Raw genomic sequence first — 112169 nt, 5'->3', positions numbered from 1 at the left:
ATCGCCGCCGCCGACGACCCGGCCGACCCGGGCCGGCTCCTGCTCGGCCCGCTGCACCGCCACGCCGCCCGCGGCTTCCACCTCGACGCCCTCTACGCGGCCGTCGCCGTACGCCCGGTCCTGGCCGCGGCGCGGCTGGTGCGCTTCCTGGACCGCGAGGTCGTCGACACCTACGTGCGCGGCGCCACAGGCACCGCGCGGCTGCTGGGGGCGGCCGTGCGCCGCGCCCAGACCGGCAACGTGCAGAGCTATCTCGGCCTCCTGCTCGCCGGTTCCCTCGTCCTGGCCGTGGCCGCCGCCCTCGTCGCCGCCGGAGCGTGACCAGTGATCCCCCTGAACGACACCGTGATGCGGCTGCTCCTGGCGGCCGTCGTCGTCCTGCCCCTGCTCGGCGCGGGCGCCGCCCTGCTGCCGGCCCCGCCCGGGCTGCGGGGCCGCGGCCCCGAGCAGGCCGTGCTGCGCCACGGCGTCACCGTCACCGGCGCCGTGCTGGCCGTCACCGCGGTGCTCGCGCTCGGTTTCGACCACGACCGGCCCGGCACGATGCAGGCCGAGACCGACATCGCCTGGATCCCGGCGCTCGGCGTCCGCGTCCACCTCGGCGCCGACGGCGTCTCGCTGCCCCTGCTCGTCCTGACGGCGCTGCTGACCTTCCTGTGCGCCCTGTACAGCTACCACCGGCCTCCCGAGGGCCCGCGCCCGCAGGCGTTCGTCGCGCTCGTGCTCCTGCTGGAGGCGGGCACCCTGGCGACCTTCGCCGTGCTGGACCTGATGCTGTTCTTCCTGGCCTTCGAGACGGTCCTGATCCCGATGTACTTCCTCATCGCCCGCTGGGGCGGCGCGGGTCGGGAGCGGGCCGCGTGGAAGTTCGTCCTCTACACCCTGCTCGGCTCCGTGGTGATGCTGCTGGGCCTGCTGCTGGTCGGGCTGGGAGCCGAGGGCGGCCCGACGTTCGACATGACGGCGCTCGCCGAGGACGGCGGCCGGGGGCTGACCCACACCACCCAGCTCGTGGCCGCTCTCGCCATCGGCATCGGCCTGGCCGTCAAGACGCCGATGTGGCCGCTGCACAGCTGGCTCCCCGACGCCCACACCGCCGCCCCGACCGTCGGCTCGGTGCTGCTGGCGGGCGTCCTGCTGAAGATGGGCACCTACGGCTTCGTCCGGATCGTCCTGCCGGCCGTCCCCGACGGCGTCCACACCCTCGCGCCGTATCTGGCGGCCTTCGCGGTCACCGGCATCGTCTACGGATCGCTGGCCTGCCTGGCGCTGGCCCTACCCGGCTCCAGGGGCGACCTCAAGCGCCTCATCGCCTACTCCTCGGTGGGCCACATGGGCTTCGTGCTGCTGGGCGTCGCCACCCTCACCCGCACCGGCGTCAACGGCGCGCTGTTCGCGAACATCGCCCACGGCCTCATCACCGGACTGCTGTTCTTCCTCGTCGGTGCGGTCAAGGACCGCACCGGCACCACCGACCTGGACCGCCTCGCACTCGACGGCGCAGGGGAGCGAGGCGCGGGCGCGGCGCTGTACGGGCGCGCCCCCCGGCTCGGTGGGCTGCTGGCCTTCGGCGCCGTCGCCTCCCTCGGTCTGCCCGGACTGGCCGGCTTCTGGGGCGAGATGCTCGCGCTGCTCGGCGCGTACCACCCGGCCGACGGGCTCAGCCGGCCCGCCTACCTGGTCTTCATGGCCCTCGCGGCCCTCGGCACCCTGCTGACCGCCGCCTATCTGCTGGTGGTCGTACGCCGGGTCTGCATGGGGACGCCGTCCGCCCCCGGTGCCGTCCCCGCCCCCGGCACAGCACCCGCCCCGAGCGCGACCCTGCCGGACGTACGCGGCCACGAGTTCGCCGCCTGGATCCCGCTCGTCGTCCTCACCGTCCTGGCCGGACTGTGGCCCGCGCTCCTCCTGGGGCTCACCGATCCGGCCGTGCAGAACCTCCTGCCGGGAGTCAGCCGATGAACGCGCTCGCCCAGGACCCCGTCCGGTCGGTCGTCCAGTCCGTCGACTGGCTCGCCGTCGCCCCGCCCGCCCTCGCCGCACTGGGCGCGCTGGCCGTCCTGGTCGCCGACCTGTTCCTGCCCGAGCGCCGCAAGCCGCTGCTCGGCCCGGTCACCGTCGCCGTCCTCGCGCTCGCCGTGCTCGCTCTGCTGCCCCTCATGGACGGCGACCGCACCACCTTCTGCCTCACCGCCGACCCGGCGGTGTGCTCCTACGTCGCCGACCCGTTCGCCCTGGCCGTCCAGTTCCTGGTGCTGGGCGCCGCGTTGATCGCCGCCCTGCTGTCGATGACGGCCGTACAGGACGAGGCACTGCCGGGTGGCGAGTACTGGTTCCTGCTGCTGGCCTCCGCCGCCGGCGCGGCGCTGCTGCCCGCCGCCCGGGACCTGGCGACCCTGATCGTGGCGCTGGAGGTCGCCTCCCTGCCGTCCTTCGCCCTGGTCGGACTGCGCCGCGCGGACGGGCGCTCCTCCGAGGCGGCCCTGAAGTTCTTCCTCTCCTCGGTCACCGCCACCGCCGTCAGCCTGATGGGCGTCAGCTTCGTCTACGCCGCGACCGGCTCCCTGCACCTGGACCGGATCGCCGAGAGGCTGCGCGAGACCGCCCCCGGCCTGGAGACCCTGGCCGCCACCGGAGTCGCCCTCACCCTCGTCGGCTTCGCGTTCAAGACCGCGGCCGTCCCCTTCCACTCCTGGGTTCCGGAGACCTACGTGGGCGCCCCCCTGCCGGTGGCCGCCTACCTGTCGGTGATCGGCAAGGCGGTCGGCTTCTCCGGGCTGATCCTGGTGACCGTCGAGGCCTTCCCCTCCTACGGCCACGTCTGGGGGCCGGCGCTCGCCGTACTGGCCGCCCTCACCATGACCGTGGGCAACGTGGCCGCCCTGCGGCAGCGCCCGGAGCGCGCGCGCAGCGCGGTACGGCTGCTGGCGTGGTCCTCCGTCGGCCAGGCCGGCTACCTGCTGGTGCCCATCGCCGCGGCGGCGTACGCCGACGAGCCGGGGCGGGCCGTCGGCGCGACCGTCGCGTACGCCCTGATGTACGCCGCCGTGAACCTCGGAGCCTTCGCCGTGGCCGCCCACGTCGGCCGGAGTGCCGCCGCCAACCGGATCACCGACTACCGCGGCCTGTACGCCGCCCATCCCCTGGCCGCCCTCGCCCTCGCCTTCTTCCTGCTCTGCCTGGCAGGGCTGCCGCCGGGAATCATCGGCCTGTTCGCCAAGGTCGCGGTCCTCTCCACGGCCGTGGACGCGGGACTGGGCTGGCTCGCGGCGGTGATGGCGGTGAACGTCGTGATCGCCCTGTACTACTACCTGGCGTGGACGGCGCAGATCTTCCGGGCCCCCGCACACGCCCCCGCGCACATCCCCGCCGCAGACACGCGCGTACGCGTCGCCGCGCCGCTCACGGCCGCGATCGCCCTGACGGGGCTGCTCGCCGTCGGCCTTTCGGGTGCTCCCCAGTTCGCCCTGCGCTTCGCCGCCGACGTGCTGCTTTAGACGGGGGGCGGCCCGGGAACCCGGCGCCTTCACATGGCGTTGACCTCACAGGAAGGGTCCACGAATCCGCCTTCGGACGGAGGCACCGCCGCAACGAAGGGCCACACGGGGGATCCCCCCTGCCGCACCACCTGGAGGGCGTACCGTGCACCGCCGGCACAACGGGCTGAAGACCGCCCTGCTACTCGGGGGACTGTCCGCACTCATCATCGTCATCGGCGGTTTCTTCGGCCGTACCGGGCTGGTCGTCGCGGTCGTCCTGGCACTGGGCACCAACGCCTACGCCTACTGGAACAGCGACAAGCTCGCCCTGCGCGCCATGAGAGCCCGCCCGGTCAGCGAGTTCGAGGCCCCGGGCCTGTACCGGACGGTCCGCGAACTGTCCACGGCCGCCCGCCGGCCCATGCCCCGCCTGTACATCTCGCCCACCCAGGCGCCCAACGCGTTCGCCACCGGCCGCAACCCGCGCAACGCCGCCGTCTGCTGCACCGACGGCATCCTGCGCATCCTGGACGAGCGTGAGCTGCGCGCCGTCCTCGGGCACGAGCTGAGCCACGTCTACAACCGCGACATCCTCCTCGCCTCCGTCGCGGGCGCACTGGCCTCGGTGGTGATGTTCCTGGTCAACTTCGCCTGGTTCATCCCGATCGGCCGCTCGGACGACGACGAGGGCCCCGGCCTGGCCGGGATGCTGCTGATCATGCTGCTCGGTCCGCTCGCCGCGTCCCTGATCCGGCTCGCGGTCAGCCGCTCCCGGGAGTACGAGGCGGACGCCTCCGGCTCCCAGCTCACCGGCGACCCGCTGGCCCTGGCCTCGGCCCTGGCCAAGCTGGAGGCCGGCACCAAGCAACTGCCCCTGCCCCCCGAGCCCCGGCTGGAGACCGCGAGCCACATGATGATCGCCAATCCCTTCCGCCCCGGAGACGGTCTGTCCAGGATGTTCTCCACCCACCCCCCGATGGCCGAGCGCATCGCCCGGCTGGAGCGCATGGCGGGGAGGCGGCTGTGAGGACGCTCCTCAACATCCTGTGGCTGGTCTTCTCCGGCCTCTGGCTGGCCCTGGGGTACGTGGTCGCCGGTCTGATCTGCTTCCTGCTGATCGTCACGATCCCGTGGGGCATCGCCTGCTTCCGGATCGCCGTCTACGCCCTGTGGCCCTTCGGGTACACCGTCGTCCAGCGGCCCGGCGCGGGCGCGGCCTCCGCCGCGGGCAACGTCGTCTGGCTGGTCTTCGCCGGGATATGGCTCACCCTGGGACACATAGCCGCGGGCATCGGCTTCTGCCTGACGGTCATCGGCATCCCGTTCGGCATCGCCCACTTCAAGATGGTGCCGGTCTCCCTGATGCCGCTGGGCCGTGAGATCGTCCGCAGCGACGCCGCGTACCCGTCGTACCGCTGGAACGCGGCCTCCCCCTAGGGCGCCCCACCGGGCGTCGAAGGTCCCGCAGGCTCTCAGGCTCTCAGGCCCGGGCGGTCCCCTCGTCGTACAGGCCGTCGTACAGGCCCTCATGAGGGTCCTCGTGCGGGCCGGCGTACGGGTCCGCCCCGGCCGACGGCTCGCCCGCGCCCTCCCAGGGGGCCGGTCCGGTGCCGTCGCTCCAGGCGGCCAGCGCGTGCCGGTCGAAGCACAGGATGCCGCACTGCCGCGCGTACTCGGCGGCCGGCGCGGTGAAGTCGCCGGTGGTGACCACGGCCGCCACCTGGGCCTCGTGGACGGTGTAGCAGGTGCCGCCGAAGCGCTGCACGTCCTGCGAGCCGACCTTGTTGGTGTCGCTGTAGCGCTTGCACTGGATGACCACGCGCCGCCCGTCCGGGGCGGTGGCGACGACGTCGGCGCCGAGGTCGCCCGCGCCGCCGACGACCTCCACGTCCCGGCAGCCGTCCCGCTCGCACAGGGCCGCGACCGCCTGCTCGAACTCCTCCGCCTCCATGGCCTCGTAATCCGGGCGGCCGGGACGGCCGGGGTCGTCGGATCGGGCCACGGCGGTCCCGGCCCCGGCCGGTTCCGCGTACCGGACGGTCTCCGAGTCCTCCACCGGCCCGGGACGCTCCGCGTGCTCACCGCTCTCCGGTCCGCCGCCCGGGACCTCCTCCTCCAGCGTGTCCAGTGCTGTCTCGGCCGCCTCGGTCAGGACCGTGGCGGCCCGCCGCGCGGCCCTGGACGCCCGGAAGCGGCGCCCGCCGCGCAGACCGGCCACGGCGGCCGGCACGGCGATCAGGCAGACGGCCACCGCCGCGACCGGATGCCGCCCGGCCGCCTCCAGCACCACCCGCCCGGCGAACCACACACCCAGCAGGACGACGGCGGCCAGTACGAAGGCCAGGGCCGTCACACGCAGGTCGAAGACGGGCCTGCCGTCCGGCGTACGCCTCCGGCGCGCGGATATGGCCATCGGTGCTGATCCCCCCTGGCGGTTCGGCGTGGAACATCACTGCTCGCTACTGCCGTCTGCCCCGCCTCCCCGTTTTCAACGGGCCGCCGGGAGTGGGCCGCCGGGAGTGGACCGCCGGGAGCGAGCCGCCGGGAGGGGCCCGCCGCACCGGGGTCAGCATCCGATGCCGATGCAGTCCTCCCGGAAGACCTCCTCGCCGTCCACCGTGCCGACGATCGTGAAGCCCTCGAAGGTGACGCCGCCCTCCGTCTCGATCCTGGGGTCGCTGCCGGCGTCGGCCACCATCCGGGCCTCCCCGCCGTCCACGGTGGTGCCCTCGCAGGTGACCCTCAGATTCTCCCCGGTGCCCTCGTCGGTACAGGTGAGATCACCGTCGATCTCGTGCCCGGCCTGGTCGAAGGCGAGTTGGCCGGCTTCGGCCGCGCTGTTGCGGGCGAGAGTGCCGGAGACGTCCTCCCCGGTGCCGCCGTCCCCGCAGCCCGAGAGCAGAAACGCGCCGCACAGCAACGCGGCCGGCAGAGCGGCCCGCACGGTCTTCTTTCTCATACGTCCTCCTGGGCCCGTACGCGTGGAAGATTCCGTGTCCGGGTGCCCGAGGCGCGGTGCCGCCAACCTTCCGGGCGCCTTCCCCGCCTTCCCCGCCGCCCCGGAGGACGGAGGACGGACGGGCACCCGCCGGGCGGCGGGTGCCCGTCCGTCCTCGGCCGGCGCTCCCCGCCGGCCCGGTGCTCAGCGGTAGTTGGTGAACTGGATCGCGAAGTCGAAGTCCTTGCCCTTGAGCAGGGCGATGACCTCCTGCAGGGCGTCCCGGCTCTTGTGGCTGACGCGCAGTTCGTCGCCCTGCACCTGGGCCTTGACGCCCTTGGGGCCCTCGTCGCGGATGATCTTCGCGACCTTCTTGGCGTTGTCCTGGGAGATGCCCTCCTGGATCGACGCGAAGAGCTTGTACTCCTTGCCGGACACCTGGGGCTCCCCGGCGTCCAGGGACTTCAGGGAGATGCCCCGCTTGACCAGCTTGGTCTGGAAGATGTCGAGGATGGCCTTGACCCGCTCCTCGGAGTTGGCCCGCATCTCGATCTTCTCGCCCGACCAGGCGATGGAGGCCCCCACGCCCTTGAAGTCGAAGCGCTGGGAGATCTCCTTGGCGGCCTGGTTGAGGGCGTTGTCGACCTCCTGCCGCTCGACCTTCGAGACGATGTCGAAACTGGAGTCGGCCATCGTGGATTGGCTCCTCGTGCGTAGATCCGTCAGGGTGCGGTCCGGCCCGGTCCGGCTCGGTCCGCGCCGTCAGCCTAGTCATCCGCCGCGGTGATCCACCGCCGGACAACGAGGTGGCGGACCACCCCCCACCATCGGGTATGGTTGTGCGCGTTGCCAGGGAGCGAACGCCCCCGAGGCGGCAATCCCAGGCGGTGTGCCCGAGTGGCCAAAGGGAGCAGACTGTAAATCTGCCGGCTCAGCCTTCCTAGGTTCGAATCCTAGCGCCGCCACACGAGGGAGACGGCCCCCGACCAGTCCACTGGTCGGGGGCCGTTCGCCGTTCCGTCCGGCGTTCTGCCCGGCGCGGAGCCTAGTCCGGCACCTCCGTCGCCTCCGAGCCCAGTTCCGCGATCGCCTGGTCGATCGGGACCTCTCCGGAGACCAGCTCCAGCGTCACCCGCGCCGCGCGCGGGTCGTCCAGGAGGGCGATGAGGACGGCGGCCACGTCGTCGCGGGAGATCTCGCCGCGGCCCGTGCGGGGCTCCAGCCGCACCCGTCCGGTGCCGGGGTGGTTGGTGAGACGGCCGGGGCGCAGGATCGTCCAGTCCAGGTTGACGCGCCGGCGGATGTCGTCGTCCGCGGCGCCCTTGGCGCGCAGGTAGGCGGCGAAGACGGGCTCCATGTCCGCGGGGGGCTCGTCGTCCGCCCCCATCGCGGAGATGACCAGGAAGCGTCGTACTCCGGCGAGTTCGGCGGCGTCCGCGAAGAGGACCGCGGCCGCGCGGTCCACCGTCTCCTTGCGGTCCGTGCCGCTGCCCGGGCCCGCGCCCGCCGCGAAGACCGCGGCGTCGGCGTCCCGCAGGTGCCGGGCGACCTCCTCCGCGGACGACGACTCCAGGTCGCAGACGACCGGCTCGGCCCCCGCCGAGCGCAGGTCGTCCGCGTGCTCGGGCCGCCGGATGAGCCCGACGACCTCCTCACCGCGCGCGGCGAGCAGCCGCTCCAGCCGCAGTGCGATCTGACCGTGTCCTCCAGCGATGACTGTGCGCATACTCCGACCGTACGCCGCCGGGGCCGCCCTTTGCCGGGTACGCCGCCGGGTACACCGCCTGTACGCCGCCGTCAGCGCTGCGACTGGCGGGGAAGCCCCAGTTCGGCGGCGGGACCGCCCGGTTCCGGGGCCACCGTGTCCGCCGGGCCGCCCGGGTCCGTGGCGTCGCAGTACTCGCGCACCGCGCTGGTGCGGGCCACCACCCGGCCGCGGTGGACGACCAGGCGGCTGTACGACAGTGAGAGCGTTCCGGCGAGCGTGCGGCCGCGTACGGCCAGCAGTTCCGCCGGGAAGCCGGCCTCGATCCGCACCCGCGGCAGCCCCATGGCCTCCCGCGCCCGCGCGCTCACCGCCTCGTAGGCCTCCTCCGGGCCGGCCTGGCCGTGCGAGGCCAGCAGGTAGGCGGCTTCCAGCGGGTCGCCTCGGCCCACCGGGTTGGCCGTGTCGCGCAGGGCGCCGCTGCCCGCGGCGACCCGTACCCCCGCCGCCCGCAGCAGCCGTACCGGCGCGGCGTGGGGGCCGTCGGCCGTCCGCGGCGGCAGACCGCAGCCGCCCTGGGGCAGGCAGACCACCGTGATCCCGGCCGCCGCGAGGGACTCGGCGGCGCGGGCCGCGGTCTCCCGCGGCAGCCGGGCCAGCCCGTCGCACGGACCGATGGCCACCCTGGGCCGCAGCCCGCCGGCCACCGAGGCGAGACGGGACAGCCGGACCGGGTCGGAGCCGTCGGTGTGCAGGTCCACCGCGCAGCCGTGCTCGGCCGCCACCGCCAGCACGGTTTCCGTGTAGCCGGCCGGATCGGGGTCGAGGTCCGGGCAGCCGCCCACCGCCGTGGCCCCCATGTCCACCGCTTCGCGCAGCATCGCCAGGCCGTCGGCCCCCGCCGCGCCGGTCAGCAGCCGGGGTACGGCGACGGCGGTGAGGTCGGCCAGCCCGTGCAGGGCGCTGCGGGCCCGCAGCACGGCCCGTAGGGCGCGCAGCCCGGCGACGTCGCCGACGCGCACATGGGTGCGCACCGCGGTCGCGCCGTGGCCGAGTTGGAGCAGTGCGGCCTCGGCGGCGCGGCGCTGGACGCGTTCGGGGTCGTACGGGTCCCGGGGGCCGTACGGGGAGGCGCCGGGCACGTCACCGTCAGCCGTCAGCGCGGTGTCGTAGTGGGCGTGGGGCTCGGCCGGTGCGGGCAGCAGCAGATAGCCGGTGAGATCGATCCGGGTGGCCCACGGAGGGGTGGGCGAGGAGAGGCTGCCCGCGGTCCCGACCGCCTCGATCCGCCCGCCGCCGATCCGCACGTCCACGGTGCGGCCGTCGGCCAGCCGGGCGCCGCACAGGACGAGCGCGGCCGGCGCCCGGGGCGGGGCGCCCTCCGGAGGGGCGCCGGGGGCGGTGCCGGAGGGTCCGCCCGGGGGGCCGGAGGGACCGGAGGGACTCGGGGGAGGCGGTGCGTCGCGATCGGGCTGCGCCGGTTCCTGCGGCTGGCTGTCGGGCATGGGGCTCCCGCGTTTCGCTCATGATCGCTGGGTGCACCGAAGCCTAGGACCAGGCCGGTCCCGGGCCGTGCCGCCATCACGTGGGAACCCAATAGTCGTACCGGTGGCCGCTCCGCTACGCCGGAGGGAGGGCGCGAGGCCCGGTCGGCACGGCCGTACGGAGGTGTGGCCGATACGGATTTCACGTTCGGCGCCCTGAGCGTGTAATGTCTTCATCGCTCGCCCCAATAGCTCAGTCGGCAGAGCGTCTCCATGGTAAGGAGAAGGTCTACGGTTCGATTCCGTATTGGGGCTCTGATGTGTGAGGCTCCCCGTCGAGAGACGGGGGCCGACCGCATCGCGGCGGTGTAGCTCAGTCGGTAGAGCAAACGGCTCATAATCGTTGTGTCACCGGTTCGAGTCCGGTCACCGCTACCAAACCCAGTAGCCGATTGCGGGGTCGGTCCTCCGATCGGCTACTCTTTCTGCGTTAAACCCGTCCCAGCCGTCAAGGAGCACTCACGTGGCTGCCACCGACGTCCGCCCGAAGATCACGCTGGCCTGCGTGGAGTGCAAGGAGCGGAACTACATCACCAAGAAGAACCGGCGCAACAACCCGGACCGTCTTGAGATGAAGAAGCACTGCCCGCGCTGCAACGCGCACACCGCGCACCGCGAGACGCGATAAACGCCGCGACCGGCCAGGCCGCCGCGCAAGACACGCAAAGCCGTGAGGCCGTCCCCGTTCGCGGGGACGGCCTCACGGCTTTGCGCCGTCCCAGCCGTCCGATCAGCAACCACCAGCAAGCCGTATGGAGGTACCGGGCCATGGCGCTCGACCAGTCCTTCGTGGGGCGGAGCTATCCGCCCACCGCGCCGTACGAGGTCGGCCGGGAGAAGATCCGCGAGTTCGCCGAGGCCATCGGTGACACCCACCCGGCGTACACCGACCCGGAGGCGGCCGGTGAGCTCGGTCACCCCGACGTGATCGCCCCGCCTACCTTCGTCTTCGCCATCACCTTCAAGGCGGCCGGAGAGGTCGTCGCGGACCCGAAGCTGGGGCTGGACTACAGCCGGGTGGTGCACGGCGACCAGAAGTTCGCCTACACGCGGCCGGTGCGCGCCGGCGACCGGCTCACGGTGACCTCCACCATCGAGGCGGTCAGGTCCATGGCGGGCAACGACATCCTGGACATCCGCGGCGAGGTGCGCGACGAGGCGGGCGAGCACGTGGTGACGGCCTGGACCAAGCTGGTGGCCCGCGCGGCCGACGACGCGGCCGACGACGCAGCCGGGGGCGCTGCCGGAAAGCAGGGGGAGTGAGGCGGATGACGGCGAGGATCGCGTACGCGGAGGTCGAGGCCGGCACCGAGCTGCCCGCACGGAGCTTCCCCGTGACCCGTGACACGCTCGTGCGGTACGCGGGCGCCTCCGGCGACTTCAACCCGATTCACTGGAACGAGCGGTTCGCACGTGAGGTCGGTCTCCCCGACGTCATCGCGCACGGCATGTTCACCATGGCCGAGGCCGCCCGCGTGGTGACCGACTGGACCGGCGACCCGGGCGCGCTCGTGGAGTACGGCGTGCGCTTCACCAAGCCCGTCGTCGTCCCCGACGACGGCTCGGGCGCCGTGATCGAGGTCTCGGGCAAGGTCGCGGCCAAGCTCGACGACGAGGCCCGCACCGTCCGGGTGGACCTCACGGTCACCAGCGCCGGGCAGAAGGTGCTGGGCATGTCCCGCGCGGTGGTCCGGCTCGCCTGAGCGTGCCGCCGGCCCGCGCCCGCCCGGCGGGCGCGGGCACACGCCGGGCGGGAGCGGCCGTAGGGGACGCGCGTACGGCCGCTCTCGTACTCTTGGGCGCGTGCAGGAACTCCACGACGCGCCTCTCGCCCCGCTGACCACCTTCCGCCTGGGCGGCCCCGCGGCCCGCCTGGTCACGGCCACCACCGACGAGGAGGTGACCGAGGAGGTGCGGGCCGCCGACGCCGCCGGCACCCCGCTGCTGCTCGTCGGCGGCGGCAGCAACCTCGTCATCGCCGACGAGGGCTTCGCCGGCACCGCCCTGCGCATCGCCACCACCGGCTTCCGCCTGGAGGGCACCCGGCTGGAACTGGCGGCGGGCGAAAACTGGTCCGAGGCCGTCGCCCGCACCGTCGAGGCCGGGCTCGCGGGCGTCGAGTGCATGGCCGGCATCCCCGGATCGGCGGGCGCCACACCCATCCAGAACGTCGGCGCGTACGGCCAGGAGGTCTCTTCCACGGTCACCGAGGTCGTCGCCTACGACCGCCGGTCCGGCGAGACCGTCACCATTCCCGCCGCCGAGTGCGGCTTCTCCTACCGGCACAGCCGCTTCAAGGCCGACCCCACCCGCTTCGTCGTGCTGCGTGTCCGCTTCGAACTGGAGGACGCGGGCGGCCTCTCGGCACCCCTGCGCTACGCCGAGACCGCACGGGCGCTGGGCGTGGAGACCGGCGAGCGGGTGCCGGTGGAGCGGGCCCGCGAGACCGTTCTGAAGCTGCGCGCGGGCAAGGGCATGGTGCTCGACCCGGAGGACCACGACACCTGGTCGGCCGGCTCCTTCTTCACCAACCCCGTCCTCACCGAGGCCGAGCACGCCGCCTTCCTCGCCCGTGTCGCCGAGCGGCTGGGGCCGGACGCCGCCCCGCCCGCCTATCCGGCCGGGGACGGCCTGGTGAAGACATCCGCCGCCTGGCTGATCGACAGGGCCGGCTTCGCCAAGGGCTACGGCGACGGCCCGGCCCGGATCTCCACCAAGCACACCCTCGCCCTGACCAACCGGGGCCCGGCCACCACCGCCGACCTCCTCGCCCTGGCCCGCGAGGTCCGCGACGGCGTGCGCGAGGCCTTCGGCGTGACGCTGGTCAACGAGCCGGTGACCGTCGGCTGCTCGCTCTGAGGGTTCCGTCCCGGACGGACCCGGGAGAACCGGCTCGGGAGAGCTGATTCAGGAGAGTCCCGGGATTCAGGAGGGCCCCGGGATTCAGGAGGGCTTCCGGGACGGGGCCTGCTCCGGCTCCTCCACCAGCCAGGCGTCGATGTCCGCCAGGATCGCCTTCCGGACGTCCTCCGGAGCGCGCGAGCCGCGCACCGACTGGCGGGCCAGCTCCGCCAGCTCATCGTCCGTGAAGCCGTGGTACCGCCGTGCGATCTCGTACTGCGCGGCCAGCCGGGAGCCGAACAGCAGCGGGTCGTCGGCGCCCAGCGCCAGCGGCACCCCCGCCTCGAACATGGCCCGCAGCGGTACGTCCTCGTGCCGGTCGTACACCCCCAGCGCCACGTTGGAGGCCGGGCAGACCTCGCAGGTGACGCCCTGCGCTGCCAGCCGCGCCAGCAGCCGCGGGTCCTCGGTGGCGCGCACCCCGTGCCCGACGCGGCCCGCGCGCAGGTCGTCCAGGCAGTCGGCGACGGACTGCGGCCCCGACAGCTCGCCGCCGTGCGGGGCCGCCAGCAGGCCGCCCCGGCGCGCGATGGCGAAGGCCCGGTCGAAGTCCCGGGCGAAACCGCGCCGTTCGTCGTTGGACAGACCGAAGCCGACCACGCCGCGGTCGGCGTAGCGCACGGCCAGCCGGGCCAGGGTGCGGGCGTCCAGCGGGTGCTTCATCCGGTTCGCGGCGACCAGCACGCGCATGCCGAGCCCGGTCTGGGCGGAGGCGCTCTCCACCGCGTCCAGGATGATCTCCAGTGCCGGGATCAGCCCGCCCAGGCGCGGCGCGTAGGAGGTCGGGTCCACCTGGATCTCCAGCCAGCGCGACCCGTCCCGCACGTCCTCCTCGGCGGCCTCGCGCACCAGCCGCCGGATGTCGTCGGGCGTACGCAGGCAGGAGCGCGCGGCGTCGTACAGCCGCTGGAAGCGGAACCAGCCGCGCTCGTCGGTGGCCCGCAGCTTCGGGGGACGGCCGCTGCTCAGCGCCTCCGGGAGGTGGACGCCGTGTCTGTCGGCGAGCTCCAGCAGTGTGCCCGGGCGCATGGACCCGGTGAAGTGCAGATGGAGATGGGCCTTCGGGAGCTTGCGGACGTCACGAGCGCTTTCCATCCGAAGATTTTGCCGCACTCGCGACACGCCCGGAAGTCACCACCACGATCGGGGGCGGCCCGGAACATGCGAGCGGGCCCGCGGAAGCACTGCTTCCGCGGGCCCGCCGCTGTGTGCTCCGGGCCGGTTCAGGCCTTGGCCTCGGCCAGCAGCTTCTGGATCCGGGAGACGCCCTCGACCAGGTCCTCGTCGCCCAGCGCGTAGGACAGCCGCAGATAGCCCGGGGTGCCGAACGCCTCACCGGGGACGACCGCGACCTCGGCCTCCTCCAGGATCAGCTCGGCCAGCTCCACGCTCGACCGAGGGCGCCGGCCGCGGATCTCCCGGCCCAGCACGCCCTTGACCGACGGGTAGGCGTAGAAGGCGCCCTCCGGCTCGGGGCAGGTGACGCCGTCGATCTCGTTCAGCATCCGCACGATCGTCCTGCGGCGGCGGTCGAACGCCTCGCGCATGCGCGCCACGGCCTCCAGGTCACCGGAGACGGCGGCCAGCGCGGCGGCCTGGGCGACGTTGGAGACGTTGGAGGTGGCGTGCGACTGGAGGTTGGTGGCGGCCTTCACCACGTCCTTCGGGCCGATGATCCACCCCACCCGCCAGCCGGTCATGGCGTACGTCTTGGCCACGCCGTTGACGACCACGCACCGGTCGGCCAGCTCCGGCACGACCACCGGCAGTGAGGAGAACTCGGCGTCGCCGTAGACCAGGTGCTCGTAGATCTCGTCGGTGAGCACCCACAGACCGTGCTCGGCGGCCCAGCGGCCGATCTCCTCGACCTGGGCGCGGGAGTGGACGGCGCCGGTCGGGTTGGAGGGGGAGACGAACACCAGCACCTTGGTGCGCTCGGTGCGTGCCGCCTCCAGCTGCTCCACCGAGACCCGGTAGCCGGTGGTCTCGTCGGCGACCACGTCCACGGGAACGCCTCCGGCCAGCCGGATCGACTCGGGGTAGGTGGTCCAGTACGGCGCGGGGACGATGACCTCGTCGCCCGGGTCGAGGATGGCGGCGAAGGCCTCGTAGATGGCCTGCTTGCCGCCGTTGGTGACCAGCACCTGGGAGGCCTCGACCGAGTAGCCGGAGTCGCGCAGCGTCTTCGCGGCGATGGCCTCCTTCAGCTCGGGGAGTCCGCCGGCCGGGGTGTAGCGGTGGAAGCGCGGGTTCCGGCAGGCCTCCACCGCGGCCTCGACGATGTAGTCGGGGGTCGGGAAGTCGGGCTCGCCCGCGCCGAAGCCGATCACCGGACGCCCGGCGGCCTTGAGGGCCTTGGCCTTGGCGTCGACGGCGAGCGTGGCGGACTCGGAGATCGAGCCGACGCGGGCCGAGACCCGGCGTTCGGTGGGTGACTGGTTGGAAGGGGTTTCAGCGGTCATGGGGGCATCGTCGCAGACGGGAGGTCGTCCGGACACACGGGTCGGAGCGGGCCGGAGCGGGAGCGGACGGGGAGCGGACGGGGGCGGGGCCCCGGCGTACGGGCGGGAGGAAGGGGAGGATCGGGGCGATACGGGTTACGTGTTCGACGCCGGCGCGGGAAGCACGTACACTCACCGTCGTTGGTCCCGGCCGATCACCGGCGGGCCGCGCACTCCGCGGCGCCGACCGGATGCGGTAGGTTGGGAACGGCGAAGGGTCGTAGCTCAATTGGTAGAGCACCGGTCTCCAAAACCGGCGGTTGGGGGTTCAAGTCCCTCCGGCCCTGCTTCACGCATCTGAACCAGGGATGCGTGCACGTGTACGTAACTGGACGCACCGCCGTACGGCCGGGCCGGACGCGGCACGGCACGCGGCCAGGACCCGGATCAGGTGAGGACGAGTGGCGGAGATCACGGACTCCATCGAGGTCCCCGAGCCCGGGCGGTCGCAGGACGACAACAAGCCCCGGCGCGGTGGCAAGCGCGCGAAGAAGGGCCCGCTGGGCCGTCTCGCCCTGTTCTACCGGCAGATCATCGCCGAGCTGCGCAAGGTCGTCTGGCCCACCAAGAAGCAGCTCTCCACCTACACGACCGTGGTGATCATCTTCGTCCTCGTCATCATCGGCCTGGTGACCGTGATTGACTGGGGGTTCACCGAGGTCGTCAAGTACGTCTTCGGCTGATACGCCCGCGGAGTGCCCCTCCGGGGCACTTTTCCGCATGTTCGACCCCCTTGAAGCCAGGAAGAAGCAGCCACCGTGTCTGACCCGAACCTCAACGACGCCGTCGACCCCGTCGAGGGTGACGACACCGCGCCCGACGCCGTCGAGACGGCGGACAAGGCGGCGGCGGACGGCGTCGACCAGGCCGAAGCTGCCGACACCGCCGAGGACGAGTCGGCCGAGGCGGCGACCGCCGCCGGCGAGACCGAGGCCGCCGGCGAGACCGATGCCGAGACCGAGGCCGCACAGGAGGAGGAGCCGGTCGATCCGGTCACGGCCCTCCGCGACGAGCTGCGTCATCTCCCCGGCGAGTGGTACGTCATCCACACCTACGCGGGCTACGAGAAGCGCGTGAAGGCCAACCTGGAGCAGCGCGCCGTCTCGCTGAACGTCGAGGACTTCATCTACCAGGCCGAGGTCCCCGAGGAAGAGATCGTCCAGATCAAGAACGGCGAGCGCAAGAACGTCCGCCAGAACAAGCTCCCCGGCTATGTGCTGGTGCGCATGGATCTGACGAACGAGTCCTGGGGCGTCGTGCGCAACACCCCGGGCGTCACCGGCTTCGTGGGCAACGCCTACGACCCGTACCCGCTGACCCTGGACGAGGTCGTCAAGATGCTCGCCCCCGAGGCGGAGGAGCGCGCCGCCGCGGAGGCCGCCGCCGAGGCCGGCCTGCCGGCGCCGAGCCGCAAGGTCGAGGTCCAGGTGCTGGACTTCGAGGTCGGGGACTCCGTCACCGTCACCGACGGCCCGTTCGCGACGCTCCAGGCGACGATCAACGAGATCAACCCGGACTCGAAGAAGGTCAAGGGCCTCGTCGAGATCTTCGGCCGCGAGACCCCGGTCGAGCTGAGCTTCGACCAGATCCAGAAGAACTGACGAGGTTCTTCCGGTCACCGATTTCCGGCCAGGTCGGGCAGCCCTGAGGGGCCGCCCGGCCTGGCCGGTTTCCGACCGCACCGCGATACGGGCTATCGTTGTGCGGTATGCCTCCGTACGGGTGGATCAGCCCGCCGGAGGATTCGACACCTCTCACCAGGACCCGGAGAGAACATGCCTCCCAAGAAGAAGAAGGTCACGGGGCTGATCAAGCTCCAGATCCAGGCCGGTGCCGCGAACCCGGCCCCGCCGGTCGGCCCCGCGCTGGGTCAGCACGGCGTGAACATCATGGAGTTCTGCAAGGCCTACAACGCCGCGACCGAGTCGCAGCGCGGCTGGGTCATCCCGGTGGAGATCACGGTCTACGAGGACCGCTCCTTCACCTTCATCACCAAGACCCCGCCGGCCGCGAAGATGATCCTCAAGGCCGCGGGCGTGGAGAAGGGCTCCGGCGAGCCCCACACCAAGAAGGTCGCCAAGATCACGCGTGAGCAGGTGCGCGAGATCGCCACGACCAAGATGCCCGACCTCAACGCCAACGACCTGGACGCCGCCGAGAAGATCATCGCCGGCACCGCCCGGTCGATGGGCGTCACCGTCGAGGGCTGAGCGGCTCCGCTCGCGGTACTCGCGAGGTGCGCCCGGCTCTGCTCCTCCCCTGGGGGCGGGTGAGCCGGACAGGCGCGCCGAGCACAGACAGATGGAAGTGGCAGGGTCAGGCGCTGGCCCCCTGGACCACGACTCCGTACACCAGAAAACTGGAGCAGAAGTGAAGCGCAGCAAGGCTCTCCGCAACGCGGACGCCAAGTTCGACCGGACGCGGCTCTACGCCCCGCTGGAGGCCGTCCGTCTCGCCAAGGAGACCTCTCCGACCAAGTTCGACGCGACCGTCGAGATCGCCATGCGCCTGGGTGTCGACCCGCGCAAGGCCGACCAGATGGTGCGCGGCACCGTGAACCTCCCGCACGGCACCGGCAAGACCGCCCGGGTCCTGGTCTTCGCGACCGGTGAGCGTGCCGCGGCCGCGGAGGCCGCCGGCGCCGACATCGTCGGCTCCGACGAACTGATCGACGAGGTCTCCAAGGGCCGCCTGGACTTCGACGCCGTCGTCGCCACCCCGGACCTGATGGGCAAGGTCGGCCGCCTCGGCCGTGTGCTCGGTCCGCGTGGTCTGATGCCGAACCCGAAGACCGGCACCGTCACCCCGGACGTCGCCAAGGCCGTCACCGAGATCAAGGGCGGCAAGATCGAGTTCCGCGTCGACAAGCACGCGAACCTCCACTTCATCATCGGCAAGGTCTCGTTCGACGAGAAGCAGCTGGTGGAGAACTACGCGGCGGCGCTGGAAGAGGTCCTGCGGCTGAAGCCGTCCGCGGCCAAGGGCCGGTACATCAAGAAGGCCGTCATCAGCACCACGATGGGCCCCGGTGTCCCCGTCGACCCCAACCGCACCCGGAACCTCCTCGCCGAGGAGGACGTCGCCGCCTGATCCGGCGCGCGACCCCGCGAGAGCGGGCCGGCACGGTGGCCGGGCCCCGTCTCCGATCAGGAGGCGGGGCCCGGCCCTTTGCGCGGGCGGCGCGCGTCGCTGCCGGGGCGGGACGGCCGGCGGGGCCCGGCGGGGTCCGGTGGAGTCCGGTGGAGTCCCACCACCGGATTTGCCTGTCGTGACGGCGTTCGCGTACGCTTCCACCGAAGCCAAAGACCGCTGGTCGTTGCCGTGCTCCCAGATCTCCCGCGGATCCGGGGCCGGTGGCCGAAGGATCCGCTTGGAGCGGGCGACCTGCGCAGGTGACACTGGAGGACTCCCGGCGTGTGTGCCGGTCGAGTCACGCCCCGTGCGCCTGCGCCGGGGCGTTTCGTTTTGTGCAAAACCCCTTCCTCGTGCGCCCGACGTGGGCGGTCCGGCGTCATGACCTGCCGAAAGGCACGGTCGAGGATCGCATCACCCGGAAAGGAGGGCCGAGGCTCATGGCGAGTCCCGACAAGGTCGCAGCTGTCGAGGAGATCAGGGAGAAGTTCCAGAACTCCAACGCCGCCGTTGTGACCGCGTACACCGGTCTCAGCGTCGCTCAGCTCAAGGACCTGCGCCGTTCTCTCGGTGAGAACGCTCAGTACCGTGTGGCGAAGAACACGCTTACCAAGATCGCGGCCAACGAGGCCGGGGTCACCGAGCTCGACGAGTTCTTCGTCGGCTCCACCGCCGTCGCCTTCGTGACCGGTGACCCGGTCGAGGCGGCGAAGAGTCTGCGTGACTTCGCCAAGGACAACCCCCAGCTCGTCATCAAGGGCGGTGTCCTCGACGGCAAGGCGCTCAACGCCGACGAGATCAAGAAGCTCGCGGACCTCGAGTCCCGCGAGGTGCTGCTCGCCAAGCTGGCCGGTGGCATGAAGGCGTCCATGGCCAAGGCCGCGGCGACCTTCCAGGCCCCGCTGTCGAAGTTCGTCCGCACCGCGGACGCCCTTCGCGCCAAGCAGGAGCAGGGCGGTGCCGGTACGCCGGCTCCCGCCGAGGCCGAGTAACCCACTCCAGGCGCACTCGGTCGCAGCGGGCCCCAGTACGCCCGCCGACATGAACACCCCGGCACCAGCCGACTTAGTGGAAGGACCGCCATCATGGCGAAGCTCAGCCAGGACGAGCTGCTCGAGCAGTTCAGCGAGATGACCCTCATCGAGCTCTCCGAGTTCGTGAAGGCCTTCGAGGAGAAGTTCGACGTCGAGGCCGCCGCCCCGGTCGCCGTCGCCGCCGCCGCCGGTGGTGCCGCCGCCGGTGGTGCCGCCGAGGCCGAGCCGGAGAAGGACGAGTTCGACGTCATCCTCACCGGCGCCGGCGACAAGAAGATCCAGGTCATCAAGGTCGTGCGCGAGCTGACCTCCCTCGGCCTGAAGGAGGCCAAGGACCTGGTCGACGGCACCCCGAAGCCGGTCCTGGAGAAGGTCAACAAGGAGGCCGCCGACAAGGCCGCCGAGTCCCTCAAGGGCGCCGGCGCCTCCGTCGAGGTCAAGTGAACCGAGTGACTCAGGTCACTTCAGGAGTCCGCTGACTCCTCTCCTTCCGAGGGCGATCACCCATGCGGGTGGTCGCCTTCGGTCGTTTCCGCGACGGCCGTATCGCCTGGCGAGAGCCTGCGGGTATGGTGATCAACGCTGTCCGGCCGTACGCTCCCTGTGGTTCCGGAAGAGGGTGGGGCCTTGACGAACCGCACGTAGCGCGCAATTCTCAGGACGCGTCGTCACACCGATCCACAATCCGAGGCATGGATCGCGGGCGAAGTGGGAAACCTTGCGGCAGGCGTTGAACAACTGACGAGGGGCTCGCCCCTCCGGAGGGAGAGATTGGTACCGCGTGCCGGTCTCCGGATACCGCATTGGACATCAGTGGGCCTTGTGGCTACACTGACCCTTTGCGCTGCCTATTAACTGCCCCCTGCCCGTCACCAGGGGCACGGCATGCGCGTAGTGAGTCCGAGCCCTCGGAAGGACCCCCTCTTGGCCGCCTCGCGCAACGCCTCGACCGCTCATTCGAACAACGGCGCCAGCACCGCCCCGCTGCGTATCTCCTTTGCGAAGATCAAGGAGCCCCTCGGGGTTCCGAACCTCCTTGCGCTGCAGACCGAGAGCTTCGACTGGCTGCTCGGCAACGACGCCTGGAAGGCTCGCGTCGAGGCGGCGCTGGAGCGCGGTGAGGATGTCCCCACCAAGTCCGGTCTGGAGGAGATCTTCGAGGAGATCTCCCCGATCGAGGACTTCTCCGGGTCGATGTCGCTCACCTTCCGCGATCACCGCTTCGAACCGCCGAAGAATTCGATCGACGAGTGCAAGGAGCGCGACTTCACCTACGCCGCGCCCCTGTTCGTCACCGCCGAGTTCACCAACAACGAGACCGGCGAGATCAAGTCCCAGACGGTCTTCATGGGCGACTTCCCGCTCATGACCAACAAGGGCACCTTCGTGATCAACGGCACCGAGCGTGTCGTGGTCTCCCAGCTGGTGCGCTCGCCGGGCGTCTACTTCGACAGCAACATCGACAAGACGTCCGACAAGGACATCTTCTCCGCCAAGATCATCCCGTCTCGCGGCGCCTGGCTGGAGATGGAGATCGACAAGCGCGACATGGTCGGTGTCCGCATCGACCGCAAGCGCAAGCAGTCCGTCACCGTCCTGCTCAAGGCGCTCGGCTGGACCACCGAGCAGATCCTGGAGGAGTTCGGCCAGTACGAGTCCATGCGCGCCACCCTGGAGAAGGACCACACCCAGGGCCAGGACGACGCGCTGCTCGACATCTACCGCAAGCTGCGTCCGGGCGAGCCGCCGACGCGCGAGGCCGCGCAGACGCTCCTGGAGAACCTCTACTTCAACCCCAAGCGCTACGACCTGGCCAAGGTCGGCCGCTACAAGATCAACCGGAAGCTCGGCGGCGACCAGCCGCTGGACTCCGGCGTGCTGACCGTCGACGACGTCATCGCCACGATCAAGTACCTGGTCAAGCTGCACGCCGGCGAGACCGAGACGGTCGGGGAGAACGGCCGGTCGATCGTCGTCGAGACCGACGACATCGACCACTTCGGCAACCGCCGCCTGCGCAACGTCGGCGAGCTCATCCAGAACCAGGTCCGCACCGGTCTGGCCCGTATGGAGCGCGTCGTCCGCGAGCGGATGACGACCCAGGACGTCGAGGCGATCACGCCGCAGACCCTGATCAACATCCGGCCGGTCGTCGCCTCCATCAAGGAGTTCTTCGGCACCAGCCAGCTGTCGCAGTTCATGGACCAGACGAACCCGCTGTCGGGCCTGACCCACAAGCGCCGTCTGTCCGCGCTGGGCCCCGGTGGTCTGTCCCGTGAGCGGGCGGGCTTCGAGGTCCGCGACGTGCACCCCTCGCACTACGGCCGCATGTGCCCGATCGAGACCCCCGAAGGTCCGAACATCGGTCTGATCGGCTCGCTGGCCTCCTACGGCCGGGTCAACGCGTTCGGTTTCGTGGAGACCCCCTACCGCCGCGTGGTCGACGGTGTGGTCACCGACGAGGTGAACTACCTGACCGCCGACGAGGAGGACCGCTACGTCATCGCCCAGGCCAACGCGCCGCTGGGCGAGGACATGCGGTTCGCCGAGGACCGCGTCCTGGTCCGCCGCCGCGGCGGCGAGGTCGACCTCATCCCCGGCGACGAGGTCGACTACATGGACGTCTCGCCTCGCCAGATGGTGTCGGTCGCGACCGCCATGATCCCGTTCCTGGAGCACGACGACGCCAACCGCGCGCTCATGGGCTCGAACATGATGCGCCAGGCCGTTCCGCTGATCCGCGCCGAGGCCCCGCTGGTGGGCACCGGCATGGAGTACCGCTGCGCGGTCGACGCCGGCGACGTGATCAAGGCCGAGAAGGACGGCGTGGTCCAGGAGGTCTCCGCCGACTACGTCACCGTGGCCAACGACGACGGCACCTACACCACCTACCGGGTCGCCAAGTTCTTCCGCTCCAACCAGGGCACCTCCTTCAACCAGAAGGTCGTCGTGGACGAGGGCGACCGCGTGGTGACCGGCCAGGTCCTCGCCGACGGTCCCTCGACCGAGCAGGGCGAGATGGCCCTCGGCAAGAACCTCCTGGTGGCGTTCATGCCGTGGGAGGGCCACAACTACGAGGACGCGATCATCCTGTCGCAGCGCCTCGTCCAGGACGACGTCCTCTCCTCGATCCACATCGAGGAGCACGAGGTCGACGCCCGTGACACCAAGCTGGGCCCCGAGGAGATCACCCGGGACATCCCGAACGTCTCCGAGGAGGTCCTGGCCGACCTCGACGAGCGCGGCATCATCCGCATCGGCGCCGAGGTCGAGGCGGGCGACATCCTGGTCGGCAAGGTCACCCCGAAGGGCGAGACCGAGCTGACCCCGGAGGAGCGGCTGCTGCGCGCGATCTTCGGCGAGAAGGCGCGCGAGGTCCGCGACACCTCGCTGAAGGTGCCGCACGGCGAGACCGGCAAGGTCATCGGCGTCCGCGTCTTCGACCGCGAGGAGGGCGACGAGCTGCCTCCGGGCGTCAACCAGCTCGTCCGCGTCTACGTGGCCCAGAAGCGCAAGATCACCGACGGTGACAAGCTCGCCGGCCGCCACGGCAACAAGGGCGTCATCTCCAAGATCCTGCCGATCGAGGACATGCCGTTCATGGAGGACGGCACCCCGGTCGACGTCATCCTCAACCCGCTGGGCGTCCCGTCCCGGATGAACCCGGGCCAGGTCCTGGAGATCCACCTGGGCTGGCTCGCCTCCCAGGGCTGGAAGGTCGAGGGGATCGAGGAGGAGTGGCAGAGGCGGCTGGCCTCGATCGGCGCCGACGAGGTCGAGCCCGGCACCAACGTCGCCACCCCGGTGTTCGACGGCGCCCGCGAGGACGAGATCGCCGGTCTGTTCACGGCGACCCTGCCCAACCGCGACGGCGAGCGGATGGTCCTGCCCTCCGGCAAGGCCCGGCTCTACGACGGCCGCTCCGGCGAGCCGTTCCCGGACCCGATCTCGGTCGGCTACATGTACATCCTCAAGCTGCACCACCTGGTCGACGACAAGCTGCACGCCCGCTCGACCGGCCCGTACTCCATGATCACCCAGCAGCCGCTGGGCGGTAAGGCTCAGTTCGGTGGCCAGCGCTTCGGTGAGATGGAGGTGTGGGCGCTGGAGGCTTACGGCGCCGCGTACGCCCTCCAGGAGCTGCTGACCATCAAGTCCGACGACGTCACCGGCCGCGTGAAGGTCTACGAGGCCATCGTCAAGGGCGAGAACATCCCCGAGCCCGGCATCCCCGAGTCCTTCAAGGTGCTCATCAAGGAGATGCAGTCCCTGTGCCTCAACGTGGAGGTGCTGTCCAGCGACGGCATGTCCATCGAGATGCGCGACACCGACGAGGACGTCTTCCGCGCCGCGGAAGAGCTCGGCATCGACCTGTCCCGGCGCGAGCCGAGCAGCGTCGAAGAGGTCTGACGGGCCGGCCGGGGCGCCGCACCCTCCCGCCGAAGGCGGCAGGGTGCGGCCCCGGCCTCCCCGCGACCCCCGTTCAGACCACCACAGAGCTCCTCGGTCCCACCGACGCGAGGGGCACAAACCCTGAGAGGGATTGACGAGAGTGCTCGACGTCAACTTCTTCGACGAGCTGCGAATCGGCCTGGCCACCGCTGACGACATCCGTCAGTGGTCCCACGGCGAGGTCAAGAAGCCGGAGACCATCAACTACCGCACCCTCAAGCCGGAAAAGGACGGGCTCTTCTGCGAGAAGATCTTCGGTCCGACCCGGGACTGGGAGTGCTACTGCGGCAAGTACAAGCGCGTCCGCTTCAAGGGCATCATCTGCGAGCGCTGCGGCGTCGAGGTGACCCGCGCCAAGGTGCGCCGTGAGCGGATGGGCCACATCGAGCTCGCCGCCCCCGTCACCCACATCTGGTACTTCAAGGGCGTGCCCTCCCGTCTGGGCTACCTGCTCGACCTCGCCCCGAAGGACCTCGAGAAGGTCATCTACTTCGCCGCCTACATGATCACGTGGGTGGACGAGGAGCGCCGCACGCGCGACCTGCCCTCCCTGGAGGCCCATGTCTCCGTGGAGCGCCAGCAGATCGAGCAGCGCCGCGACGCCGACCTGGAGGCCCGGGCCAAGAAGCAGGAGGCCGACCTCGCGGAGCTGGAGGCCGAGGGCGCCAAGGCGGACGTCCGCCGCAAGGTGCGCGAGGGCGCCGAGCGCGAGATGAAGCAGATCCGCGACCGCGCCCAGCGCGAGATCGACCGCCTGGACGAGGTCTGGAACCGCTTCAAGAACCTCAAGGTCCAGGACCTGGAGGGCGACGAGCTGCTCTACCGCGAGCTGCGCGACCGCTTCGGGACCTACTTCGACGGCTCGATGGGCGCCGCCGCGCTGCAGAAGCGGCTGGAGACCTTCGACCTGGAGGAGGAGGCGGAGAAGCTCCGCGAGATCATCCGGACCGGCAAGGGCCAGAAGAAGACCCGCGCGCTCAAGCGCCTCAAGGTCGTCTCCGCCTTCCTGCAGACCCGCAACAGCCCCAAGGGCATGGTGCTGGACTGCGTGCCGGTCATCCCGCCGGACCTGCGTCCGATGGTGCAGCTCGACGGTGGCCGCTTCGCGACCAGTGACCTGAACGACCTGTACCGCCGCGTCATCAACCGCAACAACCGCCTGAAGCGGCTTCTCGACCTCGGCGCGCCCGAGATCATCGTGAACAACGAGAAGCGCATGCTCCAGGAGGCCGTCGACGCGCTCTTCGACAACGGCCGCCGCGGCCGTCCGGTCACGGGCCCCGGCAACCGTCCGCTGAAGTCGCTGTCCGACATGCTCAAGGGCAAGCAGGGCCGCTTCCGCCAGAACCTGCTGGGCAAGCGCGTCGACTACTCGGCGCGTTCGGTGATCGTCGTCGGCCCGCAGCTCAAGCTGCACCAGTGCGGTCTGCCCAAGGCCATGGCGCTGGAGCTGTTCAAGCCGTTCGTGATGAAGCGCCTGGTGGACCTCAACCACGCGCAGAACATCAAGTCGGCCAAGCGCATGGTCGAGCGCGGCCGCACGGTCGTGTACGACGTGCTCGAAGAGGTCATCGCCGAGCACCCGGTGCTGCTCAACCGTGCGCCGACCCTGCACCGCCTGGGCATCCAGGCCTTCGAGCCGCAGCTGGTCGAGGGCAAGGCCATCCAGATCCACCCGCTGGTGTGCACCGCGTTCAACGCGGACTTCGACGGCGACCAGATGGCCGTGCACCTGCCGCTGTCCGCGGAGGCGCAGGCCGAGGCCCGCATCCTGATGCTGTCCTCGAACAACATCCTCAAGCCGGCCGACGGCCGTCCCGTCACCATGCCCACCCAGGACATGGTGCTGGGCCTGTTCTTCCTCACCACCGACAAGGTGGAGGGCGAGGTCAAGGGCGAGGACCGGTCGTTCAACTCGGTGGCCGAGGCGATCATGGCGTTCGACGCCCGGGAGCTGTCGCTCCAGGCGAAGATCGACGTCCGCTTCCCCGTCGGCTCGGTCCCGCCCCGCGGCTGGACCCCGCCGGCCGCGGAGGAGGGCGAGCCGGAGTGGCAGACCGGTGACCCGTTCCGGCTGCGCACCACCCTGGGCCGCGCGCTCTTCAACGAGCTGCTGCCCGAGGACTACCCGTTCGTCGACTACACCGTGGGCAAGAAGCAGCTCTCCGCGATCGTCAACGACCTCGCCGAGCGCTACCCCAAGGTCGTCGTCGCCGCGGCGCTGGACAACCTGAAGTCGGCCGGTTTCCACTGGGCGACCCGTTCCGGCGTCACCATCGCGATCTCCGACGTCGTGGTCCCCGAGGCCAAGAAGGAGATCATCGCGAACTACGAGGCGCAGGACGAGAAGGTCCAGAAGCAGTACGAGCGCGGTCTGATCACCAAGGACGAGCGTTCCAACGAGCTCATCGGCATCTGGACCCGCGCGACCAACGAGGTCGCCGAGGCCATGGCGGAGAACTTCCCGAAGACCAACCCGATCTTCATGATGGTCGACTCGGGCGCCCGCGGAAACATGATGCAGATGCGCCAGATCGCCGGTATGCGCGGTCTGGTGTCCAACGCCAAGAACGAGACCATCCCGCGGCCGATCAAGGCGTCGTTCCGCGAGGGTCTGTCCGTGCTGGAGTACTTCATCTCCACGCACGGTGCCCGTAAGGGTCTGGCGGACACCGCGCTGCGCACCGCCGACTCGGGCTACCTGACCCGTCGTCTGGTGGACGTCTCGCAGGACGTGATCATCCGCGAGGAGGACTGCGGCACCGACCGCGGCCTGAAGCTCGTGATCGCCTCCAAGGGCGCGGACGGCGTTCTGCGCAAGGCGGAGGACGCCGAGACCAGCGTGTACGCGCGCTGCCTCGCCGAGGACGTCACCGTCGACGGCAAGGTGCTGGCCCCGGCCGGCACCGACCTGGGCGACGTGCTCATCGACGAGCTGGTGCGGCACGGCGTGGAGACGGTCAAGACCCGCTCGGTCCTCACCTGCGAGTCCGCCGTCGGCACCTGCGCCATGTGCTACGGCCGCTCGCTGGCGACCGGCAAGCTGGTGGACATCGGCGAGGCCGTCGGCATCATCGCCGCCCAGTCCATCGGTGAGCCCGGCACCCAGCTGACGATGCGCACCTTCCACACCGGTGGTGTGGCCGGTGACGACATCACCCAGGGTCTGCCGCGTGTCGTCGAGCTCTTCGAGGCCCGCACCCCCAAGGGTGTCGCCCCGATCTCCGAGGCCGCCGGCCGCGTGCGGATCGAGGAGACCGAGAAGACCAAGAAGATCGTCGTCACCCCCGACGACGGTTCCGACGAGACCTCCTACGGCGTGTCCAAGCGCGCCCGTCTGCTGGTCTCCGAGGGCGACCACGTCGACGTCGGCCAGCCGCTGACGGTCGGCGCCACCAACCCGCACGACGTGCTGCGCATCCTCGGCCAGCGCGCGGTGCAGGTGCACCTGGTGGGCGAGGTCCAGAAGGTCTACAACTCGCAGGGTGTGTCGATCCACGACAAGCACATCGAGATCATCATCCGGCAGATGCTGCGCCGTGTGACGATCATCGAGTCCGGCGACGCCGAGCTGCTGCCGGGCGAGCTGGTCGAGCGCTCGAAGTTCGAGGGCGAGAACCGCCGCGTGGTGCAGGAGGGCGGCCAGCCGGCCTCCGGCCGTCCGCAGCTGATGGGCATCACCAAGGCCTCGCTGGCCACGGAGTCCTGGCTGTCGGCGGCGTCCTTCCAGGAGACGACCAGGGTCCTGACCGACGCGGCGATCAACGCCAAGTCGGACTCCCTGATCGGCCTCAAGGAGAACGTCATCATCGGTAAGCTCATCCCGGCCGGTACGGGCCTGTCCCGCTACCGCAACATCCGGGTCGAGCCGACCGAGGAGGCGAAGGCCGCGATGTACTCGGCCGTCGGCTACGACGACATCGACTACTCGCCCTTCGGCACCGGCTCCGGCCAGGCGGTCCCGCTGGAGGACTACGACTACGGTCCGTACAACGGCTGAGCGGGGCCGTACGGCCCGCCGGACGCGCTCGTGGGGCGGTCCCTCCTCGGAGGGGCCGCCCCGCGGCGTTCCTCGCCGGTGTGCGAGGTGTGTCCCGGGTGCCCGGAACTCCCCAAGGGGTGCGGACGTCATGGATGATGGGGGCAGCCCGAACGTGGGGAGGTGGAGCCGGTGTCGTACCAACAGTGGGGACAGCCGGGTCAGCAGGGCAAGTACGGCGGACCGCCCGGGCAGTCGGGGTATCGTCTTCCGCATCTTCCGAGTGCGCCGCATCCCCCGCAGCCCGCGCAGGCCGCACACCAGGCTTCGCAGCTGCCGATGATGCGCGCCTCCCACGCGGACCGGGAGCGCACCGTCGACGTGCTCAAGGCCGGGTACGCGGAGGGGCGGCTGAGCCACGCCGAGTACGAGCAGCGGATGGGCCGGGCCCACCAGGCGCAGACGTACGGGGAGTTGCACGCGCTCATCGCCGATCTGCCGCAGGGGCCGATGGCGGTGCCCGCGCCCGCGCCGCAGTACGCGCAGCCGTACCAGCAGGCGGTGCCGCGCACCTTCCTGCCGCCCCCGCCCCAGACGAACAACTCCGCGGTGGGCGCCCTGGTCTGCGGGGTCCTCACGCCGTTCTACGGGGTCACCGCCATCCCCGCGGTGATCCTGGGGCACAAGGCGCGTGCCGAGATCCGCCGCACCGGGGAGAAGGGCGACGGGATGGCCATGGCCGGCCTGGTCCTGGGCTGGCTGACGATCGGGCTCGTCGCGCTCGCGCTGGTGGCGATCGTGGTGTTCGCGGCCGGGTCCGGGTCCGGGTCCTCCTGAGCTTCCCGGCGGGGCCGCCCGCCGCCGGAGAGGGCGGCGGGGGGGGGGGAGCGCGCGGGAGGAAGGGCGCCGGAGAATGCCCGGGAAGGGACCTGGAAAGGGCCGGGGGAGGGCGCCGCGAGAGCCCTTCGGCGAGGGCCGCGAGGGCCTTCGGACGCCCTTCCGCTCCCGCTTCGCGCCCACTACGGTGGCATGGGCATTTGTTTTGACCGGAGCCGATGCGGTAGGTACGCTCTGACCTTGTGCCTGGGGTATCCCCTGCGCTCTCGTATGCGCCAATACGCTGCGGGATGTGAGGCGGGGACACCGAAATCTGCATGCTTCTCACCCACTGGGCCCCGCGTCGCGGGAGTGTGCAGCCTTCGACACACCCGACCGCGTGGGTCGGCGAGTGGCCCAGGTTAGTTGTACCGAGACTGGCACACAGAAACCGGAGAAACGGTGCCTACGATCCAGCAGTTGGTCCGCAAGGGCCGACAGGACAAGGTCGAGAAGAACAAGACGCCGGCACTCGAGGGTTCGCCCCAGCGCCGTGGCGTCTGCACGCGCGTTTTCACCACCACCCCCAAGAAGCCGAACTCGGCCCTGCGTAAGGTCGCGCGTGTGCGTCTGACCAGCGGCATCGAGGTCACCGCTTACATTCCGGGTGAGGGCCACAACCTGCAGGAGCACTCCATCGTGCTCGTGCGCGGTGGCCGTGTGAAGGACCTGCCGGGTGTTCGCTACAAGATCATCCGCGGCTCCCTCGACACCCAGGGCGTCAAGAACCGCAAGCAGGCTCGCAGCCGCTACGGCGCCAAGAAGGAGAAGTAAGCATGCCTCGTAAGGGCCCCGCCCCGAAGCGACCGGTCATCATCGACCCGGTCTACGGCTCTCCTCTGGTGACCTCCCTCATCAACAAGGTGCTGCTGCACGGCAAGCGCTCCACCGCCGAGCGCATCGTGTACGGCGCCATGGAGGGCCTGCGTGAGAAGACCGGCAACGACCCGGTCATCACGCTCAAGCGCGCGCTCGAGAACGTGAAGCCGACCCTCGAGGTCCGCTCCCGCCGCGTCGGTGGCGCCACGTACCAGGTTCCGGTCGAGGTCCGCCCCGGCCGTTCCTCCACTCTCGCGCTGCGTTGGATCGTGGGCTACGCCCGCGCGCGCCGCGAGAAGACGATGACCGAGCGTCTGATGAACGAGCTGCTCGACGCCTCCAACGGGCTCGGCGCCGCCGTGAAGAAGCGCGAGGACACCCACAAGATGGCCGAGTCCAACAAGGCCTTCGCGCACTACCGCTGGTAGTCGCTTCCCCCATCGAGAACCGAGAGAAGACTGAGCCTTATGGCTACCACTTCACTTGACCTGGCCAGGGTCCGCAACATCGGGATCATGGCCCACATCGACGCGGGCAAGACGACCACCACCGAGCGGATCCTGTTCTACACCGGTGTGAGCTACAAGATCGGTGAGGTCCACGACGGCGCTGCCACCATGGACTGGATGGAGCAGGAGCAGGAGCGCGGCATCACCATCACGTCGGCCGCGACGACCTGCCACTGGCCGCTCGAGAACGTCGACCACACCATCAACATCATCGACACCCCGGGACACGTCGACTTCACCGTCGAGGTGGAGCGCTCGCTGCGCGTGCTCGACGGTGCGGTGACGGTGTTCGACGGGGTGGCCGGTGTCGAGCCCCAGTCCGAGACGGTGTGGCGCCAGGCGGACCGCTACGGCGTTCCGCGCATCTGCTTCGTCAACAAGCTCGACCGCACCGGCGCGGACTTCTTCCGCTGCGTCGACATGATCGTGAGCCGCCTGGGCGCGCAGCCGCTGGTCATGCAGATCCCGATCGGCGCCGAGTCCGACTTCCAGGGCGTCGTGGACCTGGTCCGCATGAAGGCCCTGGTCTGGTCGGCGGAGGCCGCCAAGGGCGAGATGTACGACACCGTCGACATCCCGGCCGAGCTGGCGGAGCAGGCCCAGGAGTGGCGCGGCAAGCTGCTCGAGGCCGTCGCCGAGAACGACGAGGAGCTGATGGAGCTGTACCTGGAGGGCGAGGAGCCCTCCGAGGAGCAGCTGTACTCGGCGATCCGCCGTATCACCATCGAGTCCGGCAAGGGCGAGGGCACCACCGTCACCCCGGTGTTCACCGGTACCGCGTTCAAGAACAAGGGCGTTCAGCCCCTGCTCGACGCGGTCGTGCGCTACCTGCCGTCGCCGGTCGACATCGAGGCGATCGAGGGGCAGGCCCCCTCCGACGCCGACGAGGTCATCAAGCGCAAGCCTTCCGACGAGGAGCCGCTGGCCGCGCTCGCCTTCAAGATCGCGAGCGACCCGCACCTCGGCAAGCTGACCTTCATCCGGGTCTACTCGGGCCGCCTGGAGTCCGGCACCCAGGTGCTGAACTCGGTGAAGGGCAAGAAGGAGCGCATCGGCAAGATCTACCGGATGCACGCGAACAAGCGTGAGGAGATCCAGAGCGTGGGTGCCGGCGACATCGTCGCCGTCATGGGTCTGAAGCAGACCACCACCGGTGAGACCCTCTGCGACGCGTCCGCTCCGGTGATCCTGGAGTCCATGGACTTCCCGGCCCCGGTGATCGAGGTCGCCATCGAGCCGAAGTCCAAGGGCGACCAGGAGAAGCTGGGTGTCGCCATCCAGCGTCTGGCCGAGGAGGACCCGTCCTTCCAGGTCAAGACGAACGAGGAGACCGGGCAGACCATCATCGCGGGCATGGGCGAGCTGCACCTTGAGGTGCTGGTCGACCGGATGAAGCGCGAGTTCAAGGTCGAGGCCAACGTCGGTAAGCCGCAGGTGGCCTACCGCGAGACCCTGCGCAAGGCCGTCGAGAAGGTCGACTACACGCACAAGAAGCAGACTGGTGGTTCCGGCCAGTTCGCGAAGGTGCAGATCGCGGTCGAGCCCCTCGAGGGCGACGGCTACGAGTTCGTCAACAAGGTCACCGGTGGCCGCATCCCCAAGGAGTACATCCCCTCGGTGGACGCCGGCTGCCAGGAGGCCATGGAGTTCGGCGTGCTGGCGGGCTACCCGCTCACCGGCGTGCGGGTGACGCTGCTGGACGGCGCCTACCACGACGTCGACTCCTCCGAGATGGCGTTCAAGATCGCCGGCTCCATGGTCTTCAAGGAGGCCGCCCGCAAGGCCAGCCCGGCCCTGCTGGAGCCGATGATGGCCGTCGAGGTCACCACGCCCGAGGACTACATGGGCGATGTGATCGGTGACATCAACTCCCGCCGTGGCCAGATCCAGGCCATGGAGGACCGCGCCGGCGCCAAGCTCGTCAAGGGCCTGGTTCCGCTGTCGGAGATGTTCGGTTACGTCGGTGACCTGCGCAGCAAGACCTCCGGTCGCGCGAGCTACTCGATGCAGTTCGACTCCTACGCCGAGGTTCCCCGGAACGTCGCCGAGGAGATCATCGCGAAGGCCAAGGGCGAGTAGCGCACGTTTCGTGGCGCTATCCACCCATTAGGCTGGAGCACAACAAGGCCTTCGGGGTCTCCCTCATCGGGCGCACACCGCCCGATGAGGGGCCCCGGCAGCCCGCCCACCCAGATACGAAACGGTCAAGGTCGTCCCTCAGGGGTCCTGACCGGTTCGGCACGACCACCTGAACCCCTCCGCAGAGCGCGGGGGAGTACAGCACCAGTCCACAGGAGGACCCCAGTGGCGAAGGCGAAGTTCGAGCGGACTAAGCCGCACGTCAACATCGGCACCATCGGTCACATCGACCACGGTAAGACGACTCTTACCGCGGCGATCACCAAGGTGCTGCACGACGCCTACCCGGACGTGAACGAGGCCTCGGCGTTCGAGAACATCGACAAGGCTCCCGAGGAGCGCCAGCGCGGTATCACCATCTCCATCGCGCACGTCGAGTACCAGACGGAGTCCCGTCACTACGCCCACGTCGACTGCCCGGGTCACGCGGACTACATCAAGAACATGATCACCGGTGCCGCCCAGATGGACGGCGCCATCCTCGTGGTCGCCGCCACCGACGGCCCGATGCCGCAGACCAAGGAGCACGTGCTCCTGGCCCGCCAGGTCGGCGTCCCGTACATCGTCGTCGCCCTGAACAAGGCCGACATGGTGGACGACGAGGAGATCATGGAGCTCGTCGAGCTCGAGGTCCGTGAGCTGCTCTCCGAGTACGAGTTCCCGGGTGACGAGGTTCCGGTCGTCCGCGTCTCGGCGCTGAAGGCGCTCGAGGGCGACCAGAAGTGGGCCGACTCCGTCCTCGAGCTGATGAAGGCCGTGGACGAGTCCATCCCCGAGCCCGAGCGTGACGTCGAGAAGCCGTTCCTGATGCCGATCGAGGACGTCTTCACGATCACCGGTCGCGGTACGGTCGTCACCGGCCGTATCGAGCGCGGTGTCCTGAAGGTCAACGAGAACGTCGACATCATCGGCATCAAGCCGGAGAAGACCTCCACCACGGTCACCGGCATCGAGATGTTCCGCAAGCTGCTCGACGAGGGCCAGGCCGGTGAGAACGTCGGTCTGCTGCTCCGCGGCATCAAGCGCGAGGACGTCGAGCGCGGCCAGGTCATCATCAAGCCGGGTTCGGTCACCCCGCACACCGAGTTCGAGGCCCAGGCCTACATCCTGTCGAAGGACGAGGGTGGCCGCCACACCCCGTTCTTCAACAACTACCGCCCGCAGTTCTACTTCCGTACCACGGACGTGACCGGCGTGGTGACCCTCCCCGAGGGCACCGAGATGGTCATGCCGGGCGACAACACCGAGATGAAGGTCGAGCTCATCCAGCCGGTCGCCATGGAGGAGGGCCTGAAGTTCGCCATCCGCGAGGGTGGCCGGACCGTGGGCGCCGGCCAGGTCACCAAGATCGTCAAGTGACCCGGTCCGCCTCTTGAGGCACCGCTGACCTCTCGGTCGGCGAAAGGGCCCGTACGACGTCAGTCGTGCGGGCCCTTTCCGTTGCCCGCCGGTCCGCGCAGCTGTCCTGGCCGGTGAACGGGACTGCCCCCGAGGCCGTTGGCCGGGTCCGGCTGACTAGGATCGTCGGCGCGGTCCGGGAGACGCCCCGGGCGGTTTCCGATCCGCGAGGGGGAGTGGGTATGGGTATGCGCAAGGCGACCGCGGGACTGGCCCTGATCGTGTCCGGTGTGCTGCTGACGGGATGCGGCGGCGGGGACGACGGGGGAGCCGGGGGGAAGCCCGCCCCGTCGGCCTCCGGCAGCGAGGAGCCGGGCGGGAGCACGGGCGGCGCGGACAAGGGCGGCGAGGTGGTGCGCGAGGTGACCCTTGAGGTCCGGGGCACCGGAAAGACGCAGATCGCCTATGTCGCCGACGGGAACAGGACCGAGCAGGTCACACTCCCGTGGAAGAAGACGGTCGAGCTCTCCCTGACGAAGGCCGAGCAGGAGGTCGGCGTCCTGGTGTCGGTCGTGCCCGGATCGGTCCCGGGCGAGGACGGCATGCTCAAGCCGGCGCCCTGCACCATCACCGTCGACGGCGAGAAGGTCGACGACAACCAGGACGGCAAGGACGTCCTGGGCTGCAAGCACATGGTGAAGTGAGGGCCCTGCCCAAGGCGGCGCCGTAAGCCGCGAACGAGTACCGGGTCTCCCGGGTGAGGGGGCCGTGCGACGGGGATAACGCCTCGGAGGAGCACAGGAGGAGGCGGCCTGGTGCGAGGTCCGGGAGGGGCTGTGATCCGTTGGACGGGCGGGAGCCGGTGAGCGCGCGGGGGCGGTCGCGCCGGGCTGGTACGAGGGCGCACATCACGGGGAAGACGGTGGCCGGAGCGGCCGTGGTGGTGGTCTGTGCCGTCATCGGGTGCTGGGCCGTCCTCATGGGAGTCGACGGGCTGCGCGACGTCTTTGCGATCGCCGAGCGTGGACGGTCGGTCGACGGGACCGTCCTGGCGAAGGACAAGGTGAGATCGTCTCCGCAGGGCGGCACCACCGAGAAGATCAAGGTACGTTTCACCACGGCCGACGGTACGTCCCACCAGTTCTGGGCCACCGGTGACCAGGCTGTCGGCGACACGGTCCGTGTGCGCTACCTTCCGGAGCGCCCCGGGACGGCGACCGTCCACTCCACGGCGAACGACGGGATCGCGTACGGCGTGGTGATCCTCGTCGGGCTCATGATGGTGATCACCATGCTGCTGCTGGTATTCGTGTGGGTCCGGGACAATCTCGGCGCCCACCGGCGGGCGGCGCGGAGCAGTCCGGTCGCGGAGTGACACTTCCGGCCCGCCGCCGGCGGAAATCCGAAAGCCGACCCGTGCCGCACACGCGGCGGGAGGACCGCCGGCTCACACGGCCAGTGGTGGGAGCGGCGGCGCGGACGGGGGCGGCGACGGCATGCTCGAACCCGTGCCCCGCATCATCACCGTCGACGGCGAGAAGGCCGATGACGACCAGGACGGCAAGGATGTCCTGTGGTGTCGCTGTGCTGGCTCACACCGCCACACCCCAGTGACGGCCGCCGACAGCGGACGGGCTTTCCGGCACACGAGGTGACCGGGCCCTTCGCCGGGATGGCCGGGCAGGGGGTTCCCAAGTCCGGTCAGAGCGCTCGCAGAGCCGCGGCGGCGGCGACCATGCCGTCTCGCTCCAGCGATCCGAGCACGTCCTCCACGGTCCCCGGTGGATTCTTCCACTTGTCCGCGATCCGGCGCACCGCCGCGTACATGGCGGCAGGGTCCAGGTCGATCTGGTCCTCGATGAAAGCGTCGGGGTGCTTGGCTTCCACGTCCCACGCCGACAAGGCGTCGCGGGGGGAAGTCCTTGAGGTTGAACGTGACGATGAGCTGGGCTTTCGCCCGGATGGCCGCCGCGAGGACGTGGCGGTCATCCGGGTCGGGAAGCTCAAGGGCCTCGATGAGGGGCTCGTAGCCCTTGACCATGCAGTCACGCACGGCCCTCATCATGGCCTCCCTGGTCCGGTCGAGCCGGACGGGATCGAGGTCGGGCCGCTTGGCCTTCAGGTTGCGGAACGTCTCATCGAGGATGCGATCGGTCCACTTGGCCTGCACGAGGCCGTCCTGCGCTATGGAGACGAGCAGATCACGCAGGGTGCTCGGGTACAGCACGTTGGCGTCGTACAGGGCAACGAAGGCCATGCTTCAGATCAGTCCCATCTCTTGGCCCAGTTGGGTGAGCTCATCGGCGGCTTGACGGCGGCGTTCGTCGTCCTGTCGCTTGTAGTCCATCAGGGAGGAGGCCGGAATCCTCCGGTGTTTGCCGACCTTGCGGTATTCGATCTCTCCGGCTTGCAGGAGCCCGATGAGGAATGGGCGTGAGACGTTGAGCAGGTCGGCTGCCTGCTGGGTGGTGAGTTCCGCGTTCTGCGGAACGATGGAGACGCTACGGCCGGCTGCCAGGTGGGCGAGTGTGGTGGCCAGTAGCTCGACCGCTTCTCGCGGCAGTGTGAGTGGCTCGGCTCCTTCCCCCTCGACCGTGACGCCGATCCTCGGAACGTCACGGTGCCTCTCCAGGTAGCTGCGTACCCGGGACAGGGCTCGGTTGGCTGTTTCCGTCTCCTCCGGGGGGAGGCGGACGGGGTGGATGTCCGTCTTGCTCATGTGGGGCTCCCTCGGGTGCGGGTGTATGCCGGCAGGGGCCTTCTTCGACATCCTTCCATTATTCGCAGCATTCGAAACAGGCGCAACAAACGAATGGCCTGATCGTGTCCTGTACACCCATGGCCGCCAGCGAAGACGACCCGGGAATCGCTTCTTCGTGCGGGCCTTGATCCCATGGGCCTCCTCTGGTGCCGGTGCGGCGTCCGTGACCCGCGCTGCACGCGGTCGTCCTCCCCGGAACGCGCGTGAGACGTGCCGGGCTGCCGGCCGAGGCGGTCATGCGGCCAGGGGTGGTGGGGCGGCGGCCCGGGCCTCGCGGCAGTCGCGGCACAGGCCCGGGGCGGGGGAGCGGAAGGCGCGGTCGCAGCCGTCGCAGTTCCGGAGCGGGTCCGGGCGCGGTGGCCGGGGCGCGGGCGGTGGTGCCGCCGGGAGGTGCGGCGGCAGCAGCGCGGTGAGGCGGTGGGCGAGCAGGGCGGCCGGGTGGCGCAGCGGCTCTGCGGGCAGGCCGGCGGCCAGGGTGCGGCGTACGGCGTCGGGGTCCGTCCCGCGTTCCAGCCAGGCCACCACGGCGGGGGCCAGGCGCGTCACGTCCCGCTCGGAGAGCAGCAGGCGGGGGTCGTCGCGCCGCAGCTCGGCCAGGATCGCGGTGGCGGCCCGCTCGCGCACCGGGTTGCCGGTGGTGCGCGGCTGCGGCAGCGGCGGTGGGGACGGGGGAGACGGGGCCGACACGGGCGCGGGTTCGGGCGCCGGCTCGGCGGTGGGGACCGGGGCCGGCCGGGGCTCCGGCAGGCGTACGGGCGGTCGCGAGGGCCGGTACGGCCGCACACGCTCCGCCTGCCCGGTCCGTACCGCCGCCGGGTGGTCGTAGGACACCGTGCGGGTGACCACCCGCCCGCTCGGCAGCCGCTCCCGCTTGCGCGACAGATAGCCGTGCGCCTCCAGCTCGCGCAGCGCGGCGGCGATCCGCGTCTCGCCCTCGGCGAAGCGGGCGGCGAGGGTGCGGATGTCCACCCGCGCGCCGTCGGGCAGCGACTGGATGTGGACGGCCAGCCCGATCGCGGTCAGCGACAGCTCGCGGTGCTGGGCGAGGTGGTTGCCGACGACGGTGAAGCGCTCGGTGTGCCGGGCGGTGACGTGGACGACGCCGCCGCGCGGAACGGCGGACGGCGCGCGCGGGGGCGCGCTAGGCTGCGGCTCAGCCATCGGGAAGCTCTCTCTTCCTCGGTGGTCAGGCCCTCGTCCGGGATGGCCGTCCCGGCGGGGGCCGTCGCATGTCTGCGGTTGCGGCGGTGATCTGCGGCACCCGGTGGTGCTCTGCGGTGTCCCGCAGTGCTCTGCGGTGCTCGCTGGTGCCTGTCGCGGCGAGCCTATGCCGGGGAGTCGGCCGCCACGCCGGTCCGGCCCCACGACTCACCCGTACGAGTGACGGGGTCCGGTTGGGTTGGGTGGGGTTCTCTCTCCGGTCCTTTGAAGCTTCTTACGCCGTGCCCCGCCGGGTCCCCACCCACCGGAACGTGCTTTCCCGCGAGCCGGTGGACGGGCCCCGCCGGGCACACCCACGACCGGACCGAGGAGGACGGACTGTGAACCACGCGCGGTGGAAGACCCGCCGGACCAGGAGGCTCCTGGGCGAGGCGGTCGAGGAGTCCCCGGCCTACACCGAGGCCGGGCACGCGTTCGCGCTCGACCGGGCGGTCTACGACCGGCGTACCGAACTCGGCTTCTCTCAGACCGAATTGGCCAGACGTGCCGGAATGACCCAGCAGCGGATCTCCACCATCGAGGGGGGCGACTCGGTGCCGACCCTGCCTCTGCTGACCCGCCTGGCCAAGGCACTGGACGCCTCGCCGGCCGCCGAGTTGGACGGCGACGAGTCGGCGTTCGTCTTCGCCCCGCGCCGCGACGGCGACGGCCGGGGCGGTGTGCCCACTCCGGCAAATGCCGTTACTGCTCCGTGGTGAAGGGGAGTTCCTCCGCCGCGGTTCCCAGGTAGTGGTACTCCGAAGTCCGGGTGCGGCCCACCGCGTCCAGCTTCCGCCGGAAGCACACCCGAAGGTGGACGTTGTCGCCCAGTGAGAGCCTCATGGCCATCAACGGCTCCGGGTCGATCCTCACCTCGTAGGCCGGTGCGTTGTGCGCCTGGCCGCTCTTCACCTTCACCATGCCACTGCCGCGGAGTTCGGTCACATAGCCGGAGATGACGATCTCCTGGTCCTCGTCCCTGGTCTCCTGAAGCCGCTTGGCGTACTCGATGCCACGACGGGTCAGACCGGCCTGACGGATTCCGCCATCGGCGGCGTACCACGTCACCCCGAGGTCCAGCCGGAAGCGGTCGAGTGATCTGGCGAGGGCCTCGACCGAGTCGAACAGTCCGGCCCATTCCCGTACGTCCCGCTGCCCCTCCAGGGCGGTGAGAAGGCGGGCGAACCTCCGGACCCCCTGATCGGCTGCCGACGCCACCACGGGACCCAGCGTGTCCGAGCCGGATTCGGAGTGGGCGGCGTCCACAGGGCGTGCGTGAACAACCGTGCTGCCCTGGGAGATCCCGGTCACCTCAAGCTCGACGGGGGTGCCCGCCGCCTTCGAGACGGCTTTCTCCAAAGGGTCCAGCAGGGCGTCTCCCCATTGGAAGCGCAGAGCCCCGGCATCAGCCTCGGGACCGGTGAGCCGCAGCCTCAGCTCCTCCCGGAGGCCTGCTGAAGGGTCGATCTCCCGCAGGGCCGCCAGTCGGCCGGCACGGTGGTCCGCCTCGATCTCCAGATCACTGCGGTCATCCGTGCCGAGGTCGTCCAGCAGCCGCTCGGTGTCCTCGGCGTGCGTCTCGCGCATACGGCGGCGCCAACTGCTCTCGCTCACGGCCGCACCTCCACGTAGCCGCGCGCGGCGCGGGCGGTCTCACTGGTCATCGGGGGCGTGTCCATGGTGGTGCGTGGGCGGTACGTGCGTGCGGCGGGGTCAGGGGCGGAGATCGAGTTCCGCCCAGACCGTCTTGCGCGGCGGCGGCCAGCTCTCCACGCCCCAGCGGTCGGCCAGCGCCTCGACGAGCAGCAGCCCGCGCCCGCCCTCCGCGTCCTCGGACGCCGGCGGGCCGGGCACGGCCGGGAGGCGGTCACCGCGCGCGTCGGAGACCTCGATGCGCAGCGTGACGCCGTCGGCGTCACCGCCGTTCCCGGTGACGCGCAGGCCCAGCCGGAAGTCCCGGCCGAGTACGCGCCCGTGCAGGACGGCATTGCCCGCCAGCTCGGCGGTGATCTGCGCGGCCGCCTCGGTGGGCAACCCCTGGTCGGCCAGGTGCGCGACGGTCAGGAGCCGCGCCAGCCGGGCTCCCCGGCGGGTCGAGGACAGGAGCACGGCGAGCTCCCGGGTGGGGGCGGAGGCGGGGGCCGGGGCGGGCCTCTCGGTGCGGGTGGTCTCTGGAGTCACGTCACCCAGCGTGTCCGCCCGCATCCTCCCCGGCCATACCTGACTCCTGCTCAGGGGAATCCTGTTCGGCTCTTGTGCGGGCTTGTGCGGCCGGTGCGTGAGGGGCGATCCTTCCCGCCCCGCTGTGCGCGGCATTCGACCCAGACACCCGTCACGGGCGGAGAACCGGTTTTGCGTATCGCCCGCCCCGGCGGCCCCGCGCGGCTAGCATTCGCGGCACGAACGGCACTGCCAGGGGGGCGGGATGACGTTGTTTCACGCTGCGCGGAACATATCGCGCGGACAGCAAGCACATGGTCGGAAGATGATCCGGACTCTTCCGGGACGGGGAAAGCGGGCGGGGGGCCGCGCCGCGATCCGCGGGAGGTTCATCGCCTTCGGAGTCTTCGGCGCTTTTCTGCTCGGGGCCTGCTCGGAGGCCGGCGCCGGGGCGGAGCCGAAGGAGACCGTCACCGTCACGGCGACGGCGACGGCCACTGTGACGGCGGAGCCGGAGAGGATCTCCTCCCAGAAGGGCGAGGCCCTCGAAGCGGCCAGGGAGGCCGCCGAGGAAGCCGGTTACGAGGTCACCGCCCACAACGCCAACAAGGGCGACGCCGAGCCTTCCGGGAAATGGAAGGTGTGTTTCGAGGAGATCGGCTACGGCACCGTCGACTACGGAGCCGTCCGGGAGGGCGCTCTCTGCCCGAAGAAGGACGGCGGCCCGCTCGCCTGGCCCCGGATTCCCGACGTCACCGGCAAGGTCTACGCCAAGGCCGTCAAGGCGCTGGCCAAGGTGGGGGTCGACGAGGACGACATCGACGTCGAGTCGGCGTACAAGGACGTCTCCATCTCCGCCGCCGACGTGGAGGAGGACCCGGAAGGCTACAAGGTCTGCTTCCAGTCGCCCTCGGCGGGCAAGGACGCCAAGCCGGACACCGAGGCGAAGCTGACCCTGGTCGAGGGCGGCTCCTGCCCGTCGGGCAAGGGCACCTACAAGGACAAGAAGAACGACCCCGACTACACCCCGCCGCCGCCTCCGGCCGCCAGTGGGTCCACTGGCGGTTCCGGCTCCTCGGGCGGCTCGGGTGGTTCGGGCGGCTCCGGCGGTACCGCCCAGTGGAACGGCCAGTGGAACGGCCAGTGCGAACTGACCTCCCCGGCGGGCAACTGCTACCAGGCCGGGCAGTTCTGCGCCAACAAGCACCTCGGAATGCAGACGCACAACTCCGCCGGCCGGATCATCTACTGCAAGCAGCGCGCCGACGGGCAGCGCTGGAACTACTCGTAAGGGCGTGACCAGGTAGGGGACGCCGACCGACGAGGCCCCTGTCCGAAGCACTGGTGGACGAGTCCACCGGCGCGACGGGCAGGGGCCTCGTCGTCCCGCCGCGCCCGAGTCCGCCGGTCCCGCTCATGACTCCGACGGAACGACTGTATGAAGTGGAATTTCCTGTTCGAGGGATTTTCCGCCGAATGAGTGCGTTAACGGGCTCTCCGTGCCTAATGTGACTCCTGGTGACGGCGCTTCGACGGGGAGTGGCTGTACGGGTGCGGGCCGAGGCTGTGCGGCCTGTACGGCGTGACGGCTTCGTTTCGGGCGCTGTTGGACACGGGCACGGCGAACACGGAGGGGTTGGTGCACATGGCTGTGGACGACAACGGTGCGGCACGCGGGATCCACACCACGGACGGCGCGGACGGCACGACCTGGGAACCCGACTGGGACGACGAGTACGCACCGGTGGTGAAGGCCGCCGGCCGCCAGATCAAGCTGTGGCGGGAGTCGGCCGGGCTGACCCAGCAGGAGCTGGGCGACGCCATCGGTTACAGCCTGGGCATGGTCTCGGCGGTCGAGCGCGCCAGGCGCCTGCCGCACCCGGACTTCCTGGGCAAGGCGGACCAGGTCGTGGGCGCGAGCGGCAAGCTCGCGGCGATGAAGAAGGACGTGGAGGAGGCCCGGTACCCGAAGAAGGTACGGGATCTGGCCAAGCTGGAGGCCGAAGTTGTTGAGATGGGCGGCTACAACAACCACAACATCCACGGTCTGTTGCAGACGGAGGAGTACGCGCGAGCACTGTTCAACATGAGGCGCCCGGCTCACTCCGAGGACGACCTCGAACGGTACGTGGCTGCTCGCATGGCCCGACAGGAGATCTTCAAGCGGAGGCCGACCCCGACACTGACCTTTGTCCAGGAAGAGGCGACGCTCCGGCGCCCGCTCGGGGGCAGAATGGTGCTGCGCCAACAGCTCGAACACCTGCTGGAGATCGGTCAGTTGCGGCACGTCGAGGTCCAGGTGATGCCGCTGGATCGTGAGGAGCATGCGGGGATGGGAGGTCAGCTTCAGGTGCTGAAGCTCAGGGACGGCACGGCGGTGGGCTACTGCGAGTCCCAGCTCAACACCCGCGTGGTCTCCGATCCGAAGGAAGTCCAGGTGCTTGAGCTGCGGTATGGCATCATCCGCGCCCAGGCTCTCAGCCCACGGGAGTCGCTGGCCTTCATCGAGAAACTGCTGGGAGAGATCACATGACGCTCAAGCCCTCCGCCGGAGACGGTTCCGCGCTGAACTGGGTCAAGAGCAGCTACAGCGGCAGCAACGACAACGACTGCGTTGAGGTCGCCGCCACCCCTGGCACCATCCACGTCCGCGACTCCAAGGACATACAGGGCCCGCGGCTCGCCTTCGCGCCTGGCGCCTGGGCCGACTTCCTGTCGCGCACGGCAGGTCGCTGACCTCAACCGCCCGCGTCCCGTGCCCGGCCCCGTGCCCGGCCCCGGCCGGGTGCGGGACGCGTCGCCGTGCGGCGGCTGGAAGAGTCTGCCCTGCCTTGTTCAGGCATCCGCCCAGGCGCCGAAGGCGCGGGCGGCGGCCGACACGGCCGCACCGGCGGTGCCGACGGACGCCCCGGGGCCGGCGGCCAGATCGAGCGCGAGGGGCGCGGCGTCCGCCGAGCCGTCCACGCGGATCCGGCAGTCGACCGAGGCCAGGGGCATCGCCGTGCCCGGCGGCGGGAGCACCGAGACGGCGAGTTCCGCCCCGCGCAGAGCCGCCCCGGCCTTCCCCAGAGAGCCGGATACCTCCCGCGCCAGGAGACCGGCGTTCTCCTCCAGCGAGGCGGGGTGCAGGTCGAACCGCTCGTCGAAGGTCACGGCCCCGAAGCCGCGCAGCGCCGTGACGCGGACGCCCAGCGTCCTGGCGCTGCGGACGCCGTGGCGGTGCAGGACGTAGACGGCGGTCATGGCCGCTCGCAGCGCCTCGGCCACCGGGCCGTCCCCGTCGCGGGGAATCCGCCACCGCCACCGGCGGCTCTCCAGGCGGTGCGGCGCCTGCCCGTGCGCCAGCGCTTCGAGCCCGGCACCCGGAGAATCGCCCAGCAGCCACCATCCGCCGTGATCCACGGCGAACAGGCGGCCCGCCTCGTCCACGGCGAGCAGCGAGTCGCCGTCCGTGCGGCCGAAGGGGAGGAGCCGTACGCCGAGCGCCTCGGCCAGTTCACCGAACACCTGGTGGGCGTGCCGGGCCAGAGCCGGATCGACGGTGGCCCCAGTGGCCGCGCAGTCCCTCCCCGCCCCGGCGGGCGGTATGCGCAGGCCGTGGAGCTCCCGGAGCGCCCGCTCCGCCGCGGGGAAGAGTTCCCACCGGGCCGGGTGCGGGCCCGAAGCCGGGGAGACCATGCTCAGCACTTCCAGCAGCGCCGTCATCGCCTGATCCGGTACGTCCCGGCCGGGGCTCCAGCCACCGGCCCGCAGCGCCGGGTGCTCCTCCACGGGTTCCATGGCGTCCACGAGATCCACGGGAGCTGCCCTCACGCGCTCAGGATCCGCACGGACAGCCTCTCCAGGAGGGCCGTGCACGAACGGCATGGCGGGGTCGGCTGCCCGTGCTCGGGGTCGCCCTGCTCGCGGATCTTCCGGCACATGATCGCCGATTCCTCGAAGTGCGGACGCGCCTCGTCGAGGGTGGTTGTACGGCCGTCCGCGCGCTCCTGGTCCAGACGCCACAACTGGTCGGAGACGAGCGCGGACTCGGCGCAGTAACCGATGAACGGCTCCCGGCGCTCCGGGGGGAGCGCGTCGAAGAACTCCCTTACCGCCGGATGCAGTTCGGGCCGCCCGTCCCCGGTCGGGTTCGTCTGGCTCACGACCGCGCCCCGGACGAGCAGGGAGGCGGCGACACCGGGAACACCGTCAGACATAGAAGTCCTCCGCATCCTGCATGTCCGCCGTCATGAAATTGGTGACGGCTTGCAGCGCATCATCGCCCAGGTAGTAGTTGCCCGTGTGGTGCATGAGGAAGAAGCGCCCTCTGCCGTCCACCAGCATGACGGCACCGTCATAGGTGTCGAAGCCCAACGGGAAGAGACTTTCCCCCAGTTCCCCGGAGAATTCCTCGATTCCTTCCGCTCCCCCCTTGTACGCAAAACCCGGCTTCGCCACGAAGTGGTTCTCGGGGCTGTCGTCAAAGAGGATTCTGAGCCCTCCGAAGCTCCGGATGAAGTCACGTGCAAACTCGGAGACAACGTAGGAGACGCCGTATTCGGCGGCCTGTTCCCTAGCCTTCTGGACGAGTACGTCCGCTTCGGCGCCGATGTCGCGCTCAGGACTCCACCCGTACCGGCGGAACCATGCCTCGGCCTCTTGCCGAGTGGAAGGAAATCTCATCGCCCCTCCGTCTTCCTCTTCCATCACTTGTGAGCCGTCACCCCGAGGATGGGAAGCATGTGCTCACAGGAACGACACGGCTTCTTGTAGTCACCATGAGTGAGGTTTTCCTCAGATGTCACGGACTCGCCGATCTGCCGGGTGTGGACCATTGCTCCCGACAGCGCTTCACGCGCGTCCTCCACCGTACGGATCTTCGACCCGTCAGGGTCGATCTGGTGCAGCCGGTCGGAAATGAGGGACACCTCCGCACACTTGCCATGCCCGGCTCCTGTCCTCTTCCCCTTTTCGGTGAGCTCGGTTTCCACCTGCTTCAACGCATCCGCGACGGCGGGGTGGGTTTCGGGGATCTTCATGCCGTGCTTCTTGGTGGTGCTGGTGTGCGAGGTGACGACACCGTCGTGCAGGAGGCTACCCGAGCACCCCGAGGTCAGCCGGTCCTTCCCGACCGGGTAGTCACCCTTCTCCCTCACCGGCTCGTCGCGCGCCGCGTTGGCCAGGGTCAGCGACTCCTCCTCCAGGACCCGTACACGCTCTTCCTGGGGCAGGTGGTCCACATGCAGTGCGTCGCCCCGGTGGTGCCGCATCTTTCCGGCGCTGCGCCCGTGCCAGTCGGGCTGCGGGTTCATGGGGCGGCGCTCGGGCCGCCCGTCGCCGCCGCCTCCGCCGCCCGGCGGCCCGCCTCCACCCGGCCCACCGCCGCTGGGACCCTTCCCCCCGCCGCCGTCGGTGCCGTCGCCGGGCTTGATCCTGTCGAAGGAGTCCTTGGTGCGGCGGTCGTTGTCCTTGTGGGAGTCGGCGATGCCGCGCACGCCCTTGGGCAGGGCGCCGCCGAGATGATCGCCGAGCTGCTTGGTGGCCTTCTCCAGGGCGTCCATGCCCCGGTCGGCGACCTCGTTGACGAGGTTGGCGATCTCGTCCCGGCCGCGGGTGCGGCCCTGGTGTCCGCGCGCCTTGCCCAGCCTGCCGGAGGTGCGGCCGTTGAGGGAGCCGGCGGCGGTGTTGAGCCTGGTCGCGGCCCGGTCGTGCTCGTCCTCGTCGATGTCCAGGGTGCCGATCAGCCCGCCCAGGCGAGGCGGGGCCGGCGGTCCGCCGTCGGCGGAGGCCAGGTTCCACCCCTGCTGGAGTCCCTCCTTGCCCGCGTCGCCGACCTTGTCCATGTCGACGCCGTCCTGGGTGCCCAGCCCGTTGGCGGCCAGCTGCACCACCAGCTCGGCGGCCATGTTCTCCAGCGCGGCCACCGCCGGCTCGGACATCGCGGTGACGATCTCCTCCACCGCCAGGTCGGCGGCCTCCTTCAGCGCCCGCTTGACCGCGATGCGGCACGCCTGGATCGCGCCCGCGCTCAGCAGGGTGGACAGCCCGGCGGTGAACGGGGCGGCGGCCAGTCCGATGCCGATGGAGGCGGCCAGCGCGATCAGCTCGCCGACCGCCACGGCCTTGCGGCCCGCGATCAGACCGGCCGCCCCGTCCAGCGCGTCGGCCAGCACCCGGGCGGCATCGCCCAGATCCTTCATGTGCTTGCCGTTGACCTTGCCCCAGTAGCCGTTCAGCGCGCTCAGCGCCTCGCTCTGCCCGGAGGAGATCAGCCGCTCCATGCCCTTGTGCGCGGCCTGGGCGTCCTCGTCGACGTCGTCGGCGAAGTCCCGCAGCTCCTTGGCCATGTCGCGGTAGTCGTCCTCGTCGACGTTGGGCCAGCCCACTCCGATGATGTCGAGCATCGCGTCGGCGCCCTCGGGCAGCACATATCCCACAGCCCAACTCCCCCCGTAAACCGATCAGTTCACACTGTGGTCGTACGGTCATCATGCCGCAGAGGGGTGACACGGAGCCTCCGGGAAACCTCCGGGGGGCTCCTGGGCGGAACGGTCCGGCCACACCGGCGTCCGGGAGTGAGCGGCGGTGGTACGGCAGGGGCCGGTGGGGCCACCGGGGCGGGCCCGCCGGGGGCCGGGCCGCGCGATCGGGTCCCGTCGGCGGGCGGATCATGGCCGGTTCCGGCGTGCGCCGGGGCGTGCGCGGGCGGGTCTCACGAGCCGCCGGGCGAGGGGGTGCGCGCCGGGGCGCACAACGTCTCACGTCATCGCGCCGCCGGTCTGTCAGGGGCGCCCGGCGGGGGCCGTCGGAGACCGGTTCCTTCCCGGGCGCAAGCTCCTGTTGTCGCCAGTGAGGAGAGGCCGGATTCCGCCCGGTGTCCTTGTGGCCGGAGTGTGAGTACCTGAGCCTTGGCCTTCACATTTCCCACCACTCTGGAGGTTTGTCATGCCCCAGGCAACTCTGACGCGGGCCGACGAGATCGTCGCCGCCTGGCTCGACGGCGCGGAGAACTCCCACGGCGAACCCAACCCGGCCGGCCCGCTGTACGTGGGCGGCGCCGCCACCGAGGCCGCGCTGGTGGACGCCACCGACGCCCTGTTCACCGCGTGCAGCAGCTGCACCGGCTCGTTGACCACCTTCTGCTGCTGACCGGCGCCACCACCGCCCCGGACGGCGCCGTGCCGCCGTCCGGGGCACCACCGGAGGACCCCGCCGCGGCACGGCCGCGGACACCGACAGGAGCGAGCAGGCGATGACAGACGTCACCGGCAGGCAGGACATCCCGGCCGAGACCGGCCACTTCGAGGCGCCGGTGGCCGCCTGGACCGCCGGCTTCCCCGCCGAGCTGCGCCGCCGCCTGGCGGCCGTACCCGGCCTGAGCGACGCGGAGCGGACCCTGATCGCGGCCACCGCACGCACCGCCCAGCTCGCCTCCCTGCAACGCAAGCTCAACCGGCTCCTGCTGCTGGAACTGCGGGCCCAGAGCCTTACGGGCGCCCTCCCCGGCGCGGACGGCCGCGAACGCTGGGCGGCCTTCCAGGAACGGGCCCGGAGCCCCGAGTTCCGTGAACGACTGGAGGCCCGGTACCCCGGACTCGGCGAGCGCGTGGCACGCGCCACCGCCCCCCTGGCCGACGCCGCCGCCGAACTCGCCCGGCGCCTGGCCGGCGACCGCGACCGGCTCCCCGCACTCCTGGGCCGCCCCGCCGGGCGGCTGACGGCCCTCCGCCTCGGGGCGGGCGACCCCCACCGGGGCGGGCGCACCGTCGCCCAGCTCACCTTCGAGGGCGGCAGCGTGATGTACAAGCCGCGCCCCCTGGACACCGACACCGCGCTGGAGCACCTGCTCGTCCGCCTCTGGTCGCACCCCGGCGCGCCCTCCGGCCCCCGCCCGCGCACCCCGCGTGCGCTTCTGCGCGACGGCTACGGCTGGACCGCCCACGTCCCGCACCGCTACTGCGCCGACGAGGCCGAACTCGCGCAGTACTACCGCACCCTGGGCCACTGGCTGGCCCTGATGCGCCTGACCGGCGGCACCGACCTGCACGCCGAGAACCTCATCGCCCACGGCCCCGAGCCCGTCGTGGTGGACGCCGAATGCCTGTTCACCCGGGACGTCCCGCCCGCCGAGGACAGCGGGCGCGGGGCCGCCGTGGACGCCGCCGCCGCCGTCATCCGGCGCACCGTGCTGCGCACCGGCATCCTGCCGACCCGGATGGGCGGTTACGCCATGGGCGGCACCGACCTCTCGGCGGCCGGGGCGATCCCCGGACAGCAGCCCCTGATACCGGTGCCCGTCATCACCGGCGGCGGCACCGACGGCGCCCGGATGGACACCGAACTCATCGCACCGCCGCCCTCGGCGAACCTGCCCGCCGCCGAACCGGCCCTGTTCCGGCACTGGGACCGGGTGCTCGACGGATTCCGCGAACTGACCGCCCACCTGCACCGGATGGACTCCGAGGGCGGCGGACTGCCCGAACTGCTGCGGCCGTTCACCGGCTGTCGGGTCCGGAACCTGCGCCGCGGCACCCAGGCGTACGTCGACATCGGCCGGATGCTGTGGCACCCGGCCTCCCTGCACCGGCCGGAGGAGGCCCGGCAGCGGGCCCGCGAGGTACTGCTCGGCAACGCCCGGGCCCTGCCCGGCGCGCCCGACTCCCCCGAGATCATCGAATCGGAGATCGAGGACCTGCTCACCGGCGACATCCCGGTGTTCACCGCCGTGGTGGACGAGGCGACGATCCGGCACGCGGTGGCGGACTGGCGCGGCGCGGACCTCCGGATGGAGGAATCCGTCATCCAGGGCGCCCTGGTGGGCGCCTACCTCAACGAACGCACCCTGCCGCCCCGCGTACGGGCGGACCTGCCCGCCCCCCGGCACGACCGACTGGAGCGGCGCCGGCGCGCCATGGCGGCGGGGCTCGTGCGGACCCTGTGCGAGGAGGCCGTCACCGGCGAGGACTCCACCGCCACCTGGGTGAGCCCGGTGCTCACCGGCGTCGGCTGGGCCATCCGCCCGCTGGCGGCCGATCTGTACACCGGGCAGGGCGGCGTCGCGGTCGCCCTGGCCGGATACCTGCGGGAGGTGCGGCGCGGCCGGGCCGACCCCGTACCCGGGCTCGAAGGCGTACTGGAGGGCGCGCTGCGCGTACTGGCCGCCACCGAGGACACCACGGCCACCGCCTTCATCGGCGGCTACACCGGTATCGCCTCCCAGGTGTGGACGTGGACCGAGCTGCACGGGCTGCTCGGCGACGAGGCCCACCTGGCCCGCGCCCGGCTCCGCGCCGCCGCGCTCACCCCCGAACTGCTCGACGAGGACACCGACCTCGACATCCTCGGCGGCGCCGCCGGGGTGATCGTCCCGCTGCTGAACCTCGCGCACCTCACCGGCGAGGAGAGGTGGCTGGCCACCGCCGCCCGCGCGGCCCGCCGCCTGGAACGCACCGCCGTCCGCGACGACCGCGGAGCCCGCTGGTCCACCGCGCTCTTCGCCGAGGGCATCGGCGGCTTCGCCCACGGCGCCACCGGCATGGGCTGGGCGCTGCACCGCCTCGCCCTCGGCGAGGCCGGCACCGACGCCGACCGCCGCCGCTGGCGCGAGCTGGCCGGGGCCGCCCTGTCCTACGAGGAGTCGCTGTGGGACCCGGCGGCCGGCAACTGGCACGACGCCCGCATCGGCAGCCAACAGGACCACGCCACCGCCTGGTGCCACGGCAGCACCGGCATCGGCCTGGCAGCCGTGGACCTCTACCACCGCACCGGGGACCGCGCCCACCTGGTCAACGCCCACCGCGCGGCGGCGGCCGGCCTGGCCGACGGCTTCGGCTGGAGCCACACCCTGTGCCACGGCGATCTGGGACTCGTCGAGCTGCTCACCCACCTGCGCGCCCTGCCCGCGCCCGCGCCCGACCCCGGCGCCGCGCCCGTCCCGCCCCCGGTCCGCGTCCCCGACACCCGGGACCTGCTGGCCCGGCTGCTCACCGACCTCGAACACCGCGGCCCGGTCGGCGGACTGGCCCGGGAGTCCTTCTCCCCGGGGCTGATGCCCGGCCTCGGCGGGGTCCTGCACCTGCTGCTCCGCCTCACCCCGGACGCCACCGGCCCCGGACGCCCCCGCACCCCGCTGCTCCTCACCGCTCCCGAGGGCCTGAGCCCGCGCTAGGGAACGGCGTCCAGGGGGTGGCCGCGGGCGGGTGCGCAGGATTCGGCGGCGTTCCGGCGGGGTAACGTGATGGGTCCGATTGGCATCGGCGATGCCCCGTGTGGCAGACTGTCCGGGTTGCTCGGTTGAGTGCCGATGCTGCGCGCCTCCCGCCGGGAGGACCGGAAGCGAGTCCCAATGTATTCGTCGCCCCTCGTCAGGGGCGGAAGTACGGGAATCTTCCGGGAAGCGTGGGCGGGGTACCGACCAGGCGCCCGGTGGGTTTCCTCCCCCGGTTCCGCGGTCTCGCGCACCGCATCCCCGAGCAGGGAAATTCAAGGATTTCCATGGTGGCGGGAATGCGACACGCCCGACCGCGTGGGTCGGAGGAGAGCGTGGTCCCACCGGGTCCCGGAGCGTGACGAGAGACAGGACTACGAAGTAGCCATGGCGGGACAGAAGATCCGCATCCGGCTCAAGGCCTACGACCACGAGGTCATCGACACCTCGGCGAAGAAGATCGTCGAGACGGTGACCCGTACTGGTGCGTCGGTCGCGGGCCCGGTGCCGCTGCCCACAGAGAAGAACGTGTACTGCGTCATCAAGTCGCCGCACAAGTACAAGGACTCGCGCGAGCACTTCGAGATGCGTACCCACAAGCGCCTGATCGACATCCTCGACCCGACGCCCAAGACCGTTGACTCGCTGATGCGCCTGGACCTGCCGGCCGGCGTCGACATCGAGATCAAGCTCTGAGAGGCGCGGTAGAGATGACCACCAAGCAGATCAAGGGTGTCCTGGGCGAGAAGCTCGGCATGACCCAGGTCTGGGACGAGAACAACCGTGTCGTCCCGGTCACCGTCGTCAAGGCCGGCCCCTGCATCGTCACCCAGGTGCGCACCGCAGACAAGGACGGCTACGAGGCCGTCCAGATCGCCTTCGGCGAGATCGACCCGCGCAAGGTGAACAAGCCCCTCAAGGGTCACTTCGCCAAGGCCGACGTCACCCCGCGCCGCCACCTGGTGGAGCTGCGTACCGCCGACGCCGGCGAGTACACGCTCGGCCAGGAGGTCACCGCCGAGGTGTTCGAGTCGGGCGTGAAGGTCGACGTCACCGGCAAGAGCAAGGGCAAGGGCACCGCCGGTGTCATGAAGCGCCACGGCTTCGCCGGTCTCGGCGCCGGCCACGGCACGCAGCGCAAGCACCGCTCTCCCGGCTCCATCGGTGGCTGCGCCACCCCGGGCCGTGTGTTCAAGGGCCTGCGCATGGCCGGCCGCATGGGCAACGAGCGGGTCACCACCCAGAACCTGACCGTCCACGCCGTTGACGCGGAGAAGGGCCTGCTGCTCATCAAGGGCGCGGTTCCCGGTCCGAACGGCGGCCTCGTCCTGGTCCGTACCGCGGCCAAGGGGGCCTGAGGGTAAACCATGAGCACTCCCACCGTTGACATCCTTTCGCCGGCGGGCGACAAGGCCGGGACCGTCGAGCTCCCCGCGGAGATCTTCGACACACAGGTCAGCATTCCGCTGATCCACCAGGTCGTCGTCGCACAGCTGGCCGCTGCCCGTCAGGGCACGCACAAGACCAAGACCCGCGGCGAGGTCCGCGGCGGCGGCAAGAAGCCGTACCGCCAGAAGGGCACCGGCCGCGCCCGCCAGGGTTCGACCCGCGCCCCGCAGTTCGCGGGCGGTGGCGTCGTGCACGGCCCCGTGCCGCGCGACTACTCGCAGCGGACCCCGAAGAAGATGAAGGCCGCCGCCCTGCGCGGCGCCCTCTCCGACCGGGCGCGCCACGGCCGCGTCCACGTCGTGACCGGCGTGGTCGAGGGCGAGATCTCCACCAAGGCCGCCAAGGCCCTGTTCGGCAAGATCAGCGAGCGCAAGAACGTGCTCCTGGTCGCCGAGCGGAGCGACGAGGCCGCGTGGCTGTCCGCCCGCAACCTGCCCCAGGTCCACATCCTGGAGCCGGGCCAGCTGAACACCTACGACGTGCTCGTCTCCGACGACGTGGTCTTCACCAAGGCCGCCCTCGACAGCTTCGTGGCCGGCCGCAAGGCCGCCCAGCACGAAGGGAGCGAGGCCTGATGGCCGAGACCACCGTCACCAGCAAGACCTTCTCCGACCCCCGCGACATCCTCGTGAAGCCGGTGGTCTCCGAGAAGAGCTACGCGCTGCTGGACGAGAACAAGTACACGTTCGTCGTCGACCCGCGTGCCAACAAGACCCAGATCAAGCAGGCCGTCGAGACGGTCTTCTCGGTCAAGGTCACCGGGGTCAACACGATCAACCGCCAGGGCAAGCGCAAGCGCACCCGCACCGGTTACGGCAAGCGCGCCGACTCCAAGCGCGCCATCGTGACCCTCGCCGAGGGCGACCGTATCGACATCTTCGGCGGTCCGGTCTCCTAAGGGAGGTCGTACCGTCCGATATCGGACGAGGACTGAGAAATGGGTATCCGCAAGTACAAGCCGACGACCCCGGGCCGTCGTGGCTCCAGCGTCGCCGACTTCGTCGAGATCACGCGGTCCACGCCGGAGAAGTCGCTGGTCCGCCCCCTGCACAGCAAGGGCGGCCGTAACAACACCGGTCGTGTGACCGTCCGCCACCAGGGCGGCGGCCACAAGCGCGCCTACCGCGTGATCGACTTCCGTCGTCACGACAAGGACGGCGTGCCGGCCAAGGTCGCGCACATCGAGTACGACCCCAACCGCACCGCGCGCATCGCGCTGCTGCACTACGTCGACGGCGAGAAGCGCTACATCCTCGCGCCGGCCGGCATGAAGCAGGGCGACCGCGTCGAGAACGGCCCCGGCGCCGACATCAAGCCGGGCAACAACCTCGCGCTGCGCAACATCCCGGTCGGTACGACCATCCACGCCATCGAGCTGCGGCCCGGCGGCGGCGCGAAGTTCGCCCGCTCCGCGGGCGCCTCCGTGCAGCTGCTGGCGAAGGAGGGCCGCATGGCCCACCTGCGCATGCCGTCCGGTGAGATCCGCCTGGTCGACGTCCGCTGCCGCGCCACCGTCGGCGAGGTCGGCAACGCCGAGCAGTCGAACATCAACTGGGGCAAGGCCGGCCGCATGCGCTGGAAGGGCGTCCGCCCGACCGTCCGCGGTGTGGTCATGAACCCGGTCGACCACCCGCACGGTGGTGGTGAGGGCAAGACCTCCGGTGGTCGTCACCCGGTCTCGCCGTGGGGCAAGAAGGAAGGACGTACTCGCTCGCCGAAGAAGGCCAGCAACAAGTACATCGTCCGCCGCCGCAAGACGAACAAGAAGCGCTAGGAGGCGGGTTTTCGATGCCGCGCAGTCTCAAGAAGGGGCCTTTCGTCGACGACCACCTGATCAAGAAGGTGGACGTACAGAACGACGCAGGCACCAAGAACGTCATCAAGACCTGGTCCCGCCGCTCCATGATCGTCCCGGCCATGCTGGGCCACACGATCGCGGTGCACGACGGCCGCAAGCACGTCCCGGTGTTCGTCACCGAGTCGATGGTCGGCCACAAGCTCGGCGAGTTCGCGCCGACCCGCACCTTCCGCGGCCACGAGAAGGACGACCGCAAGTCGCGTCGTCGCTGATGTGCGGAAGTAGCGAAGACCTATGACTGACACCGAAGGGACAACCATGGAAGCCAGGGCCCAGGCGCGGTACATCCGCGTCACGCCCATGAAGGCCCGCCGCGTGGTGGACCTCATCCGTGGCATGGACGCCACGGAGGCTCAGGCGGTCCTGCGTTTCGCCCCGCAGGCCGCGAGCGTGCCCGTCGGCAAGGTGCTCGACAGCGCCATCGCCAACGCCGCGCACAACTACGACCACACGGACGTCGACAGCCTCTTCATCTCCGAGGCCTACGTCGACGAGGGCCCGACCCTGAAGCGGTTCCGGCCGCGCGCCCAGGGCCGCGCCTACCGGATCCGTAAGCGGACCAGCCACATCACGGTGGTCGTCAGCAGCAAGGAAGGAACCCGGTAATGGGGCAGAAGGTCAACCCGCACGGGTTCCGGCTCGGCATCACCACGGACTTCAAGTCCCGCTGGTACGCCGACAAGCTGTACAAGGACTACATCAAGGAAGACGTCGAGATCCGCCGCCTGCTCACGCAGGGCATGGAGCGGGCCGGCATCTCCAAGGTGGAGATCGAGCGCACCCGTGACCGCGTCCGCGTCGACGTTCACACCGCCCGTCCGGGCATCGTGATCGGCCGCCGCGGCGCCGAGGCGGAGCGCATCCGCGGTCGGCTGGAGAAGCTGACCGGCAAGCAGATCCAGTTCAACATCCTCGAGGTCAAGAACCCGGAGACGGACGCTCAGCTGGTGGCCCAGGCCGTCGCCGAGCAGCTGTCCTCCCGCGTCTCCTTCCGCCGTGCGATGCGCAAGTCGATGCAGAGCACGATGAAGGCCGGCGCCAAGGGCATCAAGATCCAGTGCGGTGGCCGCCTCGGCGGCGCCGAGATGTCCCGCTCGGAGTTCTACCGCGAGGGCCGGGTTCCCCTGCACACCCTGCGCGCCAACGTCGACTACGGCTTCTTCGAGGCCAAGACGACCTTCGGCCGGATCGGTGTGAAGGTCTGGATCTACAAGGGCGACGTCAAGAACATCGCCGAGGTCCGCGCCGAGAACGCCGCCGCCCGCGCCGGCAACCGCCCGTCGCGCGGTGGCAGCGACCGCCCGCGCCGCGGTGGCGAGCGCGGCGGCCGCGGCCGCAAGCCGCAGCAGGAGCGGAACGAGGCGCCCAAGGCCGCCGAGGGCACCGCTGCCGCTCCGGCCGCCGAGAGCACCGGCTCTGCCGGGAAGGAGGCCTGACCGTCATGCTGATCCCCCGCAGGGTCAAGCACCGCAAGCAGCACCACCCGAAGCGCAAGGGCATGGCCAAGGGCGGCACCGAGGTTGCTTTCGGCGAGTACGGCATCCAGGCCGTGACCGCTGCCTACGTGACGAACCGGCAGATCGAGGCAGCTCGTATCTCCATGACCCGTCACATCAAGCGTGGCGGCAAGGTGTGGATCAACATCTACCCGGACCGTCCGCTGACCAAGAAGCCCGCCGAGACCCGCATGGGTTCCGGTAAGGGTTCGCCGGAGTGGTGGGTCGCGAACGTCAAGCCCGGCCGGGTGATGTTCGAGCTGTCCTACCCGAACGAGAAGATTGCTCGTGAGGCGCTCACCCGCGCTGCTCACAAGCTTCCGATGAAGTGCCGGATCGTGCGGCGCGAGGCAGGTGAGTCGTGATGGCGGCCGGTACCAAGGCGAGCGAGCTGCGCGAGCTCGGCGACGAGGAGCTCGTCGTGAAGCTGCGCGAGGCCAAGGAGGAGCTGTTCAAGCTCCGTTTCCAGGCGGCGACCGGACAGCTGGAGAACAACGGCCGGCTGAAGGCCGTCCGCAAGGACATCGCCCGGATCTACACCCTGATGCGTGAGCGCGAGCTCGGCATCGAGACGGTGGAGAGCGCCTGATGAGCGAGACGAATGTGACTGAGACTGCAGAGCAGAACCGCGGCTTCCGCAAGACCCGTGAGGGTCTGGTCGTCAGCGACAAGATGGACAAGACCGTTGTCGTCGCCGTCGAGGACCGCGTCAAGCACGCCCTGTACGGCAAGGTCATCCGCCGTACGAACAAGCTCAAGGCGCACGACGAGCAGAACGCCGCGGGTGTCGGCGACCGCGTCCTCCTGATGGAGACCCGGCCGCTGTCCGCGACGAAGCGCTGGCGCGTCGTCGAGATCCTCGAGAAGGCCAAGTAATTCCCGAGATCCCTTCTCGGGACGAGTTCCGCCAGGCTCGGCGAGGTGCGCGCGGTGAGCGCGCACCCGCCGGGAACCGGCAGACGATCAGGAGATAGACGTGATCCAGCAGGAGTCGCGGCTGCGTGTCGCCGACAACACGGGCGCGAAGGAGATCCTTTGCATCCGTGTTCTCGGTGGCTCCGGCCGCCGCTACGCGGGTATCGGGGATGTCATCGTCGCCACCGTCAAGGACGCGATCCCCGGTGGCAACGTGAAGAAGGGCGACGTCGTCAAGGCCGTCGTCGTGCGCACCGTCAAGGAGCGCCGCCGCCCCGACGGCTCGTACATCCGCTTCGACGAGAACGCCGCCGTCATCCTCAAGAACGACGGCGACCCCCGCGGCACCCGTATCTTCGGCCCCGTCGGCCGTGAGCTGCGCGAGAAGAAGTTCATGAAGATCATCTCGCTCGCGCCGGAGGTGCTGTAACCGATGAAGATCAAGAAGGGCGACCTGGTCCAGGTCATCACCGGCAAGGACAGGGGCAAGCAGGGCAAGGTCATCGAGGCCTACCCCCGCGAGGACCGTGTCCTGGTCGAGGGTGTCAACCGGGTCAAGAAGCACACCAAGGCCGGCCAGACCGCTCGCGGTTCGAAGACCGGCGGCATCGTGACGACCGAGGCCCCGATCCACGTGAGCAACGTTCAGCTCGTCGTGGAGAAGGACGGCAACAAGGTCGTCACCCGCGTCGGTTACCGCTTCGACGAGGACGGCAACAAGATCCGCGTTGCCAAGCGGACCGGTGAGGACATCTGATGACTACCGCCACGAACGTGCAGCCGCGTCTGAAGACGCGCTACCGCGAGGAGATCGCGGGCAAGCTGCGTGACGAGTTCAAGTACGAGAACGTCATGCAGACCCCCGGTCTCACCAAGATCGTGGTCAACATGGGTGTGGGCGAGGCCGCCCGCGACTCCAAGCTGATCGAGGGCGCCATCCGCGACCTCGCCACGATCACCGGCCAGAAGCCGGCCGTGACCAAGGCCCGGAAGTCCATCGCGCAGTTCAAGCTGCGCGAGGGTCAGCCGATCGGTGCCCACGTCACCCTTCGGGGCGACCGGATGTGGGAGTTCCTGGACCGCCTGCTGTCGCTCGCGCTGCCGCGCATCCGCGACTTCCGCGGTCTGTCGCCGAAGCAGTTCGACGGCAGGGGCAACTACACCTTCGGTCTCACGGAGCAGGTCATGTTCCACGAGATCGACCAGGACAAGATCGACCGGGTCCGAGGCATGGACATCACCGTGGTCACCACGGCGAACACCGACGAGGAAGGTCGCGCCCTGCTGCGTCACCTCGGATTCCCCTTCAAGGAGGCGTGAGCCGTGGCGAAGAAGGCTCTGATTGCCAAGGCCGCCCGCAAGCCGAAGTTCGCGGTCCGCGCGTACACGCGGTGCCAGCGCTGCGGCCGACCCCACTCCGTCTACCGCAAGTTCGGCCTGTGCCGCGTGTGCCTTCGTGAGATGGCCCACCGCGGCGAGCTGCCGGGCGTCACCAAGAGCTCCTGGTAGGTCCGCGCAAGCGGACCTCAGGGACTCTCGGTAAGAGCATCCTGGCCGGCGAACGCCCTCCCCGCGTGCCCTAGGCTTGTGGGTTGGGCGTCGCCGCCCATGACCGTCTTACTACGCCGTAGGTCCCCGCACCGCACCCGTCCCGTCGCGTCCCGCGTACGGGGAGAGGGACGGAGCAGACAGGAAACCCCGGCGAGAGAGGCCGAAGGCCATCACATGACCATGACCGATCCGATCGCAGACATGCTGACGCGTCTGCGAAACGCGAACTCGGCTTACCACGACACCGTCGTGATGCCGCACAGCAAGATCAAGTCGCACATCGCGGAGATCCTCCAGCAGGAGGGTTACATCACCGGATGGAAGGTCGAGGACGCCCCGGTGGGCAAGAACCTCGTCCTGGAGCTCAAGTTCGGTCCGAACCGCGAGCGTTCGATCGCCGGCATCAAGCGGATCAGCAAGCCGGGTCTGCGGGTCTACGCAAAGTCCACCAACCTGCCGAAGGTGCTCGGCGGCCTGGGCGTGGCGATCATCTCCACGTCCCACGGGCTCCTCACCGACAAGCAGGCTCAGAAGAAGGGCGTGGGTGGGGAAGTCCTCGCCTACGTCTGGTAACGGAAGGGAACGGAGGTAAAGCTCATGTCGCGTATCGGCAAGCTCCCCATCCAGGTTCCCGCCGGTGTGGACGTCACCATCGATGGCCGGACGGTCAACGTGAAGGGGCCCAAGGGCAACCTTTCGCACACCGTCGCCGCGCCCATCGAGGTCGCCAAGGGTGAGGACGGCGTCATCAACGTCACCCGCCCGAACGACGAGAGCCGGAACAAGGCCCTGCACGGTCTGTCCCGCACGCTGGTGGCGAACATGATCACTGGCGTGACCCAGGGATACACCAAGCAGCTCGAGATCAGCGGTGTCGGTTACCGCGTCCAGGCGAAGGGCTCCGACCTGGAGTTCTCCCTGGGCTACAGCCACCCGATCACGGTGAAGGCTCCCGAGGGCATCTCCTTCAAGGTGGAGTCCCCGACCAAGCTGAGCGTCGAGGGCATCGACAAGCAGAAGGTCGGCGAGGTCGCCGCGAACATCCGCAAGCTGCGCAAGCCCGACCCGTACAAGGCCAAGGGCGTGAAGTACGCGGGCGAGGTCATCCGCCGCAAGGTCGGAAAGGCTGGTAAGTAAGCCATGGCATACGGTGTGAAGATCGCGAAGGGCAGCGCGCGCAAGGCCGCCGCTGTCAAGCGGCGCCACATCCGCGTCCGCAAGAAGGTGTCGGGCACCCCCGAGCGTCCGCGCCTGGTGGTGACGCGCTCCAACCGCCACATGGTGGCCCAGGTCATCGACGACATCGCGGGCCACACGCTGGCCTCGGCGTCGACGCTGGACAGCTCGATCCGCGGCGGTGAGGGCGACAAGACCGCCCTGGCCAAGCAGGTCGGGTCCCTGGTCGCCGAGCGCGCCAAGGCCGCGGGCATCGAGGCCGTCGTGTTCGACCGCGGCGGCAACAAGTACGCCGGGCGGATCGCCGCCCTGGCCGACGCCGCCCGCGAGGCCGGGCTCAGGTTCTGAGCCGGTCCCCACGCAAGCGGACGCATAGAGAGAGGTAATTCCAATGGCTGGACCCCAGCGCCGCGGTGGCGGCGCCGGTGGCGGCGAGCGGCGGGACCGACGGGACCGGCGGGACGGTGGCGCGGCCGCCGAGAAGACCGCGTACGTCGAGCGGGTCGTCGCGATCAACCGCGTCGCCAAGGTTGTGAAGGGTGGTCGTCGCTTCAGCTTCACCGCGCTGGTCGTGGTGGGCGACGGTGACGGCACCGTGGGTGTCGGTTACGGCAAGGCCAAGGAGGTGCCGGCCGCCATCGCCAAGGGTGTGGAGGAGGCCAAGAAGCACTTCTTCAAGGTTCCCCGGATCCAGGGCACCATCCCCCACCCGATCCAGGGTGAGGAGGCCGCGGGCGTCGTGCTGCTCAAGCCGGCCTCGCCCGGTACCGGTGTGATCGCCGGTGGCCCGGTGCGCGCCGTGCTGGAGTGCGCGGGCATCCACGACGTGCTGAGCAAGTCCCTCGGCTCGTCGAACCCGATCAACATCGTGCACGCCACGGTGGCCGCTCTGCGGGGCCTGCAGCGCCCCGAGGAGATCGCCGCCCGCCGCGGCCTGCCGCTGGAGGACGTTGCTCCCGCCGCTCTGCTGCGGGCGCGGGCTGGGGTGAGCGCCTGATGGCACGCCTGAAGGTCACCCAGACCAAGTCCTACATCGGCAGCAAGCAGAACCACCGCGACACCCTGCGTTCCCTCGGCCTCAGGCGAGTGAACGACTCGGTCGTCAAGGAGGACCGTCCCGAGATCCGCGGCATGGTGCAGACCGTCCGCCACCTCGTGACGGTCGAGGAGGTCGACTGACATGGCGGAGCAGAAGCCGCTGAAGGTCCACAACCTCCGGCCCGCCCCGGGCGCCAAGACCGCCAAGACCCGCGTCGGTCGTGGTGAGGCGTCCAAGGGCAAGACCGCCGGTCGTGGCACCAAGGGCACCAAGGCCCGCTACCAGGTTCCGGAGCGCTTCGAGGGTGGGCAGATGCCGCTGCATATGCGGCTGCCCAAGCTCAAGGGCTTCAAGAACCCCTTCCGCACCGAGTACCAGGTCGTGAACCTGGACAAGCTGGCGGACCTGTACCCCGAGGGTGGCGAGGTCACCGTCGAGGGCCTGGTCGCCAAGGGCGCGGTTCGCAAGAACCAGCTCGTGAAGGTGCTGGGCAACGGAGAGATCTCCGTGGCGCTGCAGGTGACCGTGGACAAGGTCTCCGGCTCCGCCAAGGAGAAGATCACCGCTGCCGGAGGCACCGTCACCGAGCTCGTCTGAGCACGGTGAAGTGACCAACCGGGGGCGCCCAGGAACGGGCGTCCCCGGTTGGTCGTTCCATGGGGGGCACGGTCGCCGGTAAGGTGTCGTGCGTTATTGACCTCCGCAGGATCCCTCCTGCGGAATCTGAACCGTTTTATCCGTTGATCCTCACGACCGTAACCTCTCGCGTGTGACGCGGGGGGCGCAGGAGGCACCGTGCTCACCGCGTTCGCCCGGGCGTTCAAGACGCCCGACCTGCGCAAGAAGCTGCTGTTCACCCTTGGCATCATGGTGCTCTTCCGCCTCGGGGCACACATCCCCGTCCCGGGTGTCAGCTTCGAGAACGTCAACCAGTGCGTGAAGGAGGCCGAGGGCGCCGGCGCCGGCCTCTTCGGCCTGGTCAACATGTTCAGTGGTGGCGCGCTGCTGCAGCTGACCATCTTCGCGCTCGGGATCATGCCCTACATCACGGCGAGCATCATCCTGCAGCTGCTGGTGGTGGTGATCCCGAGGCTGGAGGCCCTCAAGAAGGAGGGGCAGTCCGGCCAGGCGAAGATCACGCAGTACACCCGTTACCTGACGGTGGCGCTCGGCGTGCTCCAGGCCACCGGCCTGGTGGCGACGGCCCGCAGCGGCAGCCTCTTCGCGCAGTGCACCGTCCGCGACCAGATCATCCCCGACGACTCGATCTTCACCACGATCACCATGGTGATCGTCATGACCGCCGGCACCGCGCTGATCATGTGGCTGGGTGAGCTGATCACCGACCGCGGCATCGGCAACGGCATGTCGATCCTGATGTTCGTCTCGATCGCCGCCGGCTTCCCGGGTCTGCTGTGGGCCATCAAGGTGCAGGGCAACCTGGCGGACGGCTGGATCGAGTTCGGCGTGGTGGTCCTCGCGGGTCTGGCGATGGTCGCCCTGGTGGTCTTCGTCGAGCAGGCGCAGCGCCGCATCCCCGTGCAGTACGCCAAGCGGATGATCGGGCGCCGCTCCTACGGCGGTACCTCCACCTACATCCCCCTGAAGGTGAACCAGGCGGGTGTGATCCCCGTCATCTTCGCCTCCTCCCTGCTCTACATCCCGGCACTGATCGTTCAGTTCAGCGGGTCGCAGGCGGGCTGGGCCGACTGGATCAACCGGCACCTCGTCACGGGTGACCACCCGTACTACATCATCACGTACTTCGTGCTGATCGTGTTCTTCGCCTTCTTCTACGTCGCCATCTCCTTCAACCCCGAAGAAGTTGCCGACAACATGAAGAAGTATGGTGGTTTCATCCCGGGCATCCGGGCCGGACGTCCCACCGCGGAGTACCTGAGCTACGTGCTGAACCGCATCACGTGGCCGGGTTCGCTGTACCTGGGTCTGATCGCTCTGGTGCCCACCGTCGCGCTGGTGTTGTTCAACGCGAATCAGAACTTCCCGTTCGGCGGGACCAGCATCCTGATCATCGTGGGTGTCGGTCTGGAGACCGTGAAGCAGATCGAGAGCCAGCTTCAGCAGCGCCATTACGAAGGGTTCCTCCGCTGATGCGAATCGTCCTCGTCGGACCGCCTGGCGCGGGCAAGGGCACGCAGGCCGCGTACCTGGCCGAGAACCTGTCCATTCCGCACATCTCCACGGGCGACCTGTTCCGCGCCAACATCAGCCAGGGCACCCAGCTCGGCCAGAAGGCGCAGGAGTACATGCGGGCGGGCAAGCTCGTACCCGACGAGGTCACCATCGGGATGGCCCGGGACCGGATGGAGCAGCCCGACGCCGCCGACGGCTTCCTGCTCGACGGCTTCCCGCGGAACATCGGCCAGGCCGAGGCCCTGGACGGCATCCTGCGCGAGTCCGGCACCCGGCTGAACGCCGTGCTGGACCTGGAGGTCCCCGAGGACGAGGTCGTGAAGCGGATCGCGGGACGGCGGATGTGCCGCAACGACAGCGGCCACATCTTCCACGTCGTGTACACCCCGCCGAAGAGCGAGGGCGTCTGCGACCTCTGCGGCGGTGAGCTCTACCAGCGCGAGGACGACCACGAGGACACCGTCCGCAAGCGCCTGGAGGTCTACCACACCGAGACCGAGCCGATCATCGACTACTACAAGGCCCAGGGCCTGGTGGTGACGATCTCGGCGCTCGGCAAGGTGTCCGAGGTCACCCGGCGCGCGATGGAGGCGCTCGGCCAGGCGGCCGGGCAGGCCGGGGCCTGACCCCGGAGGAGGAACGGCGAGAAGGCCGCGGTGCCCGGGGCGGGCACCGCGGCCGTATCGTGTAGTGAACGGGCCCGGTGGCAGAGCCGCGGGCCGGATGTGCCACAGACAACCGCGAGCTGGAAGGCGTCAGCCGTCATGGTGGAGATCAAGACCCCCGAGCAGATCGCGAAGATGCGCGCGGCCGGGCTGGTCGTCGCCGCGATGCACGCGGCCTGCCGCAGGGCCGCGGTGCCGGGCGCGACCACCAAGGACCTGGACGAGGTCGCCGCCAAGGTGCTCGCCGACCACGGCGCCAAGCCGAACTTCCTCGGCTACGGCGGCTTCCCCGGCAACATCTGCACCTCGGTGAACGACGTCGTCGTCCACGGCATCCCCGACCGGGAGACGGTGCTGGAGTCGGGCGACATCATCTCCATCGACGCGGGCGCGATCGTCGACGGCTGGCACGGGGACGCGGCGATCACCGTCTTCGTCGGCGAGGGCCACGCGCCCGAGGTGCACGAGCTGAGCCGGGTCACCGAGGAGTCGATGTGGGCCGGCATCGCGGCGATGCGCAGGGGCAACCGGCTGGTGGACATCTCCAAGGCGATCGAGGGCTACATCCGCCGCCAGCCCCGCCCGGCCTCCGGCCGCTACGGGATCATCGAGGACTACGGCGGCCACGGCATCGGCAGCCAGATGCACATGGACCCGCACCTGCTGAACTACGTCGAGCGCCGGCGCGGCAAGGGCCCGAAGCTGGTGCCGGGCATGTGCCTGGCGATCGAGCCGATGGTCAGCCTGGGCACGGCCAGGACCCACGTCCTGCAGGACGAGTGGACGGTCAAGACCGACGACGGCAGCTGGTCCTGCCACTGGGAGCACTCCGTCGCGCTGACCGAGCAGGGCCCGCTGGTGCTGACGGCGCCGGACGGCGGCCGGGCGAAGCTGGCGGAGTACGGCGTCACCACCGCACCCGACCCGCTGGACTGACCGGGCCCCGGCCGCCCTCTCCCGCGGTGAGCCGGATGCGAGCCGGGTGAAGTCCCTCAGGCTCGCATAAAGATCTCCCCCGATGGGCATACATCCCCGATTCGTCTTTCCCGGAGCCGTGCCGTAGACTGGCTCGTCGGTCCATGTGTGCCTGCGCGCACCCACGGGCTGACCCAGGTAGCCGATCCCGGAAGGTGAAGCGCTCAAGCATGGCCAAAAAACAAGGGGCCATCGAGATCGAGGGCACCGTCGTCGAGTCTCTCCCGAACGCGATGTTCAAGGTGGAGCTCCAGAACGGGCACCAGGTCCTCGCGCACATCAGCGGCAAGATGCGGATGCACTACATCCGTATCCTTCCCGACGACCGTGTCGTGGTGGAGCTGTCTCCCTACGACCTGACGCGCGGGCGGATCGTCTACCGCTACAAGTAGATCTCGCCCTCACTCCGCCCCGCGCGGGGTGGTGGCCTGACCCGGAGAACCTCACATCCCATGAAGGTCAAGCCGAGCGTCAAGAAGATCTGCGACAAGTGCAAGGTGATCCGCCGCCACGGCCGGGTCATGGTCATCTGCGACAACCTGCGCCACAAGCAGCGCCAGGGCTGACGCAAGACCTCCACGCCTCGCACCTCTCGCGGTTCTTCGCGCGACGCAAGCGACATACAGATACGCAGACACCCGACCCCCCGCCGTGACATCCGTTAACGCCGGTGGGGACGACACCCCCGGACGGAGGCCGGGGACCCGGCTCGTACTCGCTACGGGAACGGTGCTGCGGAAGACCTCCAACGAAACCAGGAGCCACGTTCATGGCACGCCTCGAAGGCGTCGACCTCCCGCGCGACAAGCGCGTGGAGGTCGCTCTCACCTATGTCTTCGGCATCGGCCGCACGCTCTCCCAGCAGACGCTGGCGAGCACCGGTGTGAACCCGGACACCCGCGTCCGCGACCTGACCGAGGAAGAGCTCGTCAGGATCCGTGAGTACGTCGAGGCCAACATCCGCACCGAGGGTGACCTCCGCCGCGAGATCCAGGCCGACATCCGCCGCAAGGTCGAGATCGGCAGCTACCAGGGTCTGCGTCACCGCCGCGGTCTGCCCGTCCACGGCCAGCGCACCAGCACCAACGCCCGCACCCGCAAGGGCCCGCGTCGCGCGATCGCCGGCAAGAAGAAGCCGGGCAAGAAGTAGTCCTCACCGGACACCGCCAGTGGTCCGGATCGCAGGACCGACCACCTCCATAGGAGTATTTTTCTATGCCTCCGAAGGGCCGTACGGCCGGCGCCAAGAAGGTGCGCCGCAAGGAGAAGAAGAACGTCGCCCACGGGCACGCTCACATCAAGAGCACGTTCAACAACACCATCGTTTCCATCACCGACCCCACCGGCAACGTGATTTCCTGGGCTTCCGCCGGTCACGTGGGCTTCAAGGGTTCGCGCAAGTCGACGCCGTTCGCCGCGCAGATGGCCGCCGAGTCGGCCGCCCGTCGCGCGCAGGAGCACGGCATGCGCAAGGTCGACGTGTTCGTCAAGGGTCCCGGCTCCGGCCGTGAGACCGCGATCCGCTCCCTCCAGGCCACCGGCCTCGAGGTGGGTTCGATCCAGGACGTCACCCCGACCCCGCACAACGGCTGCCGCCCGCCGAAGCGTCGCCGCGTCTGATCCGGCAGAAGTAGGAGATACACGAACATGGCGCGTTACACCGGGGCCGACTGCAAGCGTTGCCGTCGGGAGAAGCAGAAGCTCTTCCTCAAGGGAGCTAAGTGCGAGAGCGCGAAGTGCCCGATCGAGATCCGTCCTTACCCCCCGGGTGAGCACGGACGCGGGCGCACCAAGGACAGCGAGTACCTGCTGCAGAAGCGTGAGAAGCAGAAGGCCGCCCGCATCTACGGTGTCCTCGAGAAGCAGTTCCGCGGTTACTTCAACGAGGCCAACCGCAAGCAGGGCAAGACGGGTGAGAACCTGCTCCGCATCCTGGAGTCCCGTCTGGACAACGTGGTCTACCGGGCCGGCTTCGCCAAGTCCCGCGACCACGCCCGCCAGCTCGTCCGTCACGGACACATCATGGTGAACGGCCGCAAGACCGACATCCCGTCGGCCCGCGTCGCTCCCAACGACATCGTCGAGGTCCGTCCCTCCTCCCGTAACCTGACCCCCTTCCAGGTGGCGCAGGCGGAGGCCGGGGACAAGACGGTGCCGGCGTGGCTCGAGGCCATCCCGTCGAAGATGCGGATCCTCGTCCACTCGCTGCCCGAGCGCCAGGTGATCGACACCCAGGTGCAGGAGCAGCTGATCGTCGAGCTGTACTCCAAGTAATCCGGAGTACCGGCTCACGGTCACGGGCGGTGCGGCCCGCACGGGTCGCACCGCCCGTACCCTTGCAGTAGGAATCCGGGCTCCCGCCCGGTGCTCGGCATCAAATAGCGGTTGCCGAAGACTGGAGGCACATCCCCATGCTGATCGCTCAGCGCCCCTCACTGACCGAAGAGGTCGTGGACGAGTTCCGTTCCCGGTTCGTGATCGAACCGCTGGAGCCGGGCTTCGGCTACACCCTCGGAAACTCCCTGCGCCGCACGCTCCTGTCCTCGATCCCCGGTGCTGCCGTGACCAGCATCCGGATCGACGGCGTCCTGCACGAGTTCACCACCGTGCCGGGCGTCAAGGATGACGTCACCGATCTGATCCTCAACATCAAGAGCCTGGTCGTCTCCTCGGAGCACGACGAGCCGGTCGTGATGTACCTGCGCAAGCAGGGCCCGGGTCTGGTCACCGCCGCCGACATCGCCCCGCCGGCCGGTGTCGAGGTGCACAACCCCGACCTGGTCCTCGCCACGCTGAACGGCAAGGGGAAGCTGGAGATGGAGCTGACCGTCGAGCGCGGTCGCGGCTACGTCTCCGCCGTGCAGAACAAGCAGGCCGGCCAGGAGATCGGCCGTATCCCGGTCGACTCCATCTACTCGCCGGTCCTCAAGGTCACCTACAAGGTCGAGGCGACCCGTGTCGAGCAGCGCACCGACTTCGACAAGCTGATCGTCGACGTCGAGACCAAGGAGTCCATGCGTCCGCGCGACGCCATGGCCTCCGCCGGCAAGACCCTGGTCGAGCTGTTCGGCCTGGCCCGCGAGCTGAACGTCGACGCCGAGGGCATCGACATGGGCCCGTCCCCGACGGACGCCGCGCTCGCCGCCGACCTGGCCCTGCCGATCGAGGAGCTGGAGCTGACCGTCCGCTCCTACAACTGCCTCAAGCGCGAGGGCATCCACTCGGTGGGCGAGCTGGTGGCCCGCTCCGAGGCGGACCTGCTCGACATCCGCAACTTCGGCGCCAAGTCGATCGACGAGGTCAAGGCGAAGCTGGCCGGCATGGGCCTGACCCTCAAGGACAGCCCGCCCGGATTCGACCCGACCGCCGCCGCCGACGCCTTCGGCGCCGACGACGACGCGGACTCCGGTTTCGTCGAGACCGAGCAGTACTGACCGGGTACTGACCGGCGCCGAGCGGTACTGACGCCGGTCCCCACCGGCATCCCGACCGGGCGCGGCACCCGCCCGCGCCCGGTCGGCCCACGTTCTCCGGAACGTGTGACCGAGCGCGACCGCGGTCGCACGCCCCGGCTCCGGCGGGCACAAGCCCGTACGGACACTGACACCGGTACCTGATACGGCCGGTGCAGACATCGAGGAGAGACAACCATGCCGAAGCCCACCAAGGGCGCCCGCCTCGGCGGCGGCGCCGCGCACGAGAAGGCCATGCTGGCGAACCTCGCCACCGCCCTCTTCGAGCACGGCCGCATCACCACCACCGAGGCCAAGGCCCGCCGCCTGCGCCCGGTGGCCGAGCGTCTGATCACCAAGGCGAAGAAGGGCGACCTTCACAACCGCCGCCAGGTGATGCGCACGATCCTCGACAAGAGCGTCGTGCACACGCTCTTCACCGAGATCGGCCCGCGCTACGAGAACCGCCCCGGCGGTTACACCCGCATCACCAAGATCGGCAACCGCCGCGGCGACAACGCGCCCATGGCGGTCATCGAGCTGGTGGAGGCCCTGACGGTGCAGCAGGAGGCCGTCGGCGAGGCCGAGGCCGCCACGAAGCGCACGGCCAAGGACGCCGCGGGCGACGAGGCCGTGAAGGACCTCAAGAAGGACGCCGCGAAGGACGAGGCCGCCGAGGCCCCGGCCGAGGAGACCGAGGCCGCGGCCGAGGCACCCGCGGAGGAGAAGTCCGAGGAGAAGAAGGACGCCTGAGGCGTTCTCCGCTCCGGGTATCCCGAGCACACCGCGGCGGACCCGCCTCCCTCTTTTCGGGAGCGGGTCCGCCGCCGTTTACGCGCTTCACGCGCTGTACGCGCTTTTCGAGAGGATCACGGTGTGAGCGACGAGGTGGAGCCCGGACACGTACGGGTCCGGCTGGACCTGTCGTACGACGGCAGGGAGTTCTCCGGCTGGGCGCGGCAGCGCGGGCGGCGCACCGTGCAGGGCGAGTTGGAGGACGCGCTGCGGGTGGTGACCCGCTCGGAGGAGGTCTTCGAGCTGACGGTCGCCGGCCGCACCGACGCGGGCGTCCACGCCCGCGGCCAGGTGGCGCACGCCGACCTGCCCGCCGACCTGTGGGAGGCGCACCAAGAAAGGCTGCTGCGCCGGCTGGCCGGGCGACTGCCGCACGACGTACGGGTGCACCGGATCGGTGCGGCCCCGCCCCACTTCAACGCGCGCTTCTCGGCGATCTGGCGCCGCTACGCCTACCGCGTCTGCGACCACCCGGGAGGGGTGGACCCGCTCCAGCGCGGCCATGTGCTGTGGCACGACTGGCCGCTGGACGTGGACGCCATGAACGAGGCGGCCGGGCACCTGCTGGGGGAGCACGACTTCGCCGCCTACTGCAAGCGGCGCGAGGGCGCGACGACCATACGGACGCTGAAGGAACTGAACTGGCGGCGGCGCCCCGACGGCGTCGTGGAGGCCCGGGTGGTCGCCGACGCCTTCTGCCACAACATGGTGCGCTCGCTGGTGGGCGCGCTGCTCTTCGTCGGCGACGGACACCGCCCGCCGACGTGGCCGGGACGGGTGCTGGCGGCCGGGGTGCGGGACTCGGCGGTGCACGTGGTGCGGCCGCACGGGCTCACCCTGGAGGAGGTCGGCTACCCGGCCGACGAACTGCTGGCCGCGCGCAACGCCGAGGCGCGCAACCGCCGCACCCTCCCGGGCGCGGGCCCGGCGGCGGGCGCGGTGGCCGGCTGCTGCTGAGCGGCTGCCGCCAGGGGGGCCGCCGTCGCCAGTGCCCCCCGGCGGTTCCGTCCCGTACCCGCCCGGCGCGTCCCGCCCTGCCCGCCGACCGGGCGGGGCGGTGGCGTTCGGGGCCGTTTCATTCGACGGCACCGGGAAGATCAAGAAGGCCAACGCCACCTACAACGCGATCGGCGCGCCCTCGGACGAACTGCTGATCGTCAGCGATCGCCAGGTCGGGGCACAGACCCTGACCGAGTACGACGGCCTGGGCCGCGCCACGGCACAGATCCTCGCGGTCACGGGCGTCGAACAATGGCGGACGACCACCGCCTACGACGGCGAGCGCACCCATGTCGACCCGCCCAAGGGTGGAGTGCCCACCACCACCATCACCGACGCCGCCGGGCAGATGACGGAGCTGCGCCGTTACCACGGCGATGCCCCGAACCCCGACGGCACCGCCGGTCCCGGCAACGGCTACGACGCGACGAAGTACACCTACACCCCGGCCGGACAGCTGAAGAAGGTCACCGACGCCCAGGGCAACACCTGGCGGTACGAGTACGACCAGCTGGGCCGCAAGGTCAAGAGCAGGGCCCGCGCGTCGTGCGGGCCCGACGACCACGATGACGGAGCATCCATTGAGACTTCGCACGAGGGGGATCCGCAGGGCGGGCGTGGTGCTGGCGGCCGCCTGCGCCGTGCTCCTGGCGGGCCCGACGGCGGCCCCCGCCCAGGCGGCCGGGGGGCCGTCCGGGATAGCGGCCAAGGGCGCCTTCCTGCTGGACAGCGGCCCCGACAAGACCCTGTGGGGCAAGGGCGCCGACACCCGGCGCGAGATGGCCAGCACCACCAAGATCATGGCCGCGGCGGTCGTGGTGACCACCAAGGGCGTCGACCTGAACCGCAAGGTCACGGTGAAGAAGGCCTACCGCGACTACGTGACCAGGTACGGGGCCAGCACCGCGGACCTGAGGACGGGCGACAGGCTCACGGTGCGCCAGCTGCTGTACGGGATGATGCTGCCCTCCGGCTGCGACGCGGCGTACGCGCTGGCCGACACCTTCGGCAGCGGGAGCACGACGGCCGCCCGCACCAAGTCGTTCATCTCCAGGATGAACAAGAAGGCCGCCGGTCTGGGGATGAAGAACACGAGGTTCGACTCCTTCGACGGCATCCCCAAGAACGGCAAGAACTACTCGACCCCCCGCGACATGGCGAAGCTGGCGCGGCACGCGCTGGCGAACTCCACGTTCAGGGCGGTGGTCAAGTCGACCAGGACCGTCCAGAAGGCGACCAACGGGCGCACGTACACCTGGTACAACACCAACAAGCTGCTCGGCTCGTACAAGGGCGTGATCGGCATCAAGACCGGCACGGGCTCCAAGGCCGGCCCCTGCCTGGTCTTCGCGGCGACGCGTGACAGGCGCACGGTCGTCGGGGTGGTCCTGAACAGCTCCGACCGCTACCGGGACGCGACGAGAATGCTCGACTGGTCCTTCGAGCGGAAGACGGCCACGAAGGTGACCCTGCGCACGCTCCCGGCGGGAGCACAGCGGGACTGATCCCGCGATGCCCGTGGCCCTGGACCGGCTCGTCCGGTTCAGGGCCGCGTCAGCCGGTGACCGAGGCCGCCGCCTGCTCCCGGCCGCGTTCGAGGATGCGGGCGAAGGCGAAGTCGGCGGCGTCCAGACCCGCCCGGCGGGCGGCGGTCTCGGAGGCGGTGACGTCCTTGCCGCTGGTGTAGCCGGAGATGGTGAAGTACGCGTAGCGGCCCAGCGCGTTGGCGGAGGTCCGGCAGGTCACGCCGCCCCGGCAGAAGGTGGGCACGCCCGAGCCGGGCAGCGAGGCGACGTTGGGCCGGGACTGGTCCTTGGCCTTGCGCGCGGCCTCGGCGTCGTCGAAGACCGCGACGCCGACGGTGACCGCCACCCCCTCGCGCACGTACGTCACCCGGATCAGCTCCCGGCAGCCGTTGTTCGCCAGTACCGCGCCGAGCGCGCCCTGGGTGCCGGAGGCGCAGCTCTTGGTGGAGGCCGTGGCGCCCTTGTCGTAGGTGCGGCCGTTGGCCTTCATCGAGTCGCCGGGGAAGAGCGTGCCGGCGCCGAGCGGGGCGGTGTCCTTCTCGGCGCTGGAGAGGAAGTCACGCGGGTCCGGCGGAGGGGGAGGCGGCTCGGAGGAGAAGGTGGGCTCCGGCTGCTCCGGGTCGGGCGGCGGGGTCTCGGCGGCCGACGGCGCCGGGGAGTCCGAGGAGGCGGCGGCGGGGCCGGAGCCCGACCCGTTCTCGTTGACGACGGCGATCGCGACGATCGCGGCGACGACGGCGGTGGCCACCACCCCGCCGCCGATCATCAGCCGGCGGCGGCGCCGGGCGCGGGCGCGCTCGCTCTGCTCGGCGAGCGCCGCCCAGTCCGGCGTGGACGGCTCCGACGGCCCGAACGGCCCCGGCTGTCCGGACGGTCCCGGCGGCCCCGGCTGTCCGGACGGTCCTACCGGGCCCCAGCCCGGCCCCCCCTGCCCAAAGCTCATACCCCGCATCTTATTCGCTTGCCGCGAGGCCGCCGGCGCGTTCACAGTCGGGGGATGGGACACGTCGAGGCCGCGCACCTGGAGTACTACCTGCCCGACGGGAGGGCGCTGCTCGGCGACGTCTCGTTCCGGGTGGGGGAGGGCTCGGTGGTGGCCCTGGTGGGCGCCAACGGGGCCGGGAAGACGACGCTGCTGCGGCTGATCGCCGGCGAGCTGAAGCCGCACGGCGGCACGGTGACCGTCGGCGGCGGGCTCGGGGTGATGCCGCAGTTCGTGGGCTCGGTCCGGGACGAACGCACGGTGCGCGACCTGCTGGTCTCGGTGGCCCGGCCGCGGGTGCGCCAGGCGGCGGAGGCGGTGGACGCCGCCGAGCTGAGGATCATGGAGGTCGACGACGAGGCCGCCCAGATGGGTTACGCGCAGGCGCTGGCGGACTGGGCCGAGGCCGGTGGCTACGAGGCCGAGACCGCCTGGGACGTGTGCACCACCGCGGCCCTCGGCGTCCCCTACGACAAGGCGCAGTGGCGGCAGGTGCGGACCCTGTCGGGCGGCGAGCAGAAACGGCTGGTGCTGGAGGCGCTGCTGCGCGGCCCGGACGAGGTGCTGCTGCTGGACGAGCCGGACAACTACCTGGACGTCCCCGGCAAGCGGTGGCTGGAGGAGCGGCTGGGCGAGACCCGCAAGACGGTCCTGTTCGTCTCCCACGACCGCGAGCTGCTGGCACGGGCGGCGCAGAGGGTCGTCAGCGTGGAGCCGGGTCCGGCCGGGTCGGACGTGTGGGTGCACGGCGGCGGTTTCGCCACCTACCACCAGGCCCGCAAGGAGCGCTTCGCCCGCTTCGAGGAGCTGCGGCGGCGCTGGGACGAGCAGCACGCCCAGCTCAGGAAACTGGTGAACACCCTCAAGCAGAAGGCCGCCTACAACGACGGGCTCGCCTCCCGCCTCCAGGCGGCCCGCACCCGGCTGCGGAAGTTCGAGGAGGCCGGCCCTCCGCAGGAGCCGCCGCGCGAGCAGGACATCCGGATGCGGCTGCGCGGCGGGCGCACCGGGGTGCGGGCGGTCACCTGTGCCGGGCTGGAGCTGACCGGGCTGATGAAGCCGTTCGACCTGGAGGTCTTCTACGGCGAGCGGGTCGCGGTGCTCGGCTCCAACGGCTCGGGCAAGTCGCACTTCCTGCGGCTGCTGGCCGGGAGTGACGTCGCCCACACCGGCGGGTGGAAGCTGGGCGCCCGGGTGGTCCCCGGCCACTTCGCCCAGACGCACGCCCACCCCGAGCTGGAGGGGCGCACCCTGCTCGACGTCCTGTGGACCGAGCACGCGAAGGACCGGGGCGCGGCGATGTCCGCGCTGCGCCGCTACGAGCTGGACCGCCAGGCCGAGCAGCCCTTCGGGAAGCTGTCGGGCGGCCAGCAGGCCCGCTTCCAGATCCTGCTGCTGGAGCTGGCCGGATCGACGGCGCTGCTGCTGGACGAGCCGACCGACAACCTGGACCTGGAGAGCGCCGAGGCGCTCCAGCAGGGGCTGGAGGCGTACGAGGGGACGGTGCTGGCGGTGACGCACGACCGCTGGTTCGCCCGCTCCTTCGACCGCTTCCTGGTCTTCGGCGCGGACGGGCGGGTGCGCGAGGCGCCGGAGCCGGTCTGGGAGGAAGGGCGGGTGGCGCGGGCGCGCTGAGGGGTGTGCGGGAGGGCTCCGGCGCACCCGCCGGGGGAGGGGCGTTTTGACCCGTGCGGAGGACGGCCGGTATCCTGCTGGTTCGTTGTGCGTATTGGCTTGCTCGTTCTCACGTGAGAGGCCGCTACGCCTGGTCCACCAGGACGATGACCAGCGACCCGCACCGGCTTGCGTCACCGGAGCGCGGTCAGGGCTGTCGTGATCTCCGGTGACCTTGTCAGGAAACACTCACTGAAGAAGCGAAGGCTACGACCGTGCGTACGTACAGCCCCAAGCCCGGCGACGTCCAGCGCCAGTGGCACGTCATCGACGCCACCGACGTCGTCCTGGGCCGTCTGGCCACCCAGGCCGCCACCCTTCTGAGGGGCAAGCACAAGCCGGTGTACGCGCCGCACGTTGACGCTGGTGACTTCGTCATCATCATCAACGCCGACAAGGTGCACCTCTCCGGCAACAAGCGGACCCAGAAGCTGGCCTACCGCCACTCCGGCTACCCCGGTGGTCTGCGGTCCGTCCGCTACGACGACCTGCTGAAGAACAACCCGGAGAAGGCCGTGGAGAAGGCCATCAAGGGCATGCTCCCGAAGAACTCCCTGGGCCGCCAGATGCTCTCGAAGCTGAAGGTCTACGCGGGCGAGAACCACCCGCACGGCGCCCAGCAGCCGGTCCCGTTCGAGATCACCCAGGTCGCGCAGTAGTCCGGCCACAACCAAGACTGAAGAGAGCTGAGGAGAACCGTGGCCGAGACCACCGCCGAGACCCCGATCGAAGAGGTCGAGCAGTACACCACCGAGACCCCCGAGGGCGTCGAGGAGTACACCACCGAGTCCCTCGCGTCCCGTTTCGGTGAGCCCCAGCCGGGCGCCGGCACCGGGCGCCGGAAGAACGCCATCGCCCGCGTGCGCATCGTGCCGGGCAGCGGCCAGTGGAAGATCAACGGCCGCACCCTGGAGGCCTACTTCCCGAACAAGGTGCACCAGCAGGAAGTCAACGAGCCGTTCAAGGTTCTGGAGCTGGACAACCGCTACGACGTCATCGCCCGCATCAGCGGCGGCGGCGTCTCCGGCCAGGCCGGCGCGCTGCGCCTGGGCGTGGCCCGCGCCCTGAACGAGGCGGACGTGGAGAACAACCGCGGCCCGCTGAAGAAGGCCGGCTTCCTGACCCGCGACGCCCGCGCGGTCGAGCGGAAGAAGGCCGGTCTGAAGAAGGCCCGCAAGGGCACCCAGTACAGCAAGCGCTGATCAGCGCCTCGCTGTCCGCTGGAACCCCTGGGATCCGCTGACGAGCGCCCCGACAGCACCGTCACGGTGCGTCGGGGCGCTCGTCTTCGGGCCACCGCTCACCCCCGGACCGGCGGGTCCGGTGGGTCCGGTGGGGCGACCGTCGGCACGCCGCGGTCACGGCCGTGCCGCATCCGCCGCCAAGGGGCGTATATCTGGATCGACCGGGCCTCGGCGCGCCCGGAGCTCAGCTCGGAACTCGGAGGAACCACGGTGGGACGACTCTTCGGTACGGACGGTGTGCGCGGAGTCGCCAACGCCGACCTGACCGCCGAAATGGCGCTCGGTCTGTCGGTCGCGGCGGCGCACGTGCTCGCCGAGGCGGGTACGTTCAAGGGCCATCGCCCGGTGGCGGTGGTCGGACGTGATCCGCGCGCGTCCGGGGAGTTCCTGGAGGCCGCCGTGGTGGCCGGGCTGGCCAGCGCGGGCGTGGACGTGCTGCGGGTGGGCGTGCTGCCGACCCCGGCCGTGGCGTACCTGACCGGCGCGCTCGGCGCCGACCTGGGCGTGATGCTGTCCGCCAGCCACAACCCCATGCCCGACAACGGCGTCAAGTTCTTCGCCCGCGGCGGCCACAAGCTCGCCGACGAGCTGGAGGACCGCATCGAGAGCACCTACCGCGAGCACGCCTCCGGCGAGCCCTGGGACCGCCCGACGGGCGCCGGGGTGGGCCGGGTGAAGGAGTACGACGAGGGTTTCGACAAGTACGTCGCCCACCTCGTCGGCGTCCTGCCCAACCGGCTCGACGGGCTCAGGGTCGTCATCGACGGCGCGCACGGCGCGGCGGCGCGGGTCTCCCCGGAGGCGTTCGCGCGGGCGGGCGCCGAGGTGGTCACCATCGCCACCGAGCCCGACGGGCTCAACATCAACGACGGCTGCGGCTCCACCCACCTCGACGGGCTGCGCGCGGCCGTCGTCGAGCACGGCGCCGACCTGGGCGTGGCCCACGACGGCGACGCCGACCGCTGCCTGGCCGTGGACGCGGCCGGCGAGGAGATCGACGGCGACCAGATCCTCAGCGTGCTGGCCCTGGGCATGAAGGAGGCCGGCACGCTGCGGGGGAACACCGTGGTGGCCACGGTGATGTCCAACCTCGGCTTCAAGCTCGCCATGGAGCGCGAGGGCGTCGAGCTGCTCCAGACGGCGGTCGGCGACCGCTATGTGCTGGAGGAGATGAAGCGCGGCGGCTACTCGCTGGGCGGCGAGCAGTCCGGGCACGTGATCGTGCTGGACCACGCCACCACCGGCGACGGCACCCTGACCGGTCTGATGCTGGCCGCGCGGGTGGCCGCCACCGGCCGGCCCCTGGCCGAGCTGGCGGGCGTGATGCGGCGCCTGCCGCAGGTGCTGGTCAACGTGCGGGACGTGGACAAGACCCGGGTCTCCTCCTCGGCCCGGCTGGCCACCGCCGTGAACGAGGCCGAGAAGGAGCTGGGCGAGACCGGCCGGGTGCTGCTGCGCTCCTCCGGCACCGAGCCGCTGGTGCGGGTGATGGTCGAGGCGGCCGATCTGGAGCAGGCCCGTGCGGTGGCCGAGCGGCTGGCGGACGAGGTCAAGTCGGCGCTGGGCTGAACGTTCCGCGCGGGCGCGCGGTCCGGTACGACGTCGGGCGGGGGGCGGCCGCCTGACGCCGAGGACGGCGCGCCCCGGGCGGTGTGCCGGTCGGCCGCCGGCGCGGGCGGCCCGCGTCAGAGCTTGCGCAGCGACAGGCGCTGGACCTTGTGGTCCGGGCCCTTGCGCAGGATCAGGCCGGCGCGGCCCCGGGTCGGGGCGATGTTCTCCTGGAGGTTGGGACGGTTGATCGTCCGCCAGATGCCGCGCGCGTAGTCCAGCGCCTCCTCCTGTGACACCTGCGTGTACCTGCGGAAGTAGGAGAACGGGTTCTGGAAGGCCGTCTCGCGCAGCTTGCGGAAGCGGTCCAGGTACCACCGCTCGATGTCCTCGGTGCGCGCGTCCACGTAGACGGAGAAGTCGAAGTAGTCGGCGACCGCGAGCCGGGTGCGGCCGTCCTTGCCCGGCAGGGCCGGCTGGAGGACGTTGAGGCCCTCGACGATCAGGATGTCGGGGCGGCGCACCGTCAGCACCTCGCCGGGGACGATGTCGTAGATCAGGTGCGAGTAGACGGGCGCGGTGACCTCCTCCCGGCCCGACTTGACGTCCGCGACGAACCGGGTGAGGGCGCGGCGGTCGTAGGACTCGGGGAAGCCCTTGCGCGACATCAGCCCGCGCCGGTGCAGCTCCGCGTTCGGCAGCAGGAAGCCGTCGGTGGTCACCAGCTCCACCCGCGGGTGCTCGGGCCAGCGGGCCAGCAGCGCCCGCAGCAGCCGGGCCACCGTGGACTTGCCGACCGCGACGCTGCCCGCGACCCCGATGACGAACGGGGTGCCGCGCTGGGCGCCGTGCCCGCCGCCCGCGTCGCCCAGGAAGGTGTTGAGCGCGCCGCGCAGCCCGTGGGTGGCACCGACGTAGAGGTTGAGCAGCCGGGACAGCGGCAGGTAGACGTCCCGCACCTCGTCGAGGTCGATGACGTCGCCCAGGCCGCGCAGCTCCTCCACCTCCGCGGCGGTCAGCGGCAGCGGGGTCTTCTCCCGCAGGGCGCTCCACTCGGCCCGTCCGAGGTCGACGAACGGGCTCGTGTCGGACGGCCGGCCGCGGCGCTGCTGCGGCAGGTCGCCGGACGCGGAGGGGGGTCCGGGGGCGGTGACGGGGGTGGACACGGGCCCATTGTCGGGCCGTACGCGTCCGGTCTCACGGCCGTTCACGTGTGATCAGCAGCACAGATGTGCGTACGAGGGGGTGTACGCGGAAGTCCGTCGCGGATACGTTGACCGCATTCGCGCGCTTGCTCCATGTGTGTGAAGCCGCCGTGCGAACCCCCGTCCGATCCGGCGGGGTCCGCCCACCACCGGCCCGGAGGGGTCCGTATGCCGATTCCGTTCCAGCGCTCCCGTGCGGCACGCCGCCGCCTCGCCGCGCGCAGGTCCGCCGAGGCACGCGACGCCCGGGCGTGGGAGGAACTCCTGGACGAACTGCCCGACGAGGACCTGGGGGAGCACCCCGGCGACGTGCTGGAGACGTACCGGCCGGGCGGCAGGCCGTGGTGCGAGGAGGCCGAGTACCTGGAGATCGTCGGGCGGGCGGTCGGACGAATAGGGCGAGGGCGCTGACAGCCCTCACCCCCGGCTGCCCTTAGGCTGCATCGCATGTGCGGAATCGTTGGTTATGTGGGAGGGCAGTCCGCCCTCGACGTCGTCATCGCGGGACTGAAGCGGTTGGAGTACCGCGGTTATGACTCGGCGGGCGTTGCCGTCCTCGCCGACGGCGGGCTGGCCGCCGCGAAGAAGGCCGGGAAGCTGGGCAACCTCGGCAAGCTGCTGGACGAGCGCCCGCTGCCGGCCGGCGCCACCGGCATCGGCCACACCCGGTGGGCCACCCACGGCGGGCCGACCGACGCCAACGCGCACCCGCACCTGGACAACTCCGGGCGGGTCGCGGTCGTCCACAACGGCATCATCGAGAACTTCGCCGCGCTCCGCGCCGAGCTGGCCGAGCGCGGCCACGAGCTGACCTCCGAGACCGACACCGAGGTCGTGGCCCACCTGCTCGCCGAGAACTTCTCCTCCTGCGGCGACCTGGCCGAGGCCATGCGGCAGGTGTGCCGCCGGCTGGAGGGCGCCTTCACCCTCGTCGCCGTCCACGCCGACGAGCCCGACACCGTCGTCGGCGCCCGGCGCAACTCGCCGCTGGTGGTCGGCGTCGGCGAGGGCGAGAACTTCCTCGCCTCCGACGTCGCCGCGTTCATCGCCCACACCCGTGAGGCCATCGAGCTGGGCCAGGACCAGGTCGTGGAGCTGAGGCGGGACCGGGTGACGGTCACCGACTTCGACGGCGCCCCCGCCGACACCCGCGCCTACCACGTGGACTGGGACGCCTCGGCCGCCGAGAAGGGCGGCTACGACTACTTCATGCTCAAGGAGATCGCCGAGCAGCCCAAGGCGGTCGCCGACACCCTCCTGGGCCGCATCGACGAGGCCGGCCGGCTGGCCCTGGACGAGGTGCGCATCCCCGACCACGTGCTGCGCGAGGTGAACAAGGTCGTCATCGTGGCGTGCGGCACGGCCTACCACGCCGGGATGATCGCCAAGTACGCCATCGAGCACTGGACGCGCATCCCCTGCGAGACCGAGCTGGCCAGCGAGTTCCGCTACCGGGACCCGATCATGGACCAGCGCACGCTCGTCATCGCCATCAGCCAGTCCGGCGAGACCATGGACACCCTGATGGCGCTGCGCCACGCCCGTGAGCAGGGCGCCAAGGTGCTGGCCATCTGCAACACCAACGGCTCCACCATCCCGCGCGAGTCCGACGCGGTGCTCTACACCCACGCCGGGCCCGAGGTCGCGGTCGCCTCCACCAAGGCGTTCCTGACCCAGCTGGTGGCCTGCTACCTGGTGGCCCTCTACCTGGGCCAGGTGCGCGGCACCAAGTGGGGCGACGAGATCGGCTCGGTGATCCGGGAGCTGTCGCAGATCTCCACGGAGGTCGGGAAGGTCCTGGCCACCATGGAGCCGGTGCGGGAGCTGGCCCGCTCCCTGGCGGACAAGAACACCGTGCTCTTCCTCGGCCGCCACGTGGGCTTCCCCGTCGCCCTGGAGGGCGCGCTCAAGCTCAAGGAGCTGGCGTACATGCACGCCGAGGGCTTCGCGGCCGGCGAGCTCAAGCACGGCCCGATCGCGCTGATCGAGGAGGACCTGCCGGTGGTGGTGGTCGTGCCGTCGCCGCGCGGCCGGTCCGTGCTGCACGACAAGATCGTCTCCAACATCCAGGAGATCCGGGCCCGGGGCGCGCGGACCATCGTCATCGCCGAGGAGGGCGACGAGACGGTCGTGCCGTACGCCGACCACCTGGTGAGCATCCCCGCCACGCCCACCCTGCTCCAGCCGCTGGTGGCCACCGTGCCGCTGCAGGTCTTCGCCTGCGAGCTGGCCACGGCCCGCGGCAACGAGGTGGACCAGCCGCGCAACCTGGCCAAGTCGGTGACGGTGGAGTGAACCGGAGCCGCGGACGCACCGGACGCACCGGGCGCTCCCGGCGGACGGGGGGTCGCGGGTGATCGTCGGGGTGGGGATCGACGTCGCCTCCGTCGACCGCTTCGCCGGCGCGCTGGCCCGCACCCCCGCCCTGGCCGAGCGGCTGTTCACCCCCGCCGAGCAGACACTGCCCGGCGGGGAGCGGCGCTCGGTGGCCTCCCTGGCGGCGCGGTTCGCCGCCAAGGAGGCCCTGGCCAAGGCGTTGGGCGCGCCCGGCGGGATGGTGTGGACGGACGCGGAGGTGCACGCCTCCGAGCACGGGCAGCCACTGCTGCGGGTGACCGGCACCGTCGCCGCCCGCGCCGCCGAGCTGGGGGTGCGGCACTGGCACGTCTCCCTCAGCCACGACGCGGGGGTGGCGACGGCCGTCGTGATCGCCGAGAGCTGACCGCCGGGAGCCGATCGCCGAAGGAGAGCCGAAGGACGCCGGAGGACGGCCGGAGGACGACCGGAGGCGGGTGGACCCGGCGGCGGGCGGTCAGACTGAGGGCATGAGAGATGCCTACAGCGTGCAGACCGTACGGGCCGCCGAGCGGGAGCTGATGGCGCGCCTGCCCGCCGGGGCGCTGATGCGCCGCGCCGCCGCCGGGCTGGCCGCCGCCTGCGCCGGGATGCTGGGGCGCGTCTACGGCACCCGGATCGCCCTGCTGGTGGGCAGCGGCGACAACGGCGGGGACGCGCTCTTCGCCGGGGCGTACCTGGCCCGGCGCGGCGCCGGGGTGACGGCTGTGCTGCTCAGCCCGGAGAAGGTCCACACCGGCGGGCTCGCCGCACTGCGGGCGGCCGGGGGCCGGGCCGTCGCGGCCCCCGCCGCCCACACCGCGCTGGAGGGCGTGCCCGCCGACGTGCCCGCGCTCGTGCGGCGGGCCGACCTGGTGGTGGACGGCATCGTCGGCATCGGGGGCCGGGGGGGCCTGCGGCCGGGTGCGGTGGAGATCGCCGACGCCGTCGCGGAGGCCGGGGTGCCCGTCGTCGCCGTGGACCTGCCCAGCGGCGTGGACGCCGACACCGGCGAGGTGCGCGGTGTGGCGGTGCGGGCGGCGGCGACGGTGACCTTCGGGGCGTACAAGCCGGGCCTGCTGGTCGATCCGGCGCGCGAGCACGCCGGGGCGCTGCGGCTGGTCGACATCGGCCTGGGCCCGTACCTGGAGGCGGCCGAACCGGTGGTGCGCGCCGCGCAGCACGCGGACGTGGCCGCCCTGCTGCCCCGCCCGTCGGCCGAGAGCGACAAGTACCGGCGCGGTGTGGTCGGGATCGCGGTCGGCTCCGCCCGCTACCCGGGCGCGGCGGTGCTGGCGGTGGCCGGGGCGCTGCGCGGCGGCGCGGGCGCCGTGCGCTACGCCGGGCCCGCGGCCGGGGAGGTGATCGCCCGCTTCCCCGAGACGCTGGTCTCCTCCGGCCCGCCCTCGCGGGCCGGCCGGGTGCAGGCGTGGGTCGTCGGGCCGGGGCTCGGCGACGGGGAGGAGGCGCGCGGAACCGTCCGGGACGTGCTGGCCTCGGACGTACCGGTGCTGGTGGACGCCGACGGGCTGCGGCTGATGGACGCCGGGCCGCTGCGGGAGCGCACGGCCCCCGTCCTGCTCACCCCGCACGCCGGCGAGGCGGCGGCGCTGCTGGGCGCCGAGCGGGAGGAGGTCGAGTCGGCGCGGCTGGCCTCGGCGCGGGAACTGGCGCGGCGGTACGGGGCGGCGGTGCTGCTCAAGGGCTCGACCACGGTGGTCGCCCCGCCCGGTGGGGACGGCCCGCTGCGGGTCAACCCCACCGGCACCGGCTGGCTGGCGACGGCCGGGAGCGGCGATGTGCTCTCCGGGCTGGCCGGCTCGCTGCTCGCCTGCGGCCTGGCGCCGGTGGACGCGGCGGTGGCGGGCGCTTACCTCCACGGCCTGGCGGGCCGCCGCGCGGCGCCGCTGACCAGCGCGCTCGACGTGGCCGAGGCGCTGCGCCCGGTCTGGCGGGACGTGGTGGAGGCCGCGGGCGCCGGATGAACCGGTGGTGCGGCGCTCGCGGTGGGCGTACGCCGGGGTACACCGACGGCCTCGCGGCGGTGAGCGGGCCGGGGCCCGTCCTCGCCGGTCCGTCGTGCGGGCGTACCGCCCGGCGCGCCCCGGCGCCGCACCGCCGGGGCGCCCGCCCCGCCCCACCGGCCGTGCTCCCTCGGGCGCCGGGGGGCGGGCACCCGGCACCTGAGGGAGCACGGCCGGGACGCGCACGCCACGCACGCCGGGACGCGCACGCCGGGCGGGCCGGGAGGCGGCCGGAAGCGGACCTGAGACACTGGTGGGCGATGGACGTCGTAAGTGAGCCCTTCGCCACCGGCGCGGCAGTGCGGCCCCGCCCGGACGCGCACCGGGTCTGCGCCGAGATCGACCTGGCCGCGCTGCGCGCCAACGTCCGCGCCCTGCGCGAGCGCGCGGCCGGGACCGGGGCCGGGCTGATGGCCGTGGTCAAGGCCGACGCGTACGGCCACGGCATGGTCCCCTGCGCCCGCGCCGCGCGTCAGGCGGGTGCGGCCTGGCTGGGCACGGCCACCCCCGAGGAGGCGCTGGCGCTGCGCGCCGCCGGGGACCGGGGCCGGCTGCTGTGCTGGCTGTGGACGCCCGGCGGGCCCTGGCGGGAGGCGATCGAGGCGGACGTCGACGTGTCGGCGAGCGACCCGTGGGCGCTGCGGGAGATCACGGCCGCCGCCCGCGCCCGCGGCCGTACCGCCCGCGTCCACCTGAAGATCGACACCGGGCTGGGCCGCAGCGGCTGCCCGCCCGCCGGGTGGGAGGCGCTGACCGCCGCCGCCCGCGCCGCCGAGGCCGAGGGCACGGTGAAGGTCGCCGGGGTGTGGTCGCACTTCGCCTGCGCCGACGAGCCCGGCCACCCCTCCATCGCCGCCCAGCTCGCCGTCTTCCACGAGGCGCTGGCCGCAGCGGCCCGCGCCGGGCTCGACCCGGAGGTGCGGCACATCGCCAACTCGCCCGCCACCCTCACCCTCCCCGAGGCGCACTTCGACCTGGTGCGCACCGGGGTGTCGGTCTACGGCCTCTCGCCCTCGCCCGAGGTCGGCGTGCCGGCGGACTTCGGGCTGCGGCCGGTGATGTCCCTGCGTGCCCGGCTCGCCCTGGTCAAGCGGGTGCCCGCCGGGCACGGGGTGAGCTACGGCCACCACTACACCACCCCCGGCGAGACGACCCTGGGCCTGGTCCCGGCCGGCTACGCCGACGGCATCCCCCGGCACGCCTCGGGAAGCGGGCCGGTGCTGGTGGCGGGCAAGTGGCGGACGGTCGCCGGACGGGTGGCCATGGACCAGTTCGTGGTGGACCTGGGCGGCGACGCGGCCGCGGAGGGCGACGAGGCGGTCCTGTTCGGGCCGGGCGACGCGGGCGAGCCGACGGCCGAGGACTGGGCGCGCGCGGTGGGCACCATCGGGTACGAGATCGTCACCCGGATCGGCGCCCGGGTGCCGCGCGTCCATCTCAACGCGGAGGCGTGACGCGGGCATGAGGGACGTGGGCGGCAGGGGATGGGCGCGCCGCGCGGGGGTGGCCGGCGCGGTGCTGGGGCTGGCCGCGGCCGGCGTGGCGGCGGGAGTGGCCGTCGAGCGGCTGACCGTGCACCGGGCGGTGCGCCACCGGGCGCGCCTGGCGCTGGACGCGGCCGGTCCGTACGGCTCGCTGCGCGGCGCCCCGGGCCGGGCAGTGGCCGACGACGGCACCGAGCTGTACTACGAGACCGACGAACCGGAGGGCGCGATACCCGAGGGAGCGCCCACGGTCGTCTTCAGCCACGGCTACTGCCTGGCCCAGGACGTCTGGCACTTCCAGCGCGCCGCCCTGCGCGGCGTCACCCCCACCGCGCCGGTCACCCCCGCCCTGCGCGCCGTCTACTGGGACCAGCGCGGCCACGGCCGCTCCGGGCGCGGGCGGGCCGGCGAGACGGTCACCATCGACCGGCTCGGGCGCGATCTGAAGGCGGTGCTCGACGCCGCCGTCCCCACTGGTCCGGTCGTCCTCGTCGGCCACTCGATGGGCGGAATGACGGTGATGGCGCTCGCTCACCACCACCCCGGGTACGTCGCCGAGCGTGTCGCCGCGGTGGCCCTGCTGGGCACCTCGGCGGGCAACCTCACGGAGGTGACCTTCGGGCTGCCCGCCGCCGGGGCCCGGGCGCTGCGGCGGATGGCGCCCGGAGTGCTCAGGACGCTGGCCGCGCGGGCCGACCTGGTGGAGCGCGGCCGGCGGGCGACCGCCGACCTCTTCACCGGGCTGGTCAAGCGGTACTCGTTCGGCGGTCGCGACGTGGACCCGGGGGTGGCGCGCTTCGCGGAGCGGCTGATCGAGTCGGTGCCGGTCGACGTGGTCGCCGACTTCTACCCCGCCTTCGCCGAGCACGACAAGACCGCCGCGCTGGCCGCCTTCGGGGAGGGGCGGCCCGCGCTGATCCTCACCGGCGACCGCGATCTGCTCACCCCGCGCGAGCACAGTGAGGCGATGGCCGGGGCGCTGCCGCACGCGGAACTGGTGGTCGTGGAGGGCGCGGGACACCTGGTGATGCTGGAGCACCCCGAGGCGGTCGGCGACCGTCTGGCCGAGCTGCTGACGCGTACCATCCACACCCATGGAGACACCGCACCACCGGGCCGCGGGGACCGCCCCCGGGGCCGTTCCGGAGAGCCGGCAGAGTCCCCGGCAGAGCCCCCGGCAGAGTCCCCGGCAGAGCCCCCCGAGTCCTGACGGGCCCCGAGGCCCCCAGGGCTTCGAACGGACCGTGAGGATCCGCGTCGCGACCCCCGACCGGATGCGGGAGCTGGGCCGGCGGCTGGCCCGGCTGCTGCTGCCCGGCGACCTCGTCCTGCTCACCGGCGAGCTGGGCGCGGGCAAGACCACCCTCACCCGCGGGCTGGGCGAGGGGCTGGACGTGCGCGGCGCGGTCACCTCGCCCACCTTCGTCATCGCCCGGGTCCATCCCCCGCTCGGCGGCGGGCCCGCGCTGGTGCACGTGGACGCCTACCGGCTCGGCGGCGGCCTGGAGGAGATGGAGGACCTGGACCTCGACGTCTCGCTGCCGGAGTCGGTGGTGGTCGTGGAGTGGGGCGAGGGGAAGGTCGAGGAGCTCTCGGAGGACCGGCTGCACGTGGTCATCGAGCGGTCCGTGGGGGCGGAGCCGGCCGGCGGCTCCGGGAACGGCGTGCGGGACGGTTCCGGGGAGGACGGCTCCGGTGTGGAGGACGGCTCCGGGGAGGACGTGCGGACGGTGACGGTGACCGGCGTCGGCGGGCGCTGGTCGGACCAGGACCTGTCCGTCCTCGCGGAGCCGAGGGAGAGCGCGTAGGGGCCGTGGTCCGGACGTACCGCGCCCCGCACCGCGCCCCGTACCGCGCCGGGGTCCCGGGTCGGGTTCCGACACCGTGTCGGCAAGATGTTGCGCACGGTGCCCCCGGCGTGTTCACATGGAGGCCGGAAGGGTGGTTAGGTACGCCTTACCACTCCCGCCCCATGAGCCACGGGAGGACCCATGGAGGCAGAGAGGCGAGAGCCCGACACGACCGCGCAGGACACGACCGCCGGCGCGTCCGGACGCCTGCCGGGCGCCGCGGCGGTGCCGATGCGCGACCTGCTGGCCTCGTGCGCCGCGGCCGACGCGGTCTCCACACCGCCGGCCCCCGAGCGCCGTACCGCCCCCGGAGAGCGCCCGGACGGCGAGGGCCCCCGGGCCGAGGCGGCCTGAGGGCCCGTACGGAGCGGAGGGCCTAGGAGCGTTGCTCCAGCCCCTCCCGCTCCTTCTGCCTCGGCCCGACGCGGCGCGCCCAGGCCGGCAGCAGGAACCAGGCGCCCACGAACCACATGAACAGCGCGCCGACGATCCACCAGGCCATGCCGTTGTCCAGCACCACGCGCAGGATGAGCAGCAGTGCGCAGGTGACCGTGCACAGCAGCAGGACCAGCCCGGTGATGGTCAGGCGGGCGGCCCACTCCACCGTCTGCGGCTTCATCCGGTGGCCGGTGACGAAGCGGTGCAGGGCCACCGGGGCGATCAGCGTGCCGGTCGCGGCCGAGCCGAGGACGACGGTGACGACGTAGATGTTGCGGTCCATGGGCCCCAGGTCGGTGAACCGCTCGGTGAAGGCGACGCTCAGCAGGAAGCCGAGCAGGATCTGGATGCCCATCTGGGCGACCCTGACCTCCTGGAGCAGCTCCGTCCACCGCCGGTCGGCCCGCTCCTTCTCGCTCTCCCGGCGTTCCTCCCGCGCCGCCCGGGCCGACTCGTCGGCCCGCCGGGCGGCCCGCGCCGCCGGGCCGCCGGTGTCCCCGGTGTCCGCGGGCCGCCGCCCGCCGCCGTCCCTGTCCGCTGCCATGTCCGTCCCCGGTGTCATGCCGCCACCCCTTCTCCGGCGCCCGTCCGCCTGTTCCCCATCTGTTCGAATCGGAGGAGGGCAAACGTGGGTGCGGATCCGGTGGGCCGGGGGCTTCCCGGGGTCTTCTGGGGGCTTTCCGGGGGAACCGCAGGGGCTCAGGGGACGACGACGACCTTCGTGCCCGCCGTGGCGAACCGCCACATCGCCTCGCCGTCCGCGGCCCTGGAGCGGATGCCGCCCGTGCCCTCCTTCGGCTGCCCCTCGGGCAGGGAGCCGTCCACGGCGGCGCTGAAGCCCACCACGACACCCTCCACCTGCGTGAACAGCACCACATGGGCGACGGGTACCCCGTCGGATCCGGTGACGCGCTCGGTGCGGTCGCCCTCGCTCACGGTGTACTCGCCCGGCAGCGGGTCCACCGCACCGGGAACGACGCGGTAGGTCCGGGTGACCTGCTCGTTCGCGCCCACCAGCCAGACCCGGTCGCCGTGCAGGGAGTACACGACGCGTTCGCCGGTGCCGGAGTCGGCCGGCAGCGCGACCTCCTCGCGGTCCCCGGACTTCTCGCGGTCCTCGCGGGCCCCGGCGTCCTTCCGCGCGGCGCCGGGGGAGGGAGAGGGGGAGGCCGACGCGGCGGCCCCGCGTTCGCCGGCGGGTCCGTGCCGGTCCTGTGCGGCGGACGCCTGGTAGGCCAGGAAGCCGACGACGGCGAGCGCCGCCGCGGTCAGCCCGGCCACGAACGTACCCGCGCTGTTCCGTGCCACCGTCTCGCCCGCCTCCGGTACTCGCCGCTTCCCCCGCCGGTACGTACCCGGAACCCCGTCGGAGCCCCGGAAGACCGGTGTGATCGTAAGTCCGACGGTAGCAGTCGGTAGTGGGCGCCGTGCCGCGGGCGGGCACCGGCGGCCCGCGGCGCGCCGTAGGCTGAGAGCGTGCTCCTGCTCGCTCTGGATACCGCAACCCCCGCCGTCACCGTCGCCCTGCACGACGGGACGAGGACCCTCGCAGCCGCCGACGAGGTGGACGCCCGCCGCCACGGCGAACTGCTGCTCCCGGCCGTCGACCGCGTCCTGGCCGAAACCGGCGCCGCACTCGGCGACGTGACCGGCATCGTCGTCGGCGTCGGCCCCGGCCCGTACACCGGCCTGCGGGTCGGCCTGATGACGGCGACGACCATCGGAGCCGCCCGCGGCATTCCCGTGCACGGCCTGTGCACGCTGGACGGCATCGCCCACGCCGCCGGGGAGGCCGGACTGGAGGGCCCCTTCGTCGTCGCCACCGACGCCCGCCGCAAGGAGGTGTACTGGGCGCGCTACGCCGACGCCCGCACCCGTCTCGGGGACCCGGCCGTGGACCGCCCGGCCGACATCGCCGAGCTGGTCGCCGGCGTCCCCGCGGTGGGCATGGGGGCCCGGTTGTACGCGGACACCTTCACCGGCGTACGCGAGGACCTGCCCGAGCACGTCTCGGCGGCCGCGCTGGCGGCGCTGGCCGCCGAGCGGCTCGCGGCCGGCCCCGACGGGAAGGCCGGAGGGGAAGCGGACGGGGAGGCCGGGGGCTTCCTGCCGCCGCTGCCGCTGTACCTGCGGCGCCCGGACGCGAGGGTGCCCGCCAACTACAAGGTGGTCACGCCCCGGTGACCGCGCCCCCCGAGCAGCCCGCCGGGCAGGTCCCCGGCCGGCCCGTCCTGCGCGAGATGCGCTGGTGGGACATCGAGCCGGTGCTGGAGCTGGAACGGGAGCTGTTCCCCCACGACGCCTGGTCGCCCGCCCTGTTCTGGTCCGAACTCGCCCGCGCCCGCGGCCCGCACGCCACCCGCCGCTACCTCGTCGCCGAGGACGGCGCGGGCCGCGTCGCCGGCTACGGCGGACTCGCCGCCGCGGGCGGCACCGGGGACGTCCAGACCATCGCCGCCGCCCGCGACCACTGGGGCACTGGACTGGGCGCCCGGCTGCTCACCGCGCTGCTCACCGCCGCCGGCGACTTCGAGTGCCACGAGGTCCTGCTGGAGGTCCGGGTGGACAACGACCGCGCCCGGCGCCTGTACGAGCGCTTCGGCTTCGAGACCGTCGGCCTGCGGCGCGGCTACTACCAGCCCGGGAACGTGGACGCCCTCGTGATGCGCCGCCCGGCCGGCCACGCGCCGGACACCGGCCACGCGCCCCACACCGCGCCGGGCCCAGTGCCGGACACCGCACCCGACCCCGCAACGGAACACCAAGGAACGACGACCCATGGCTGACGAACCCCTGGTCCTCGGCATCGAGACCTCCTGCGACGAGACCGGCGTGGGCATCGTGCGCGGGCACACCCTGCTCGCCGACGCGGTGGCCTCCAGCGTGGACGAGCACGCCCGGTACGGCGGCGTGGTGCCCGAGGTCGCCAGCCGCGCCCACCTGGAGGCGATGGTCCCCACCGTCGAGCGCGCTCTGAAGGACGCCGGCGTCGCCGCGAGCGACCTCGACGGCGTCGCCGTCACCGCCGGCCCCGGCCTGGCCGGCGCGCTGCTGGTGGGCGTCTCGGCGGCCAAGGCGTACGCGTACGCGCTGGGCAAGCCGCTGTACGGCGTCAACCACCTCGCCTCGCACATCTGCGTCGACCAGCTCGAACACGGCGCGCTGCCCGAGCCGACCATGGCGCTGCTGGTCTCCGGCGGCCACTCCTCGCTCCTGCTGTCCTCCGACATCACCTCCGACGTGCGCCCGCTGGGCGCCACCATCGACGACGCGGCCGGCGAGGCGTTCGACAAGGTCGCCCGGGTGCTGAACCTCGGCTTCCCCGGCGGACCCGTCATCGACCGCTACGCCCGCGAGGGCGACCCGGAGGCCATCGCCTTCCCGCGCGGGCTGACCGGCCCGCGCGACGCGCCCTACGACTTCTCCTTCTCCGGCCTGAAGACCGCCGTCGCCCGCTGGATCGAGGCGAAGCGGAGCGCGGGCGAGGAGGTGCCGGTCGCCGATGTCGCAGCCTCCTTCCAGGAGGCGGTCACCGACGTGCTGACCCGCAAGGCGGTGCGCGCCTGCCGGGACGAGGGGGTGGAGCACCTGATGATCGGCGGCGGCGTCGCGGCGAACTCGCGGCTGCGCGCGATGGCCCGGGCGCGCTGCGAGGCGGCCGGGATCACCCTGCGGGTGCCGCGTCCGAAGCTGTGCACCGACAACGGCGCGATGGTCGCGGCCCTGGGCGCCGAGATGGTCGCCCGCGACCGGGCCCCCTCCGACTGGGACCTGTCGGCCGACTCCTCCCTGCCGGTCACCGAACCGCACGTCCCGGGCGTCTCGCACAGCGGCGCGTCCGGGCACGGGCACACGCACGGCCACAGTCACGACCACGTACACGAGACGAGCGCGGAGAACCTCTACTCATGACCGTCGCCCTGATGTGGGAGGCCCGCGCGGCGGACGGCCGCGGCGCCGAGCTGCTGGAGTGGGCCCGAGGCCAGGCGCTCGACCCCGCGCCCCCGCGCCGCGAGACCTTCACCGCCCCGGCCGACCGCGTCCTGGTCATCACCTGGTGGGACGCCCCCTACGAGGCCGAACTCCCCGAACTGCCCTCACCACCACAGGAGTTGCTCCACCGCCCGGTCCACCGCTGGCGCTTCGAGAGCGCGGACGCCGACGTGCCCTGACCGGTCGCGGGGCCTCAGCCCTCCAGCAACGGGGCGGTGTCCAGCGCCGGGTAGGGGCCGGGCAGGGGGAGGGGGCGGCCGAGGTCCACCTCGACCCGTGTCGCGTAGTGGGCCTCGGCCGGGTCCTCCTCCCGCACCGGGTCGGAGAAGGCGTACGCCTTCTTCTCCTGCCGGTGGACGAGCACGTAGACGGGAACGCCGGCCGCGGCGTAGCCGCGGTACTTCGGTCCGGTATCGGTCTCGTGGTTGGTGGAGGTGATCTCCCCGGCCAGCGCGAGCAGTTCGATGGAGTACCAGCCCCGGTGCGCCCTGCGGTACGCCTCGTCGAGTTCGGTGGGCTTCCGATGCCTCACGTAGAAGTCCGGGATCAGGAGGGAGCGCGTCTCCCCTTGCAGAGCCAGGCGGTATCCGCTTCCGATGCCGGCCAGCCGAAAACCGGCCGAGCGTAGCTGGAAGTAGAACTCGGTCGCGGCATCGTTGTGGTGGTCGTCGGGCTGCGGCGCCACGATCATCGTCCCCTCGACGTACTCGGCCCGAATCGGCGCGTCTGCGGCCTTTTCGAACGCGATCAGCAGATCGATGGGGTCCTGCGGCTCGTTCATCGGCTCGGTGATGGGATCGGCGGCCATGGCTGTCCTCCCCGTTTCGCTGATGTCAGGCTACGCCGCACCGGGTGCCCCGCGAGCGATTGTTCGCCGGCCCGTGCGGCGCTCGGAGCGGAACGCGTGACCATCACCCGTACGGGTGTCCTCGTCAGCGGAGCGGGTGGCCCAGGAGCATCGTCGGGGCGCCCGCGACGCGGGTGAGGAAGACCGTGGCCGACTCCGGGCCGGACGGCTTCACCTTCCGGCGCAACTCCTCCGGTTCGACCGCCGAGCCGCGCTTCTTGACCGTCAGCGTCCCGACGCCGCGCTCGCGCAGCAGCGCCTTCAGCCGCTTGACGTTGAAGGGGAGGGTGTCGGTGATCTCGTACGCGGTCGCGTACGGCGTCGGGCGGTACTCGTCGGAGGTGACGTAGGCGATGGTCGGGTCGATCAGGCGCCCGCCGACCCGCTCGGCCACCTCCGCGACCAGGTGCGCGCGGATCACCGCGCCGTCCGGCTCGTACAGACAGCGGCCGACGGGGCCGCAGGGCGGATCCGGCAGGCCGGCGGAGTCCAGGGTGCGGGGGCCGGGCAGCAGGGTGGCGCGCACCCGGGGCGCCCCGCGCGAGGCGGCCCCGAACCACAGCACGGCCTCCTTCACGTCCCCGCCGTCGGAGATCCACTGCGCCGCCGCGTCCTGCGGTACCGCCTCGTGCGGGATGCCGGGGGCCACCTTCAGCGCGGCGAGCGGGGCGCGCCGGGCGGCCTCCACCGCCCAGGACAGCGGCGGCGAGTACGCCTCGGGGTCGAAGATCCGGCCGCGCCCGCCGCGTCCGCCGCGGCGGGCCGGATCGGCGAAGACGGCGTCGAAGCCGGACGCGTCCACCTCCGTCACGTCCGCGCAGCGCACCTCGATCAGGTCGGACAGGCCCAGCGCCCCGGCGTTGGCGCGGGCGACCGCGCAGGCCAGCGGGGAGCGGTCGACGGCCAGGACCTCGATCCCGGCGCGGGCCAGCGCGATGGCGTCGCCGCCGTTGCCGCAGCACAGGTCGGCCAGGGACCGCACGCCGAGGGCGGCGAAGCGGCCGGCGCGGTACGCGGCCACGCTCGCGCGGGTGGCCTGCTCCACGCCGTCGGGGGTGAAGTACATCCGCGCCGCGTCCCCGGCCCCGAACTTCGCCGCCGCCCGCTGCCGCAGCCGGGCCTGGGCGATGGCCGCCGAGACCAGCTCGGCCGGATGGTCGCGGCGCAGCCGGGTGGCGACGGCCAGCTCCCGCCCGGGGTCGTAGGACCGCAGCTTCGCCAGCAGCGCCTGCCCCTCGTCGGTCAGCAGGCGGCGGAAGACGGAGAGGGGATCGCCGGCGGCCGGGTTGGTGCTCACCTCACCGGCCCGTCACCGCGGCGCGCGGTACAACGCGGTCAGGTCGATGTCCATGGGGAAGGGCACCGGTACGACGAGCTTGTCGCGGTGAATTCCGGTGGGGACGTATGTGCCGGTGGTGTCGTCCAGCTCGTAGACGTGCACGACTGGCTTGCGGTCCTCCTTCTCCACTCGCCAGAAGTGGCGGATACCGGCCTGGGCGTACTTCAGCGGTTTGGTCTCGCGGTCGCGCACAGCCGACTCCTCGGAGACGATCTCGACGACGAGCACGACCTCCTCGGGGAGGTAGGCGGTGCGTTCGTCATGTGGCGGACCGCTGACGACGAGGATGTCAGGCTCCGGGCGCTGGCGCTTCCCCAGTCTGATCGTCATCTCGAACTCGACCCACAGGTCGTGGGGTACCGCGAGTTCTACGGCATTGGACAGCCGCCGCATCACCTGGCCGTGGAACGAGGTCTGCGGGGACACCATCACAAGGGCTCCGTCGATCAGCTCGAAGCGCGGGGCGTCCGGCGGCAGCCGGTCCAGGTCGTCGGCGGTCCAGCCGCCGGGCGGCGGGTAGAACCAGTCGGGCAGGGGCTCTGCGGTCATCGGCGGTACTCCTTGACGGGCGGGCACCTGTGACGCGGTACGGGGTCAGCGTACCGGCGCATCGGCGCGCAACGCGCCGTGCGTTGGCACTCCAGTTGACTGAGTGCTAACGCCGTCATAGTCTCAGCATTGGCACTCCCCCATGGAGAGTGCCAACTCAAGCGACGGGCAGATCCGGCACCCGCGACGACGGATCTACCAGGTCGCCACCCCAGACATCCAAACCCCGCCGAGATCTCCGAAGGGGGAGGTCGGATCGTGACGACCGCCACCAGCTCCAAGGTTGCCATCAAGCCGCTCGAGGACCGCATCGTGGTCCAGCCGCTCGACGCCGAGCAGACCACGGCTTCCGGCCTGGTCATCCCGGACACCGCGAAGGAGAAGCCCCAGGAGGGCACCGTCCTCGCCGTCGGTCCGGGCCGCTTCGAGGACGGCAACCGCCTGCCGCTCGACGTCAAGGTCGGCGACACCGTGCTGTACAGCAAGTACGGCGGCACCGAGGTGAAGTACAACAACGAGGAGTACCTCGTCCTCTCGGCGCGCGACGTTCTCGCGATCATCGAGAAGTAAGCACCGCGAAGACTGCCTGTGATCCGCGCCCTGGTACCCGCGTCCGAGACGTCCGGGGCCGGGGCGCGGTTCCTTTGACGAGGACTCCGAGAGGACCCAAGCAACCATGGCGAAGATCCTGAAGTTCGACGAGGACGCCCGTCGCGCCCTCGAGCGCGGCGTCAACAAGCTCGCCGACACCGTGAAGGTGACGATCGGCCCCAAGGGCCGCAACGTCGTCATCGACAAGAAGTTCGGCGCCCCGACCATCACCAACGACGGCGTCACCATCGCCCGCGAGGTAGAGGTCGAGGACCCGTACGAGAACCTGGGCGCCCAGCTCGTGAAGGAGGTGGCGACCAAGACCAACGACATCGCGGGTGACGGCACCACCACCGCCACCGTGCTGGCCCAGGCGCTGGTCCGCGAGGGCCTGCGCAACGTCGCCGCCGGCGCCTCCCCGGCCGCCCTGAAGAAGGGCATCGACGCCGCGGTCAAGGCCGTCTCCGAGGACCTGCTGGCCACGGCCCGCCCGATCGACTCCAAGTCCGACATCGCCGCCGTGGCCGCGCTGTCCGCCCAGGACAAGCAGGTCGGCGAGCTGATCGCCGAGGCGATGGACAAGGTCGGCAAGGACGGCGTCATCACCGTCGAGGAGTCCAACACCTTCGGTCTGGAGCTGGACTTCACCGAGGGCATGGCCTTCGACAAGGGCTACCTGTCGCCCTACATGGTCACCGACCAGGAGCGCATGGAGGCCGTCCTCGACGACCCCTACATCCTGATCCACCAGGGCAAGATCTCCTCCATCCAGGATCTGCTGCCCCTGCTGGAGAAGATCATCCAGACCAACAGCTCCAAGCCGCTGCTGATCATCGCCGAGGACGTCGAGGGCGAGGCCCTGTCCACCCTGGTGGTCAACAAGATCCGCGGCACCTTCAACGCGGTGGCCGTCAAGGCCCCGGGCTTCGGCGACCGCCGCAAGGCGATGCTCGGCGACATGGCGACGCTGACCGGCGCCACCGTCATCGCCGAGGAGGTCGGCCTCAAGCTCGACCAGGCCGGTCTGGACGTGCTGGGCACCGCCCGCCGCGTGACCGTCACCAAGGACGACACCACCATCGTCGACGGCGGCGGCAAGGCCGAGGACGTGCAGGGCCGCGTCGCCCAGATCAAGGCCGAGATCGAGACCACCGACTCCGACTGGGACCGCGAGAAGCTCCAGGAGCGCCTCGCGAAGCTGGCCGGCGGCGTGTGCGTGATCCGCGTGGGCGCGGCCACCGAGGTCGAGCTCAAGGAGAAGAAGCACCGTCTGGAGGACGCCATCTCCGCGACCCGCGCCGCGGTCGAGGAGGGCATCGTCTCCGGTGGCGGCTCCGCGCTGGTCCACGCCTCCAAGGTGCTGGACGACAGCCTGGGCAAGGACGGCGACGAGGCCACCGGTGTCGCGGTCGTCCGCCGGGCCCTGGTCGAGCCGATGCGCTGGATCGCCGAGAACGCCGGCCTGGAGGGCTACGTCATCACCTCCAAGGTCGCCGAGCTGGAGAAGGGCCACGGCTTCAACGCCGCGACCGGCGAGTACGTCGACCTGGTCAAGGCCGGCGTCATCGACCCGGTCAAGGTCACCCGCTCCGCCCTGGAGAACGCCGCCTCCATCGCGTCGCTGCTGCTGACGACCGAGACCCTGGTCGTCGAGAAGCCGGCCGAGGAGGAGCCGGAGGCCGCCGGCCACGGTCACGGCCACGCCCACTGAGGCACGGCTCACGCGGTACGCCCGCCGTTGCGACGAGGCCCGGTCCCCCGGCACACAGGGGCCGGGCCTCGTCGTGTCGTATCGCGTCGCGGGACGGGGTCGTATCGCGGGACGGGGTCGGGCCGGCCGTAAGAGCGGCGGTGCGTTCCTCACCTCGGGCTGAAGCGCCCGGTGGTGGAGGAGGCGCGCGAGACCAGACCGCGCGGCGCCAGCCGGGCCAGACCCAGCAGCGCCTTGTAGCGCGGGTCCGGGACGGACAGCGTCTTCCCCCTGGCCAGGTCCTCCAGGGCCGCGTCCACCACCCGGTCGGCGTTCAGCCACATCCAGCCCGGCACGCTCTGTGCCGACATCCCCGCGCGCCGGTGGAACTCGGTGCGCACGAAACCCGGGCACAGCGCCATCAGCCGCACCCCCGACGGCCCCAGGTCCCGCGCCGCGCCCTGGGTGAACTGCACGACCCACGCCTTGGACGCGCCGTAGGTGCCGCGCGGCACGAAGGCCGCCACCGAGGCCACGTTGACGACGCCGCCGCGGCCCCGCTCGCGCATGCTCCCGGCGGCGGCCGAGGTCAGCCGCAGCACGGCCTCGCAGTGCACCTTGAGCATCCGCAGCTCGTCCGCCACCGGCACCTCCAGATAGCGGCCCCTGTTGCCGAATCCGGCGTTGTTGACCAGCAGGTCCACCGGGTGCTTCCGGTCGCCGAGCCGCTCCTCGACCGCCGCGATGCCCTCGTCGGTGGCCAGGTCGGCGGTGATTATGGACGCCTCGACGCCGTGCCGGTCGTGCAGTTCGGTGGCGTGCCGCCGCAGCCGCTCGGTGTCCCGGGCGACCAGCACCACGTTGTGCCCGTCGCGTGCCAGCCGCCGGGCGAAGGCGGCGCCGATACCGGCCGTGGCCCCTGTGATCAGTGCAGTCGTCATACGGGCACGCTATCCGGCCGGGGCCGGCGGACCGCGTTCCGGATGCGTCAGGAGGCGTACTTCGCGGTGTACTCCAGCGCCTCCTCCCGCGCGGCGGCGGCCAGCGCGTCACCGGCGGCCAGTACACGGGGGAGCAGCGCCCGCTCGGTGGTCAGGGCACGGAAGAGGAGGGAGACGGTCACCCCGTGGCCGGGCCGGTGCAGGACCTCGATCCGGTCCCCGGCGCGGATCTCACCGGGCTCGGCCACCCGCAGGTACGCCCCGGGCGCGGCGGCCCGGGTGAACGTCCTCATCCATCCCGCTCCCCGCTCCGACGGCAGGATCCCCGCCTCCCCCAGCCGGGCGGCGAAGGTGCGGCAGGGGGTGCGGGCGCAGGAGACCTCCAGCACCGCGTCCGGCCCGATCCGCCAGCGCTCGCCGATCAGCGCCCCGTTCACGTCGGCGCCGACGGTGGTGAGGTTCTCGCCGAAGACCCCGTCCGGCAGTTCGCGGCCGAGGACCTCCTCCCAGCGGTCCAGGTCCTCCCGGGCGAAGGCGTACACCGCCTGGTCGTCGCCGCCGTGGAAGACCGGGTCGCCGATGACGTCCCCGGCCAGTCCGCTGCCGCCGCCGGAGCCGGGGGCGGCCACGGCGACCGGGCCGTCGGCCGGGCGCTTGTCGATGCCGGTGAGACCGCCCGGGGCGTTGGTGTAGCCGACGGACCGGGGGCGGGCGAGGTTCACGGAGAGAAGCCGCATGCCGCGCAGGGTAGAAGGACGCCTTCGAAGAGCGCGAACGGGTAACGGGGCCGCTTATGGTGGGGGAGTGATCGAGGCACGCCATCTCCGTGTGCTGCGCGCGGTGGCCCGTACCGGTTCCCTCTCGGCCGCCGCCCGTGCGCTGGGCTGCACGCAGCCCGCCGTCAGCCAGCAGATGAAGGTCCTGGAGCAGACCGCGGGCACCCCGCTGCTGGTGCGGGCCGGCCGTGAGACGCGCCTGACCGAGGCGGGTGAGGCGCTGGTGCGGCACGCGGCGGGGATCCTGGCCGGGCTGGCCGCCGCCGAGGAGGAGGTGGCCGCCATCGCCGGGCTGCGGGCGGGCCGGGTCCGGCTGGTGTCCTTCCCCAGTGCCAGCTCCGCGATCGTGCCCGCGGCCGTCGCCGCGATGCGCGCGGAGTACCCCGGGGCCCGGGTGTCGTTGACCGAGGCGCAGCCGCCGCGCTCGGCGGAGGCGCTCCGCGAGGGCGAGTGCGACATCGCCCTCGCCTACCGCTACCCGGACGCCGCCGGGCCGGTGGAGAGCGATCCGGAGTGGGCGGACCTGGTGGTGCGGCCGCTGCTGACCGAGCGGCTGGTGGGGCTGATCCCCGAGGACCACCGCCTGGCGCGTGCGGCGGAGGCGGGGGACGGCGTCGGGCTCGCGGAACTGGCCGGGGAGTCCTGGATCGCGGGCTGCCCGCGCTGCCGCGGCCATCTGGTGGAGGTGTGCGAGAGGGCGGGCTTCACCCCGCGGATCGACTTCGCCACCGACGACTACCCGGCCGTGGTGGGGCTGGTGGGGGCGGGGCTGGGCGTGGCCGTGCTGCCGGGGCTGGCGGTGGAGTCGGTACGGCCCCGCGGTGTGCGGACCGTGGGCATCAGTCCGCGGGTGCGGCGCGAGGTGGTGGCGCTGACGCTGCCGGACCTCGCCCGGGTGCCGGCGGTCGCCGCCATGCTGGACCGGCTGTCGGACGCGGCCCGCCGCTGACGCGGACCGCGTCCGGCGTCCGGTACCCGGCCCGTCCGGCGCCCGCGCCCGCGGGGCGTCCGGGTCCGCCGGGCGCCGAGGGGGCATTCGGAGGGCGCGGGGAGCGGCGCTACGCCCCGGCCGCGCCGACCAGCCTGGTGCGGGCCCGGCCCATGAGTTCCTCGCGTTCGTCCTCGGTCAGTCCGCCCCACACCCCGTACGGCTCACGCACGGTGAGCGCGTGGGCGGCGCACTCCGCCCGGACCGGGCAGCGCATGCACACCTCCTTCGCGGAGGCCTCGCGTGCGCTGCGGGCCGCTCCGCGCTCCCCTTCGGGGTGGAAGAACAGCGAGCTGTCGACTCCTCGACAGGCGGCCAGCAGCTGCCAGTCCCACAGATCGGCGTTGGGACCCGGAAGGCGGGAGAAATCTGCCATGGCTTGTCCTCTCGAAGCGAACTGATGCTGGTGAACCAGTCGAGAACAGTCACGACCGTACATCCACGGTATGAGTAGATGTAAATATGCATCTTCGAGATTTTCGGGACATACGCGAGTAATAAAAAGAAAACCCGCCAAACAGGGCAAATGACGACACGGCCGTTGATCAGCGCGGGATACCCCCTCCGTGTCGACGCCATCACGTAGGGTGTTGAAAGCGGGCGCCGGAGACCGTAACTCTTTCGGGTGACCGTCGTTGAGTGTGCGGAGGCGGTTGACACAGACAAGTGCCGGACGGATGTCCGGGGCGGTCAACCGCACAGGTGACGATTCGTACCAGCCCTGGAGGCCTAAGGTGATGCGCATGAGCTGCGGAGGGCGATCATGACTTCCGTCCTCGTCTGCGACGACTCCCCGCTTGCCCGAGAGGCGCTGCGCCGCGCGGTCGCGACCGTGCCCGGCGTGGAACGTGTGACGACCGCGGCCAACGGCGAGGAAGTCCTCCGCCGCTGGGGCGCCGACCGTTCCGACCTCATCCTCATGGACGTCCGGATGCCCGGCCTGGGCGGTGTCGAGACCGTACGGCGCCTGCTGTCGGCCGACCCCGGCGCCCGCATCATCATGCTGACCGTGGCGGAGGACCTGGACGGCGTCGCGCTCGCCGTCGCCGCCGGCGCCCGCGGCTATCTGCACAAGGACGCCTCGCGCGCCGAGCTGCGGGCCACGGTCACCCAGGCGCTGGCCGACCCCACCTGGCGGCTCGCGCCGCGGCGGCTGCGCTCGGCCGAGATGGGCGCCGCGCCGACGCTCACCGCCCGCGAGATCCAGGTGCTGGAGGGCATGAGCCACGGTCGCTCCAACGCCGAGATCGGACGCGAGCTGTTCCTTTCCGAGGACACGGTGAAGACCCATGCGCGGCGGCTGTTCAAGAAGCTCGGGGCTTCCGACCGGGCGCACGCCGTGGCGCTCGGCTTCCGCTGGGGCCTCGTCCGCTAGCGCCGGCGGGGGCGGCCCCGCCGGCGAGCCCGTCCGCCGGTCCGGCCGTCCTCCGGACCGCGGCCGGCCGTACACGCCGCGCACACCGCGTGCGCCGTGGGCGCGGTGCGTCCCGAAGACGCCCCGCCGGTCCCGGAGCACCGGGAGGCGGGGCCTTCGGGACACGGGGGCCGGTGCCGTAATCTCCGGCGTGCCGCATCCTGGATGTATGGAGTTCCTCGGGGACGTGACGGCCGGGCGTGAGGGGAGGGCGCGGGACGTGACAGCGAGTGCGCCTGCCCATAACGCTTCAGTGCACAACCACGGACGGGGTGCGGCGGAACGGCCGCGCCGGGTGCACCATGGACCGATGCGTGACGACGAGACGCCATCCCCGGCCGACGGCCGCGGTGAGATCGGTGCCCTCGTCCGGCGCGCTGTGGAGGGCGACGAGCGGGCCACCCACGACCTGCTCGCCCGTGTCCACCCCCTCGCCCTGCGGTACTGCAGGACGCGGCTGACCCGGCTGCCCGGAGACGCCCGGCACTTCGTGGACGACCTGGCCCAGGAGGTCTGCCTGGCGGTGCTGTGCGCACTGCCGCGCTACCGCGACACCGGCAAGCCCTTCGAGGCGTTCGTGGTCGCCATCGCCCAGCACAAGGTCGCCGATCTGCAGCGGGCCGCCATGCGCGGGCCGGGCAGTACGGCGGTGCCCTCGGACGAGATGCCCGAGCGGCCCGACGACTCGCTCGGCCCGGAGGAGCGGGCCCTGCTGAGCAGCGACGCCGAGTGGGCGAGGAAGCTGCTGGCCAACCTTCCCGAGCACCAGCGCGAACTGGTGCTGCTGCGGGTGGCGGTCGGGCTCACCGCCGAGGAGACCGGGCAGATGCTCGGAATGTCCCCGGGGGCCGTGCGCGTTGCCCAGCATCGAGCCCTGTCGCGGCTGCGCGCCCTCGCGGAGCAGTGATCCGGGGCCGATCACAGTCATCCGGCCATCCGGCCATCCGGCCATCCGGTGAGCGGCCCGGCGGCGATCCCGCCGGCCTCGGCCGCGGGCGGTCCCGCGGCGGTACGGGGCTCCTTCCGAGCCCGTTAGCATGGACGTCCGCGCCGGGCAAGAGTATTGGGGAAGGTGCCATGGAAGGCGTCATGACGGACAACGTCGGCAGTACGGGCAGCGTCGGCGGTGCCGGCAGTGCCGACGGGGTTCCCGCGAAGTTCGCCGCACTCGGGCTGACCTACGACGACGTGCTGCTGCTGCCGGGCGAGTCGGACATGGCCCCGCAGGACATCGACACCTCCTCGTACGTCTCGCGCAACGTGAAGGTGAACGTCCCGCTGATCTCCGCGGCGATGGACAAGGTCACCGAGGCCCGCATGGCGATCGCCATGGCCCGGCAGGGCGGTGTCGGCGTGCTGCACCGCAACCTCTCGATCGAGGACCAGGCCGACCAGGTCGACCAGGTCAAACGGTCGGAGTCCGGCATGGTCACCGACCCGATCACCATCCGCCCCGACGCCACGCTGCGCGAGGCCGACGAGCTGTGCGGCCGCTTCCGCATCAGCGGCGTGCCGGTCACCGACGCCTCCGGCAAGCTGCTGGGCATCGTCACCAACCGCGACATGGCCTTCGAGACCGACCGCAGCCGCGAGGTCCGCGAGGTCATGACGCCGATGCCGCTGGTCACCGGCAAGGTGGGCATCTCGCGCGCGGAGGCCATGGAGCTGCTGCGCCGCCACAAGATCGAGAAGCTGCCGCTGGTCGACGGCGACGGGGTGCTCAAGGGCCTGATCACCGTCAAGGACTTCGTCAAGGCGGAGAAGTACCCGCACGCCGCCAAGGACGACGAGGGCCGCCTCATCGTCGGCGCGGCGGTCGGCGTGGCCGGTGACGCCTTCGAGCGGGCCCAGGCGCTGATCGAGGCGGGCGCCGACTTCATCGTCGTGGACACCGCGCACGGCCACTCGAAGCTGGTCGGCGAGATGGTCGCCAAGATCAAGTCCAACTCCTCGGTCGACGTGGTCGGCGGCAACGTCGCCACCCGCGACGGCGCCAGGGCGCTGATCGACTCCGGCGCCGACGGCGTCAAGGTCGGCGTCGGGCCGGGCTCGATCTGCACCACCCGCGTCGTCGCCGGCATCGGCGTCCCGCAGGTCACCGCGATCTACGAGGCCGCGCTCGCCGCGCGGGAGAGCGGCGTCCCGGTCATCGGCGACGGCGGGCTGCAGTACAGCGGCGACATCGCCAAGGCCCTGGTCGCCGGCGCCGACACCGTGATGCTCGGCAGCCTGCTGGCGGGCTGCGAGGAGTCGCCGGGCGAGCTGCTGTTCATCAACGGCAAGCAGTTCAAGTCCTACCGCGGCATGGGCTCGCTGGGCGCGATGCAGTCGCGCGGCCAGGCCAAGTCCTACTCCAAGGACCGCTACTTCCAGGAGACGGTCGCCGCCGACGACAAGCTCGTCCCCGAGGGCGTCGAGGGCCAGGTCCCCTACCGCGGCCCGCTGGGCGCGGTGGTGCACCAGCTCGTCGGCGGTCTGCGCCAGTCGATGTTCTACGTCGGCGGCCAAACGGTGCCGGAGCTGAAGGCCAGGGGGCGCTTCGTGCGCATCACCGCGGCCGGGCTCAAGGAGAGCCACCCGCACGACGTCCAGATGACCACCGAGGCGCCGAACTACTCCCGGCGCTGAGACGGACCGGCCGGCCTCGGTCACGGCCCGGGCGGGCCGTGACCGAGGCCGGCTCACCCGGTGCGCGTCCCCGGTGTCCCGCTCGGGGATACTGGGTGCGTAGACCGTAGGAAGGGCACAGCACGTGACTGAGATCGAGATCGGCCGCGGCAAGCGCGGGAGGCGGGCGTACGCCTTCGACGACATCGCGGTGGTGCCCAGTCGCCGCACGCGGGACCCGAAGGAGGTCTCGATCGCCTGGCAGATCGACGCCTACCGCTTCGAGCTGCCGTTCCTGGCCGCACCGATGGACTCGGTCGTCTCGCCGCGCACCGCGATCCGCATCGGCGAGCTGGGCGGCCTGGGGGTGCTCAACCTCGAAGGCCTGTGGACGCGTTACGAGGACCCCGAGCCGCTGCTCCACGAGATCGCCGAGATGGACGAGGCCGTGGCGACCCGCCGGCTCCAGGAGATCTACTCCGCCCCCATCCAGGAGGAGCTGATCGGGCGGCGGATCAAGGAGGTGCGCGACTCCGGCGTGGTGACGGCCGCCGCGCTGTCGCCGCAGCGCACCGCGCAGTTCTCCAAGGCGGTCGTGGACGCGGGCGTGGACATCTTCGTCATCCGCGGCACCACCGTCTCCGCCGAGCACGTCTCCTCGGCGGCCGAACCGCTCAACCTCAAGCAGTTCATCTACGAGCTCGACGTCCCCGTCATCGTCGGCGGCTGCGCCACGTACACCGCCGCGCTGCACCTGATGCGCACCGGCGCCGCGGGCGTGCTGGTCGGTTTCGGCGGCGGCGCCGCGCACACCACCCGCAACGTGCTGGGCATCCAGGTGCCGATGGCCACCGCCGTCGCCGACGTGGCGGCGGCCCGCCGCGACTACCTGGACGAGTCCGGCGGCCGGTACGTCCACGTCATCGCCGACGGCGGCGTGGGCTGGTCCGGCGACCTGCCCAAGGCCGTCGCCTGCGGCGCGGACGCGGTGATGATGGGCTCCCCGCTGGCCCGTGCCACCGACGCGCCCGGCCACGGGCACCACTGGGGCATGGAGGCCGTCCACGAGGACGTGCCGCGCGGCAGGCGCGTCAACCTCGGCACGGTCGGCACCACCGAGGAGATCCTGCTCGGCCCCTCGCACAGCCCCGAGGGCCACATGAACTTCTTCGGCGCCCTGCGCCGGGCCATGGCCACCACCGGCTACTCGGAGCTCAAGGAGTTCCAGCGCGTGGAGGTCACCGTCTCCCGCTGAGCGCGAGAGCACGCGTGCGGCGGAACCCGTGCGGCGGAGGGGCCGGGCCCGGTGGTGCGTCCACCGGGCCCGGCCCCTTTCCTTGTTCGCCGTGTGCGCGCCGCCGCGGCGGGCGCCCGCGTCACAGCCGGTGGGCCGCCCCCGTCGGGCTGGCGCCGCGGGTGTCCAGCAGGAGCTGGGCCTTGGCCGACAGGCTCTGCAGGTCGTAGACGCGATGGTGCTGGAGGAGCAGGGTGAGGTCGGCCGCGGCGGCGGCCTCGTGGAGGGAATCGGCGCGCGGGACGGGACGGCCGGCCACCCGCCACTGCGGCACATGCGGGTCGTGGTAGCCGATCTGCGCCCCCATCTCCATCAGCCGCAGGGCGATCTCGGGGGCGGGGGAGCCGGTCCGGTCGGCGAGGTCGGGCTTGTAGGTGACGCCCAGCAGCAGGACGCGGGCGCCGCGGGCCGACTTGCCGTGCTCGTTGAGCAGGGTCGCCGCGCGCTGCGCCACATAGCGCGGCATCCGGGCGTTGGCCTCCTGGGCGACCTCGACCAGGCGCAGCGGGTAGCCCGGGGTGCGTCCCGCGCGGTCCAGGCAGGCGGGGTCGACGGGGACGCCGTGGCCGCCCACGCCCGGGCCCGGCCGGAAGGCGTGGAAGCCGAACGGCTTGGTCTCCGCGCAGCGGATCACGTCCCACAGGTCCACGCCGAGGTCGTGGCAGAGCACGGCCATCTCGTTGACCAGGGCGATGTTCACATGCCGGAAGTTGGTCTCCAGCACCGCCGCCGTCTCGGCCTCGCGCAGGCCGCGGGCCCGCACCACCTTCTCCACCAGCCGCCCGTAGAAGGCGGCGGCGGCCTCCGTGCAGGCCGGGGTCAGCCCGCCGATCACCCGCGGGGTGTTGGTGTAGCCGTGGGAGCGGTTGCCGGGGTCGAGGCGGGAGGGGGCGCAGGCGAGGTGGAAGTCGTGCCCGGCCCGCAGCCCCGAGGCCTTCTCCAGCAGCGGGGCGACGTACTCCTCGGTGCCGCCGGGGTGGACGGCGGACTCCACCACGACCGTGGTCCTCGGGCGCAGCCGCTCACCGAGCGTGAGCGCCGCCGCCCGTACCGCGCCCAGGTCCGGGGCGCGGCCCTCGCCCTGCGGGGTGGGGGCGCAGATCAGGGCGGTGCGGACCCGGCCCAGCACGGACGGGTCCGAGGTGGCGCGGAAGCCGGCCGAGGCCATCTTGCGCACCTCGGCCGCCGACAGCCCGCCGCCCGCCGGCGGGCGTCCCGCGCCCAGCTCGCGCACGGCGTGCTCGTCGGGGTCGTAGCCGATGGTGCGGATACCGGCGGCCGCGGCGGCCCGGGCCGCGGGAAGACCCAGACGACCCAGACCGAGGACGGCGAGATCTGCGGGCATGAGGCGGCGTCCCTTCCCCTGTCGGCGGACTCGTGGGGCTGGCTGGCTTATGGGGCGATGTCAGGTTAAGCGCATATATGACAGATATGGTGGATTGCGTGCGGAGCGGTGTCCGCCCGGGTCGAAGTCGTGGGATCGGCGGACGAACGGGTAGGTGCCAGGGCGGGTACGGACAGGCGTACGGACAGGTGTACGGACGGGCGATCGACCGGGGTATCGGCATATCAGGGAGGCAGTGGTGAGGACAGCGGCACTGGGACCGGCCGAGCGGGCCGAGGCGCTCGCCCGCATGTCGGAGCGCGAGCTGGACATACTGGTCGTCGGTGGCGGGGTGGTCGGCGCCGGCACCGTCCTGGACGCGGCGACCCGCGGCCTGTCGACGGGCATCGTCGAGGCGCGCGACTGGGCCTCGGGCACCTCCAGCCGCTCCAGCAAGCTCATCCACGGCGGGCTGCGCTATCTGGAGATGCTGGACTTCACGCTGGTGCGCGAGGCGCTCAAGGAGCGCGGGCTGCTGCTCCAGCGGATCGCCCCCCACCTGGTCAGGCCCGTCCCCTTCCTCTACCCGCTGCGGCACCGGGGCTGGGAGCGGCTGTACGCGGGCTCCGGCGTGGCGCTGTACGACGTGCTCGCCACGGCCTCCGGACGCAGTCGCGGCCTGCCCCACCACCGGCATCTGACGCGCCGCCAGGCCCTGCGGGTGGCTCCCGCCCTGCGCAAGGACGCGCTGGTGGGCGCCCTGCAGTACTACGACGCGCAGATGGACGACGCCCGCTACGTCGCCGCCCTGGTGCGCACCGCGGCCGCCTACGGCGCCCACGCCGCCAACCGGGCCCGCGTGGTGGGCTTCCTGCGCGAGGGCGAGCGCGTGGTCGGCGCCCGGGTGGAGGACCTGGAGCAGGGCGGCGAGTACGAGATCCGGGCCAAGCAGGTCGTCAACGCCACCGGCGTGTGGACCGACGACACCCAGCGGCTGACCGCCGAGCGCGGGCAGTTCCACGTCCGCGCCTCCAAGGGCATCCACCTGGTGGTGCCCCGCGACCGCATCCACTCCACCACCGGCCTGATCCTGCGCACCGAGAAGAGCGTGCTGTTCGTCATCCCCTGGGGACGGCACTGGATCATCGGCACCACCGACACCGGATGGGATCTGGACAAGGCCCACCCGGCGGCCTCCAGCGCCGACATCGACTACCTGCTCGACCACGTCAACTCGGTGCTGGCCGTGCCGCTCACCCGCGACGACGTGGAGGGCGTGTACGCCGGACTGCGCCCGCTGCTGGCCGGGGAGTCGGACGCCACCAGCAAGCTCTCGCGCGAGCACACCGTCGCCCACCCGGTGCCGGGCCTGGTGGTCGTCGCGGGCGGCAAGTACACGACGTACCGGGTGATGGCCAAGGACGCGGTCGACGAGGCCGTCCACGGGCTCGACCACCGCGTCGCCGAGTGCACCACGGAGGAGGTGCCGCTGGTCGGGGCCGAGGGCTACCACGCGATGTGGAACGCCCGCGCCCGCATCGCCGCCCGCACCGGGCTGCACGTGGCGCGCGTGGAGCATCTGCTGGGCCGGTACGGCTCGCTGACCGACGAGGTGCTGGAGCTGGTCGCCGCCGACCCGAGCCTGGGCGAGCCGCTGCCGTGCGCCGACGACTACCTCAGGGCGGAGGTGGTGTACGCCTGCACCCATGAGGGCGCGCGCCACCTGGACGACGTCCTCACCCGCCGCACCCGCATCTCCATCGAGACCTTCGACCGCGGCACGCGCAGCGCGCGGGAGTGCGCCGAGCTGATGGCCCCGGTGCTCGGCTGGGACGCCGGGCAGATCGACCGCGAGGTGGAGCACTACCACAAGCGGGTCGAGGCCGAGCGGGAGTCCCAGCGCCAGCCCGACGACCAGACCGCCGACGCCGCGCGCCTGGGCGCCCCGGACATCGTGCCGCTCCAGCCGCTGTGACGCACCGTCCGCCGGTGACGGAACGTCACCGGCGGACACCGCGCGGCCGGTACATGGCCGGTACATGGCCGGTACGCGGCCGGTACGCGGCCGGTGCGCGGCCGGTGCGCGGGCGCGCCCGGCGCGCCCGCGGATGCCGGGGCGTCAGCCCCGGCCCCGCGCACCGCCGTTCCGGTTGTGTGTCCCCGGCCGCGTGCACCGCGGTCCGCCCCGTGGGGGAGAATGGGGCCACTGCTGGGGCGGGCTGAGTGTGAGGGGACGCATGAGCGACGTGGACGGCCGCGGCAAGAAGGCCGGACGGCTGCTGGGCGGGCGTTACCGGTTGGGCGACGTCCTGGGCCGCGGCGGAATGGGCACCGTGTGGCGGGCCGAGGACGAGGTCCTGGGCCGTACCGTCGCGGTGAAGGAACTGCGCTTCCCCTCCAGCATCGACGAGGAGGAGAAGCGCCGGCTGATCACCCGCACGCTGCGCGAGGCCAAGGCCATCGCGCGCATCCGCAGCAGCAGCGCCGTCACCGTCTACGACGTGGTCGACGAGGACGACCGCCCCTGGATCGTCATGGAGCTGATCGACGGCCGCTCCCTGGCCGACGTGCTGCGCGAGGACGGCCCGCTGGAGCCGCGGCGGGCGGCCGAGGTGGGCCTGGCGATCCTCGACGTGCTGCGCGCCGCGCACCGCGAGGGCATCCTGCACCGCGACGTGAAGCCCTCCAACGTCCTGATCGCCGACGAGGACGGCCGGGTCGTCCTCACCGACTTCGGCATCGCCCAGATCGAGGGCGACCCCTCCCTCACCTCCACCGGCATGCTGGTCGGCGCGCCCTCCTACATAGCGCCGGAGCGGGCGCGCGGTCAGCGCCCCGGCCCGCCCTCCGACCTGTGGTCGCTGGGCGGGCTGCTGTACGCGGCGGTGGAGGGCCACCCGCCGTACGACAAGGGGTCGGCGATCGCCACCCTGACCGCGGTGATGACCGAGCCGCTGGAGCCCCCCAAGCGCGCCGGGGCGCTGGAGGCGGTCATCCACGGCCTGCTGGACAAGGACGCGGACAAGCGGCTGGACGAGCCGGGCGCGCGGGTGCTGCTGGAGCGTGCGGCCCGCGGGCCGCACGCCGGGGGCGAGAAGGAGAAGAAGAAGGAGGAGCCGGAGGGCACCCGTACGACCGTGCTCCCGGTGGCCGGCGCCGGGGCGGCCGGCCCGGCTGCCGCGGGCGGCGCGGGCGGTGAGCGGCTGCGTGGGGCGCTGCGGTCCGTACGCGCCGCATCGGCCGCATCGGCCGCATCGGCTGGGGCAGCCGGGCGCGGCGAGGAGGGGAAGGCCGGGGAGGCCGGGGAGAAGACCGGCGGGAAGGGCGCCGCGGGCGCCCCCGGAGCGGCCGGCGGCGCCGCGGCCACCACCGCCGCCCCGGCCGGTGTGGCCCGCGCGGCCCGTATGGCACGGCAGCCCGCCGGGCTCGCGGTGGTCGCCGTCGTGGTGCTGGCCCTGCTCGGCACCGTCCTGGCCTTCGCGTTCGCGGGCGGTGACGAGGAGTCCGGCGGGCGGGCCGGATCCGGTACGTCCGCGGCCCCGACCGCCGGGCAGGACGGCAAGGACGGCGGACCGGGCGCGTCCTCCGCCGAGCCGTCCGCCGAGCCCTCCTCCGAGCCGTCCGCCGACGAGGACGGCGGGAAGGACGACGGGAAGGACGACGGGGAGAAGCGGGAGGACGGCGAGGACGGCGGCAAGGGCGGACAGGGCGGCGAGGGGCTGCCCGAGGGCTACGAGACGGTCACCGACGACCGCTTCCACTTCTCGATGGCGATGCCCGAGGGCTACGAGCGCGCCGGGATAGCGGGCCGGAACTCCGGCGGCAAGTACGCCCCGGCCGGCGGCGGCTACCCCAAGGTCCAGGTCGACTTCAACGGCAGCCCCGGGGACAGCGCGGCGGGCGCCTGGCGCTCCCTGGAGCCCGCCGTGCGCGGCAGCAGCACCGGCTACTCCCTGGTGGACATCGAGCCCGTGAAGTGGCGGGACTACCCGACCGTCGCGGACTGGACGTTCGAACGCGTGGAGAGCGGGAAGCGGGTGCGCGTCCTCAACCGCGGCTTCCGGGTCGACGACACCCACGGCTACGCCATCATGATCACCTGTGAGACGGAGAAGTGGGACGGCGAGGAGTGCCGCACGGTGCGGGAGACCGCGTTCCGGACGTTCCGCCCCCGGGACTGAGAGGTACAACCGGCCGACGGGCGACGCGAGGCCGCCCGGGCACGTATCGTGATAGTACGCAGACCCTGTGCGTCCGCTATCCGGCCGCCGTGAACGGGTCTTGACGGACCGGTAGGGCACCAGGTCGTGTGGGGAGGGCGCCGTGGACGAGTACTCGGGTCGGCTGCTGGCCGAGCGGTACCGCTTGCCGCGTCCGCCGTCGGACGAGTACGAGCTGGTGGAGTCCCGCGCGTACGACACGGCCAGCGGGCAGGAGGTGCTGGTCCGCCAGGTGCCGCTGCCGGAGGTCGTCGAGGCCGAGTTCCTCGGCGGGGGCGGCTACGGGCACGACCGCGCCGGCCGTGCCACGCGCCGCCCGGCCGACCCCGCCGTGCGGCGCGCGGTGGAGGCGGCGCTGGCCGCCTCCCGGATACCCGACCATCCAAGGCTCGACCAGGTCTTCGACGTCTTCGTCGAGGGCGACGGCCTGTGGATCGTCAGCGAACTGGTCGCGGCCCGGCCGCTGGCCGCCCTGCTCGCCGAGCGCCCGCTCAGCCCCCACCGGGCGGCGGAGCTGGCGGCCGACCTGCTCGCGGCCCTGCGCGCGGTCCACGCGCAAGGCTGGGTCCACCGCAACATCACCCCCCGCACCGTCCTCGTCTGCGACGACGGCCGGGCCGTGCTCACCGGGCTGGCCGCCGGCGCGGCGGAGGAGGCGCTGTGCGGGTACGACCCACTCCCGGCGCCGCCGAGCGTGCTGCCGCGCGGTCATGTGGACGGTCCCGCGGAGGGCTCCGCGGACGGTGCGGCGGGAGAGGTGTCCGGGGTCGGCGTCCCCGGGCTGCCGCCCGGCTACCGGGGGGCGGACCAGGGCCCGGCGGTGGCCGGTGTGCCCCGCCAGCTGGCCGGTCCCGGCACCGGCGAGGGCCCTGAGGCGGAGGAGTACGGGGCGTACGGCCACCCCACGCCCCACGACGGCGGCGGGCGCCCGGAGCGGGGCGGCCCGGCCGCCGAGCGCGCCGCGCGCAGCGGCGCCATCGCCGCGTACCGGGCCGGTACGCGCGCCGCCGCCGCCCGGACCGAGGTCGAGGCGCGCAGGGACGCGGCCGGTCGGCAGGCCGGGGACCTGCGCCCGGTGCCCCCCGGCGGCTCGACCCCGTACGGCGAGCCGTACGACGAGGCGCACGGCGAGGAGCCGCACGGCGAGCGGACGCCGCCGGTGCGGAGCTGGGGCGAGGAGGACGGCGACCGCTACCGCGGCCCCACCACCGCGCTCGCCGCCGAACGCGCCCGTCAGACCAGGACGGCGATCGTCGGCGCCGTCACCGAGCGCTGGGCCCCCGAGCAGGCCGGGCCCGTCTACGAGAACTGGCGGCTGGCCCCGCCGGTCGGCCCGGCGGCCGATCTGTGGGCTCTGGGCGCGCTGCTGTTCCGGGCCGTCCAGGGGCACGCGCCCTACCCCGAGGAGTCGGTGGCCGAGCTGGTGCAGATGGTGTGCGCCGAGCCGCCCGCGTTCGCCGAGGAGTGCGGTGCGCTGCGGCCCGTCGTGGAGTCGCTGCTGCGCCAGGACCCGACCGAGCGGCCGGACTTCGAGGAGCTGGGCGGCTGGCTGCGTTCCCTGATCCGTTCCGCGCCCGAGCCCGAGGTCGGGCTGCACACGGTCACCGCGCCGCTTTCGCTGGAGGCCGGCCGGCCCGCCGACCCCAGGCGGCTGCCGATCATAAGGCGCCGCGGCGAGCTGGTGCGCAGGAAGCGGGCGGAGCGTTCCCTGGTGGCCACCCACGCCCGGCACCGGCGTGCCCGGAAGCAGAGGTCACCGCGCCGGCTGGGCATGGTCCTGGTCGGGCTGGTCCTCCTGCTGCTGACCGGGACGCTGGTGTACGCGGCCGTGTACATGCCCGAGGGCGGCGCCGGTTCCGCAGGGAACAGCGCCGACCAGCGGCCCGGCAGTGTGGGCGCGCAGCCGGGGGAGCCGGAGCAGCCGGGGGAGCCGGGGGAGGAAGCCCCACCGCGGGAGGCCGAGGCCGGGGAACCGGACGGGACCGAGGGCTCGAAGGCGCCCGGCACCGAGCGGCCGCAGGCCGGCGATCCGGTGGAGGGACTCGACGGCTACGCGCTGCACGAGGACGCGGCCGGTTTCCGGATCGCGCTCCCCGAGGACGCCCGGCGGGCGGGGCCGGACGGCCGGGGGCGGACGGTCTTCACACGCGGTGACCTGGAGATCGTCGTGGTGCCCGGCCGGGACACCACCGAGGAGTACGGCTCGGACCCGATGGCGTACCTCACCGACGACCAGCGGGAGCTGGACGCGTACCGTGCCGCGGACTGGGCGACCAGTTCCGGGATGCGGCGGATACAGGTGGGCCGGACGGTGATGGCCGAGGGCCGGTTCAGCTGGCGCGAGGGCGCGGACAGCACCTACATGTGCGACCGGGCGGTCATCGTGGACGGTCGCTACCACTCGTTGCTGGTCAGGGGTCCGGAGAGCCGTAAGGACGACATCAACCGCCTCTTCGACACGATCGCCGACACCTACCGCGCCACCGGCTGAGCCGCCCCCGCCCGGCCGCCCGGCCGGGCCGCTCAAGGCCGTTTTCCGGTCGCACCCCGGGCCGTCCTCCGGGCCGTCCTGCGGGCCGCCGTCCGAATGCGCGCAAGGTATGTGCCAGTGATCACTGGCGGATTCCGTGAAAAGTGGTTACCGCCGGGTACACAGAAGGTTTCCCACGCCGTACCCTCCCCGGTATGACGGATTCGCCAGGTACCGCCGCCACCGGGGCGGCGCAGACGACGGGCACCGGCCCCGAAGCTCCCGCGGTCACCGCAGCCCCTGGGACCCCTGTGGTTCCTGAGACCCCCGAGGCCCTTGAGTCCCCCGCGGTCACCGCAGCCCCCGCCGCGCCCACGGCGGCCGGCAACCCGGTGGCCGCCGCCCCCGCCGCCGCCCGCACCGCCGCCGACGTGGTGACCGGCGAACTGGTCGCCCGGCTGACCCGCGGCCTGACGGGCAGCGGCCGCACCGCCTGCCACACCCCCTTCACCGGCGAGAAGCTGGCCGACCTGCCCGAATCCACCCCCGCCGAGGTCGCCGAGGCCTACGCCCGGGCCCGCGAGGCGCAGCGGACGTGGGCGGCGCGGCCGGTGCGCGAGCGCGCCGCCGTCCTGCTGCGCTTCCACGACCTGCTGCTGGCCCGCCAGTCGGAGGTGCTGGACCTGGTCCAGCTGGAGACCGGCAAGGCGCGGCTGCACGCCCACGAGGAGGTGCAGGCGGTCGCCGTCGCCGCCCGCCACTACGGCCGCAAGGCCCCGGCGTACCTGCGCCCCCGGAACCACACCGGCGCCATCCCGGTGCTCACCCGGGTGCGGGAGCTGCGCCACCCCAAGGGCGTGGTCGGGCAGATCGCCCCGTGGAACTACCCGCTGGAGCTGTCGGTCGGCGACGCGCTGCCCGCCTTCGCCGCCGGCAACGCCGTCGTCATGAAGCCCGACACCGAGACCGCGCTGACCGCCCTGTGGGCGCGCGACCTGCTGATCGAGGCCGGGCTGCCCGCCGAGGTCTGGCAGATCGTGATCGGCGAGGGTCCGGTCGTCGGTCCGGCGGTCGTCGACCACGCCGACTACGTCTCCTTCACCGGTTCCACCCGCACCGGCCGCGAGGTCGCCCAGCGGGCCGCGTTCCGCCTGGTGGGGACCTCGCTGGAGCTGGGCGGCAAGAACGCCATGCTGGTGCTGGAGGACGCCGACGTCGACCACGCGGCCGAGGGCGCGGTGCGCGCCGCCTTCTCCTCGGCCGGGCAGCTGTGCATCTCCATCGAGCGGCTCTACGTCCACGACTCGATCGCCGACGCCTTCCTGGAACGGTTCACCGCACGCACCAGGGCGCTGCGCCTGGGATCGGCGCTGGCCTACGGCGCCGACATGGGATCGCTCGTCTCGAAGCGGCAGCTGGAGAACGTGGTGCGGCACGTGGACGACGCCGTCGCCAAGGGCGCGAAGGTCCTGGCCGGCGGCAGGGCACGCCCTGACGTCGGACCGCTGTTCTACGAGCCGACCGTCCTGGAGGGCGTCACCGCACCCATGGCCGTCTGCGGTGAGGAGACCTTCGGCCCCGTCGTCTCCGTCTACCGCTTCTCCGACGAGGACGAGGCGGTCGCGCTGGCCAACGCCACCCCTTACGGCCTCAACTCCAGCGTCTGGACCAGGAACACCCGCCGGGGCCGCGAGGTCGCCGCCCGGCTGCGCACCGGCACGGTGAACGTCAACGAGGGCTACGCCGCCGCGTACGGCAGCGTCCAGTCGCCGATGGGCGGCATGGGCGAGTCCGGGGTGGGCCGCCGGCACGGCTCGGAGGGCATCCTCAAGTACACGGAGGCGCAGACCGTCGCCACCCAGCGGCTGCTGCCCATGGCCCCGTCGCTCGGTATGGACGACGCGAAGTACGCGGCCTTCATGAGCGCCTCCCTGCGCGTGATGAAGGCGTTCCGCTTCCGCTGACGCCCCGCCCTCCCGCCGCCCCTCCCGACGCCCCGCCCCCGTCCCCGCCCCTCTTCCGCCTCCTTCCCCGGAACCGATACGCACCACCGGAGGTCCCCGTGTCCCGACCGCAGGACGAAGCAGCGCAGCAGCCGTCCGGCCCGCCGCAGCCGTACGACTACGACGTGATCGTGGTCGGTTCCGGTTTCGGCGGTTCGGTGTCCGCGCTGCGGCTGACGGAGAAGGGCTACCGGGTCGGGGTGCTGGAGGCGGGGCGGCGCTTCACCCGCGAGACGCTGCCGAAGAACTCCTGGGACCTGAGGAACTACCTGTGGGCCCCGGCGCTGGGCCTGTACGGCATCCAGCGCATCCATCTGATGGACAAGGTGATGATCCTGGCCGGTGCCGGGGTGGGCGGCGGTTCGCTGAACTACGCCAACACCCTCTACGTGCCGCCGCCGGCGTTCTTCGCCGACCGTCAGTGGGGGCACATCACCGACTGGCAGGAGGAGCTGAAGCCGTACTACGACCAGGCCAGGCGGATGCTGGGAGTACGGCTGAACCCCACGGTGACGCCCTCGGACGTCCATCTGAAGGCGGCGGCCGGGAGGATGGGCGTGGGCGACACCTTCCACCTGGCGCCGGTGGGCGTCTTCTTCGGCGACGGCGAGGACGCGGGAGGCGAGATCAAGGC

Annotated in this window: 118 protein-coding genes, 4 tRNA genes and 1 pseudogene (1 of these 123 running past the window's edge); 95 read left to right on the top strand and 28 right to left on the bottom strand. The window is 71.7% G+C overall.

What is annotated here, in order from left to right; all coding sequences use genetic code 11:
• The 5 genes from BM237_RS22285 to BM237_RS22265 form a co-directional block, all read left to right on the top strand.
• On the top strand, positions 1 to 321 hold the 3' end of the coding sequence (locus BM237_RS22285; RefSeq protein WP_093851498.1) for an NADH-quinone oxidoreductase subunit 5 family protein. It extends 1755 nt beyond the left edge of the window; the window shows 321 of its 2076 coding nt (coding positions 1756–2076); the start codon falls outside the window, past its left edge; the stop codon is at positions 319 to 321.
• Positions 322 to 348: 27 nt separating this feature from the next.
• Positions 349 to 1962: a complex I subunit 4 family protein gene (locus BM237_RS22280; protein ID WP_425443731.1), complete on the top strand. Its 1614-nt coding sequence runs from the start codon at positions 349 to 351 to the stop codon at positions 1960 to 1962.
• Entirely contained in the window at positions 1959 to 3497 is a 1539-nt protein-coding gene (locus tag BM237_RS22275; RefSeq protein WP_093851496.1) for an NADH-quinone oxidoreductase subunit N, read from the top strand. The genes BM237_RS22280 and BM237_RS22275 overlap by 4 nt, the downstream gene beginning before the upstream one ends.
• 145 nt (positions 3498 to 3642) lie before the next feature.
• Positions 3643 to 4506, top strand: coding sequence for a zinc metalloprotease HtpX (htpX, locus tag BM237_RS22270; protein ID WP_093851495.1), 864 nt, complete (start codon positions 3643 to 3645; stop codon positions 4504 to 4506).
• Positions 4503 to 4916, top strand: a complete 414-nt coding sequence (locus BM237_RS22265) for a YccF domain-containing protein (RefSeq protein ID WP_093851494.1) — start codon at positions 4503 to 4505, stop codon at positions 4914 to 4916. Before htpX ends, BM237_RS22265 begins: the two co-directional genes overlap by 4 nt.
• A gap of 43 nt (positions 4917 to 4959) precedes the next feature.
• Here the strand turns inward: BM237_RS22265 and BM237_RS22260 are convergent, their stop codons facing one another.
• From BM237_RS22260 to BM237_RS22250, 3 genes are all read right to left on the bottom strand, one after another.
• Complete coding sequence (locus tag BM237_RS22260; RefSeq protein WP_093851493.1) at positions 4960 to 5892, bottom strand: restriction endonuclease; 933 nt, start codon at positions 5890 to 5892, stop codon at positions 4960 to 4962.
• A gap of 153 nt (positions 5893 to 6045) precedes the next feature.
• Positions 6046 to 6438 (bottom strand): hypothetical protein, encoded by a 393-nt coding sequence (locus tag BM237_RS22255; protein WP_093851492.1) that lies wholly within the window; start codon positions 6436 to 6438, stop codon positions 6046 to 6048.
• Positions 6439 to 6621: 183 nt separating this feature from the next.
• Positions 6622 to 7110 carry a YajQ family cyclic di-GMP-binding protein gene (locus BM237_RS22250; RefSeq protein ID WP_093851491.1) on the bottom strand — a complete coding sequence of 163 codons (489 nt, stop codon included), beginning with the start codon at positions 7108 to 7110 and terminating at the stop codon, positions 6622 to 6624.
• 190 nt (positions 7111 to 7300) lie between these two features.
• On the opposite strand from BM237_RS22250, the gene BM237_RS22245 reads away from it, so the two are divergent.
• Positions 7301 to 7382, top strand: a tRNA-Tyr gene (locus BM237_RS22245).
• 80 nt (positions 7383 to 7462) lie between these two features.
• Here the strand turns inward: BM237_RS22245 and BM237_RS22240 are convergent.
• Both BM237_RS22240 and BM237_RS22235 read right to left on the bottom strand, forming a co-directional pair.
• Positions 7463 to 8143, bottom strand: coding sequence for an NAD(P)H-binding protein (locus BM237_RS22240; protein ID WP_093851490.1), 681 nt, complete (start codon positions 8141 to 8143; stop codon positions 7463 to 7465).
• Positions 8144 to 8214: 71 nt separating this feature from the next.
• The gene (locus BM237_RS22235; RefSeq protein WP_093851489.1) at positions 8215 to 9627 is read right to left on the bottom strand and encodes an amidohydrolase family protein; all 1413 of its coding nucleotides are present in this window, start codon (positions 9625 to 9627) and stop codon (positions 8215 to 8217) included.
• A gap of 221 nt (positions 9628 to 9848) precedes the next feature.
• On the opposite strand from BM237_RS22235, the gene BM237_RS22230 reads away from it, so the two are divergent.
• The 6 genes from BM237_RS22230 (at position 9849) to BM237_RS22205 (ending at position 12525) form a co-directional block, all read left to right on the top strand.
• A tRNA-Thr gene (locus BM237_RS22230) sits at positions 9849 to 9921 on the top strand.
• Between the two features lie 47 nt (positions 9922 to 9968).
• A tRNA-Met gene (locus tag BM237_RS22225) sits at positions 9969 to 10044 on the top strand.
• Between the two features lie 85 nt (positions 10045 to 10129).
• A complete protein-coding gene (gene rpmG / locus BM237_RS22220; RefSeq protein WP_003948671.1) occupies positions 10130 to 10294 on the top strand; it encodes a 50S ribosomal protein L33 in 165 nt (54 codons plus the stop codon).
• A gap of 140 nt (positions 10295 to 10434) precedes the next feature.
• Positions 10435 to 10929, top strand: coding sequence for a MaoC family dehydratase N-terminal domain-containing protein (locus BM237_RS22215; RefSeq protein WP_093851488.1), 495 nt, complete (start codon positions 10435 to 10437; stop codon positions 10927 to 10929).
• Between the two features lie 5 nt (positions 10930 to 10934).
• The gene (locus tag BM237_RS22210; RefSeq protein ID WP_093851487.1) at positions 10935 to 11369 is read left to right on the top strand and encodes a MaoC family dehydratase; all 435 of its coding nucleotides are present in this window, start codon (positions 10935 to 10937) and stop codon (positions 11367 to 11369) included.
• A gap of 100 nt (positions 11370 to 11469) precedes the next feature.
• Positions 11470 to 12525, top strand: a complete 1056-nt coding sequence (locus BM237_RS22205; RefSeq protein WP_093851486.1) for a UDP-N-acetylmuramate dehydrogenase — start codon at positions 11470 to 11472, stop codon at positions 12523 to 12525.
• A gap of 84 nt (positions 12526 to 12609) precedes the next feature.
• On the opposite strand, the gene BM237_RS22200 is transcribed toward BM237_RS22205, so the two are convergent.
• Together BM237_RS22200 and BM237_RS22195 are read right to left on the bottom strand one after the other, a co-directional pair.
• A complete protein-coding gene (locus tag BM237_RS22200; protein WP_093851485.1) occupies positions 12610 to 13662 on the bottom strand; it encodes an adenosine deaminase in 1053 nt (350 codons plus the stop codon).
• Between the two features lie 128 nt (positions 13663 to 13790).
• Complete coding sequence (locus BM237_RS22195; protein ID WP_093851484.1) at positions 13791 to 15029, bottom strand: pyridoxal phosphate-dependent aminotransferase; 1239 nt, start codon at positions 15027 to 15029, stop codon at positions 13791 to 13793.
• A gap of 253 nt (positions 15030 to 15282) precedes the next feature.
• On the opposite strand from BM237_RS22195, the gene BM237_RS22190 reads away from it, so the two are divergent.
• The 16 genes from BM237_RS22190 (at position 15283) to BM237_RS22115 (ending at position 34721) form a co-directional block, all read left to right on the top strand.
• Positions 15283 to 15355, top strand: a tRNA-Trp gene (locus BM237_RS22190).
• Between the two features lie 114 nt (positions 15356 to 15469).
• Positions 15470 to 15751, top strand: coding sequence for a preprotein translocase subunit SecE (gene secE / locus BM237_RS22185; protein WP_093851483.1), 282 nt, complete (start codon positions 15470 to 15472; stop codon positions 15749 to 15751).
• A gap of 75 nt (positions 15752 to 15826) precedes the next feature.
• Entirely contained in the window at positions 15827 to 16669 is an 843-nt protein-coding gene (gene nusG / locus BM237_RS22180) for a transcription termination/antitermination protein NusG (RefSeq protein ID WP_093851482.1), read from the top strand.
• A 174-nt stretch (positions 16670 to 16843) separates the two neighbouring features.
• On the top strand, positions 16844 to 17278 hold the full coding sequence (gene rplK, locus BM237_RS22175; protein ID WP_093660552.1) for a 50S ribosomal protein L11: 435 nt from the start codon (positions 16844 to 16846) through the stop codon (positions 17276 to 17278).
• A 160-nt stretch (positions 17279 to 17438) separates the two neighbouring features.
• A complete protein-coding gene (gene rplA, locus BM237_RS22170) occupies positions 17439 to 18158 on the top strand; it encodes a 50S ribosomal protein L1 (RefSeq protein WP_093851481.1) in 720 nt (239 codons plus the stop codon).
• Positions 18159 to 18640: 482 nt separating this feature from the next.
• Entirely contained in the window at positions 18641 to 19192 is a 552-nt protein-coding gene (gene rplJ / locus BM237_RS22165) for a 50S ribosomal protein L10 (RefSeq protein ID WP_093851480.1), read from the top strand.
• A gap of 93 nt (positions 19193 to 19285) precedes the next feature.
• Positions 19286 to 19678 (top strand): 50S ribosomal protein L7/L12, encoded by a 393-nt coding sequence (gene rplL / locus BM237_RS22160; RefSeq protein ID WP_093851479.1) that lies wholly within the window; start codon positions 19286 to 19288, stop codon positions 19676 to 19678.
• Between the two features lie 480 nt (positions 19679 to 20158).
• Positions 20159 to 23644, top strand: coding sequence for a DNA-directed RNA polymerase subunit beta (gene rpoB / locus BM237_RS22155; protein WP_093851478.1), 3486 nt, complete (start codon positions 20159 to 20161; stop codon positions 23642 to 23644).
• Between the two features lie 142 nt (positions 23645 to 23786).
• Positions 23787 to 27686 (top strand): DNA-directed RNA polymerase subunit beta', encoded by a 3900-nt coding sequence (locus tag BM237_RS22150; RefSeq protein ID WP_093851477.1) that lies wholly within the window; start codon positions 23787 to 23789, stop codon positions 27684 to 27686.
• A 321-nt stretch (positions 27687 to 28007) separates the two neighbouring features.
• Positions 28008 to 28502, top strand: coding sequence for a DUF1707 and DUF4190 domain-containing protein (locus tag BM237_RS22145; RefSeq protein WP_093851521.1), 495 nt, complete (start codon positions 28008 to 28010; stop codon positions 28500 to 28502).
• Between the two features lie 441 nt (positions 28503 to 28943).
• Complete coding sequence (rpsL, locus tag BM237_RS22140; protein ID WP_003948652.1) at positions 28944 to 29315, top strand: 30S ribosomal protein S12; 372 nt, start codon at positions 28944 to 28946, stop codon at positions 29313 to 29315.
• Positions 29316 to 29317: 2 nt separating this feature from the next.
• Entirely contained in the window at positions 29318 to 29788 is a 471-nt protein-coding gene (gene rpsG / locus BM237_RS22135) for a 30S ribosomal protein S7 (protein WP_093660564.1), read from the top strand.
• Positions 29789 to 29827: 39 nt separating this feature from the next.
• Complete coding sequence (gene fusA / locus BM237_RS22130; RefSeq protein ID WP_093851476.1) at positions 29828 to 31948, top strand: elongation factor G; 2121 nt, start codon at positions 29828 to 29830, stop codon at positions 31946 to 31948.
• A gap of 225 nt (positions 31949 to 32173) precedes the next feature.
• Positions 32174 to 33367: an elongation factor Tu gene (gene tuf / locus BM237_RS22125; protein WP_093851475.1), complete on the top strand. Its 1194-nt coding sequence runs from the start codon at positions 32174 to 32176 to the stop codon at positions 33365 to 33367.
• A gap of 221 nt (positions 33368 to 33588) precedes the next feature.
• Entirely contained in the window at positions 33589 to 34050 is a 462-nt protein-coding gene (locus BM237_RS22120; RefSeq protein WP_139238153.1) for a hypothetical protein, read from the top strand.
• Positions 34051 to 34268: 218 nt separating this feature from the next.
• Positions 34269 to 34721 (top strand): DUF3592 domain-containing protein, encoded by a 453-nt coding sequence (locus tag BM237_RS22115; RefSeq protein WP_093851473.1) that lies wholly within the window; start codon positions 34269 to 34271, stop codon positions 34719 to 34721.
• A gap of 326 nt (positions 34722 to 35047) precedes the next feature.
• On the opposite strand, the gene BM237_RS30075 is transcribed toward BM237_RS22115, so the two are convergent.
• The 4 genes and pseudogenes from BM237_RS30075 to BM237_RS22100 form a co-directional block, all read right to left on the bottom strand.
• Positions 35048 to 35233, bottom strand: coding sequence for a VapC50 family PIN domain-containing toxin (locus tag BM237_RS30075; protein WP_245793922.1), 186 nt, complete (start codon positions 35231 to 35233; stop codon positions 35048 to 35050).
• 97 nt (positions 35234 to 35330) lie between these two features.
• Positions 35331 to 35603 (bottom strand): annotated as a pseudogene (locus tag BM237_RS30070) (PIN domain-containing protein); the annotation flags it as partial.
• Positions 35604 to 35606: 3 nt separating this feature from the next.
• A complete protein-coding gene (locus BM237_RS22105; RefSeq protein WP_093851472.1) occupies positions 35607 to 36065 on the bottom strand; it encodes a helix-turn-helix domain-containing protein in 459 nt (152 codons plus the stop codon).
• A 276-nt stretch (positions 36066 to 36341) separates the two neighbouring features.
• A complete protein-coding gene (locus tag BM237_RS22100; RefSeq protein WP_093851471.1) occupies positions 36342 to 37268 on the bottom strand; it encodes a helix-turn-helix domain-containing protein in 927 nt (308 codons plus the stop codon).
• Between the two features lie 380 nt (positions 37269 to 37648).
• On the opposite strand from BM237_RS22100, the gene BM237_RS22095 reads away from it, so the two are divergent.
• Positions 37649 to 38026, top strand: a complete 378-nt coding sequence (locus BM237_RS22095) for a helix-turn-helix domain-containing protein (RefSeq protein ID WP_093851470.1) — start codon at positions 37649 to 37651, stop codon at positions 38024 to 38026.
• Here the strand turns inward: BM237_RS22095 and BM237_RS22090 are convergent.
• The gene (locus BM237_RS22090; protein ID WP_139238152.1) at positions 38010 to 38921 is read right to left on the bottom strand and encodes a hypothetical protein; all 912 of its coding nucleotides are present in this window, start codon (positions 38919 to 38921) and stop codon (positions 38010 to 38012) included. The genes BM237_RS22095 and BM237_RS22090 overlap by 17 nt on opposite strands.
• A 99-nt stretch (positions 38922 to 39020) precedes the next feature.
• The gene (locus BM237_RS22085) at positions 39021 to 39488 is read right to left on the bottom strand and encodes an ATP-binding protein (RefSeq protein ID WP_425443729.1); all 468 of its coding nucleotides are present in this window, start codon (positions 39486 to 39488) and stop codon (positions 39021 to 39023) included.
• Between the two features lie 304 nt (positions 39489 to 39792).
• On the opposite strand from BM237_RS22085, the gene BM237_RS22080 reads away from it, so the two are divergent.
• The 3 genes from BM237_RS22080 to BM237_RS22070 all read left to right on the top strand — a co-directional run bounded on the left by BM237_RS22080 (position 39793) and on the right by BM237_RS22070 (position 42203).
• The gene (locus tag BM237_RS22080) at positions 39793 to 40758 is read left to right on the top strand and encodes a PASTA domain-containing protein (RefSeq protein ID WP_175541097.1); all 966 of its coding nucleotides are present in this window, start codon (positions 39793 to 39795) and stop codon (positions 40756 to 40758) included.
• Positions 40759 to 41112: 354 nt separating this feature from the next.
• The gene (locus tag BM237_RS22075) at positions 41113 to 42000 is read left to right on the top strand and encodes a helix-turn-helix domain-containing protein (protein ID WP_093851467.1); all 888 of its coding nucleotides are present in this window, start codon (positions 41113 to 41115) and stop codon (positions 41998 to 42000) included.
• Positions 41997 to 42203 (top strand): DUF397 domain-containing protein, encoded by a 207-nt coding sequence (locus tag BM237_RS22070; RefSeq protein WP_093851466.1) that lies wholly within the window; start codon positions 41997 to 41999, stop codon positions 42201 to 42203. The genes BM237_RS22075 and BM237_RS22070 overlap by 4 nt, the downstream gene beginning before the upstream one ends.
• Positions 42204 to 42302: 99 nt before the next feature.
• Here the strand turns inward: BM237_RS22070 and BM237_RS22065 are convergent, their stop codons facing one another.
• From BM237_RS22065 to BM237_RS22050, 4 genes are read right to left on the bottom strand one after another with little or no spacing between them, the layout of a single operon-like run.
• Positions 42303 to 43280 (bottom strand): SUKH-3 domain-containing protein, encoded by a 978-nt coding sequence (locus BM237_RS22065; protein ID WP_245793911.1) that lies wholly within the window; start codon positions 43278 to 43280, stop codon positions 42303 to 42305.
• Positions 43277 to 43666 (bottom strand): YwqJ-related putative deaminase, encoded by a 390-nt coding sequence (locus tag BM237_RS22060; RefSeq protein WP_093851465.1) that lies wholly within the window; start codon positions 43664 to 43666, stop codon positions 43277 to 43279. The genes BM237_RS22065 and BM237_RS22060 overlap by 4 nt, the downstream gene beginning before the upstream one ends.
• Positions 43659 to 44156: an SUKH-3 domain-containing protein gene (locus BM237_RS22055; RefSeq protein WP_245793920.1), complete on the bottom strand. Its 498-nt coding sequence runs from the start codon at positions 44154 to 44156 to the stop codon at positions 43659 to 43661. The genes BM237_RS22060 and BM237_RS22055 overlap by 8 nt, the downstream gene beginning before the upstream one ends.
• Positions 44156 to 45886, bottom strand: coding sequence for a YwqJ-related putative deaminase (locus BM237_RS22050; RefSeq protein ID WP_093851463.1), 1731 nt, complete (start codon positions 45884 to 45886; stop codon positions 44156 to 44158). Before BM237_RS22050 ends, BM237_RS22055 begins: the two co-directional genes overlap by 1 nt.
• A 508-nt stretch (positions 45887 to 46394) precedes the next feature.
• Between BM237_RS22050 and BM237_RS22045 the strand changes: the two genes are divergently transcribed.
• The 35 genes from BM237_RS22045 (at position 46395) to BM237_RS21865 (ending at position 69685) form a co-directional block, all read left to right on the top strand.
• Positions 46395 to 46598, top strand: a complete 204-nt coding sequence (locus tag BM237_RS22045; RefSeq protein ID WP_093851462.1) for a DUF6229 family protein — start codon at positions 46395 to 46397, stop codon at positions 46596 to 46598.
• Positions 46599 to 46701: 103 nt separating this feature from the next.
• The gene (locus BM237_RS22040; RefSeq protein ID WP_093851461.1) at positions 46702 to 49617 is read left to right on the top strand and encodes a type 2 lanthipeptide synthetase LanM family protein; all 2916 of its coding nucleotides are present in this window, start codon (positions 46702 to 46704) and stop codon (positions 49615 to 49617) included.
• Positions 49618 to 50043: 426 nt separating this feature from the next.
• Positions 50044 to 50352 (top strand): 30S ribosomal protein S10, encoded by a 309-nt coding sequence (gene rpsJ / locus BM237_RS22035; RefSeq protein WP_004571821.1) that lies wholly within the window; start codon positions 50044 to 50046, stop codon positions 50350 to 50352.
• Between the two features lie 14 nt (positions 50353 to 50366).
• Positions 50367 to 51014, top strand: a complete 648-nt coding sequence (gene rplC, locus BM237_RS22030; RefSeq protein WP_093851460.1) for a 50S ribosomal protein L3 — start codon at positions 50367 to 50369, stop codon at positions 51012 to 51014.
• Between the two features lie 9 nt (positions 51015 to 51023).
• Positions 51024 to 51680: a 50S ribosomal protein L4 gene (gene rplD, locus BM237_RS22025; RefSeq protein ID WP_093851459.1), complete on the top strand. Its 657-nt coding sequence runs from the start codon at positions 51024 to 51026 to the stop codon at positions 51678 to 51680.
• Positions 51680 to 52003, top strand: a complete 324-nt coding sequence (gene rplW / locus BM237_RS22020; protein WP_093851458.1) for a 50S ribosomal protein L23 — start codon at positions 51680 to 51682, stop codon at positions 52001 to 52003. Before rplD ends, rplW begins: the two co-directional genes overlap by 1 nt.
• Before the next feature lie 39 nt (positions 52004 to 52042).
• Complete coding sequence (rplB, locus tag BM237_RS22015) at positions 52043 to 52879, top strand: 50S ribosomal protein L2 (protein ID WP_093851457.1); 837 nt, start codon at positions 52043 to 52045, stop codon at positions 52877 to 52879.
• Between the two features lie 14 nt (positions 52880 to 52893).
• A complete protein-coding gene (gene rpsS / locus BM237_RS22010; RefSeq protein WP_093851456.1) occupies positions 52894 to 53175 on the top strand; it encodes a 30S ribosomal protein S19 in 282 nt (93 codons plus the stop codon).
• Positions 53176 to 53221: 46 nt separating this feature from the next.
• Positions 53222 to 53569, top strand: coding sequence for a 50S ribosomal protein L22 (gene rplV, locus BM237_RS22005; RefSeq protein ID WP_006130776.1), 348 nt, complete (start codon positions 53222 to 53224; stop codon positions 53567 to 53569).
• On the top strand, positions 53569 to 54399 hold the full coding sequence (gene rpsC, locus BM237_RS22000) for a 30S ribosomal protein S3 (protein WP_093851455.1): 831 nt from the start codon (positions 53569 to 53571) through the stop codon (positions 54397 to 54399). The genes rplV and rpsC overlap by 1 nt, the downstream gene beginning before the upstream one ends.
• 5 nt (positions 54400 to 54404) lie before the next feature.
• Positions 54405 to 54824 carry a 50S ribosomal protein L16 gene (gene rplP, locus BM237_RS21995; protein WP_093660605.1) on the top strand — a complete coding sequence of 140 codons (420 nt, stop codon included), beginning with the start codon at positions 54405 to 54407 and terminating at the stop codon, positions 54822 to 54824.
• Positions 54824 to 55048 (top strand): 50S ribosomal protein L29, encoded by a 225-nt coding sequence (gene rpmC, locus BM237_RS21990; protein WP_093851454.1) that lies wholly within the window; start codon positions 54824 to 54826, stop codon positions 55046 to 55048. The genes rplP and rpmC overlap by 1 nt, the downstream gene beginning before the upstream one ends.
• Positions 55048 to 55335, top strand: a complete 288-nt coding sequence (rpsQ, locus tag BM237_RS21985) for a 30S ribosomal protein S17 (RefSeq protein WP_093660607.1) — start codon at positions 55048 to 55050, stop codon at positions 55333 to 55335. The genes rpmC and rpsQ overlap by 1 nt, the downstream gene beginning before the upstream one ends.
• Before the next feature lie 100 nt (positions 55336 to 55435).
• The gene (rplN, locus tag BM237_RS21980; RefSeq protein WP_055718836.1) at positions 55436 to 55804 is read left to right on the top strand and encodes a 50S ribosomal protein L14; all 369 of its coding nucleotides are present in this window, start codon (positions 55436 to 55438) and stop codon (positions 55802 to 55804) included.
• A 3-nt stretch (positions 55805 to 55807) separates the two neighbouring features.
• Positions 55808 to 56131, top strand: coding sequence for a 50S ribosomal protein L24 (gene rplX / locus BM237_RS21975; protein WP_093851453.1), 324 nt, complete (start codon positions 55808 to 55810; stop codon positions 56129 to 56131).
• Positions 56131 to 56694: a 50S ribosomal protein L5 gene (gene rplE / locus BM237_RS21970; RefSeq protein WP_093851452.1), complete on the top strand. Its 564-nt coding sequence runs from the start codon at positions 56131 to 56133 to the stop codon at positions 56692 to 56694. The genes rplX and rplE overlap by 1 nt, the downstream gene beginning before the upstream one ends.
• A gap of 3 nt (positions 56695 to 56697) precedes the next feature.
• Positions 56698 to 56883 (top strand): type Z 30S ribosomal protein S14, encoded by a 186-nt coding sequence (locus tag BM237_RS21965; RefSeq protein WP_004571834.1) that lies wholly within the window; start codon positions 56698 to 56700, stop codon positions 56881 to 56883.
• Positions 56884 to 57099: 216 nt separating this feature from the next.
• Positions 57100 to 57498 carry a 30S ribosomal protein S8 gene (gene rpsH, locus BM237_RS21955; protein ID WP_093660615.1) on the top strand — a complete coding sequence of 133 codons (399 nt, stop codon included), beginning with the start codon at positions 57100 to 57102 and terminating at the stop codon, positions 57496 to 57498.
• Between the two features lie 24 nt (positions 57499 to 57522).
• Complete coding sequence (gene rplF, locus BM237_RS21950) at positions 57523 to 58062, top strand: 50S ribosomal protein L6 (protein ID WP_093851450.1); 540 nt, start codon at positions 57523 to 57525, stop codon at positions 58060 to 58062.
• A 3-nt stretch (positions 58063 to 58065) separates the two neighbouring features.
• Positions 58066 to 58449 carry a 50S ribosomal protein L18 gene (rplR, locus tag BM237_RS21945; protein WP_093851449.1) on the top strand — a complete coding sequence of 128 codons (384 nt, stop codon included), beginning with the start codon at positions 58066 to 58068 and terminating at the stop codon, positions 58447 to 58449.
• A gap of 43 nt (positions 58450 to 58492) precedes the next feature.
• The gene (rpsE, locus tag BM237_RS21940) at positions 58493 to 59098 is read left to right on the top strand and encodes a 30S ribosomal protein S5 (RefSeq protein WP_093660621.1); all 606 of its coding nucleotides are present in this window, start codon (positions 58493 to 58495) and stop codon (positions 59096 to 59098) included.
• Positions 59098 to 59280, top strand: coding sequence for a 50S ribosomal protein L30 (gene rpmD / locus BM237_RS21935; protein ID WP_093660623.1), 183 nt, complete (start codon positions 59098 to 59100; stop codon positions 59278 to 59280). Before rpsE ends, rpmD begins: the two co-directional genes overlap by 1 nt.
• 1 nt (position 59281) lies before the next feature.
• Complete coding sequence (gene rplO / locus BM237_RS21930; RefSeq protein ID WP_093851448.1) at positions 59282 to 59737, top strand: 50S ribosomal protein L15; 456 nt, start codon at positions 59282 to 59284, stop codon at positions 59735 to 59737.
• Between the two features lie 198 nt (positions 59738 to 59935).
• On the top strand, positions 59936 to 61252 hold the full coding sequence (secY, locus tag BM237_RS21925) for a preprotein translocase subunit SecY (protein WP_093851447.1): 1317 nt from the start codon (positions 59936 to 59938) through the stop codon (positions 61250 to 61252).
• Complete coding sequence (locus tag BM237_RS21920) at positions 61252 to 61920, top strand: adenylate kinase (RefSeq protein ID WP_093851446.1); 669 nt, start codon at positions 61252 to 61254, stop codon at positions 61918 to 61920. Before secY ends, BM237_RS21920 begins: the two co-directional genes overlap by 1 nt.
• Before the next feature lie 138 nt (positions 61921 to 62058).
• On the top strand, positions 62059 to 62895 hold the full coding sequence (gene map, locus BM237_RS21915) for a type I methionyl aminopeptidase (RefSeq protein WP_093851445.1): 837 nt from the start codon (positions 62059 to 62061) through the stop codon (positions 62893 to 62895).
• Positions 62896 to 63104: 209 nt separating this feature from the next.
• On the top strand, positions 63105 to 63326 hold the full coding sequence (infA, locus tag BM237_RS21910; RefSeq protein ID WP_003948620.1) for a translation initiation factor IF-1: 222 nt from the start codon (positions 63105 to 63107) through the stop codon (positions 63324 to 63326).
• Positions 63327 to 63386: 60 nt separating this feature from the next.
• Positions 63387 to 63500, top strand: coding sequence for a 50S ribosomal protein L36 (gene rpmJ / locus BM237_RS21905; RefSeq protein ID WP_003956441.1), 114 nt, complete (start codon positions 63387 to 63389; stop codon positions 63498 to 63500).
• 203 nt (positions 63501 to 63703) lie between these two features.
• Positions 63704 to 64084 carry a 30S ribosomal protein S13 gene (rpsM, locus tag BM237_RS21900; RefSeq protein WP_093851444.1) on the top strand — a complete coding sequence of 127 codons (381 nt, stop codon included), beginning with the start codon at positions 63704 to 63706 and terminating at the stop codon, positions 64082 to 64084.
• A gap of 65 nt (positions 64085 to 64149) precedes the next feature.
• Positions 64150 to 64554 carry a 30S ribosomal protein S11 gene (gene rpsK / locus BM237_RS21895; RefSeq protein WP_004571845.1) on the top strand — a complete coding sequence of 135 codons (405 nt, stop codon included), beginning with the start codon at positions 64150 to 64152 and terminating at the stop codon, positions 64552 to 64554.
• A gap of 27 nt (positions 64555 to 64581) precedes the next feature.
• The gene (gene rpsD, locus BM237_RS21890; RefSeq protein ID WP_093851443.1) at positions 64582 to 65208 is read left to right on the top strand and encodes a 30S ribosomal protein S4; all 627 of its coding nucleotides are present in this window, start codon (positions 64582 to 64584) and stop codon (positions 65206 to 65208) included.
• Positions 65209 to 65345: 137 nt separating this feature from the next.
• Complete coding sequence (locus tag BM237_RS21885) at positions 65346 to 66368, top strand: DNA-directed RNA polymerase subunit alpha (RefSeq protein ID WP_093851442.1); 1023 nt, start codon at positions 65346 to 65348, stop codon at positions 66366 to 66368.
• A gap of 216 nt (positions 66369 to 66584) precedes the next feature.
• Positions 66585 to 67139, top strand: a complete 555-nt coding sequence (rplQ, locus tag BM237_RS21880; RefSeq protein ID WP_093851441.1) for a 50S ribosomal protein L17 — start codon at positions 66585 to 66587, stop codon at positions 67137 to 67139.
• A gap of 123 nt (positions 67140 to 67262) precedes the next feature.
• Positions 67263 to 68138 (top strand): tRNA pseudouridine(38-40) synthase TruA, encoded by an 876-nt coding sequence (truA, locus tag BM237_RS21875; RefSeq protein WP_093851440.1) that lies wholly within the window; start codon positions 67263 to 67265, stop codon positions 68136 to 68138.
• A gap of 608 nt (positions 68139 to 68746) precedes the next feature.
• On the top strand, positions 68747 to 69685 hold the full coding sequence (locus tag BM237_RS21865) for a D-alanyl-D-alanine carboxypeptidase family protein (RefSeq protein WP_093851439.1): 939 nt from the start codon (positions 68747 to 68749) through the stop codon (positions 69683 to 69685).
• 49 nt (positions 69686 to 69734) lie between these two features.
• On the opposite strand, the gene BM237_RS21860 is transcribed toward BM237_RS21865, so the two are convergent.
• The gene (locus BM237_RS21860; RefSeq protein ID WP_093851438.1) at positions 69735 to 70649 is read right to left on the bottom strand and encodes a hypothetical protein; all 915 of its coding nucleotides are present in this window, start codon (positions 70647 to 70649) and stop codon (positions 69735 to 69737) included.
• A gap of 54 nt (positions 70650 to 70703) precedes the next feature.
• Between BM237_RS21860 and BM237_RS21855 the strand changes: the two genes are divergently transcribed.
• The 4 genes from BM237_RS21855 (at position 70704) to glmM (ending at position 75175) form a co-directional block, all read left to right on the top strand.
• Entirely contained in the window at positions 70704 to 72323 is a 1620-nt protein-coding gene (locus tag BM237_RS21855) for an ABC-F family ATP-binding cassette domain-containing protein (RefSeq protein ID WP_093851437.1), read from the top strand.
• Between the two features lie 254 nt (positions 72324 to 72577).
• Entirely contained in the window at positions 72578 to 73021 is a 444-nt protein-coding gene (gene rplM, locus BM237_RS21850) for a 50S ribosomal protein L13 (protein WP_093851436.1), read from the top strand.
• Between the two features lie 39 nt (positions 73022 to 73060).
• Complete coding sequence (gene rpsI, locus BM237_RS21845) at positions 73061 to 73564, top strand: 30S ribosomal protein S9 (protein ID WP_093851435.1); 504 nt, start codon at positions 73061 to 73063, stop codon at positions 73562 to 73564.
• Positions 73565 to 73816: 252 nt separating this feature from the next.
• Positions 73817 to 75175: a phosphoglucosamine mutase gene (gene glmM / locus BM237_RS21840; RefSeq protein WP_093851434.1), complete on the top strand. Its 1359-nt coding sequence runs from the start codon at positions 73817 to 73819 to the stop codon at positions 75173 to 75175.
• A 116-nt stretch (positions 75176 to 75291) separates the two neighbouring features.
• Here the strand turns inward: glmM and coaA are convergent, their stop codons facing one another.
• Positions 75292 to 76272, bottom strand: coding sequence for a type I pantothenate kinase (gene coaA, locus BM237_RS21835; RefSeq protein ID WP_093851518.1), 981 nt, complete (start codon positions 76270 to 76272; stop codon positions 75292 to 75294).
• 255 nt (positions 76273 to 76527) lie between these two features.
• Here coaA and BM237_RS21830 point away from each other — a divergent pair, with 255 nt between their 5' ends.
• The 8 genes from BM237_RS21830 (at position 76528) to BM237_RS21795 (ending at position 84405) form a co-directional block, all read left to right on the top strand.
• Positions 76528 to 76770 carry a hypothetical protein gene (locus tag BM237_RS21830; RefSeq protein WP_093851433.1) on the top strand — a complete coding sequence of 81 codons (243 nt, stop codon included), beginning with the start codon at positions 76528 to 76530 and terminating at the stop codon, positions 76768 to 76770.
• 36 nt (positions 76771 to 76806) lie between these two features.
• A complete protein-coding gene (gene glmS, locus BM237_RS21825; protein WP_093851432.1) occupies positions 76807 to 78654 on the top strand; it encodes a glutamine--fructose-6-phosphate transaminase (isomerizing) in 1848 nt (615 codons plus the stop codon).
• 58 nt (positions 78655 to 78712) lie between these two features.
• Positions 78713 to 79081 (top strand): holo-ACP synthase, encoded by a 369-nt coding sequence (locus BM237_RS21820; RefSeq protein WP_093851431.1) that lies wholly within the window; start codon positions 78713 to 78715, stop codon positions 79079 to 79081.
• Positions 79082 to 79184: 103 nt separating this feature from the next.
• Positions 79185 to 80678 (top strand): NAD(P)H-hydrate dehydratase, encoded by a 1494-nt coding sequence (locus tag BM237_RS21815; RefSeq protein WP_093851517.1) that lies wholly within the window; start codon positions 79185 to 79187, stop codon positions 80676 to 80678.
• Positions 80679 to 80977: 299 nt separating this feature from the next.
• The gene (gene alr, locus BM237_RS21810; RefSeq protein WP_093851430.1) at positions 80978 to 82171 is read left to right on the top strand and encodes an alanine racemase; all 1194 of its coding nucleotides are present in this window, start codon (positions 80978 to 80980) and stop codon (positions 82169 to 82171) included.
• 7 nt (positions 82172 to 82178) lie between these two features.
• A complete protein-coding gene (locus tag BM237_RS21805; protein WP_093851429.1) occupies positions 82179 to 83411 on the top strand; it encodes an alpha/beta fold hydrolase in 1233 nt (410 codons plus the stop codon).
• Between the two features lie 64 nt (positions 83412 to 83475).
• Positions 83476 to 84009, top strand: a complete 534-nt coding sequence (tsaE, locus tag BM237_RS21800; RefSeq protein ID WP_093851516.1) for a tRNA (adenosine(37)-N6)-threonylcarbamoyltransferase complex ATPase subunit type 1 TsaE — start codon at positions 83476 to 83478, stop codon at positions 84007 to 84009.
• A gap of 183 nt (positions 84010 to 84192) precedes the next feature.
• A complete protein-coding gene (locus BM237_RS21795) occupies positions 84193 to 84405 on the top strand; it encodes a hypothetical protein (protein WP_093851428.1) in 213 nt (70 codons plus the stop codon).
• A gap of 22 nt (positions 84406 to 84427) precedes the next feature.
• Here BM237_RS21795 and BM237_RS21790 read toward each other — a convergent pair whose 3' ends face one another.
• Positions 84428 to 85033, bottom strand: a complete 606-nt coding sequence (locus BM237_RS21790) for a DUF6328 family protein (protein WP_245793906.1) — start codon at positions 85031 to 85033, stop codon at positions 84428 to 84430.
• A 155-nt stretch (positions 85034 to 85188) separates the two neighbouring features.
• The gene (locus tag BM237_RS21785; RefSeq protein WP_093851427.1) at positions 85189 to 85797 is read right to left on the bottom strand and encodes a hypothetical protein; all 609 of its coding nucleotides are present in this window, start codon (positions 85795 to 85797) and stop codon (positions 85189 to 85191) included.
• Between the two features lie 168 nt (positions 85798 to 85965).
• Here BM237_RS21785 and tsaB point away from each other — a divergent pair, with 168 nt between their 5' ends.
• From tsaB to BM237_RS21765, 4 genes are read left to right on the top strand one after another with little or no spacing between them, the layout of a single operon-like run.
• Positions 85966 to 86673: a tRNA (adenosine(37)-N6)-threonylcarbamoyltransferase complex dimerization subunit type 1 TsaB gene (gene tsaB / locus BM237_RS21780; RefSeq protein ID WP_093851426.1), complete on the top strand. Its 708-nt coding sequence runs from the start codon at positions 85966 to 85968 to the stop codon at positions 86671 to 86673.
• 56 nt (positions 86674 to 86729) lie between these two features.
• Complete coding sequence (rimI, locus tag BM237_RS21775; protein WP_093851515.1) at positions 86730 to 87275, top strand: ribosomal protein S18-alanine N-acetyltransferase; 546 nt, start codon at positions 86730 to 86732, stop codon at positions 87273 to 87275.
• Entirely contained in the window at positions 87268 to 88401 is a 1134-nt protein-coding gene (gene tsaD / locus BM237_RS21770; RefSeq protein ID WP_093851425.1) for a tRNA (adenosine(37)-N6)-threonylcarbamoyltransferase complex transferase subunit TsaD, read from the top strand. The genes rimI and tsaD overlap by 8 nt, the downstream gene beginning before the upstream one ends.
• Positions 88398 to 88661, top strand: a complete 264-nt coding sequence (locus BM237_RS21765; RefSeq protein ID WP_093851424.1) for a hypothetical protein — start codon at positions 88398 to 88400, stop codon at positions 88659 to 88661. The genes tsaD and BM237_RS21765 overlap by 4 nt, the downstream gene beginning before the upstream one ends.
• A gap of 14 nt (positions 88662 to 88675) precedes the next feature.
• Here the strand turns inward: BM237_RS21765 and BM237_RS21760 are convergent, their stop codons facing one another.
• The 3 genes from BM237_RS21760 to BM237_RS21750 form a co-directional block, all read right to left on the bottom strand.
• On the bottom strand, positions 88676 to 89290 hold the full coding sequence (locus tag BM237_RS21760; protein WP_093851423.1) for a Uma2 family endonuclease: 615 nt from the start codon (positions 89288 to 89290) through the stop codon (positions 88676 to 88678).
• Positions 89291 to 89414: 124 nt separating this feature from the next.
• A complete protein-coding gene (locus tag BM237_RS21755; protein WP_093851422.1) occupies positions 89415 to 90626 on the bottom strand; it encodes a class I SAM-dependent methyltransferase in 1212 nt (403 codons plus the stop codon).
• A 12-nt stretch (positions 90627 to 90638) separates the two neighbouring features.
• The gene (locus BM237_RS21750) at positions 90639 to 91217 is read right to left on the bottom strand and encodes a Uma2 family endonuclease (RefSeq protein WP_093851421.1); all 579 of its coding nucleotides are present in this window, start codon (positions 91215 to 91217) and stop codon (positions 90639 to 90641) included.
• A gap of 258 nt (positions 91218 to 91475) precedes the next feature.
• Here BM237_RS21750 and groES point away from each other — a divergent pair, with 258 nt between their 5' ends.
• Positions 91476 to 91787 carry a co-chaperone GroES gene (gene groES, locus BM237_RS21745; protein ID WP_093851420.1) on the top strand — a complete coding sequence of 104 codons (312 nt, stop codon included), beginning with the start codon at positions 91476 to 91478 and terminating at the stop codon, positions 91785 to 91787.
• A gap of 106 nt (positions 91788 to 91893) precedes the next feature.
• Positions 91894 to 93519, top strand: a complete 1626-nt coding sequence (gene groL, locus BM237_RS21740) for a chaperonin GroEL (RefSeq protein WP_093851419.1) — start codon at positions 91894 to 91896, stop codon at positions 93517 to 93519.
• 149 nt (positions 93520 to 93668) lie between these two features.
• On the opposite strand, the gene BM237_RS21735 is transcribed toward groL, so the two are convergent.
• Together BM237_RS21735 and BM237_RS21730 are read right to left on the bottom strand one after the other, a co-directional pair.
• On the bottom strand, positions 93669 to 94439 hold the full coding sequence (locus BM237_RS21735) for an SDR family NAD(P)-dependent oxidoreductase (protein WP_093851418.1): 771 nt from the start codon (positions 94437 to 94439) through the stop codon (positions 93669 to 93671).
• A gap of 47 nt (positions 94440 to 94486) precedes the next feature.
• Complete coding sequence (locus BM237_RS21730) at positions 94487 to 95176, bottom strand: MOSC domain-containing protein (RefSeq protein WP_093851417.1); 690 nt, start codon at positions 95174 to 95176, stop codon at positions 94487 to 94489.
• Positions 95177 to 95243: 67 nt separating this feature from the next.
• Here BM237_RS21730 and BM237_RS21725 point away from each other — a divergent pair, with 67 nt between their 5' ends.
• Positions 95244 to 96164 carry a LysR family transcriptional regulator gene (locus BM237_RS21725; protein WP_093851416.1) on the top strand — a complete coding sequence of 307 codons (921 nt, stop codon included), beginning with the start codon at positions 95244 to 95246 and terminating at the stop codon, positions 96162 to 96164.
• Between the two features lie 109 nt (positions 96165 to 96273).
• Here the strand turns inward: BM237_RS21725 and BM237_RS21720 are convergent, their stop codons facing one another.
• Positions 96274 to 96579, bottom strand: a complete 306-nt coding sequence (locus BM237_RS21720; RefSeq protein ID WP_093660691.1) for a WhiB family transcriptional regulator — start codon at positions 96577 to 96579, stop codon at positions 96274 to 96276.
• A 387-nt stretch (positions 96580 to 96966) separates the two neighbouring features.
• On the opposite strand from BM237_RS21720, the gene BM237_RS21715 reads away from it, so the two are divergent.
• From BM237_RS21715 to BM237_RS21700, 4 genes are all read left to right on the top strand, one after another.
• Positions 96967 to 97578: a response regulator transcription factor gene (locus BM237_RS21715; protein WP_003948568.1), complete on the top strand. Its 612-nt coding sequence runs from the start codon at positions 96967 to 96969 to the stop codon at positions 97576 to 97578.
• Positions 97579 to 97927: 349 nt separating this feature from the next.
• Positions 97928 to 98524 (top strand): sigma-70 family RNA polymerase sigma factor, encoded by a 597-nt coding sequence (locus BM237_RS21710; RefSeq protein WP_277347750.1) that lies wholly within the window; start codon positions 97928 to 97930, stop codon positions 98522 to 98524.
• A 182-nt stretch (positions 98525 to 98706) separates the two neighbouring features.
• Complete coding sequence (gene guaB / locus BM237_RS21705; protein ID WP_093851514.1) at positions 98707 to 100245, top strand: IMP dehydrogenase; 1539 nt, start codon at positions 98707 to 98709, stop codon at positions 100243 to 100245.
• A gap of 124 nt (positions 100246 to 100369) precedes the next feature.
• Positions 100370 to 101479: a GuaB3 family IMP dehydrogenase-related protein gene (locus tag BM237_RS21700; RefSeq protein ID WP_093851414.1), complete on the top strand. Its 1110-nt coding sequence runs from the start codon at positions 100370 to 100372 to the stop codon at positions 101477 to 101479.
• Between the two features lie 121 nt (positions 101480 to 101600).
• Here BM237_RS21700 and BM237_RS21695 read toward each other — a convergent pair whose 3' ends face one another.
• Positions 101601 to 102863 (bottom strand): nucleotide sugar dehydrogenase, encoded by a 1263-nt coding sequence (locus BM237_RS21695; RefSeq protein WP_093851413.1) that lies wholly within the window; start codon positions 102861 to 102863, stop codon positions 101601 to 101603.
• A gap of 238 nt (positions 102864 to 103101) precedes the next feature.
• On the opposite strand from BM237_RS21695, the gene BM237_RS21690 reads away from it, so the two are divergent.
• The 5 genes from BM237_RS21690 to BM237_RS21670 form a co-directional block, all read left to right on the top strand.
• Positions 103102 to 104817 carry a glycerol-3-phosphate dehydrogenase/oxidase gene (locus tag BM237_RS21690; protein ID WP_093851412.1) on the top strand — a complete coding sequence of 572 codons (1716 nt, stop codon included), beginning with the start codon at positions 103102 to 103104 and terminating at the stop codon, positions 104815 to 104817.
• 262 nt (positions 104818 to 105079) lie between these two features.
• Positions 105080 to 107023, top strand: coding sequence for a serine/threonine-protein kinase (locus BM237_RS21685; protein WP_093851411.1), 1944 nt, complete (start codon positions 105080 to 105082; stop codon positions 107021 to 107023).
• A 142-nt stretch (positions 107024 to 107165) separates the two neighbouring features.
• Complete coding sequence (locus BM237_RS21680) at positions 107166 to 109553, top strand: serine/threonine kinase C-terminal domain-containing protein (RefSeq protein WP_093851410.1); 2388 nt, start codon at positions 107166 to 107168, stop codon at positions 109551 to 109553.
• 194 nt (positions 109554 to 109747) lie between these two features.
• The gene (locus tag BM237_RS21675; protein ID WP_093851409.1) at positions 109748 to 111496 is read left to right on the top strand and encodes a succinic semialdehyde dehydrogenase; all 1749 of its coding nucleotides are present in this window, start codon (positions 109748 to 109750) and stop codon (positions 111494 to 111496) included.
• A gap of 98 nt (positions 111497 to 111594) precedes the next feature.
• Positions 111595 to 112169, top strand: a 575-nt coding sequence (locus BM237_RS21670; protein ID WP_139238150.1) for an NAD(P)-binding protein, incomplete at its 3' end; no start/stop codon positions are given.

Origin of the sequence: Streptomyces mangrovi (genome assembly GCF_900114215.1) — a bacterium.
In the GTDB taxonomy this organism is placed as follows: Bacteria; Actinomycetota; Actinomycetes; order Streptomycetales; family Streptomycetaceae; genus Streptomyces; species Streptomyces barkulensis.
This window is presented reverse-complemented; position numbering and strand designations above follow the sequence as displayed.

Coding starts and splice junctions, on each gene's coding strand:
- BM237_RS22200 (WP_093851485.1), bottom strand. CDS start 13,662: ATGGAAAGCGCTCGTGACGTCCGCAAGCTCCCGAAGGCCCATCTCCAT.
- BM237_RS21865 (WP_093851439.1), top strand. CDS start 68,747: ATGACGGAGCATCCATTGAGACTTCGCACGAGGGGGATCCGCAGGGCG.
- BM237_RS21795 (WP_093851428.1), top strand. CDS start 84,193: ATGGAGGCAGAGAGGCGAGAGCCCGACACGACCGCGCAGGACACGACC.
- BM237_RS21765 (WP_093851424.1), top strand. CDS start 88,398: ATGACCGTCGCCCTGATGTGGGAGGCCCGCGCGGCGGACGGCCGCGGC.
- BM237_RS21735 (WP_093851418.1), bottom strand. CDS start 94,439: ATGACGACTGCACTGATCACAGGGGCCACGGCCGGTATCGGCGCCGCC.
- BM237_RS22100 (WP_093851471.1), bottom strand. CDS start 37,268: ATGGCTGAGCCGCAGCCTAGCGCGCCCCCGCGCGCGCCGTCCGCCGTT.
- alr (WP_093851430.1), top strand. CDS start 80,978: ATGGACGTCGTAAGTGAGCCCTTCGCCACCGGCGCGGCAGTGCGGCCC.
- BM237_RS22145 (WP_093851521.1), top strand. CDS start 28,008: ATGCGCGCCTCCCACGCGGACCGGGAGCGCACCGTCGACGTGCTCAAG.
- BM237_RS21730 (WP_093851417.1), bottom strand. CDS start 95,176: ATGCGGCTTCTCTCCGTGAACCTCGCCCGCCCCCGGTCCGTCGGCTAC.
- infA (WP_003948620.1), top strand. CDS start 63,105: ATGGCCAAAAAACAAGGGGCCATCGAGATCGAGGGCACCGTCGTCGAG.
- rpsD (WP_093851443.1), top strand. CDS start 64,582: ATGGCGCGTTACACCGGGGCCGACTGCAAGCGTTGCCGTCGGGAGAAG.
- rplK (WP_093660552.1), top strand. CDS start 16,844: ATGCCTCCCAAGAAGAAGAAGGTCACGGGGCTGATCAAGCTCCAGATC.
- rplF (WP_093851450.1), top strand. CDS start 57,523: ATGTCGCGTATCGGCAAGCTCCCCATCCAGGTTCCCGCCGGTGTGGAC.
- BM237_RS21715 (WP_003948568.1), top strand. CDS start 96,967: ATGACTTCCGTCCTCGTCTGCGACGACTCCCCGCTTGCCCGAGAGGCG.
- BM237_RS21685 (WP_093851411.1), top strand. CDS start 105,080: ATGAGCGACGTGGACGGCCGCGGCAAGAAGGCCGGACGGCTGCTGGGC.
- BM237_RS21760 (WP_093851423.1), bottom strand. CDS start 89,290: ATGGCCGCCGATCCCATCACCGAGCCGATGAACGAGCCGCAGGACCCC.
- rplD (WP_093851459.1), top strand. CDS start 51,024: ATGAGCACTCCCACCGTTGACATCCTTTCGCCGGCGGGCGACAAGGCC.
- BM237_RS22040 (WP_093851461.1), top strand. CDS start 46,702: ATGACAGACGTCACCGGCAGGCAGGACATCCCGGCCGAGACCGGCCAC.
- rplJ (WP_093851480.1), top strand. CDS start 18,641: ATGGCGAGTCCCGACAAGGTCGCAGCTGTCGAGGAGATCAGGGAGAAG.
- rpsG (WP_093660564.1), top strand. CDS start 29,318: ATGCCTCGTAAGGGCCCCGCCCCGAAGCGACCGGTCATCATCGACCCG.
- rpsS (WP_093851456.1), top strand. CDS start 52,894: ATGCCGCGCAGTCTCAAGAAGGGGCCTTTCGTCGACGACCACCTGATC.
- BM237_RS21815 (WP_093851517.1), top strand. CDS start 79,185: ATGAGAGATGCCTACAGCGTGCAGACCGTACGGGCCGCCGAGCGGGAG.
- BM237_RS21750 (WP_093851421.1), bottom strand. CDS start 91,217: ATGACCGCAGAGCCCCTGCCCGACTGGTTCTACCCGCCGCCCGGCGGC.
- BM237_RS21710 (WP_277347750.1), top strand. CDS start 97,928: ATGCGTGACGACGAGACGCCATCCCCGGCCGACGGCCGCGGTGAGATC.
- tsaE (WP_093851516.1), top strand. CDS start 83,476: ATGCGGGAGCTGGGCCGGCGGCTGGCCCGGCTGCTGCTGCCCGGCGAC.
- BM237_RS22045 (WP_093851462.1), top strand. CDS start 46,395: ATGCCCCAGGCAACTCTGACGCGGGCCGACGAGATCGTCGCCGCCTGG.
- BM237_RS22120 (WP_139238153.1), top strand. CDS start 33,589: ATGGGTATGCGCAAGGCGACCGCGGGACTGGCCCTGATCGTGTCCGGT.
- BM237_RS22210 (WP_093851487.1), top strand. CDS start 10,935: ATGACGGCGAGGATCGCGTACGCGGAGGTCGAGGCCGGCACCGAGCTG.
- BM237_RS21790 (WP_245793906.1), bottom strand. CDS start 85,033: ATGGCAGCGGACAGGGACGGCGGCGGGCGGCGGCCCGCGGACACCGGG.
- groL (WP_093851419.1), top strand. CDS start 91,894: ATGGCGAAGATCCTGAAGTTCGACGAGGACGCCCGTCGCGCCCTCGAG.
- BM237_RS22260 (WP_093851493.1), bottom strand. CDS start 5,892: ATGGCCATATCCGCGCGCCGGAGGCGTACGCCGGACGGCAGGCCCGTC.
- rpmJ (WP_003956441.1), top strand. CDS start 63,387: ATGAAGGTCAAGCCGAGCGTCAAGAAGATCTGCGACAAGTGCAAGGTG.
- rplW (WP_093851458.1), top strand. CDS start 51,680: ATGGCCGAGACCACCGTCACCAGCAAGACCTTCTCCGACCCCCGCGAC.
- fusA (WP_093851476.1), top strand. CDS start 29,828: ATGGCTACCACTTCACTTGACCTGGCCAGGGTCCGCAACATCGGGATC.
- rplC (WP_093851460.1), top strand. CDS start 50,367: ATGACCACCAAGCAGATCAAGGGTGTCCTGGGCGAGAAGCTCGGCATG.
- rpmD (WP_093660623.1), top strand. CDS start 59,098: ATGGCACGCCTGAAGGTCACCCAGACCAAGTCCTACATCGGCAGCAAG.
- BM237_RS21675 (WP_093851409.1), top strand. CDS start 109,748: ATGACGGATTCGCCAGGTACCGCCGCCACCGGGGCGGCGCAGACGACG.
- rpmC (WP_093851454.1), top strand. CDS start 54,824: ATGGCGGCCGGTACCAAGGCGAGCGAGCTGCGCGAGCTCGGCGACGAG.
- rplL (WP_093851479.1), top strand. CDS start 19,286: ATGGCGAAGCTCAGCCAGGACGAGCTGCTCGAGCAGTTCAGCGAGATG.
- BM237_RS21830 (WP_093851433.1), top strand. CDS start 76,528: ATGCCGATTCCGTTCCAGCGCTCCCGTGCGGCACGCCGCCGCCTCGCC.
- BM237_RS21885 (WP_093851442.1), top strand. CDS start 65,346: ATGCTGATCGCTCAGCGCCCCTCACTGACCGAAGAGGTCGTGGACGAG.
- rpsQ (WP_093660607.1), top strand. CDS start 55,048: ATGAGCGAGACGAATGTGACTGAGACTGCAGAGCAGAACCGCGGCTTC.
- rplQ (WP_093851441.1), top strand. CDS start 66,585: ATGCCGAAGCCCACCAAGGGCGCCCGCCTCGGCGGCGGCGCCGCGCAC.
- BM237_RS22235 (WP_093851489.1), bottom strand. CDS start 9,627: ATGCCCGACAGCCAGCCGCAGGAACCGGCGCAGCCCGATCGCGACGCA.
- rplX (WP_093851453.1), top strand. CDS start 55,808: ATGAAGATCAAGAAGGGCGACCTGGTCCAGGTCATCACCGGCAAGGAC.
- BM237_RS21720 (WP_093660691.1), bottom strand. CDS start 96,579: ATGGCAGATTTCTCCCGCCTTCCGGGTCCCAACGCCGATCTGTGGGAC.
- rpsK (WP_004571845.1), top strand. CDS start 64,150: ATGCCTCCGAAGGGCCGTACGGCCGGCGCCAAGAAGGTGCGCCGCAAG.
- BM237_RS22055 (WP_245793920.1), bottom strand. CDS start 44,156: ATGGAAGAGGAAGACGGAGGGGCGATGAGATTTCCTTCCACTCGGCAA.
- BM237_RS21805 (WP_093851429.1), top strand. CDS start 82,179: ATGAGGGACGTGGGCGGCAGGGGATGGGCGCGCCGCGCGGGGGTGGCC.
- rplP (WP_093660605.1), top strand. CDS start 54,405: ATGCTGATCCCCCGCAGGGTCAAGCACCGCAAGCAGCACCACCCGAAG.
- rplV (WP_006130776.1), top strand. CDS start 53,222: ATGGAAGCCAGGGCCCAGGCGCGGTACATCCGCGTCACGCCCATGAAG.
- BM237_RS22060 (WP_093851465.1), bottom strand. CDS start 43,666: ATGTCTGACGGTGTTCCCGGTGTCGCCGCCTCCCTGCTCGTCCGGGGC.
- BM237_RS22080 (WP_175541097.1), top strand. CDS start 39,793: ATGATCCGGACTCTTCCGGGACGGGGAAAGCGGGCGGGGGGCCGCGCC.
- guaB (WP_093851514.1), top strand. CDS start 98,707: ATGACGGACAACGTCGGCAGTACGGGCAGCGTCGGCGGTGCCGGCAGT.
- rplO (WP_093851448.1), top strand. CDS start 59,282: ATGGCGGAGCAGAAGCCGCTGAAGGTCCACAACCTCCGGCCCGCCCCG.
- BM237_RS21855 (WP_093851437.1), top strand. CDS start 70,704: ATGGGACACGTCGAGGCCGCGCACCTGGAGTACTACCTGCCCGACGGG.
- rplE (WP_093851452.1), top strand. CDS start 56,131: ATGACTACCGCCACGAACGTGCAGCCGCGTCTGAAGACGCGCTACCGC.
- rpsE (WP_093660621.1), top strand. CDS start 58,493: ATGGCTGGACCCCAGCGCCGCGGTGGCGGCGCCGGTGGCGGCGAGCGG.
- rplR (WP_093851449.1), top strand. CDS start 58,066: ATGGCATACGGTGTGAAGATCGCGAAGGGCAGCGCGCGCAAGGCCGCC.
- BM237_RS22255 (WP_093851492.1), bottom strand. CDS start 6,438: ATGAGAAAGAAGACCGTGCGGGCCGCTCTGCCGGCCGCGTTGCTGTGC.
- BM237_RS21920 (WP_093851446.1), top strand. CDS start 61,252: ATGCGAATCGTCCTCGTCGGACCGCCTGGCGCGGGCAAGGGCACGCAG.
- rpsJ (WP_004571821.1), top strand. CDS start 50,044: ATGGCGGGACAGAAGATCCGCATCCGGCTCAAGGCCTACGACCACGAG.
- tsaD (WP_093851425.1), top strand. CDS start 87,268: ATGGCTGACGAACCCCTGGTCCTCGGCATCGAGACCTCCTGCGACGAG.
- BM237_RS22105 (WP_093851472.1), bottom strand. CDS start 36,065: ATGAGCAAGACGGACATCCACCCCGTCCGCCTCCCCCCGGAGGAGACG.
- BM237_RS22195 (WP_093851484.1), bottom strand. CDS start 15,029: ATGACCGCTGAAACCCCTTCCAACCAGTCACCCACCGAACGCCGGGTC.
- rplB (WP_093851457.1), top strand. CDS start 52,043: ATGGGTATCCGCAAGTACAAGCCGACGACCCCGGGCCGTCGTGGCTCC.
- BM237_RS21695 (WP_093851413.1), bottom strand. CDS start 102,863: ATGCCCGCAGATCTCGCCGTCCTCGGTCTGGGTCGTCTGGGTCTTCCC.
- BM237_RS22250 (WP_093851491.1), bottom strand. CDS start 7,110: ATGGCCGACTCCAGTTTCGACATCGTCTCGAAGGTCGAGCGGCAGGAG.
- BM237_RS22075 (WP_093851467.1), top strand. CDS start 41,113: ATGGCTGTGGACGACAACGGTGCGGCACGCGGGATCCACACCACGGAC.
- BM237_RS22070 (WP_093851466.1), top strand. CDS start 41,997: ATGACGCTCAAGCCCTCCGCCGGAGACGGTTCCGCGCTGAACTGGGTC.
- glmS (WP_093851432.1), top strand. CDS start 76,807: ATGTGCGGAATCGTTGGTTATGTGGGAGGGCAGTCCGCCCTCGACGTC.
- BM237_RS22240 (WP_093851490.1), bottom strand. CDS start 8,143: ATGCGCACAGTCATCGCTGGAGGACACGGTCAGATCGCACTGCGGCTG.
- rpsC (WP_093851455.1), top strand. CDS start 53,569: ATGGGGCAGAAGGTCAACCCGCACGGGTTCCGGCTCGGCATCACCACG.
- BM237_RS21860 (WP_093851438.1), bottom strand. CDS start 70,649: ATGAGCTTTGGGCAGGGGGGGCCGGGCTGGGGCCCGGTAGGACCGTCC.
- map (WP_093851445.1), top strand. CDS start 62,059: ATGGTGGAGATCAAGACCCCCGAGCAGATCGCGAAGATGCGCGCGGCC.
- rpsH (WP_093660615.1), top strand. CDS start 57,100: ATGACCATGACCGATCCGATCGCAGACATGCTGACGCGTCTGCGAAAC.
- rpsM (WP_093851444.1), top strand. CDS start 63,704: ATGGCACGCCTCGAAGGCGTCGACCTCCCGCGCGACAAGCGCGTGGAG.
- BM237_RS22280 (WP_425443731.1), top strand. CDS start 349: ATGCGGCTGCTCCTGGCGGCCGTCGTCGTCCTGCCCCTGCTCGGCGCG.
- BM237_RS22275 (WP_093851496.1), top strand. CDS start 1,959: ATGAACGCGCTCGCCCAGGACCCCGTCCGGTCGGTCGTCCAGTCCGTC.
- BM237_RS22215 (WP_093851488.1), top strand. CDS start 10,435: ATGGCGCTCGACCAGTCCTTCGTGGGGCGGAGCTATCCGCCCACCGCG.
- rimI (WP_093851515.1), top strand. CDS start 86,730: ATGCGCTGGTGGGACATCGAGCCGGTGCTGGAGCTGGAACGGGAGCTG.